Source organism: Parashewanella sp. 2304DJ23-3 (assembly GCF_056591695.1).
In genome coordinates this window covers 1-115,343 of sequence record NZ_JBWQOH010000010.1, presented here as the reverse complement: position 1 = coordinate 115,343, position 115,343 = coordinate 1, and the positions used below count along the sequence as shown (strand labels likewise).

Sequence of the window (115,343 nt, the reverse complement as noted above, 5' to 3'; positions counted from 1 at the left end):
GGATCGATGGATCATTATCTAATGCGATTGGATACACTCTTCATTTTGTTATGCTTGAAATACTGCCTCATTGTTATGACATTAAACACCTTGAAAGTATCGGTGGGAGCATTAGTTTTAGAATTACGAATGTAGGTGATTTTACTATTTATGCACTAAATCAGCGAATCGTAGTTTTGACTGGATTACCGATTGATACTTTAAGCTCAAAAGAGATTTACGATATTTCAATATCTTCAGATGTTTTCATCTCATTCTTAAGAGGTCAACTATTAGAGTTATCAGAAGATGTTCTTGAGAACGATGATGAATATGAAGATCGAGAAATAAGTGCTGCTGAGTTGCAACTTTATGGTATGCCATCAGGGGGAGCAGAAGGAAATGGGAGCTCTTGTACCCAGGATGCACACGCTTGCGGTGCTGATAACTCATCACATGTGTCTTGTTCTCAGGATGCCGCAGCTTGTGGTGCTGATGTTGGTGCTCAGGGGCAATGTTCCTCAGATGTCGATGTTTGTGGCTCAAATGCAGAAGCTGCAGCCGTTTGTAGTTCCGATGCCGCAGTATGTGGTGCAAATGCGACAGCAGCAACAGCTTGTACAGCAAATGTAGAGGGCTGTGCTGCAAACGCTGCTGCTGCGACTGCTTGTGCTGGTAACGCTGTTGCTTGCGCTGCCGCAGCAAATACCGCAATTGCTTGTGCTGGGGATGCTGGTGCCTGTGGAGCAGATGTAGATGTAGCTGATGCTTGTGCTGCAAAAGCAACAGCGTGTGGTGCGGATGTAGCTGCTGGAGCTTGTTCAGCCAATGCTGACGCCTGCGGTGTTAAAGCACTCGACTTATGTCCAGCACATGCAGGGGCTTGCGGTATTGATGTTGAGGATGGAGATTTAGTCAGTGCCTGTGCGATTAATGTAATTCCATTTCTGCCGTCATGTTAGAGATTAATACGTAAAGTATAAAGAAGGTTAATGAGCATGGAAGCTAAAAAAGAATCATATAATAATATAGCAAAGTCCGTTGTCAGTTTATATGGTGCAAGGGATTACATGATTTCGAGTAAACCTTCTAATTATAATATTCCAGTAATCTTAAGAACTGGAGAGGTTTTACTTTTCAACTCATGTAGCCGTGCATTAGTAAAATTGGAGCAGAAGGAGTATCAGGCCCTTCAGAATGAAAAATCTGATCTTAAACAGTTTTTTAGCAAGCAACAGATACATACATTATTTAGCGATCAATTCGTTGTACCAAACAACAGAGAAGAGATAAATATACTTGAGTCAAATTATAATCAAGTTAGAAAGAATACTTCTGTTTTAAACTTAACCATAGCGCCTACTTTTGATTGCAACCTCGCCTGTGGTTATTGTTTTCAAGGCCTCGACAAATCAAAACACAAAATATCTGCTTCTGTAGAGCAAGAGATATTGAATCATCTGAATAACCAAAAACAACATTTGAAGCATCTAAGCATTGTTTGGTATGGCGGCGAACCATTGATGGGCAAACCAGGCTTATTAAGGCTTTCAGATAAACTCATAGAGTTCTGTAGAGTTAATAATATTAAATATTCAGCATCAATAGTAACCAATGGCTATTTATTGAATAAAACAACGTCTGAAGAATTGCTGCAAAGGAAAGTGACATGGGCGCAAATTACTATTGATGGTATGCCTGAAACTCATAACAGCATGAGACCTAAAGTTAATGGCAAGGGAAGTTTTGAAAAAATCATAGAAAATATAAAAGAAGTTTTAAACCAGACGAATATGGTTATTCATATCCGTGTAAATGTTGGAAATCAGAACATTGAAGAATGTGAAGAACTACTTAATTATTTTTGTAAAGAATTGCCTATTAGCAGTGGTCGATTAAAAGTATATTTTGCGCCTATCGATGCTTCTACACCTGAAAGTGGTTCAGCCTTCGAACAATCATTAGATAAGAAAACGTTTAATAGGATAGTTAAGGAATTAACAAGCCATGGGCAATCTCTTGGGATCATCAATCCAACGATTGCACCAGGATCGACATTGGGTATGTGTGTTGCAATTCAAAATAATGGGTTGGTGATCGCAGCAAATGGTGATTTACACAAATGCTGGGAAACAATGCACGATTCTACTAAAAAAATCGGGACAATTTTTGACGTAAATAAAGCGATGGTTTCCTACGAAAACAATCTATGGAACCAGTGGTCGCCTTATGAAAATGACACATGTAGAAGTTGTAAAATTCTTCCTATTTGCGGCGGTATGTGTGGACATAGGTTTGTGTATAGCGATCAGAACGATGAAAACTCAACACCGTGCCCAGACTGGAAATGGAATACAGCTGAGAATATATTCAATCGAGCGCTACAGAAACAAATCGTTTCAGAGGAGGATTGGTTACCTGAACAAGCAACAGTTGACACCGAGGTTTCTGGAAAAAGGCATACGAAGGAAAGTTTAACCAATGCACAAAAGAAGTTAGAGAATAAACTTGTTGAGCTTGGTATTACCAGAAGTTCAGTCATCCCGATAAAGCAAGTTGGATGAATTATGGCAAGATTATTTCGTAAAAGCTTTCTAAATGAATATGAAAAAATACAGAGCTTAAGTGTTTCGCTTCCTGAACGGCACTTCCCATTTTTTTATTTGATGATTTCGCTTGTTTCAATAATCATTATTGTGATTTTATCATGGCTTTTTTTTGCCAAAGTTGATGTTCACGTTAAAGCGCAGGGTATGATTTTACCAATAGGAGGCGTGATTGAAAATGTTTCATTAGGTGATGGTCGAATCACAAAAGTATATGAATATCCGGAAAGTTTAATCGAAGCCGGTGATCCACTTTTTAAGCTGTTCAACCCTATTTCTGACCAAAAATATAAAGCTAAAGTCGATGTATACAAGGCTCAAATTAATCACATTCAAACTAATTACGATAAAATTAACGCAAATTTCGATGCACAGATAGAAATCTTAAAAAAGCAAAAAAAACATATCTCCCAAAAAATTGAAGACTTAACAAAACTACTCGAAAAATTTCATATTTCGCTTAATAAGTATGAGCAGGTAGTAAAGCAATCTGTAACATCTCAACAGTCGGATTTAAGAAAAATAAATGACACCTATGTTAAGTATCTTAACAAGCTGAAACAGCTTGAAAAAAAAGGCTTTACGAGTGAAGTGTCTGTCATTTCAGTGCTAACACAATATGAAACTTTGAGTCAAAACCTATCAAATTTGAAACAAAAGAACCCTCTATTAGACGTAACAATAACTAAAGATTGGCAGGGCGTTATTGAAATAGAAAATGAATTAGCAAAAGAGAGGATTCACTTTCATCAAAATCTGATAAATTTTTCTAAATTTAAATTAGAACTCAATGAAAAGCTCGCCATGCTGGAATTACAAAAACAAATGGCAGCACAGGAGCTTATTTCTCTAGAGCACAAGAATTGGGTCGAATCCAATATATTTACAGAATATGAGGGCAAGTTACTTGAGCGGAAAAAAAGAACTGGTCAGATTTTGGAAAAAGGTGAAAGTGCATCACTCATCAGTTTAACGAAGCAATTAAAAAAACACTTCTTGATTGTGTCAGAACAAACAAAGCATGGTGAGCTCACTTTTAACATTGATAATGAAACACATAATCTCGAATTAAGTAATGTGTCTATGCTTAGTGCTAATCAACAGCTAATGCAAGCACTCGGCGCACATGAAAAAATATCAAACATTATGAGGAAAGGAAACGCTATAACGTTTGAATTTTCGGGGAAGAGTATTTCACTTCACCAATACAATCTAAAAAATCGTCATGATATTCCAGTTTTTGCCAGTTTACAGATTATTGGCGAGAACAGAGCAAATAGCGATTTGGTAAATATTGCCGTTGTTAGATATCAAGATGCAAAACTGGTCGCAGCTGGAAACAGTGCTTTGATAAAGCCTGCATTCGAGAAGCACCTTATTGGTGCTCAACTCAATGGGGAAGTCGAAAAAGTAAGTCCTTATGCCCTTACGCAGCTCCAATCGTACTCTCTTATTGGAAATGCTGATTTGGCAAATAAAATCATCGGAAATAAGACCGGAGTGATCGTATTAATCAAACTAAAGAAACATAGCAATGGGCAGTTTGATTGGGGACATAAGTTACCAATTAGACCTATTTCTGCCGGAGTACCAACAGATACCCTGATAACAATAGAGACTGTGCCTCCTATTTTAGTCGTTGTACCTTATGTTTCGAGACTTTTTTGGAAGAGTAATTAATAAGGAAAAGGTTATGGCGAGAAAAAGCGTCAACACAATCTTAAATAATCGTTTTGACCTCAATGTGTTAAAGAAATTTGATGATGGTGAAAATGTAAAGGAAACTTATGACAAGTTAAGAAAAGAATGGAGAAGTGTGCCATTATTTTTTGATTCAAACTTGAATTCGCTACAGTCCAAAGTTTCTTTTCCTAAAGAGATTGAAAATCAAGCTGCAAGAAGTTGTTTGGATTTTTATTTTGAACGTTATTACCTCCCAACCATGGGGGAAATGCAGGTCGATGGTTATTTTAGAAATATTGAGAAGAGCATAGAGTTCCCAACGTTCAAAAATGTGGATTCCACTTCAGCTTTATTTATAGAGTGTAGTCATCACCAAAGTATTTTTTCAATCTTGTATGTTCTAATCACATCATTATGTCAGGAGTTTGGATACAAAAAAGTATTCATGATGCATCAAAATGAAGAGTTAGATAAAAGATTGGAATACGAGAAAGAGATCTTAGAAAATTTACATGAGCTTGAAATAAACTTATACGCATTTAATCAAATGCGAAGTTGGTACAAAAGATTTAAATCAGAAGTAGATAAAACATCAATAGTAATCTATTTTGGTGACTTCCCTGCAAAACAAAATAGACAACAAAGCGAATCAAAAACTGTGGGGCAGCTACGTCTACCATCGTCATCTGTTAAAGAAAGCATTGTTGTAGAAAGGCTCTCTGTTGCTGAGAAAATGTCTAAAAATATAAGAGCTAATCATTACCTATGTAATATAAATGAACAGCAAGAAATAGATCTAGTACCTGCGAAGGGTGCTGAATTAACTTGTCCTATTGAATCTTGGATTTTTTGGCCAGGATTAGGTAGTTTGTATGAACTCTAATGAAGACGTTCTTTCATTCAAAAAGCTGAATCGATTTGTTACTGAAGTGGCGTCTGTTTCCGTTCAATATAAAGAACAAAATATAGAACAACAAATTTCTGACATAGCTTCTGTTTCGGATTGGGGTGACTTTTTTAAAGTTAAACTGAACTTTTCAGTGATTCCATTAAATCAGACTGCTCAACAACTACAAAACGCAAGTTTATTGTTAGCAGAACACTCACAATATGGTGCAGTTTTAATTAAAAACTCAATTGACCTTTTTAAAAGGCGTTCAACCAAGTTGTTAGTACTGAGTAGCGGTTTAGAAAAAGTTTTCATTGCTGATGAATATCGTGATATAGATAAAACCAATATATTGATTGATGAATTTGATTGGAATCATTCGTCTACAATTGCAGATTTATCAGACTATCTAGAGTTACCAATAAAGCACGCTAACCAACAAATACTAAAATTAAGCTTTCTTTCGAGCTTATTAATTAGCTTACTTTACATGTCAGGGTTAGATACTTTAAATTTTATCGTACCTTCAAATGCAACCTCGAGTTACTTTAATGTGTTGGTTTTTGTATCGATGATTATTGTTCTATTTGCTTTTAGTCGATTTTTAATTCATAAAGTACAAATTTGGTTCAGCTCAGTTGTCTCCTTTCGTAAGCAAAACCTATATTTATCGATGCTAAGCCACTTACCATTAGACAAGCACTCTCAGTTTAAAAGTCTCATAAATCAGATTGCTCAACTTGGATTACTTCAAACGGGATTAAAAAGCACAATTACGAGTTGTGTAGCCTTAATACCATTGGCGGTAAGTATTTTTATCAGGATGCCTTTTATCCTAGTAATTGTGCCTCTATTACTTACATTTACGATGACAATTTTTGAATTAATTAGAAAAGAAAAAGTGCTTGGTGTTGCAGAGGAGTTAAGTAATAAACGTATGCATACGCAAGAGGCGATATATCGAACAATTCGAAATATTCAACCTGACTTATTCTACGGAAGGGCAGTAAGTGCATTTAAAGGGTACCAATCAAAAGTAGAAGAAGGTATGGGTGATGACTATAAATTGCAATCACATGTTTCTGAGACTGAATTTAATGGACAATTATTTCAGGGAGCAGCTTTATTTGCTGTGATGCTTATAACTGAAAAGTTCATATCTACATCGACAGAAGTTACAACACTGACGATTGGCAGCGCATATATGATGCTCTATTTAACCAACACGATTTTCAGAGCATTCCCACGGCTAATTAAAGTCATTGAAATAAAGAAAGATATTAAAAATGGAGAAAAAATAGTTCAAGATATATTAGATGATGTTCTTGAGCGACACGAACATAGCAATTTCAAATTAAACGGCTTAGACATTATTTTCACTGACTTACGACTACCTCATGGGTGTGTTTTTAACGATAGTGAAACTCTATCTTTAACGCTATCACTTAATTCATTGATTGAAATTAGGGGAAAGTCTGGTTCTGGAAAAAGTACATTCATTCGTTGTTTGCTAGGAATTGATAAACCTATCAAAGGAAGTTTGAGTCTTGGTACTGTTGAGCCGTCGATGCTCAGCAATATTGAGAGGCAATATCTATTTTCATACTTAAGTCAGGATACTAAGCTTATTAGCGGCTCATTAAGAGATAACATCACGCTCTTATGTGAGGCCGAAGTCCATGATGACGAAATTTGGGAAGCACTAAAAACCGTCAAACTATTCGATAAAGTTAAATCTCTACCCTTACAGCTGGTTACACCCGTTATGGCTTCTGGTAGTGCTTTTTCTACCGGGGAATGTCAGCGAATTCTATTAGCACAATTATTACTAAAGCCTGCAAAGATTATGATTCTTGATGAAGCGCTTTCAGGTGTACCCTATGAAATGGAAATAGAAATTCTCACTAATATTAAGAGCCGTTATGTTTATTTGTTTAGAGTAAGTCATCGCCAAGGTCGTCACTTACTTCCAGATTACTGTATCCAATTAGGCAATTAAGCATGAATGGTTTCATTTCTACACCTATTAGATTGCAACGTCACCCTGCAGAGTGTGGATCTGTTTGTTTAGGAATAATTGTCGAATCATTAGGGGAAAGCTTCAGCAATAGTAAATTAAGAAACTTGTGCGGAATAGGGCGTGATGGTGCGAGTGTGAAACAAATACAAAAAGGCGCAAATCAGCTTGGGTATGAATTGAAAATTTTAAAAAAAGGCATCAGTACTCTAAAGAACCAAGCTAGTCCGTTAATTATCCATTGGAACTTAAATCATTTCATTGTTTTCGAAGGCATTAAAAATGACATTGTATATTTAAATGATCCAGCTGTAGGAAAACGAACGATAACGTTAAATGAATTTAAAAAACACTTCACCGGTATTTGTGTTGAAATCTTTAAACCCCAGCAAATTACCAGTGAAAAAAATAATACTTTTAGTCATTACTCATATTTTTCTCCAATACTTTGGCGTCAATCGGTAAAATATTTATTAATACCCGCATTTGTTTTTCTAATGATCGAATTGTTCTACGCCGGAATTTTTAATGCGTATTATGATTATGCGGTGGCAAACCAACTGAGTCTTTGGATTGGTATCTTGGCATTTTCAGGTTTAGCGCTCATACTTTTTAAGTATTTTTTTTACAATAAAATCGAGAGGCTGAAACTACATTTAATCCAAGATATAGATTATAGATTAAGCATTTTATTGACGTCCAAGTTGCTTAATAAAAGCATCACATTTTTTGAATCTCATTATGATGGTGAACTTAGTTATAGGCTTACGCAATTGAGGGACGTTTCTACTAATCTTGTTGTTTCATTTATTTATGCTTTTGAATCTTCGATATTTCTAGTGACTTCGTTGTTGCTGATATTAATCATTAATCCGCCTTTATTCTTCGTTCTTTTTCTTCCGAATTTCTTGTTAATGGCATACTGGTATCGAATACAATATGGTTTAAAAGAGTTACATATAAAAAAAGAGACAGCAAAAGGAAAAGTTAACTCTAGTCTTAACCAAAGGTTCAGTGATATTGGTAGGTTTCAAGCAATGGGTCTACAGTCAACGTTATTTCCCCCTTTGAAAGCAGACAGCATCAACTTAGAAAGTGAACAATTTCGTTATCAAAAGTTCTTATCAATTTATGAGTCAATGACACAGGTTTTAGATAGTATTACGCTTCCATTGGTTTTGTTTGCATCATCTTATCTTTTACTTATAAAAGAATTAACCTTTGGGGCGTACGCTTTTACCTATGTTCTTAGCCTTGCTGTCATCCCTAAATTGAAGCAACTTCATTATAAGTTGGACACATATTTACAAACCAAAAATTTAGCAACTGATATCGATGATTTTTTTGGTGATACCAGTGATTTTGATCCAGATGTTAAGGACAACATTGATCTTGTTGATATTGAAGTTGATGAGAAGGCATTATTTCAAGCGAGTAATATAGCCTATGCATTTAATGGCTCACAATCATTTGTATTTCGAGATATCAGTTTTTCGATTTACAAAGGTGATGTTATTTGCTTAATAGGAGAAAGCGGTAGCGGCAAAACAACATTATTAGAAGTAATTTCAGGACAAAGAAAACCAACAACAGGCAGAATGTTGGCAAACCAATTCACGGCTTTTCACAATGTGAAATCAGGTTTTGTATTCAGTGATGAAGAAGTGACAGGGTCACTCAGTGAATTTTTATTCGCAGATAATCAACCTGATAAAGATAAAATGAAACAGGCCTTGCAGTTAGTGGGATTATACGAAAAATTTGGTTTTGAAGTAGAGCAAAATGAATTTACTTCAAAGGGTTTAGAAACGTTAAGTGTGGGTGAAAAACAAAGGATCTCATTGGCGAGAGCCTTTTGTTTTAATTCGGATGTTATCTTTTTTGACGAAGCTTTTAGTCATGTAGATTTTGAAACCAGTTTGAGCATTATAGAGCGCCTCAAGGAGTTAAATGTTACTTTAATAATGTCGACACATCGACAAGAGTTACAAGAACAATCGGATAGAAAGTTCATTGTCCAGTAGTGATAAACTCTAACGAAACGGGTATTTACAGTTCGCCTTATTCTCTATTTTTTTCGTAGTAGTTTTTTTGGTAAAAACTCATAACAGTTTGGCCTATTTCACTTCTTAATTCAGACGAAACCGTTGATTTACTGATAAAGCCTACATCCATTTCTTTTGCACTTTGTTCCAATGGTTTATCTAACGTTGCCGTTATAAGTATCGCAGGAATATAGTTAAAGTCGTTACGGAGGTTCTCAATAAGTTGAAACCCATTCATTACGTCATCCAGCTGATAATCCACCAGCATGATATCAATCTCATCTTTGTACTTTCTCGTATTTGTTATGGCTTCAGCAACAGAGTTCGAAGTAATAATCTTGCAACCCCATTGTGAAAGAAGGCTATGCATTCCTTGTGTAACTTGCCACTCATTGTCAATACAATGAACAGTTACATCTTTTAAATTAGCAAACGAATTTTCCATTTTCACTTCAGATATATAGCTTAGTGAAAGAGGGACTAATACACTAAAATTACAACCTTTATTAGGTTCTGATTTTAACGACAGTTGATGCCCAAGCAATTCACAAAAACCTTTAGCAATGTTAAGGCCTAAACCAAGACCTTCGGACCCATTCTTTTGTAGTTGAGTAAATTGTTCAAACACAATATTTTGTTTTTCAAATGGTATACCCGGACCAGTATCGATAACTTGAATCTCAATAAAGTCACCTTTGCGTCGACAGCCAAGTAGTAATCTTGAATTTGGCGCATAGCGACAGGCATTACTGATAAAATTTTGCAATATACGTTTCAATAATTTTGGATCTGATTCCGCATAAAGTTCGGTAGGAACAAACTTAAAGAAGATATTGGCGTTTTCGCAAGTGAGTTCGAACTCGTTATACAAAGATAAGAATAACTCTTGAACACTGATATCAGAAATTTGGGGGGTAATACTGCCAGATTCAATTTGTGAAACTTCGTTCAAATCTTTGATTAAGTCATTGGCACTACTGATTGATGATTCTATTTGGCGAACCGTCTGCTGCTGGTTTTCTGACAACGTTTGATCATAGGCCAAAGCTGAAACGAATAATCGTGCGGCAGAAACAGGCTGCATTAAATCATGGCTACAAGCTTTGAGGTAATTTGTTTTTTGTTTATGAGCAGAATGAATTGTCTGGTTAGCAATAGCTAAATCATGATTAGATTTAGACAGTGCCGAGTTCGCACTTTTTAATTCTTCGGTTCGTTGTGAAACTAAAGATTCCAAGTCGAGGTTTTTTTCTTGAAGTAGCTTCTCTGCTTGACGATAAATAGTCACATCAGTAAATGACATAACAAAGCCGCCACCAGGAATAGGATTACCCCTAATTCGTATAATTGTACCATCAGCAAGAGAGCGCTCGGTGTTATGTATTGAGCCTTGTTTGATAAAGCTTATGCGTTTTTCTACTTGTTCATCTACTTCTGAAAGTGGCACCTTTCCTTGGTAAATCAAATTATGTTTCATTAACTCAGTAACAGAGCAGCCGTTGTATACAAGATCTTCAGGATAGTTAAATAGATCTAGATAGGCTTGATTCCAAGCGACGATTTTTAGTTCTTTATTAATGACTGAAATCCCGTCGGTGGCGTTCTCAATAGCACTCTGAAGCACGTTTTGACTAAATTTTTGTTGGCGGTCTTCAGCATGTTGAACGAAATAAGCCATTTCGGCGAGATCAATTTGGCGCCCTTCAAATATAGAAGATAGAACTAATCTTGCAGATGTCGACCCCATGACACTGGCCAGTACCATTTCCGTGTGGTTAATAAACTTATGATAAAGCTCTGCTTTATCGGTTATTTCGCTCTCTAGTATTTTAAAATCAATGTGAGTTTGCTTAGCTTTTTCGCTGCCAACAAATTTAGAAATGATAAGCAATAAATCATCAATAGAGACTTTATTTATTCCAGTTCCCTTCAGCTGCTTAAATTCTCGTTTATCAAAAAAATGTTCAAGTTGTACTTGCTCCTGAATGCTTTGACGACTGAGATAAGATAAAGCGATAACGAGCAATAAATTTGCAGCTAAAGATATAAGCGTTGCTAATGTGGTGTGACTCACTGAAACATCAATGAATGGGTGTTGATAGAAGCCTAAAGTAGGCAGTAAGTTGAGTAATAACCAAAGCCCAAAACCAATAAACATTCCTGAAAATACAGCGGCAAAATTTGCTTTGCGCCATATGAAAGCAGCAAAAAAAGCGGGACCAATTTGAGCTATAGCACCAAACGCAATTTCTCCTAGCGTTGCCAGCTTTTCAGGCGGAGCAGTCGAGTACATTAAAAAACTGAGTGTCAGAATCAGTAATACTAAAATTTTTCTCACGACCAGAAAGTTGCTTTTAAAGTCTTCAAATGAATGTTGTTTAAATTTGTTTCTTTTTAGAATAGTAGGAAAAACAACTTCATTACTCAGCATTGTACTTATCGCAATGGTTGATACTACAACCATTGCACTTGCCGCTGAAATTGTGCCAATAAAGCCGACGAGACTCATTAGAGCGTGACCATTAAAGGCTGGAAGGAAGAGAACATAAGCGTCAGGGTCGAGGGCGTCTGAATATAACAATTTTCCAGCTTGGCCAAGAGGAATCGCAAATAGTGCAAATAATAATATATAAATTGGGAACAACCACCTTGATGTTGAGGTGACGTTGGTATCTTTTGCTTCAACGATTAAGGTTTGAAATTGACGAGGTAAACATAAAAATGCTGAGAAAACGATAATTGAAAGTCCAAACCATGAAAACCACTGTGACCCTGACATTTGTGTGCTTTGAGGTTGGTTACTTGTTGCTTGCTGCCAGATTTCAATTGGGGAATCGAAGAGATAAAAGCTTACAAAGAATCCGATAGTTAAGAATGCGAATAGTTTTAGCACAGATTCAAAAGCAATCGCTATCATAATGCCTAAATGACGTTCGGTTACATCAACATTCCTAACACCAAAAAGGATCGTAAATCCAGCCAGTAAACCTGTAACGATTAGCCCTAAAAATTCAGCAGGTAAAATATTGTCTTGCCTTAAAAGAATATACGAGTTGACTATCGCCTTAATTTGTAAAGCTAGGTATGGAAGCGTACCAATTAAAATTGAAAATGATATCAACACAGCTAGCTTTTGAGATTTGCCAAAACGGTTTGCGAGTAAATCAGCTATAGACGTTGAATTGAGCTTTAAACTGACACGAATGACACGTTGGATGAAGTGCCAGCCAAAGATAAATATTAGAACTGGGACAATATAAATAGGGAGGAAAGAAAAAGCATTATTTGCAGCTTGACCTGAAATGCCTAAAAAGCTCCAAGATGTACAGTAAACACCTAAGGAAAGTGCATAAATGAATTTTTGCTGATTATTAGAGATTTTGTGACGATGCTTATTTCCCCACACTGCTAGTCCACTTAAGAGAACAGCGTAAATAATGCTAACGGTGATTAAAAGCCAATTTGAAAACACGGTAAGCACCTATCCTTAGGTTTTTATTATTTTTCATTACCATACCAGAAAACATAAATCAGGTGTAAAACGATATGCGTCGACTAAAGTCGTACGACCTGAGTCGTACGACAGATTGTCAATTGTTGCTTGTCCACTTTTTCTTCAAGGTATACCTAGATGGTATTAACCAATAAAGGGAAGACCTTGAAATGAAAACTCTAACAAAAACGCTCATAGCGACTTCAATTCTTGCTGCAGGGAGCGCACACGCTGGTTTTAAGATTGACATCAACGATGACAGTAACATTACATTTGGTGGTTACATAAAAGTGGATACTCGCTTTGTCTCTGGTGACATCGAATATCGCGACTTTTGGATTGGTAATGGTGTTCGTATGGATGAAGACAAGAGTCAATTCCGTATTTTTGCTGACGAAACACGCTTTAATACTAAATATGTTAATGGCGATTTGATGGGCTTTATAGAGATGGATTTCCTTGGTGGTGGTGGAAATCAAATTGTTTCTAACTCTTCTAAACCTCGTATTCGCCATGCTTTCATTAAATATAAAGACTTTTTAGCAGGTCAAACATGGACCACGTTCATGAATACTTCTGCGATTCCTGAAACTGCAGATTTTGCAGGTGCAACAGTCGGACTGGCCTTTATTCGTCAAGGCATGCTTCGCTATAGCACAAATGGTTTTCAAATTGCTTTAGAAAACCCTGAAAGCTGGGGTGGAGACACTTCAAAAGATTCAGTGCCAGATGTGATTGGTCGATACGATTTCAAAGGTGACTGGGGTACGGTTTCTTTTTCTGGCTTAGCTCGTGAACTTGTGACGGAAATGGGTCATAAGGAAATGGCGCTTGGTGGTTCTGTAGCCGGCAAGATTATGGTTGGTGAAAAGGACGACTTTAAATTTCAAGCTCATTTTGGTGAAGTGGGTCGCTACATTGGTGTCGGTGCATCAAGAGATGTGATCGGTGAAGAAGTAGAAGATGTGACTTCTTTCTTGGGTGCGTATCGTCATTTTTGGACTGATACCATGCGCTCCAATGTTTTTTACGGAAAAATCACTACTGATGTACAAGATATTGACCGTGACCAGTGGGGCGTAAACATCTTTGAGGACATCACAAAACAATTGACTGTAGGTTTTGAGGTAGGGCAATTCAAGATGAAGAACCCTGATGCTGACTCATTCTACGGTCAGCTCTCCCTTCGTTACATGTTGTAAATGCAAGATGCCTGAGACAGTAGTTTTTGTCTCAGGCTTTTTTTTATGTAACTGAACTAGATACTCAGCATCCCCCAAATTTTTCGCTGAATATCTAGGATTAAGGAGTAAAGCCAATGTCAGAGTCCATTCTTCAAGTAGAAAATATATCCCTCGCTTTTGGTGGTGTTAAAGCATTAACTGACGTTAGTTTTGATGTACCAAGAGGTTCTGTTTTTTCAATTATCGGCCCAAACGGAGCGGGTAAAACCTCGATGTTGAATTGTATTTCAGGTCGATACCAACCTAATAAAGGTAACATTAAGTTTGACGGTCAAAATGTCACTCATTTAAAACCTAATGATCGTGCCGATCTTGGCATTGGCCGTACTTTTCAAAATTTAGCCTTATTTGGTCATATGACAGTGCTCGATAACATCATGGTAGGTCGTCATCATCTGATGAAGAACAATTGGTTAACGGGCCCACTTTATTGGTTTTCTGGTGCTCAAACAGAAGAGTTAGCACATCGTAATGAAGTCGAAAAGATCATCGATTTTTTAGAAATTACTCATGTTAGAAAATCAATTGCAGGAAATTTATCTTACGGTTTGCGCAAGCGTGTCGAGCTTGCACGTGCTATGGCACTAAATCCGAAACTCATTTTGCTCGATGAGCCTATGGCTGGGATGAACCTCGAAGAAAAAGAAGACATGGCGAGATACATCCTCGAACTCAATGAAGAGTTTGGTGTCACGATTGTGATGATTGAACATGATATGGGTGTGGTGATGGATATTTCACACAAAGTCATGGTGCTAGATTTCGGTAAAAAGCTGATTTGTGATTTACCAGAAAAAGTCATGGACGATCCTCATGTGAAACAAGCTTATTTAGGCATAGAAGGTGATGCAGTTCTTGAGAAACAATTAGAGGAGGCATGTTAATGAAACACAAGGACATGCTCAAAGAGCACAAAAGATATATTACCAGTTTGAATACCTTCCCTAAAATTTTGCGTTATAACGCTGCGCACTGGCCGAACGATGTTGCCATGCGAGAAAAAGAGTTTGGTATTTGGAATGAGTTCACCTGGAAAGATTATCATCACCGTGTGGAATGGATGACACTGGGTTTAACACATCTGGGCATTCAAAAAGGCGAAACCATTGCATTACTGGGTGATAATCGTCCTGAATGGGTGTGGGGTGAAATTGCTGCTCATGCCATGGGCTGTTATTCACTGGGCGTTTATCAAGACTCCATGCATGAAGAAGTAGCATTTTTACTCAACCACAGTAAAGCATCAGTCGTTATTGCTGAAGATGAAGAGCAGTGCGATAAATTACTGGAACTCGGTGATCAAGTTCCGACATTAAAATACATCGTTTACTGTGATCCAAAAGGGATGAGAAAGTACGATGATGAACGCCTGATTGATATCGAAGATTTATATCGCATGGGACGCGACTATGAGTCAATGCATCATGAACATTATGATCAAATGGTCGACGCAACAGATCCAGAAGAAATATCTATCTACTGTACTACGTCAGGAACCACCTCTCGCCCTAAAATCGTTTTACTCAATAGTGGTAACTTTATTGAACATTGCTGTTCATACCTTCGCGCCGATCCACGTAAAGCGGGTGACAATTATGTGTCTGTTTTGCCATTGCCTTGGATTATGGAGCAAGTTTATGTTGTCGGCCAATCTTTGATTTCACGTCAAATTGTTAACTTCGTTGAAGAACAAGAAACCATGATGGCAGATCTTCGAGAAATTGGACCGAATTTTGTGTTACTTGCGCCAAGAGTATGGGAAGGCATTTTAGCTGATGTCCAAGCCAGAATGATGGATTCAACACGGCTAAAACGTTGGGTTTTCGAGTTTTCGCTTAGCCGAGCGGCAAAAGCGTTAGATAAAGGTAAAAAGTCGTTTTTAGCTGAAATTCTTCTAAACAAAGCACTAAAAGATCGTCTTGGCTTCTCATTCTTAACCTCAGCGGCAACGGGGGGCGCAGCAATGGGACCAGATACATTCCGTTTCTTCCAAAGTATTGGTGTACCACTTCGTCAGCTTTACGGTCAAACTGAAATGGCGGGAGCCTATACCATTCATGAAGAAACTGACGTTGATTACGATTCTGTTGGTGTGGCATTTGATACGGCGAATCTGAAAGTCATTAATGCAGATGATCAAGGTTTGGGCGAAGTTGTATCCAAAACCGTGGGTATGTTCAAAGGTTATCTGAATGACGAAGACTCATATAACGAAGATGTTAAAGACGGTTGGATGCACACAGGTGATGCAGGCTACTTTAAAGAAAATGGCCATTTGGTGGTTATTGACCGTATTAAAGATTTAGCAAAAACCAGCAACGGCTTGCAGTTTTCGCCACAATATATTGAAAACAAGCTGAAGTTTTCATCTTTTATTGGTGAAGCCGTCATTCTAGGCAAAGAACGACCTTATCTTTCTGCCATTCTGTGTATTCGCTACAGCATCGTCGCTAAGTGGGCAGAACAGGCGGGCTATGCCTTCACCAACTATACCAACTTATCTACGCTTCCAGAAGTGTATGAAAAACTCATGAGCGAAGTTGAAAAAGTGAATGAGACTTTGCCTGAAGCTCAAAAAATCAGAAAGTTTGTACTGCTCTATAAAGAGTTAGATGCCGATGATGGTGAGTTGACGCGAACACGTAAAGTAAGACGTGGTGTGATAGCCGATAAATACGGTGACATTATCGATTCAGTTTATCAAGGCGATGAGCACGTTGATGTCGATACCATGATCACTTTTCAAGATGGCAGTAAGACTCGAATTCAAACTCAATTAAAGGTAGCTAATGTTCTGCCAGTTGATGACTTTGAGCATTCTGAGGTTGATTCCGCAGTAACTAGTGATACGAGGATTGCATCATGAATACGGATTTACTATTACAACTGATCACGAATGGCCTGATCGTCGGCTTGCTTTATGGCGTGGTCGGCATGTGTTTTGTGTTGGTTTATAAATCAACACAGATTGTTAACTTCGCACAAGGTGAGTTTTTACTCCTAGGCGCATGGGTTTGTTGGGCTTTCCTTGTCTACATGCAAATTCCATTCTTCTTAGGCTTTATTTTCACCATGATATTTATGGCGCTGTTTGGTGTATTACTGCAAATGATAGTGCTAAGGCCGATGATTGGTGAACCAATTATCTCTGTCATCATGGTGACCATTGGCCTATCTATTTTCTTCCAGGCTCTAACAAAGTGGATATTTGGTGTTGCACCTCAAAGTTACCCGAAAGTGTTTGAAGCTGATTCTGTGAGCATTCTGGGACTAAACATTGAACCTGCATACTTGATGAGTACAGTCATTGCTCTGATGATCATGGTTGGCTTCTACTTCTTCTTTAAACATTCAAAGCACGGCTTAGCTATGCGCGCGACGGCGTTTGATCAACAAGCGGCTCAAAGTCTTGGTATTTCGGTAAAGCAAGTATTTGCCATGAGTTGGGGAATCGCTGCAACAGTTTCTGCGACAGCTGGGGTGGTAATGGGGATGGTAAACGGTGTCTCTGACTCGCTTTCAGTAATGGGAATAAAAGTTTTTCCAGCGGTTATTCTGGGTGGTCTTGATTCCATTGTTGGCGCCATTGTTGGTGGTTTAACCATTGGTGTGCTTGAAAACTTAGCAGAGTTCTTTGACAGCCAGTATTTCCATGTTGGCAACATGTATGACATAGCCCCGTTTTATGTCCTGCTGATCATCCTTTGGTTTAAGCCCTATGGTTTATTTGGCACCAAAGACATTGAACGTATATAGGGCATTGGAGGAGAATCATTATGTCAAGTTTAACTATGCGCCCTTGTGGTGACTTTAGAACCTCATATCGTCAGGATAATACTATTTTTGAAACACAAACTATTCGAATGGTGACACTGTTCGCAATAGCATTAGCGTGTTGTGCACCATTTATATTGGATGCATATTATTTAACTCTGTTCATTCAAGTGTCCTATTTAGGTATTGCCGCTTTAGGCTTAAATATTCTTGTAGGCTTTACAGGGCAGATTTCTTTGGGTCATGGCGCCTTCTTTGGTTTTGGTGCATTTGCTTCAGCTTGGTTGAATACGAGCTTTAATATTCCAGTGATCTTCTGTATTCCATTGGCAGGTTTTTTAACCATGGCAGTAGGGATGATGTTCGGGATGCCTGCAGCAAGAATTAAAGGGTTATACCTTGCTATCGCAACGTTAGCAGCACAATTTATCATGGAAGACTTTTTTGCTCGTGCGGACTGGTTTTCAGGTGGTAGTGCAGGATCGTTAGCTGAGCCAATCAGTATATTTGGTTTTGCGTTCGATACAGATGAAAGCTTCTATTATGTCGCCCTTTTTGCTTTGGTATTCATGTTTATTTGGGGTTGTAATCTCATGCGTAGCCGTGATGGCCGTGCTTTTGTTGCGGTTAGAGACCATTATTTAAGTGCTGAAATTATGGGGGTGAAACTGAATAAATATCGTCTGCTTTCATTTGGTATTTCAAGCTTTTACGCTGGTATTGGTGGTGCACTTTATGCTCATTACCTTGGGTATGTATCGGCTGAAGGTTTCACGATATTCATGTCGATTCAATTCTTAGCCATGATCATTATCGGTGGTTTAGGCTCAGTCAAAGGCACAATGTTTGGTGTGATCTTTATGGTGCTACTGCCTGAAGCAATGGAAAGTGGTGTCGGACTACTGAAAATGACTGACATAGGCAACAGCCCTATGCTGGTGGACGGCTTAGCTTACATCAAAGAAATGTCTATTGGTCTCGTTATTATCTTGTTCCTCATATTTGAACCTGAAGGTTTAGCGCATCGTTGGAATCAAATTAAGAACTATTGGAAGTGCTATCCATTTGCATATTAGTTCGTCATGCCAGTGACTTTTGTTGTTCAGTTTTTAAAGCCACATGGATTAAAAATTAAAATAAATAAGTTAAGGGAAATAACCATGAAACTATCAAAATTAACACTTGCAACACTGACATCTATTGCAGCAATGTCGGCGGCAGTACAAGCTGAAGACAAAGTTTTTGTTGGCCATTTAGCAGATATGTCTGGCCCAACCGCATTCGTTGGAAAGGAGTATGCCAACGGTATTCGTGATGCACTGACCTATATCAACAAGAACGGCGGCATAAAAGGAACAGGTTTAGAGTTTGAAACCATTGATTACGCTTATAAAGTGCCTCAAGCGATTGCTTCGTATAAGAAATGGAAAACACGTAAAAAAATGGTAGCAATGCAAGGCTGGGGAACCGCAGATACAGAAGCATTAATTTCATTTGTTGCGAGAGATAAAATTCCAGTTTTTTCAGCTTCTTATTCTGGACACTTAACTGATCCACAAGGAAAGAACCCGCATACTAAAAAGCCTGCACCATACAATTTTTTCTATGGTGCATCGTATTCTGATTCTTGCCGTGCATTAGCGCAATGGGCTGCTAAAGACTGGAAAACAAAGGGGGGGGAAGGTAAGCCGAAATTCACTCACATAGGTGCAAACCATCCGTTCCCTAACGCACCTAAAAAAGCCTGTGCTGAGTACGCCAAAGAATTAGGGTTTGATGTACAGCCTCCTGTAGTGATTTCAATGAAGCCGGGCGACTTTAAAGCACAGTGTTTAAGCCTCAAGAGTTCAGGCACCAACTATGGTTACATTGGCAACTTGGGTGGTTCAGTAATGTCACTGGTTAAATCGTGTAATACGGTTGGTACTGATGTTCAATTTATGTCAAATATTTGGGGTGGTGATCGCAAGATTTTTGAAGCGACTGGCTCGGGTATTAAGAATTATATCTTCCCAACAATGACACCGTTTTGGGATTCAAAAGCACAAGGCATGGCGTTGGTGAAAGCTATTTCCAAAATGTCTGATGTATCAGGTGAAAAGCAACGCCCTCATCATTACATTCGAGGTATTTGCTCAACGTATTACATGAAAGAAGCAATGGAGTGGGCAAAAGATAATGGTGGAATTACAGGTGCGAATGTTAAAAAAGGCATGTATGCCCGTAAAGACTGGGTTCCTACAGGCTTAGAGGGTGTTTGTTTACCTGCAACTTGGTCAGCGGATGATCACCGAGGTATTGCAGAAGTTAATATCTACAAAGGTAACTACAACAAGGGTGATGTCAGTATTGAACAAGTCGATACGGTAAGCCTTGAACGTCGTCCAGATTGGTTAGGTTACTAATTATATTGTGTCGTACCTGTTTATTCAGGTACGACAAGTAAAAAGCGTAGATAAACAGATTCAAGGAAGTAGTACTGATGAGTAATGCAGCTGAACAAATTCAACCAGAAGAAATCGTACTATCAATTAATAATATTGAAGTCGTTTATGATGAGGTGATTCAAGTATTAAGAGGCGTAAGTATTGATGTTCCCAAAGGAAAAATCATTACGTTGCTGGGCCCAAATGGTGCAGGGAAGTCAACCACACTTAAATCAATATCTGGATTACTGAAAACCGAAAATGGTGAAGTTACGAAAGGTGATATCACCTTTTTAGGTAAGAGAATTGATAACACTAATGCCGCAGATATCGTAAGTTCTGGCCTTTTCCAGGTGATGGAAGGGCGTCGAATAATTGAAGATATGACTATCGTCGAGAATTTACGTCTTGGTGCTTATACACGCAGTGATAATGAAATTAATAAAGACATCGAAATGGTGTTCACTTACTTTCCAAGGCTAAAGGAGCGTACGGGATTAGCGGGTTATCTTTCTGGCGGTGAGCAACAAATGTTGGCGATTGGCCGTGCATTAATGGCTAGACCGAAGATGATCTGTCTTGATGAACCGTCAATGGGACTATCGCCGCTGCTTGTTAAAGAGGTGTTCGGGATCATTGAAAAAATTAATCGTGAGCAAGGCATCACCATGCTGCTAGTCGAGCAAAATGCTAACTACGCACTAAAAGCAGCGCACTACGGTTACATCATGGAATCAGGGAAAATTGTCCTTGATGGAACCCGAGAGCAATTATTAAATAATGAAGACGTGAAAGAGTTTTACCTTGGCGGAGGTAATGAAGAGCGTAAGAGTTTTAAAAACCTTAAGTCATACAAGCGTCGTAAGCGCTGGTTGTAAATTTCTTAACAAGATTAAAACAGCTATTTAGGGAGAGAAGTTATGGCTGAAGTTATATCAAATCACAGTGAATGGGGCAGCAATTGTCCATTAGTGAATTCAAAAGTGTCTTCGATTTTAGATAAAGAAAGCTTGCCACATGAAGCAAGAGAAATTGAACTGTTTCATAAACTGAAACTTCTGGCTGGCAAGTTAGCATCTGAAAGTGATTACTATAGCCAAGCATTTAAAGTCGTAGGCTTAAATGATTTTAATGTCGGAAATCGAATTGAGTTGGCTAAACTTCCGTTGATTAGAAAGTCACAACTCGCCAAGCTGCAAGCTGAAAGTGCGCCGTTTGGTGGCATTATCCCAGCTAATACTCAGTTGCAACGCCTGTTCCAATCCCCTGGTAATATTTATGAAGGTGCAATGGACAGTTTTGATTGGTGGCGGATGGCTCAAGCTTTTCATTCTGCTGGTTTTAAAAACGGTGATGTGGTTTTAAATACACTGTCTTATCACTTAACGCCAGGCGGATTCATTATGGACTCGGGTGCTAGAGCTTGCGGCTGTAGCGTCATTCCCGCTGGTCCTGGCCAAACTGAGCAACAGTTGGATGCTATGGAGCACTTTAAACCTAATGGATACTGTGGCACACCTTCCTTTCTAAATATTCTGATTGATAAGGCAAAACAGCGTGGACATGAAGTGCCATTTAAAAAAGCACTAGTGACAGGAGAAGCGCTCACACCTGAATTACGCCAAAAGTTCATAGAAAACGGTTTAAATGTGAAACAAGCTTACGCTACCGCTGATGTTGGCTTAATCGCTTTCGAAGCTAATGATGATGAAGGTTGGGTACTTGCCGAAGACATCATTGTTGAAATCGTAAAACCGGGTACCGGTGAACCTGTTGATGAAGGTGAAGTTGGTGAGTTAGTCGTCACCACGTTAGATGAACGTTACCCATTGATTCGTTTTGCAACAGGTGACTTAACCGCATATTACTTCGAGAGAAACTCATGTGGTCGAACGAATCGCCGTATTAAAGGTTGGTTGGGCAGGGCAGATCAAACATTGAAAGTGAAAGGGATGTTTGTTCATCCTTCACAATTACAAAAAATCATGTCGCTATTTCCTGAAATCACCAATGCTCGTTTCGTGATCAGCAGAGAAAATCATAATGATGTATTTACTTTCGAGTATACGGCCAAAACAGAACTAGGGTGCTACTTGAAGAACCTTATTAAAGAAGTTACCAAGTTGTCAGCTGTAATTTCTCGAGTGGATGACGTTAACTCATCTTTTGAAAGCGAGATTTTAGATTTAAGATAGTAATTCTAAGCCCCAGTTTAACTGGGGCTTAGTGTTCAATTTTTGTTAAGTCGCAATCCACAAGTGGAATCGTTTTAGTCTTTTTAATTAGCCTATAGCCTATTATCAAGCCGATGAAAGCAAAAACACCTAAATAAGTCGCTAAAAATTTATCAATTCCCATCGTTCCAGAAGTTAAAGATTCGTACTCTTGACCAAAAATAATCATTAAAATTAAAATCATGGCTAGAATCGGGGCAATGGGAAACCACTTAGAACGATAGGGGAGCTCATTAAGATCTCTATTCTGTGCATAAAAGGCATTCCGGAAACGATAATGGCTTAACGCAATGCCAAACCAAGCAATAAAACCAGAAAGAGATGATATATTTACAAGCCAAATAAAAACGGTTCCATTTCCCAATAAAGAAGTCAAAAAAAATAAACTTCCAATTGCAGCAGTAATGATTAATGCTGCAATAGGTAACCCTCTTTTATTAACATGCTCTAGTGCTTTTGGTGCTTGGTTCGATTTAGCCAGATTCCACATTATTCTGGTTGCTGAATACATACTCGCATTAGCAGCCGACAAAATGGCAACTAAAACCACCACATTCATTATGGTTGCTGCAGAGGAAAATCCTGCATTACTCAATATTTGAGTGAAGGGGCTGGTCGTTGAGTCTGAATTGCTGCTAATTAAAGTCGGACTGTTGAATGGGATCAAAAAACTGATAACGCCAATGGCAAGTACGTAAAAGATGAATAAACGCCAGAAAGTCTTTTTTACGGCTAATGGGATCGCTTTTTGCGGTTCGCGAGCTTCACCTGCAGCAACACCAACGAGCTCTGTGCCTTGAAACGAAAAACCAGCTACAAGGAAAACCGCCATAAATCCTGTAAATCCGTGATGAAAAGGCCCTCCAGAAATTTGCCAGTTTTGGAACCCAACCGCTTCTTTAGCGCCAATCAGTCCAAAAATTGCGAGTGTACCCACAATAATAAAAAGAACGACCGCTGAGACTTTAACAAATGATAGCCAGTATTCAGTTTCTCCATACACGTGCACCGCAAACATATTGAGAGCAAATATGGCTACAAAAAAAATAATACTCCAAATGATGGTATTAACATCAGGATACCAAAACTGCATGACGAGAGATGCAGCTGTTATTTCCGCAGCAATGGTGATTGCCCAACTAAACCAATAATTCCATCCCATGGCAAAACCAAACTCTGGGCTAACGTATTTTGTTGAATATTCGCAGAAAGAGCCTGTAGTCGGTCTAAATGCAGCCATTTCACCGAGACTCGACATTAAAAAATAGACCATGATTGCAATTAATACGTATGCGAGGAGTGCTCCAGCAGGACCTGCAATGGCAATAGAACTACCACTGGCAAGAAAGAGACCTGTACCAATTGACCCACCAAGAGCAATCATGATGAGGTGGCGGGGGAGCAGGTTTCTTTTTAAGTTATTGGCCATAGAGAAATAAACTTAAAGTACAGAGTAAGTTAAACGTATTTTCTATTATAGTTGCTAGATGTGTGCTGAATGAGTGAATAAAAATATAATTTAAACCATATAAATATATATTTATTCAGAGGGTAAGTAATGATTGGTATATTCAAAGCTGTTATTTATAAAGGATTATACAGCTATGGCTAAATCATAATTTATATGCTTGTTTGAATTTTTAATCATTTTGGCGGCATAACAAACGCACTTGCCACACTGTGATCCTAAATCAAGGTTTTTCCTTAAATCACGGACACTTTCAGCTCCGGCGTCAATAGCTTGTTGAATATCTTTTTCTTTGATTCCGTGACAAATACAAACGTACATTTTTCAACTGTGCCTAATAACTATTTATCGTAATATTACTATAAATGATAATGATTATCAAACACAGTACAGCGTTCAAGGTGTCAAAAATGTGATGTGCGACTAAAATGGCAGTGGTTTTACCTCATTAATATTCTGCGAGGATAAAAACTTGTCGAAAGATTCAGCAAGACGCTCAGTTTCTTGTAAAACGGTTTTCCAATACTTAATTCGTACTTGTGGCTTTAATACCTTGAAGTCATTTCTATCAGGGATTTTTGAATAAGGTAGTGAGTCAATAAACTCATCTGAAGGCACTAGCATAACTACATTGTCGTAATGAGCTTTTGATGGTGAACGATTTAAGCTTTTATCAAACCAACCCGCTTTAGGTTGTTTATTGAAATGCGGATATAAAACTAGACCCTCATTAGGCTTCACTTCAATGTCAAAGTGGTAATCAATAATGCCACCGTCACGATACATTCCCTTTGGTGCTCCTGGAATATTCTTGATACCTTGCATAACTAGTGGAATTGAACCTGATGCGAGTAGAGCGCTTTTCAGGTTTTCATTTGATAAGTTCAGGTAAGAAGTCTTAAAGTTATATGAATCCTGAATAGTTAAATTACTATTTGCTGGTCTAAATACAAAACGTTCGTATTGAGAGTTTAATAGATCTCTATCTATCCTGTTTAGTACGTAACTTTTTGTTAAACCCAAAAGTTGTGCGAGTTTGGCCTCAGACTCTAATACGCCATTAGTTTTATTTACCAAAAAGTGCGCTTTGAATATCGGATTGTGGATGATCTCTTCGATACCATTGTCAGCCATAATATAACCTAGTAACTCAATCGCTTTTTGGGTTATTTCTTTCGGTTGAGCGTTTTCGGAATAGACGGTTTCAGAATACGATTCTGCCATTCTAGTAATGGCTGCAACTGGGTCATTTTGTGCGAAACAAGCACTTCGAAAAGCCCCTGCAGATGAACCAATGAGATTTAGTGCTTTATTACGGCCATGAAAAAATTCATCAAAGAGATATTTATCTAAGCCAAATAAAGAGAACCACTTGGGACCACCGCTCGCTCCTAGAAATGAAGTGAATTGAGTTTGTGAAAATCCATTTTTTTGTAATACATTGAGCGCATTACGACCGGCAAAGATATCTAGCATATCTAAATTATCAACTCTTTAAGGTTATGGAATGATATTCAGTAAAGATTAAGGGAAGTTATTATAGGATAACTGAACTTTATTTTATACGTGGTATGGAAAATGGCACAAGGCACTTCATCGAGATATACCTATCAAACAACTTGCTACACACCAAATGGTGAAGTAGAAGGTAAAAATGTACATAAAAGGTCACTGCCTTCTGTCGGGCTTCCAAAAAAAACTCAGAGATTTCATATTGAAATTGCAAATCAAACTGAATTGGCAAAAAACTTTGCATGGTTTACTTTAGATAAAGTAAATGGACGACTAGATCGAATCGATGAAAAAAATTATTTGGTTGATTCCTCTGCTCGCACAGGTCGAAGACATGTAAGCAATGTATGTTTAGGAGCAAGTGTCCGTGATTCTGCTGCTGTTGCTGCGGAACACTCGGAACTAGCATCTGGGCAGAGAGTTACTATTGTCAAAAGTGGTATGTCTCATGGTTACAAGTTTGAAAGCATTGAGAACGGAGCACTACATTCTCATTTGGCTCGACCGACAGATCGAATTAGCTTTGATACAACGCTTATGGGGCAGACAAGTGGAAGAAATGAGATTTCTATCAAGGTAAGAAAAGAGTCTAAAAACTTAGGTGTAGATACTAATACTAAAAGTGAGGAAAAGGCTACATCAGGGTATGATTTAAAAAATATAGGCTGGTTTAAAGTTGCCGTCAGTGGTGACAAAATTTGGATGATTTCAAGTGCTTCAAAAGATGGTAATTTAGTTGAGTCCTGGGTTCAGGAAGCAAACACACTTAAAGTGACATTAAAACCTGTTTAAGCCACAGTTTGTGGCTTAAATATTCTATTTTTTACAGTTCGCTAGGAGTCGTTCAAAAAACTCTGCTCCTTTACGTTCAGCAAAGTCCATATTGCGCTCTGGTATCGACTCCGGCTCATTATAGTTCTCTAACGCTCTTTCGATACTCACTTCTCTAATAATGTGAAGCGTTGGATACGGAGAGCGATTAGTATAGTTTGTAGGAGAATCATAATCTTCGCCCTCAAATAGATACTCAGGGTGAAAACTCGCTATTTGATATTTTCCTTCGTAGCCTAACTCAAAGATTAAGTCTTCCGCTAAAGCGACTGCATCAAGATAACGATTAAAGTCATTAAACCCGTTAGGTAAAATAACTAAAGACGTTTCTGTATCGTCATGATTATCAAGGTATTGATATTCACTGATTAAAGCATCAACGATTTTTTTCAATTTTGATTCTTCAATAACGGAATATCGAATCGTGTCCTTTTCAACTTCCGGACGAGCAAAAGGGCAGATGTTGTATTTCATGATCACATCTTTAACCCATCTCGCCGTGTGACATATTAGTTCTGGTTGATTCATATGGATTACACTAATGCCAATTGTTCGTTGTTGTCTGCTAAAGGGTTCACTTCTACATCGACTTCATAAGATGAAAATTTACGAATATTAATTACGCCAGTATCAAAGATAAGATATTGACCTTTAATACCTTTTAGAGTGCCAGTAACTTCTGGCGTTTTATCAAAGTTAAACGATTTTACTTTTTTGGGGAATTCGGCAATAGGGAAATTAATTGCTTGAATATCTTCATATAAACGTTCGATTTTGTAATCGCCACTCTCCATTAGCAACTCATTCAAACGGTCTTCAATTTGTGGAATTAATTCCGCAGCAACGGCTTTAAGGTCTTGGTCATCATTGTGGCCTTTTAGCATGGCTTGCCAATGCGTTTTGTCATTCACTAGTTTTGCTAATTCGACTTCAACTAAACCGCTTAATTGACGTGTTGAAACACGGAAAATAAGTAGTCCTTGGGTAGCGCCTTGATCAATCCAACGTGTTGGAATCTGGCTATGGCGAGTAATGCCAACTTTAATTCCTGATGTGTTCGATAAGTACACATAGTGAGGAACAAAGCAATGAGTTTGAGCCCACTCTGGCTCTCTGCAGGTACCCTCTGAGAAATGACAAGTTTCTGGTTTCATTATGCACAAGTCACAGCTCGCTAATTTTTGCATACAGACATAGCAATGGCCTTGTGAGTAACTTTTTTTGGTCTTCTTGCCACAATTACTGCAAAGTATTTTACCAGAGTGAGTTAATTTGATTGTTTGGCCAATTAATTCATTAAGAGCCAATTTTTCATCGCCAACTTTGAGTTGATACTGAGCCATATTCGCATCATCTAGTGATGCTGGCATTTTCGAGAGCGTTCCAAACATATTTTTGCGTTCCGTACAGGCGCTTCAATATAGCGCAAGTAGTATTATTTATTTTTGTGAACTCATAATACCATTTTCATTGATGATTGTGGTTTGAAAATTGTATACAAAAAGGTAACAATTACGGCTTACTTAAATTTGTGGAATTTTGACATTGCTTGCTAACTTATTATTACTCTTAACAGCGGCGCTTTGGGGTTTTGGCTTTATTGCCCAAGTTTTGGGGATGGAACATCTTCAACCCTACGCATTTAACGGATACCGTTTCTTGGTTGGTGCGGTTAGTTTATTGCCTCTAATCTATTACTTTTATAAGAAAAAACAGTTGAAATTTGGTGAGAGTAAATCTCTTATCATTGGCTCTGTTGCGATGGGTGTTGTTCTATTTATAGCGGCCTCGTTGCAACAAGTGGGATTGTTATATACCACAGCCGCCAATGCAGGTTTTATTACTGGCTTGTACATCGTTATTGTGCCAATTATTGGCTTGTTGATTAAACATAAAACTGGCATGAATACTTGGGTTGGCTGCTTACTGGCGGTTATTGGTTTGTTCTACTTGAGTATTAAAGATGATTTTACGATTGGGTATGGTGACACCCTACAGTTAATTGGTGCTTGTTTTTGGGCGTTACACATTTTGATTATCGATCACTACAGTGAAAAACACTCACCTTTGATTTTGGCTTTTGTGCAATTTTTAATTTGTGGTGTTCTAAGTTTAGGTGTTTCAGGAGTAATAGAGACTACTGAAGTTGCAGATATTTTTGCTGCAAGTGGTGCATTACTTTATGGCGGCCTAGTGTCAGTTGGTATTGCTTATACCTTACAGATCATTGCACAGAAAAAGGCTCATCCAGCACATGCGGCGATTATTTTAAGCCTAGAAGCTGTGTTTGCAGCAATGGGTGGAATGTTGATACTTGATCAGCATTTAGCCGAGAGAGAACTTATAGGCTGTAGTTTAATGCTGGCAGGGATGTTGGTTTCTCAAATACCATTAAAATCATTCAAAAAATCAACTTCAACAGCTTAGACGTTTGAATACGTATGCATTAAATCGACTCTTGTGTTACTGCAATGTTAATTTCATTCCTAGGTGGGCATAGATTTACCAAGGGAATTATCCCGTTAATATTAAAGGGTCGATAATAATGATAAAAATATCCATACCAGCAGCGGTTATTGCTGCAGCATCTATTGTAAGTCAAACAGCCAATGCTGAGGCTATTTTGCATGCTTTTAACTGGGATTACAGTGAAGTTGCAGAAAAAGCCAATGAAATTGCAGAACTGGGATATAAAAAAGTTTTAGTTTCCCCTGCCTATAAGTCAACTGGAAATGAATGGTGGGCGAGGTATCAACCGCAAGATTATCGGGTAATCGACAATCCGCTCGGTAATACTGCTGATTTTAAACATATGGTGAAAGCACTACAAAAGGCTGGTGTTGAAACTTATGCGGACATCGTTTTTAATCATATGGCTAATGAAGCACACAAACGCAATGATTTAAATTATCCGGGCACTGAAGTACTGCAAGACTATTCAAACGAAGGTGTTGATGGATTGGTGTTATTTGGCAATATCAATCAAAACCTCTTTCAGAATGCTGATTTTAGACCTGCTCAATGTATTTACAATTATACGAGTGTTTGGGATGTGCATCACTACCGACTCTGTGGTGCAGCTCCGGATGTAGGGCTGCCGGATCTTGATGAAAATGACTGGGTGATTTCACAACAAAAGGTCTATTTAAAAACGCTTAAAGACATTGGAGTAACAGGGTTCCGAGTTGATGCGGCTAAGCACATGACAATTTCACACATCAACAAGGTTTTTACTCAAGAGATAAAGCAAGGTACACACGTTTTTGGTGAAATTATCACTACGGGTGGATCTGATAATATTGATTATCAAAATTTTCTTGGACCATATCTACATTACACTGACCACAGTGCTTATGATTTCCCGTTATTCAATCAAATGCATAAAGCGTTTCGTTTCGGTGGTTCAATGTCATACTTAGTTGATCCAGGAGCTTACGGGCAAGCGCTAGCTGGGAATCGCTCGATCACATTTTCTGTTACCCACGATGTTCCATTAAATGATGGTTTTAGACATCAGATTTTCAATGAAAAAGATGAACAGTTAGCAATGGCTTATGTAATGGGACGAGACGGTGGAGTTCCATTGATCTACTCTGACCATAATGAAAGTAATGATAATGGCCGTTGGCAAGATCTATATAAACGTGATGACATAAAAGGCATGCTTAAATTCCACAACGGGACTCAGGGCAGTGGTATGCAGGTGTTAAATCACGACGATTGTTTTATATTGTTCAAGCGTGATCATAATGGTGTCGTAGGGCTAAACAAGTGCGAACAGGGTAGAGACGTTTGGGTCAATACCGCTGTAGATAACTTATACTGGCATAGAAACTATCGTGATACTCTTTCAAACGATGTTCAAAATATCAGTTCACAATGGCACAAGTTTTATATTCCTGGCCGCTCAGCAAGAATGTGGTTAATGGAGTAATAGTCAGTTTTATGATTGAGGCAAAATAGACCATCTCTGGTCTATTTTTTTGCTTCTTAGTGTTACTAATCCACCAAATTGTAAAAATACAGCCTCACTTTGTGTCGGTCTGAGAAAAACATGATCATCGACATCCAATTTTGTATTTGTAGAGCCGTTCACTATTTCTTGGTTAGTGCTGGTTCCGAATAGTGGGTTAGCTTGCAATCCTTTTGGTGACTCATACTGAGCTAACCATTTGCCACCATAAATAAAGTAAGTTCTTTGAGTATTGGGATCCCAAAGTGGAATAATCTCTTTCGCAAATTCAATGGCAGGAAGTTGAGTTCCTTGTATTTTTTTCAATATCGGTGTTGCTATGTAAGCTGCAGGGACAAACTTAGCCAAACTCGGAATATCGAAATCAGTCGGTTTTACAAAGCATGAACCTGCAGCTAATTCATTGGCAACGGTTTTGTCCTTATGCATTAAAATGCTTGGGCTACCGGCGCCATTAAAGCAGAGTGTCTGCTTTTTATATTCAGGATTAAGCACATAGAGTCGATTAATAAAGCTCTTGTAAATAGCTTGTGATTCTTCATAGGCTTGCTGAGGAGATTTTACAATGCTTGGGATCTTAACTATGTGTGGGTCATATCCCATGAAACCAGCAAAACTTAAATGCTTTGGGTTCTTATCGATTACTTTTATTAATGAATCAAGTTGAATTGGATTTTGTAAACCACCTCTATGCAGACCGACATCAATTTCAACATTAATTTTAAAATGCTGATTTAAGGATTTTGCTAGCGCCAGATACTGTTGCAAGCGTGGCTCAGAGTCAATAAGCCATTGCAGTTGTTGCTTTGGGTTAAACGTAGTTTCACTACTCAATTGTTGATAAAAATTCTCTGCGGCTTTAATCGGCATAGGTTTACCGAGTAATACATCACTGTGTGGATAATGTTCCGCAATATGACTTAAAAATGGTTGATGAAATAGCATCAACTTGTTGGTCTTGGTTTTTTTTAATAAATAATCTAGTAATTCAGGTGAGGGCACCGACTTAGCCACGATTCGTAAATCTGTGCTCGAATTCATTATTGATTTTAGTTGAGTAATATTAGTATCGACTTTATCTAAATCGATCAACATTGTTGGAACAAAATCACCATGATTACGTAATTGATCATTCAGCTTCGAAAAATAGTGATTATGAGGTTGTCCGTTATCATTTGGTTTGAGCATCAATCCAGCGATACCAAATGCGGCACCTGCGGCTAAAAACTGTCTTCTTGAAATTGCCACGATGAACTCCTAAACCAATCCGAGAACTGAATTGATGTGGTCGTTTGTGAATATACGTTTGGGATCCATCAATTCACGAGTTCTTATGAATTCATTGAACATAGGATAGCGTGCAGCTTGCTCTTTAGCTGTCAGGGTGTGAATTTTCCCCCAATGAGGACGACCATCATATTTCAAGAAAATAGGCTCGATAGCGGCAAAATACTTCTTATAATCTTTATCATGGAAGTTATGGCAGCTGATGGCACAACCATCACGCTGATAAAACGGGCTCAGCCAAATATCGTCTGCTTTGATGTACCTAAATTCGAGTGGGAAGACGACATCAATATCAAGCTTTTTGATGGTATCAAGGACTTCTCTTAAGCAAGCAACACCATATTCGGCTGGGACGGTATATTCCATTTCGTTAAACAAAATGTCTCGTAAATTGCCAAAAACTTCATAATTTCGACCGGTTCTTATCTCTTCATCTACTGTGCTCGCTGCTTTATTAATGATAAAGTTTCGTAGAAACGGCACCGTTTCAATGACCTTGGATAATGTTTTGAAAGTACCGTAAGCATCGCCACTATTTTCGGTGGGTTCTAAAAGCTCATTTTCTGGAATTCTATCTATGGCAATACCGAGGATATATTCCGCATGCGGAATCGCATACATTTCAAAGTGGTCATGAGCGTCTCTTAGTGCCTCTGCTTGTTCTAGACCTTCGTTTAAGTCCATCATCCAGCTTCTTTCTTTCAAGTAGTACTTATCTTGAGCTTGGATGGTCATATGTGTCGTGGCACCAAGAACACCTATGTTGGTTCTAGCTGCATTGAATAGTTCTTTATTTTTATCTGCACTGCATTCAAGCTTTTCACCTAAACCGTTCACAAGATGTATTTTGGTGACAGTAGAGGATAAAGAACCAAATTTCATCCCGGTACCGTGTGTTGACGTCGCAATTGCACCGCCGAATGTTTGAGTGTTGATGTCGGGCATGTTTTCTAAGCTGAGACCTTTATTCCATAGGGGCTCCCCAACACCCGCTAAAAAGGTGTTCGCAGCAACATCAAAGGTTTTATTCTGAGTATCAATATTATTAATACCTTGAAAATAAGCCAGAGACATTTGAGTTTCGTTTATGGGAACCAACGGAGAAAATGAATGGCCTGCACCGACTAAGCGTATTTTCTGTTTGGTCTTTTTTATCATCTCACAAAGTTGGGTTGTATCTTGAGGAATGAGTCGTTCATTGGGTGTTGAGTACTGGTTTTGTGACCAATTAGTCCATGGAGTGACTTCCTTGCCATTTTTATCAAGTGCGCCTTTTCTTACATGAGATTCTGATATCTCTGAGTCACTACAACCGACTATATTTACGACACCAGCTGCTGTAGCGAGCTTTAATATTTGACGGCGGTCTAAGTTAATTTTTGTGAGATCCATAAACTATTCCCATGTCCTGTACTATGGTACAGTTTTAAAGTATGATATTCATAAGTTAGGATCAAGCAAAAGTTAATTATTTGTAAATATGGCTAAGCATTCAGAAATTAAAGAAAAAATCATCATCGCTACTCTGAAGATAATCAGAACGCAAGGAATGAGGTTTATACGACATAGAGCTGTTGCTGAAGAAGCAGGGGTTTCTCTAGGTTCGACAACGTATCATTTCAAAAATATTGAAGATCTTGTGCTATCTGCATTCGAGTATTGGTATGAAATGGAAGATGTTGGTAATAATCCTTATTTTGTTGCAATTGAGGCAGATATTCAGAGTATCGATAATGTTTCTTCCGCAGTCTTGGTCGATAAATTAGTTGAAGCTTGTGAGCGATATATTCGCAATCAAGTTGTTGATAAACGAGAAAATAGGGAAATTGAGCTCGCCTTCCATAATGAAGCGATAAGAAACGAACGACTCAGTTCATTGCTTGTACATTCATGGCAGTGTGAAATTGACCGGATTGAAAGCCTATATCGAATTTTAGGCTCGAGAACACCAATTCAGGATGCTGAGGTCACTTTTTCATTAATTCTCCATGTAGAAAAAAAACTGATGATGCTCCAATCAAGTGACAACTTTAAACAAGAATTTTCAAAATTAAGTGAGGTTCTTCGCCGTCATCTTCATCTCGTTGTACATGCAGCAGGTATTGCATAGTTAAGCTCAAAAATTAATAAGCGGAAATACGGTTTGTCTGAGATAATCACTGATTAAAATTAATTACTGGCATTCGAATAAGTAATTATCTTTCTTAGACGAAATATCTAAGCAAGGAGGCACAATTGAGAGGATAGAGTTTATGCTCAAAAAGTACTTCCAAGCGGTTGCCCTAATATTTTCCTTCATTATCATATCTTCTGCGCATGCCGACGTAATACTTCACGCCTTTAATTGGAAATACAGTGAAATCGCCCAAAAAGCTGACGAAATAGCATCAATTGGTTATAAAAAAGTCCTAGTTTCACCTGCTTATAAATCAACGGGTGGTGAATGGTGGGCAAGGTATCAGCCGCAAGATTATCGAGTAATTGAAAATCCGCTTGGTAATACTGAAGATTTTATAAACATGGTGAAAGCATTGAAAGCTGTTGGCGTAGAAACTTACGCAGACATCGTTTTCAATGATATGGCAAATGAATCACATACACGGTCAGATTTAAATTATCCGGGCAATGATGTTTTAAATCAGTATGCGGATGATGAAACAAAATATCATTCATTAATATTGTTTGGTGATATTAATCAAAACTTATTTAGTGGGAATGATTTTTTCCCAGCTCAATGCATTCACGATTACAATAATGTCGATGACGTTCAACATAATAGAATTTGTGGTAATCCACCTGATACCGGATTACCTAAATTGGCTTATAACGACTGGGTTGTGAGTCAACAGCAAGCCTATTTAAAAGCATTAAAAGCAATCGGTGTTACTGGTTTTAGAATTGATGCCGCAAAACATATGACTATCGATCATCTCAATAAAGTCTTTACGCCTGAAATCACAAAGAATATGCATATTTTTGGCGAATTAATCACATCAGGTGGTAAAGAGTCTATTGAGTATAAGCAATTCTTAGGACCATATTTAGACCGAACCAACTTCAGTGCTTATGATTTTCCACTCTTTAGCCAGATTAGAAGTGCATTTAGTTATATTGGCTCGATGAACTCTCTAGCTGAACCAAAACACGATGGTCATGCACTTGATAATAGCAGGGCTGTTACATTTGTGATTACTCATGATATTCCAATGAATGCTGGATTTCGATATCAGATTATGAATCCCACCGATGAGACACTTGCTTCGGTCTATGTATTGGGTAGAGATGGCGGGGTGCCGTTAATTTACTCTGATCATAATGAAAGTCACGATAATGCTCGCTGGCAAGATTTCTACAAGCGTAAAGATATAATTGGAATGATTAAATTTCATAATGCAACTCAGGGAATTCAAATGCATATATTAAGTCATGATGATTGCTCAATTGTATTTAGTCGAGGTAGTAAAGGTGTCGTTGCCATTAACAAGTGTTTGCAAGATAAAACGGTGAGTTTAGATCTGCCTTCGAGCGGCTTAAAGAATAATGGGGTTTATCAAGATATGTTGTCGAGAGATTCGCAACCATTAAATGAATTTGTCATTCATGGGCGCTCTGCGAGGATGTGGTTGTTAAAATAATTTAAAAGAATTTAACTCAAGCCCATGCTTCGTCGGGAAGCATGGGCTTTTTTATTGAATTTGTTTGTGAATTATTACTGGTTGTAATACAACTGTCATCTTTCGGTCATAAACTTCTCAACGTCAGAAAAGGCCAGTGTTTTCAGAAGCTGCGGAAGAAAACACAACAATAAAAAACAGAGGTTTTTAATGGAAAGTCAGGTCCAACAGCCTGGAAATAATTCTCAGTCGCTACTAATGAACAGTGGAACAACCCGCAGAGCTATCAAGGATAAGGCTACACGTATTGGTGTGTCTATCGGTGGTACTATGGTTTTTGTTGCCCTGTTACTTATTTTCTTCTATTTACTTTATGTTATTAAACCGGTTTTTGATGGTGCGAGCATCAAAGAATCAACGGTAGTTACAGAGCTAAATGATACTAGTGCTGCTAGAACTTTGATGATTGGCAGTGATGAGCAAAATCAAGTTTTATATAAAGTTACTTCTACTGGCCATGTTCAGTTCTATGATGTTACTTCTGGAAATCTAATTTCAAGTTTTTCTCCAAATCTTCCTCACGGTACTTCTGTTGTCAGTAGTTCTAAATCAATGCCAAGTCAGCAAATGTTTGCATTAGGTTTAAGTAATGGGCAGGCATTGGTCTTGGGAATAAAGTTTGGTGTTTCTTATCCAAATAATGTTCGTGTAATTACTCCTGAGGTTTCATTCCCAGCTGGTGAAGAACCGATAACTGTTGATCCTAATGGCGAGCCACTCACTAATCTTGCGTTTAGTCTTGGAGAAGACAAAATCTCGTTCGCATACCTCACGACCGCAAAGCAGTGGCGCATTGAGCGTCTAGAAGGCGAAGAAAACATGATGACTGAGGAAATTGAGTGGACGCCAGAAAGTGCGCTTGTTGAAGATGCTCCCATTCATGTTTCAAAGGTGATGATAACGCCTGATCAGCGTCAACTTCTTTTAAAAACTTCTGATAAAGTCTTTATTTATGATATCAATTACTTAGATGAATTAAGCTTATTGCAAGTATTGAACCTTGAAATTAATGACACCAAAGTCAGCGACATTGAGTTATTGGCTGGTGCAAGTTCATTAATAGTTTCTTATGACTCAGGTTTAATCAGCCAATATTTTCAAGTTAATAGTGATAAAGGGCGCTTATATCAACTGATTCGTAGCTTTGATGATATTGCCCCCGTTGGTGCAATGGCAACTGAGTTTTATCGTAAAAGCTTTGCAGTAGTGAGTCCTGAAGGCCAACTTACATTATTGTATACAACCAGTCAGCGCGAATTATTGAGCGAAAAGTTCGATATCCCTCAACCACAATCGTTGGGCTTTAACCCTCGATCAAATGGTTTAGTGGTTGAATCCCAAGGTAAGTTACACTTATTTTCAGTCGATAACCCACACCCAGAAGTTTCGTGGAGTGCACTTTGGGAAAAGGTATGGTACGAAGGTTATCCTGAGCCAAAGTACGTTTGGCAATCAACATCTGGATCGGATGACTTCGAAGCTAAATTAAGCTTAATGCCATTGGCATTTGGTACCATGAAAGCGGCATTTTACGCAATGTTATTCGCAGTTCCTATCGCAATTGCAGGAGCGATTTATACCGCTTACTTTATGTCTTCAACGGTTCGTGGTTTTATCAAACCAACCATCGAAATCATGGAAGCGTTACCAACGGTAATTCTTGGTTTCCTAGCAGGTTTGTGGCTAGCGCCACTGATCGAGGAAAATTTACCTGGTATCGTAATGTTGTTAATTGCTTTACCTGTGTCCATTCTTGTTTCAGCATTTTCTTGGAGCAAGTTACCAATGAAATGGAAGCAACGTTTGCCTGACGTTTATCAAGAGCTGATGTTGATTCCTGTCATATGCTTTGTCGGCTGGTTGTCTTTCGCATTAAGCCCAACTATCGAACTTGCTTTCTTTGGCGGAGATACCCGTGCATTCATTACCAATGAGCTTGGTATTACATTTGACCAACGAAATGCATTAGTTGTTGGTATTGCAATGGGCTTTGCTGTTATTCCAACGATTTTCTCAATTGCTGAAGATGCTATTTTTTCTGTTCCGCGTCATTTATCAAATGGCAGCTTGGCATTGGGTGCTACACAATGGCAGACCTTAACACGTGTGGTTTTACTTACAGCAAGTCCAGGTATCTTCTCTGCAGTCATGATGGGGTTAGGTCGTGCCGTTGGTGAAACAATGATTGTGTTAATGGCGACTGGTAACACAGCGATTTTGGAATGGAGTGTATTCGAAGGAATGCGAACTCTCGCAGCTAACATTGCAGTTGAAATGCCTGAATCTGCGATTGGAAGTTCCCACTATCGAGTATTGTTCTTAGCCGCATTTGTGTTGTTTATATTTACTTTCTTCTTTAACACGATTGCTGAAGTTGTTAGACAAAGATTGCGTGAAAAATATAGCTCGCTATAAGAATAAAAAGGATTAAACAATGATTTCTTTACTAATTATTTTGAATCAGAGCTTAAGAGGTTCACGCAATGGGTAAGTGGTTTAAATCAGGCTCACCGTGGATCTGGATGACGGGTGGAGCAGTAAGTTTAAGTTTGATTGCTGTATTAGGTTTGTTGTTATTAATTGCTTGGCGAGGCCTAAGTTACTTCTGGCCTGCTGATATCTATCAATGGCAGCTGAAGGATCAAAATGGAACAGAATCTACGTTAATCGGCGAAATATATGATCGTGAAGATGTTCCAACAGAGCGTTTAGAATCAGCGGGTCACAAGTTTAAGAATCATCCTGGCGAGACAGTTACTCGTTATTTAATTAAAACCGGTAACCGTGAACGCGTAAGCTTAGACTTCCGTTGGGTTATGGCCACAGATATCGTTAGCCGTTCGACGCCAAAAGGCATTGCTAAGTTTGAGCGTAGTAAAAACGGCAATTTCTATGGTTACCCTAAAGCCGTTATTGTTGATGGCAAAAAAATCGCAGGTGATGATTTAATAACTGTTCTTCAACAACAAATTGAACGTGCTGTTGAACTGACTGACAAAGCTCATTCACTGCAAAAGAGTGAAATAGGTACGATCAACTACGAGCTTGAACAATTACGTTTGTCAGCCCGAAAACTTGAGTTAGAAAATAAGTTAACGGAAGCTAAGAAATTAGAGTTTAAGCAGAAAAAAGAACAACTGAATAAAGATTACCAAGTTCTTGAAAAAGAGTTCTTTGACTTCAAGAAACAGTCTGGGCGTGATTCGGTTCTTGTTAAAGATATGACAGGCGATACCATTAAGCTACCACTGGATACAGTACTCGATGTGACTTTTGTTAATAGCATGAGCACACTCGATAAGCTAGGACATTGGTTTATTGGTGTTGGTAAGTTTGTTGCGGACGATCCACGAGAAGCCAATACAGAAGGTGGGGTATTCCCAGCGATTTTTGGTACGGTATTCATGGTTATGCTTATGGCGGTAATCGTAACACCATTTGGCGTTGTTGCTGCAATATACCTACATGAATATGCTAAGAAAGGCCCAATTACTAAGATGATCCGCATTGCGGTGATTAACTTGGCTGGTGTTCCATCGATAGTTTATGGTGTATTCGGTTTAGGCTTCTTTGTATATATGGTTGGTGGTTCAATTGACCAACTTTTCTATCCTGAAGGGCTGCCTTCTCCAACGTTTGGTTCACCAGGTGTCATTTGGTCTGCACTAACGTTAGCAATTTTGACTCTGCCTGTAGTTATTGTTTCAACAGAAGAAGGGTTAAGCCGAATTCCAAGTTCAGTTAGGCAGGGCAGTTTAGCTTTAGGAGCAACCAAGGCTGAGACCTTATGGCGTATTGTTGTTCCTATGGCCAGCCCAGCAATTATGACGGGATTAATTCTAGCTGTAGCCCGTGCAGCGGGAGAGGTTGCACCACTAATGCTGGTCGGTGTCGTGAAGCTTGCGCCAACATTACCAATAGATATGAACTTTCCATTTGTTCATTTAGAACGTAAATTCATGCACTTAGGGTTCCATATCTATGATGTAGGATTTCAAAGTCCTAACGTTGAGGCAGCAAGACCACTGGTATATGCAACATCTTTCTTACTTGTTTCTGTCATTGTTGCACTTAATTTAACAGCAATTAGTGTGCGTAACCACTTACGTGAGAAATACCGTTCATTAGAACACTAATCGATTAACGAATAATGGTGATTGCCATTGGTGATCACCCTAAAGAATTACCTGATTTAGTTAGGAAAGAAAATGATTTCAATAGACCAAGAAAAATTAAACACGGATGCGGAAGTCATCGATTTAGCAACTTTGACTGCAGCTGAGACTGCGCTTGAAATTCGTAACTTAAACTTACGTTATGCTGAAAAGCAGGCTTTGTTTGATGTTTCGATGAAAATTCCAAAGAAACAAGTTACCGCATTTATTGGTCCTAGTGGTTGCGGTAAGTCAACTTTATTACGTTGTATCAATCGTATGAACGACTTGGTTGATTCATGTCATATTGATGGTGAAATTCTTTTGCATGGTCAAAATATCTACGATAAAGCCGTAGATGTTGCAGCACTTCGTCGTAACGTAGGTATGGTGTTTCAAAGACCAAACCCGTTCCCTAAGTCTATTTATGAGAATGTAGTCTATGGTCTACGCTTACAAGGGATCAACAATCGTCGCTTACTGGATGAAGCTTGTGAACGCTCTCTTCGTGGTGCAGCTATTTGGGATGAAGTTAAAGATCGACTTCATGATAATGCATTTGGTTTATCCGGTGGTCAGCAACAGCGTTTGGTCATTGCAAGAGCTATTGCGATTGAACCAGAGGTGCTTCTACTCGATGAACCCACTTCGGCTTTGGATCCAATTTCGACATTAACCATTGAAGAACTGATCACTGAATTAAAATCGAAGTATACTGTAGTGATTGTAACCCATAACATGCAACAAGCGGCGCGTGTGTCGGATCAAACGGCATTTATGTATATGGGTGAGTTAATTGAATATGCTGACACTAACACCATATTCACCACACCAAAGCAAAAGAAAACAGAAGACTATATTACTGGTCGTTACGGATAATACATCTTCAAGACGATGGCTGTTCTTTCGAGGTAGTTTGAACAGTTGATCTTCTAGATTAAGGAAGTAGATAGATGGAAAACATAAGTTTAAATAAACATATTTCTGGTCAATTTAATGCTGAGCTGGAAGATATCCGTAATCGCGTATTAGCTATGGGTGGATTAGTTGAACGCCAACTTGAGCAATCCTTGGATGCTTTAAGTGCATTAGATGCTGAACTCGCTAAAAAAATTATCGAGGGAGATCATAAAGTTAATGGAATGGAAGTTTCCATTGATGAGGAGTGTACAAGAATTATTGCTAAGCGCCAACCTGCTGCAAGTGATTTACGTTTGATCATCGCTATATCGAAAACTATTGCAGATCTTGAGCGTATTGGTGATGCTTGTGTTCGCATTGCTAAGGCAGCATTAGATAAACGTAATAAGAATGAACAACCATTATTAGTAAGCATTGAAAGCATGGGGCGTCATGCAACGCGCACTTTACATGCTACTTTAGATGCATTGGCTCGCATGGATGCCGATGCGGCATTTGAGCTTCATAAGGAAGATGCAAAGCTCGACAAAGAGTATGAAGGTATTATCCGTCAGTTAATGACTTATATGATGGAAGATCCTCGCTCAATACCTGGAGTTCTCGATGTACTTTGGGCTGCACGAGCTGTGGAACGAGTAGGCGATCGTTGTAAAAATATTTGCGAATATGTCATTTATTACGTTAAAGGTAAGGATGTTCGCCATACATCTTATGAAGATATGGAGAAAGATCTGCAAAGTTAATCTTTTGACAGGATAACCATCTACAGCCTTGTTATTGAAAAGTAACAGGGCTTTTTTGTTTGTTATCACTGTGATAAATTTGTGAAAACAAAAAGATAAGATAAGTAGCAAAAAAGGAAGGCTGTGTGAAGAAATGGATATCTGCAGGGTTTTTATTGCTTACAGGTTGTGCTCACTTTACCCAATGGAAATATTTTGAACCTGCTAATGAGCCAACAAACACTCAATCTTTAGTTTACGTTTATCATGATTGTTCAAAAGGTAAAATTGAAGGGCAAGGTGTTACAGTTGCTATCAATCAAATTGATAAAGCCTATATGCCTAAAGGATCTTATTTTGCGACATACCTCGATGTGGGGCAGCTACAGCTTACTTCCACTGTTTTAGATAAGAGTTACGACTTTAAATTACACGCAAAACCAGCTCAGACCGTTTATCTCAAATTGAAATTCAATAATGATGAATCCTTAACTACGCAACAAATACCACACCCAAAAGCAAAAAAAGAAATTATGAACTGTAGATTAGCTAAATCAGGCTATTACACCAGTACTGATGCTTCTTGATACCCTATCGGGAATTCGTTGGTTTCAATAAAGCTATACTCCACAGTGAAAATAGATATCAAAACAAGTTATTATAAAAAGATTGAAATGGAGACTATTATGCTTGCCATCAATATATTTATGATAAGTTTTGAGGAATTATGAAAATATCTATTGTGGCTTTATTTGCGATCACCTCATTTCCGGTACTAGCTCAGAATGCGTATCTGTGCAATAACGGGCACGCCAAGAGAAAAGTTGAAGTCGTGTACAAAGAGCAAAATGCAAAAGTACCCTGCGATGTTAAATATACAAAGTCAGGAGGTACAGCCGTTGTCTGGAATGCGAGTCACCAAGTTGGTTATTGTGAATCAAAAGCTCAGTCATTTAAGTCGAAGTTGGAAAGCTTAGGTTGGCAGTGCTCACAAAAAAAATAACTTTAAAATGATAATTTGTTTTAATGTCCAATAATTACCTTTATTAAATTGATATCACATGTACCAGTAAACTGAGGTATAATTTAAGGATAAGAATATACATTTAAAGTAGCAATGTTACCTCAGTTATCCCACAAGCATACGATTGAACCTCTTTATTTAGAGTACCTATTAGAATTAGAAAAAAGCCACTTTAGTGGTGAGGTAGATAAGCGTTACAACGCTAGGGTTGTTCAAGCCACTGACAACTCCGTTTACCAATTTCTTCCTCAGGCCATTATTTACCCTAAAACACAAGCTGATATACAGTTTGCTCTTCAATTGGCGAATCAAGATAAATATATCGGTATCACCTTTAGCCCTCGAGGCGGTGGTACAGGAACCAACGGACAATCGCTAACCCATGGAATTATCATTGATATTTCTAGGCATATGACCAAAGTCCTCGAGGTCAATGCCGAAGAAGGTTGGGCTCGAGTAGAAACGGGGTTAGTTAAAGATAAGCTCAATGATGTATTACGTCCTTTCGGATTCTTTTTTAGTCCAGACCTATCTACTTCTAATCGTGCAACCATTGGCGGAATGATTAATACTGATGCATCTGGTGCTGGTTCTTTAGTCTACGGGAAAACGTCTGATCATGTTCTTGAATTATCAAGTGTGCTGATGGATGGCTCTGTACTTAATACTCAACCAGTAGAAAAAAGTGCTGCATTAAATGGCAAACCACTGTTTTCAGCCATAGCTAATGATTCTTTAAATGAGCGTCAATTAATTCTAGATCGCTTTCCTAAACTGAATCGTTTTTTGACTGGCTACGACTTAAAGCATCTCTGGAATGATGAACTCACGCAGTTTGACCTTACACGTATTCTAACTGGTTCAGAAGGGACATTAGCTGTCATAACTGAGGCTAAATTAAACCTTACGCCAATTCCTAAAAAACGATTTCTTGTTAACATCAAGTATGATTCTTTTGAGTCAGCGTTGAGACATGCTCCGCACTTAGTTGCAGCCAATGCAACCGTAGTTGAAACGATTGATTCTAAGGTGCTTAATTTAGCTAAAGAAGACATTATTTGGCATTCAGTGTCAGATTTGATTTCAGATGTTGACGGTAAAGTCATTGATGGCATCAATATGGTTGAGTTTGCTGGCAATGAAGCAGAAGTTCAGCAAAAAGTTGAAAACATTAAGCTCATTCTCGATCAGCAACTAACGAATCAAACGCCTGGCTTAATTGGTTATCAATATACTGATAATTTAGCGAGTATCGGCAAAGTCTACGCCATGCGTAAAAAAGCGGTGGGTTTACTTGGGGCAACAAAGGGTAACCGGAAACCGTTAGCTTTTGCTGAAGATACCGCAGTTCCTCCTGAAAACCTAGCCGACTTCATCATGGAGTTTCGAACGTTACTTGATTCACATAACCTTCAGTATGGTATGTTTGGCCACGTTGATGCTGGTGTACTTCATGTCCGCCCAGCGTTGGATATGTGTGATCCGGCTGATGAAAAGTTACTTAGAGTTGTATCAGATGAAGTGAACGCACTCACCCAAAAATACGGTGGTTTAATGTGGGGCGAGCACGGGAAAGGTGTTCGTGGAGAATATGCTCCTGATGTATTTGGTCAAGAGTTATATCAACTTCAATGCAAGATTAAAGGACTATTTGATCCGAATAATAGACTGAATCCTGGCAAGTTATTTGCACCTGATGCCAATTCATTAAAATATGATGTTGATAGCGAAAAACGTGGCAGCTTCGACCGTCAGATTCGTATTAACGTTCGCCAAGAATTTCCAGATGTGATGAATTGCAATGGTAATGGCTTGTGTTTCAATTATTCGGCCAATTCACAAATGTGTCCATCATTTAAAGCTACTGGAGATCGTATTCAATCGCCAAAAGGGCGAACCAGTGTGATGCGGGAATGGTTACGCTTGCTCGAAAACAATCATGTTGATATTCACAAGCTTGTGACTGAAAAGGGCGAGGGGCTACTTAGCAGAGTTAAGAACTCAGTTTCTAAAGAATATGATTTTTCTCATGAGGTCATGGAGTCTTTACAAGGCTGCTTGGCTTGTAAAGCTTGCTCAAGTCAATGCCCTGTAAAAGTTGATGTACCAAAATTCAGAGCTCAATTTTATGATGTGTATTACAAGCGCTATATGCGCCCAGCTACCGATTATTTAGTTGCTAGCATAGAGCAAAGCTTACCAATGATGGCAAGCATGCCGAGACTCATTAATGCTGTGTCGCAAAATGGTTTTAGTCAGTGGTTGATTAAAAATACGTTAGGCTATATCGATGCGCCAGCGCTTTCAATCCCGACATTAACAGAACAATTAAAGCAGCATAAAGCGATTACCTATTCGCTTGAAAAACTAAAGAGCATCTCTGAAGCAGATAGAAAGCAATATGTGTCAATTGTACAAGATCCATTCAATAGCTTTTACGATGCACAATTGGTTTTTAAATTGATCAAACTTGTTGAGGCTTTAGGGTTTAATCCAGTGTTATTGCCGTACAAACCTAATGGCAAACCGATACATATTAAAGGCTTTCTTAATCGTTTTGCTAAAACTGCGAAAGATAGCTCCGACTTTTTGAATCAAATTCATGAATTGAATATTCCTATGATCGGTTTAGATCCTGCATTAGTGCTCTGTTATCGCGATGAATACAGAGAGATTTTAGGTAATGAACGTGGCGATTATCAGGTTCTCTTAGTGAATGAATGGCTTGCTAACATTGAGGCTAAGCCAAATCTCGTATCTGATAATTCTCGATATACCTTGTTTAATCACTGTACAGAAGCTACAGCAAGACCAAATTCAGGCAAAGAATGGCAACAGATTTTCAGTGCTTTTGGGTTAAATTTAAAGCTCGCAAGCGTAGGATGCTGTGGTATGGCCGGAACTTATGGTCATGAGGTCAAAAACCTTGAGCGCAGTAAGACGTTATTCGATTTATCTTGGAAGGAATCTGTAGCTGAGAATTTGCCTGAAAATGTACTCGTTACAGGGTTTTCTTGCCGAAGTCAGGTAAAACGATTTGCTAACTTTAGAAGTCAACACCCAATAGAAGTACTATTAAAGGCAATCAAATAAAAAGAGACTACATATGAGTGAGCCTACATCAGAATCAGTTTTGAAGGACTTTTCATTAAGACAAGATGTCTGTGATGAGGAGCCTTTATTTGACATTGATGCAGAGGGAAATTGGTTTTATCAAGGCTCACCATTGCCTAAAAAGTTTGCGAAATTATTTTATTCAATCCTCTTTTATCAAGATGAACAACACTATTTAATTACCCCCGCAGAGAAGGTTAAAGTACAGGTTGAGCAAGAACCGATTAAGATTATTGACTACCAATTGTTACAAGGTGGGCAAGTAGAAATTACTACAAGCTTGGATTTCAAATTCATGCTTGAATCTTTAAATGCTTTTACGGTATCAGGTAATAAAATTACTTGTTCAATTCAGCATGGCCTAATAGCAAGTTTTAACCGTCCGACTTACTACCGATATATTGATGAAGTGATTTTAACTTAACATCTTAATCATAATTGGATATGTTAGAGTTTACATGGAATGTAATCTTGGTTGGTGTCGAATGGATAAGTATCAAAATCTCGGTTCATTTTTTTCACAGTTGAATGGAGCCATTCAAAAAGAGCTCGATTGTCGTTTGAAGAAATATAATCTTGATTCAAAGCTCTATTATGTTTTGTTTTACCTCTGGGAAGAAGAGGGTGTAACTCAAACTGTTTTATCTGCTCGGTGTTCTGTAGCTAATTACAGTATGACGAGGATGCTCGATCAGCTACAAGAGTTAAACCTTATCGTACGTCAGCAAGAGAAAGATAATAAAAGAGCGTTTCATGTGTTTTTAACTGATTCGGCAAAAGCGCTTGAAAATGATGTCAACATAGATGTAGAGGTAATATACCGATCGTTTTTATCTAATTTGACCCTCGATGAAAAGAGTAATTTGCTATCATTATTAAGTAAGCTAAAAATATGATTTATCTGCATGGGTTTGTTTTCTAATGAAAGTTATTCCTTCAAATAATTATAGTTCTAGATGGTTTACTTACGACCATCAACTGTCTGCATCATCTCTCCATTTTTAATTTCCTTATTTGTTTTTATACATCTTTAAAACAATTTGAGGAAACTATTATGAAACGTACACCTGAACCATTCCGTATTAAAATGGTTGAACCTATTCGTATGACTACTTTAAATGACAGGCAACTGGCATTGGCGGATGCGGGGAACAATCCGTTTTTACTTAAAAGTGAAGATGTTTACATCGATCTATTAACTGACTCAGGTACTGGGGCGATGAGCGATCGTCAATGGGCTGGTTTAATGATGGGAGATGAATCCTATGCAGGTAGTCGTAGCTTTTTCAACCTAGAAAAAGAAGCGCAAAGAGTATTTGGGTATAGACATATCATTCCGGTACATCAGGGAAGAGGGGCCGAGCAGGTATTATTTCCTTGTTTAGTCGAGAAATGCCAAGGTGAAAATCCTGTTTTTATATCTAATTATCACTTCGATACTACTGCTGCCCATGTTGAGCTAAATGGTGCAAAAGCAATAAATACATTAACGAAAGAAGCGTTAGATACTCAAGCGTATTATCCGTGGAAAGGCAACTTTGATATTGAGGCGTTAAAAAGTCAAATTGCTAGTAACAGACCTGAAAATATTGCAGGTATCATTATTACCATTACCTGCAATAGCTCTGGAGGACAGCCAATTTCAATGGAGAACATTAAGTCCGTCTCAGAAATGGCTAGACAGCATAAAATTCCAGTTATTATAGATTCAGCTCGCTTCTGTGAAAATGCATGGTTTATCAAGCAAAGAGAAGAGGGTTATGAAACTAAATCGATTGAAGAAATTGTTGCTGAAATCTATTCAAATGCGGACATGCTCACTTTATCAGCCAAAAAAGATCCCATGGTAAATATCGGTGGTTTACTGTGCATTCGAGATGACAAGGAATTATTTCAAGCTTGTCAGAGCCGATGTGTGCCGATGGAAGGATTTGTCACATACGGTGGTTTAGCTGGCCGAGATATGGAGGCATTAGCAGTAGGACTTCAAGAGTGTACAAATGAAGATATGCTGAACTATCGAATCAACCAAGTAGCTTATTTAGGCGAAAGGTTAAAGGGCGGTGGGATACCAATCCAATACCCCACAGGCGGACATGCTGTATTCGTCGATGCTAAGAAATTTTTGCCACATATACCAGCGGAGCAATTTCCTGCCCATGCTTTGGCAAATGAGCTTTATCTTGAAGCTGGGATTAGAGGTGTTGAAATTGGTTCACTGTTACTTGGAAGAGATCCTGATACGGGTGAGCAGAAATGTTCACCATTTGAATTATTGAGGCTCACAATTCCAAGGCGCACGTATACAAATGACCATATGGATTATATCGCTGATGCACTTATCGAGGTATACAAACGCCGAGAGCAGCTGAAAGGCTTAGACTTTGAGTACGAACCTAAAATCTTAAGGCATTTTACCGCAAGGCTTAAATTTGTAAGCTAAATAAGGCAATAAAGCCTAGACCAATCGCAATTAAGGCACAGTTAACGATCCGGTTCACTGTGTCTTGTTTGTTTTGATTTTGTGTTAAACGTGCAAGCAATTGATCTTTCTTATATACCCTGCAAACCACATTGTTATGGGTCGGGTCAACAAACATTTGAAATCGACAATTATGCCCATTTGATAATTTAATTTTATGATCACTAGAAGGAGAAAAGTTAAAAACTTTTTTGACCGACTGCCCATTAAGGAACAGTTCTTCCATACCAAACCAGTTACTGGCTTTTAATTCAATGATGTCTTGATCTACCTGATATTGAAAGCGCACAAAGAAATCCTTTTCTTTATTTTAATTATCTTTAATTCAAGCAAACTCTCAGAAATTTTCCATCCAAAATGATGAAAAACTTTGTTCTCTTATAAAGTTCATACCATATAAAAAAAAGATACTCATCAATTCAAATGCAAGTGCTATTGTCCTAAAAATGCGTTATGTACTTTTAACGTGCGTCTAAACTCATTTATCAATTCAGCTGAATAGGCGGAAATATTATGAAGCGAGTAAAGAAGTTAACTCTCATTGTACTCACAGCATTTCAATGCTCAATGTCATACGCATCCGTGTTTACAATACATCCTGGTTATCTTGACGTTGGCGTCCAAGAGGATATGTCCTGTGCTGTTGTGAATTTTTTTATTGATATTGCAAAACAAGAAGATTTACAACTGCGATTAGTTCCTAGTCCACTTCAGACGGCTCGTAACAAAATTTATCATTACGAAATTGATGTTTCTGCTCATGGTATTTCAAACATTAACACCCAAGCTAAACCAGAATATGCTGTTGCTTCAAAACCTTATCTTAATGTTCAACGAGGGTTCACAGTGTTAAAAGATTCGCCTTTTGCTTCAATGAAAAAACTGCCAAAAGGTTCGAAGGTTGCGGTAATGGATGAGAGCACCGCACTACAAGATATTAATAATCAATATAAAGGTGATTTCAAATTAACGATTGTATCTAAGTTAGAAGGTAAAGCTCGTGAATTGCTTCGACAGCATAAAGTTGATGCAATTGCTGAAGGTTACACTGGTTTTTGGTTTAATCCTGATGATGCTAAAGACTTAACAATGATTGATGTTCATTCTTTAGATGAAAATGATCCAAACGCTGAAGGATTAGCTTTCTGGGTTCAAGATGAGGAACCTGAATTACTTGGAATTATTAATAAAGGGGTTAGAAGGATTAAACATTCTCATCATCAATTTGAAAACATTTATCGTTTTTATCAAGAAAATGGTACTTGTGATACTCATTATGCATTTCCTAAAGTAAGGGGATAAATCAAAGTGATTTAGTCGCTGCCTTGAATATGATTCAAGGCAGCTTTTTTAGCGTTCACCGGTTAATTAAGCGACACAAATTTAAGATTACTAACTGGTGGGTAACCTTGATCTGGCGAATTAGCCGCCAATGGAATTCGTTTAAGATTTAAATTTAATTTGTATACTAGCAAGCCCTGCTTAATCGGTGGAATGGTTGCAACAACATTGTCATAAGCTAATCGTTTATGGCCATTAAGTAGAAAGTTACTTGGTAAGTATTCTTGCAAAATTGAACCACAGTTGGGGCAAGCAAGATCATTATTTCTAATATTAGCTAAAACGGCAGTGTTTCCGCCGCAGAGGCCGTTATCTCCTGACTTAATACATCTTCTTCTCTGACCGAAAACGCTAGAGACATTTGTCACAGTCGCAAAAATAGGGTGTCTTCTCACAATACTATTTGCTTCAAGCAAAAACTCCCATGCAGCAGGGTTATAGTTAATATTGGCGAGGACATCAATCTTATGCTCTGCAGCAAGTCTTCGGATTTGATAGTTCACTGCATCGCTAATTAAGTCAACACAGATTAATGGCATGATATTACCGTATTTTGTCTTCACGACAGTTAGATATTTACCTTGGCGCATTCCTAAACCGTTCCGCGGTGAGGCCTCATAAAATGATGGGCGAATCTTATAGCCGAATTCTATCCAGTTTTTGCCAATGATAGGCGTACGACTGTACCTGTTTTCATCGTAATAGGAGCCAGCGATAATTACCATGTCATGCTGTTTTGCGATCGTTTTGAGCTTTTGAATTATCTTATCTCTTTTGGGTTGGGGGTAAGATAATGATAATTCTGGAAGAATCAAAACATTTGCTTTATTTTTAACTGCTTCAGCAGCACACATTAACACCCTTTTGGAAGTTTCATCAGTTGCTAAATGGAGGCCTGTCACAGGGTTGATTTTTAAATCAATTTGAATTTGACATTGAGCATAAACAGGCAATGATTTTAACGATTGAGTATTGGTATGATCGAAAATTTTTACTGTCGGTAAACTTGTTTGTGTAATCTTTTCTGTTTTAGTTACAGGAATTTTTTTCGGTACAGTTGGAGTAGATGAGCACGCACTTAGGAGAAGAAACACATACACGATGAATATAAATTTAGGAAATGAACGCACACTCAACCTCACATCATAATGAATTCAGTGTCAATTCTATGTCATTATCGTCGTTTGAAAGGTTAAAGAAAGTTAACTTTAGAATCGATGTTCAGAAATGAACCTTAAAACGTTGATGAGTGAGATGTACTTAGCACCTGAGTGGATAGATTTATTGGTAAAGCTTCACCAATGCATGATTTAGAAAGGACCGCTGTATCATATTCAATGTGAAAGAAGCATAGCCAGTTGATAAAGGCCGTTAAGCAGATTATTGCAAAATCAAGTTATCACTTTGCCCCGAACGTGGTAAAGGTGTTCGAAGGTTCAGTGATAGAATGTAAAAACTTCAGAGTACAGCTAGTAAATAAATAGGCTTTATCGTTTATACATAAAAAAACCACTGCTAAGCAGTGGTTTCTTGTAATAAGTAGAACTACTTAACTCGCATGCCAGGTTGTGCACCTTCATGTGGTTCAAGAATCCATAAATCCTTACCACCTGGGCCAGCAGCTAACACCATTCCTTCTGAAATGCCAAAGCGCATTTTACGAGGAGCAAGGTTCGCAACCATTACGGTTAACTTACCTTCTAAATCTTCAGGTTGATATGCAGACTTGATTCCTGCAAATACTTGCTTGGTTTCGCCACCTAAATCCAATTGGAATTTAAGAAGTTTATCTGCACCTTCGACGTGTTCTGCTTTAGCAATACGTGCGATTCTTAGGTCAAGCTTTGCAAAATCATCAAACTGAATTGTGTCACTGATAGGATCATCAGCCAATGGATTTGATGATTGATCTACAGGCTTTTCTTCTATCGCTTTTGGTGTTGTTGCTACAAGGTTTTCTTTTGATTCATCAACCATTTTAGCAACTTTGTCCATGTCTACGCGCTGCATCATTGCTTTGAAAGCATTGATTTCATGACCACTGAAGTCTGTTTCTAAGCTATCCCACGTAAGTTCAGTATTCAAAAACGCTTCTACATCAGTAGACAAGCGAGGTAATACAGGTTTTAAGTAAGTGGCTAAAATGCGGAACAAGTTCAGAGCATTCGAGCAAACTTGATGCGTTTGTTCTAATGTTTCTTCTGCTTTTACCAGTTTCCATGGCTCCATATCTGCAACGTAAGCATTAGCGATATCAGCAAGTGCCATTATTTCACGCATGCCTTTACCAAATTCACGCTTTTCATAGCATTCAGCAATCACATTTTTTTTAGCTATAAACTGCTCGACTAGGCTTGTATCTTCAAGTTTAGCTAGTTTTCCATCGAAACGTTTTTTAATAAATCCAGCAGTACGTGACGCTAAGTTAACCAATTTTCCAACAAGGTCAGAGTTTACACGCTGTGCAAAGTCCTCGAGGTTTAAATCTAAATCATCAATGCGGCTACTCAGCTTGGCAGCATAGTAATAACGTAAGTATTCTGGATCTAGATTATCTAAATAAGTTCGAGCCTTAATAAAGGTTCCCTTAGATTTAGACATTTTAGCGCCATTAACCGTTACATAACCGTGAGCATATACGCTTGTAGGTTGGCGATAACCAGAACCGCTCAGCATTGCTGGCCAGAATAAACTGTGGAAGTAAACGATGTCTTTGCCGATGAAGTGGTAAACCTCAGCGTCAGAATCTTTTGACCAAAAATCATCAAAATTAAGGTCATCACGCTTATCACAAAGGTTTTTAAATGATCCCATGTATCCGATAGGAGCATCTAGCCAAACATAGAAGTATTTACCTTCGGCTCCAGGGATTTCAAAACCAAAATAAGGCTTATCACGGCTGATGTCCCACTGTTGAAGGCCTTGCTCAAACCATTCATTCAGTTTGTTAGCCATTTCTTGTTGTAAAGAACCAGAGTGGGTCCACTCTTTCAACATGTCTTCAAAAGCTGGTAAATCGAAGAAGAAGTGTTCTGAGTCTTTCATAACGGGCGTCGCACCAGAAACAGCTGATTTCGGGTTAACTAGGTCCGTTGGGCTGTACGTTGCACCACAAGCATCGCAGTTATCGCCATATTGTTCTTCTGATTTACACTTCGGGCAAGTGCCTTTTACAAAACGATCAGGTAAGAACATTAACTTTTCAGGATCAAATAACTGAGAAATGGTTCTGGTTTTGATGTAGCCATTTTCTTTCAGCTTTAAATATATATCACTTGCTAACTCACGATTTTCAACACTGTGAGTCGTATGGAAATTATCAAAGCCAATACGAAAATCAGCAAAATCTTGCTCATGTTCTTTTTGAACCTGTGCAATCATTTCCTCTGGCTCAATACCCATCTGTTGAGCTTTAAGCATGATTGGAGTGCCATGTGCATCGTCAGCACAAATGTAATGACATTCATGACCACGAAGCTTTTGGTAACGTGACCAAATGTCAGTTTGAATATACTCAAGCATATGACCTAAATGAATAGGGCCGTTAGCATAAGGTAGGGCACTCGTTACAAGAATTTTGCGTTTTGTCTCTGCCATTTTCTCTTAAATCGTTAATTACTCTAAATATGGAAAGCATATTAACTGATAGACAGTAAATTTTCATCAGCCGAACACAGCAATTAGTACAATAAATTCTAATTTTTTACTTCAAACACATGAACTTTATTGTTTCCATATTCAGGCGTAAAAATTTTGGTCGAATAATTAGCGTGTGCATTGATGATAGCTGATTGTCCAATGATGCTGTTGTTACTCGATTTAAATATGAGATTCTTACTATAACTCCAATCATTCTTATCTTGAGAGTTTGGTGTTAGCACGGTAACTGTTTCAGCACCATCGCCGTCAACCAGTATCGATGGTTTCTGGTTTCTGTCTTTTGATGGATAAAAAGGGGTTGCCTTTCCTGGAGCTGCTTGTCCGAATCCACCTTTTATCGTTTTAAATCCTGTCGCCAGGACATGTTTTTTAAATTGACCTGATTCAATGTCGTTAGGAAGTTGATAAACATACACACCAGCAAGTTTTTCATTTATTGTATGATTTGTTATAAGTAACGAAGGTTGGCCAGAGTTATTTAGGTCAGCAATTTCTATATTGAAAGCATGATCGATACGGTTATCTATTACCCTATGGAGCCACTTATTATTTCTATAAAAGGTGACACTTACTGCTTTGTTAAAATATTCAGCCGCATAGATTTCTTGGATGCCATCTTGATCCATATCTGCAACAGTAAAGGTGGTATCAGCACCACCTGAATAGATGACTTTTTCATTCCATGGAAATGAAGAAGGGTCATTTTTTGATGGCGTTAAGTAGACGAGTTCACTTTCTTTAAGTTTAAGAGGAGAGCTGTCAGTTCTTGTTGTTAACACTCCGTATTGACCGTTGCCGTATAAATCGACCCAAATAGCTTTGTGATAGTAAAAGCCAGTTTTATCTTTTGTTAGCTTGTGTGAAGCATGAGTTGTGCTATCTATAAACGTTACAGCACCAGTGCTGTTGTGCTTAAGAGGAATTACATCAAAAAAGCCACTTGCAACAAGTAACCCTTCTTGGCCGAAGACATTTTGAGGAACATAAGTTATTTCATTTGGCCAGACAATGCCAGTATCAAGGATGTCCTCCTTCAACGTATTATTTACGTCAGACAATACACCGATATGATAAGCATTCTTCTTTATTATATTGACTTTAAAACTTGAAACCGCAACTGAAGATGGGACAGTTGATTTTATTACGTTTAAAAATGATGGGCTTGATACGTTTATTTGACTTACTTCATTAATCGTTTCCGCCGAGGCTTGTGGAAGTAAAGATAAAGAACTGAATGTACATAATGCTGAGATAAAAAGGACGTGAGTTCTCATAATCGCTTTGAAATAAGTAAAAGAAAGACTCTATCATTGTTCAAATTTTGACGATTTAATTATCTGTGAGATGAAAGCTTAAGTTCAGTTCGTCATATTTTAACCAACAAATCCTTAAAATCATTAAGTTCAGTTTAATATCTGGTACAATTGCCGGAATTTTTAATTCTATGTTGAATAGCAGAAAAAACTGTTTATGAATAACCAAAATTCAGTTCAATCATCAGCATTATCCAATGTAAAAAATATCATTGCCATTGCCTCTGGAAAAGGGGGCGTTGGTAAGTCCACTACATCTGTAAATATAGCGTTAGCGATGAGTAAGCTAGGTTATAAAGTGGGTATTTTAGATGCGGATATTTATGGTCCTTCTATTCCATTAATGTTGGGTTTAGAAACGTTTAAGCCTGAAGCAGTTGGTGAAAAGCAAATGACGGCAGCTTCCGCTCATGGTATTACCGCTCAGTCTATTGGCTTTTTGATTGACAGTGAAAATGCCGCTGTATGGCGTGGACCAATGGCTGCAGGAGCACTATCTCAACTTATGAACGAAACAGCTTGGCCGGAGTTAGATTATCTGTTTGTCGATCTTCCTCCAGGTACAGGTGATATCCAACTTACATTATCTCAAAAAGTACCGCTTACAGGTGCTGTTATCGTAACTACGCCACAAGATATTGCGTTAGCTGATGCTCGAAAAGGCATCAATATGTTTGAAAAAGTGAATGTGCCAATCATGGGCCTGATTGAAAACATGAGTTTTCACATTTGTGGTAATTGTGGCAATAAAGAACATATTTTTGGTACTGATGGCGGCAGAAGAACAGCCGAGAAATATCAAGTACCGTTTTTAGGAGCACTACCGTTAAACGTTGAAATACGTGAAGCCATGGATTCAGGTAAGCCGCCATTGGTAGCAACCCCAGACACTGAAATCAGTTTGTTGTATTCAGGTATCGCAGAAAAAATTGCGAACTTCGTTGACGATCAAACGACCGATTCAGTTTCAATCAGTTTTTCTGATGAATAAATTTAAAAGCTTAAAAAAAACAGGGTCAAAAAATGAATTCTCAGCAGTGTGTTATTATTGCGATTACGGGTGCATCAGCTTCAGGTAAGAGTTTAATTGCTCGAACTATTTTTGAAGAGTTACGTCGTGATTTAGGAACCGATCAAATTGCGGTAATCAATGAAGATGCGTACTATCACGATCAAAGTCATATGACGATGGAAGAGCGTGTTAAAACTAACTATGATCATCCAAAATCAATGGATCATGCGCGTCTCTGTGAAGACTTAATTAAGCTTAAGTCAGGTGAAACAATTGAAGTGCCGCAGTACAGCTACACAGAGCATACTCGTACAACTGAAACGACAAAAGTATCACCTAAAAAAGTGATTATCCTTGAAGGCATCTTATTATTAACTGACCCTAGACTTCGTGATCTATTTGATGCCAGTGTATTCATGGACACACCACTGGATATTTGTTTCTTACGTCGATTACAACGAGACGTTGAAGAGAGAGATAGAACGATGGAATCTGTTATTTCTCAATATAAAAAGACTGTTCGCCCAATGTTCCTACAGTTTATTGAACCTTCTAAGCAATATGCTGATATCATTGTTCCAAGGGGCGGTAAAAACCGTATCGCAACCGATATACTAAAAGCTAGAATTCAACACCTACTTGGCTAATAGCCTGATTACGCAAAGGAGCAGCACATAAGATGCGTTTAACCGATATTGAAATTACCCGCAGTTTGGATAAAGGTGAGATTATTATGTCACCACGGCCAGACGAAGAAGCCATTAGTGGTGTAAGTATTGATGTTAGGTTAGGCAGTCATTTTAGAGTATTTAAAGATCATACTGCTCCTTATATCGATTTAAGTGGACCAAGTGCTGACGTTCAGAAAGCGCTTGATCGCGTAATGAGTGACCAAATTGATATCCCAGATGGTGAAGCTTTCTTTTTACACCCTGGTGAACTTGCTTTAGCAGTAACTTATGAAAGCGTCACCTTACCGGCAGATATTGTAGGTTGGTTAGATGGTCGATCATCATTAGCTCGTTTAGGCTTAATGGTGCATGTTACTGCACACAGAATCGATCCAGGTTGGCAAGGTAAAATTGTTTTAGAGTTTTATAATAGTGGTAAATTACCGCTTGCATTACGGCCTCAAATGAAAATTGGTGCATTGAACTTTGAACGTTTATCTACCCCTGTTGCGAAGCCTTATAACAAGCGTAAAAATGCTAAATATAAAGACCAGCAAGAAGCGGTAGCGAGTCGAATCAGTCAGGATTAATCGGGAGTACTCCCTACATATATGGATAATACTTGGATTAATGGTCAGCAAGGAAAGCTGATAGACGTTTCAAACAGGGGCCTCAATTATGGTGATGGCCTCTTTTTAACAATGAGAGTGAATGAAGAGGGTAAAATTCTTTTCTTAAACTCTCATTTATCTCGCATTGAACAAGCTGTCATTCGTTTAAATATTAAAAATGAAATCGGTTTTTGGCAGTTACCAACATCTCAAAAAATACTACTTGAAATAATCGCTGAAGCTAATCCCAATCGAGGTATTAAATTACTCATTTCCAGAGGGGAAGGTGGTCGAGGCTATTCAGCCCTAAATTGCACCAACATCACTACGGTTATTACAACTTTTGATCTTCCAACAAACTATCAAAAGTTACAAAAGACAGGACTCAACCTTACCTTGTCTGATATAAAGCTTGCTCAACAACCTAAATTATCAGGAATGAAACATTTAAACCGTTTAGAGCAAGTGTTAATTAAGTCTCAGTTATTACCCGATAACTTCCAAGACTGGTTAGTGACAGATAGCAATAACCAAATTATTGAATCCTCGATGGCTAATTTATTTTTTTATATGGATGACAAATGGTACACACCTTTGCTTTGCAAAAGTGGTGTCGCAGGGGTTATGAGAGAACGAGTTATTTATGCGCTACTTGATTTAGGTTTTAATGTTGAAATTTCTAATATTGGGATTGAAACACTCAATAAAATAGAACATATTTTCATGACGAACAGCTTGATGGGTGCCGTTGATATCAAACAAGTTGATCAATATTGTTTTGAAGCTTGGGATTCCACATCTATGTTGAATAATTTATTAGGGGTTCAGTTATGAAAAAACTCCTGTTAAAAGTATGTTTTACCCTTATTGTTTCTGGATTTATTGGTATTTTTTATGTAAATAATTCGATCGAATCTTATGCAAGTTCGCCACTCAATATTGAACACAAAAGAGAGCTTTGGGTTGAGCCAGGGGCATCCCTTAATGGCACATTACTTAAATTGCAGAGGCAAGGTGTACTTTCTGATATTTGGAAACTTAAGTTGTTTGTGAAACTAAACCCCGTCTATCAAAAAATTCAAACAGGTTTATATGAGCTAGATACGCTAGATTCACCGCTTTCAATTATGCAGAAGCTCGTTGAAGGAGATGTAAAAAAATTCAGCTTAACTTTAATTGAAGGGCACACACTCAAAGAGTGGAAACAAACCATAAAAGCTGCACCTCGTTTGGTTTTACCGAAGAGCATATTTGTAAAGGTGCTGGAAGAAAATGGTGATATGTCGGGCTTGCCTGAAGGCAAGTTTTTTCCTGAAACCTACAGTTATACTTCAACTACAGAAGTAAAAACGTTGGTGGAACAAAGCTACAAACACATGGAAAATGAATTAAACCGAGTTTGGGAGCAAAGAGATAAAACAATAGAAGTTAATTCCCCATACGAGTTATTGATTCTAGCCTCGATTATCGAAAAGGAAACCGCTAAACCAGAAGAGCGAAACTTGATATCGGCGGTATTTAATAATCGACTGAAGAAGCGTATGCGATTGCAGACCGATCCTACTGTTATTTATGGGATGGGAGACCGTTATCAAGGGAATATCACTAAAAAAGATTTAAGAACAAAAACGCCTTTTAATACATATCGAATAAAGGGGCTACCACCGACACCAATCGCTGCACCAAGTTTGGCTTCAATAGAAGCAGCAGCACATCCAGCTGATGTCAGCTATTTATATTTTGTGTCTAGAAATGATGGTAGCCATGTATTTTCGGAAACATTAAAAGCACATAATCGCGCAGTAAATATATATCAGAGAAGTAAAAAATGAGTGGAGTTCAGGGTAAATTTGTTGTTATCGAAGGACTAGAAGGTGCTGGTAAATCTAGTGCAATTAGTTTGGTTCGTGATTATATTGAAAAGCACACAAACCGCAAAATGGTATGTACTCGCGAGCCTGGTGGGACACCTCTTGCTGAAAAAATGCGTGACTTGGTTAAAACAGTTGATGAAACAGATCCTCTTTGTGATGAGGCTGAATGTTTATTGATATACGCTGCTCGTGCACAGTTAGTGGCAAATGTAATTAAACCTGCACTTAATAGTGGCCAATGCGTTTTAGGCGATCGACATAATCTTTCTTCTCTTGCATATCAAGGTGGTGGTAGAGGATTAAATGAGCTGGTTAGCGTGATCAGTGATGCGACGTTAAGGGATTTCAAGCCAGATTTAACATTATATCTAGATATTTCCCCAAAGCTCGGGTTGCAGCGCGCTGCATCGCGTGGTGCTTTAGATCGTATTGAACAACAGAAGATAGACTTTTTTGAAAGAGCGCGTGCTCGTTATCTACAAATCGCTGCTGAAGATGACAGCATTTACGTCATCGATGCAAGTCAGAATATTACAGAAGTACACAAAGACATCATCAGTGTTTTACAGGCTATGCCATGGTTAAACTGAACCAATTACCATGGTTGAACTCAGCCAGCAGTATCTTCGCTCAACAATTGAGTGAAGGTACAATGCCACATGCTCAACTCTTAGGTATTGAGCATGGATACGGTGCTGAGCTATTGTTAGAGCACTTATCGAGTTTGGCCCTATGTAGTAAACCTATAAATGGTGAGGCTTGCAGCTTTTGTCATTCATGCCAATTGACGGCTGCAGATACTCATCCTGATTTACATATCATCAAGCCTGATGGTCAACAAATCAAGGTTGATCAAATTAGGCAGCTTTGTCGTGCTCTAGCTAATACTTCACAGCAAGGCGGTAAACGTATTGCTGTGATTTATGAATGCGAAAAAATGAATGTTGCAGCAGCTAATGCGCTACTGAAAACGTTGGAAGAGCCTGGTAGAGATACTTTATTGTTATTGCAAACATCGTCACCGAGCTTATTAATGGCAACTATCAGTAGTCGCTGTCAAGAAATCGCAGTACATTCGCCATCAAAAGATGAACTTAATGTGTGGTTAAAACAAAACTCTCAAGTCTCTGGTGATATGACATGGGCAATGCCTATCGTCGGTGGACCTATAAATTTAATTGAGTCCATTACATCTGGTTTCTATCAAACTCTACTGAAATATCGTAAAGATTGGAGTCAAAGTTTGATGGAAGGGCATCTGTGTACTAATTTTTTAGATATCAATGAAAAAGAAATCGTTGATATTTTAGATGTTTTGTACCTAGTGCTAAGACAGTTTGTTATCCAAAAGAAGTATGCTGATCCATTGTTGCAAGCCAACATAATAAAATTAGCGTCGGAAGTGATGACAATACGTCAAAGGCTATCACTGATGAGTAACATCAACGCACCAGGTTTATGCCAGCAAATCATGCTCAAATATCGACATCTGACTAATCATTAAGTAGAGGCTGTTAACCTCTGCTCAAGAGGTGCGGTATGGAGAGAGTTTCAATCAAGTTTGATAATCTTCATCAACTTTATCGAGCCTATATGCCTTTTATTTCTCCAGCGGGTGTATTCATAAATATGAACTCTCCATTTGGATTAGGCGAAGAAGTTCTTGTTCAATATCAACTTCCTGAAGATAATAATTTTTATCAATTTTCCGGTACTGTTGTATGGAGTAATCCACAAGGTGCTTCAGGTGGCCGCCCAGTTGGCGTTGGAGTCAAAATTGAATCAGATGATCAAATCCATCGGCAAAGAATAGAAAATTTACTTGCTAGCGAATTAAATTCTGACGATTTGACCTGTACAATGTAGACAGTTATCCTTTGCTGCCATTTTCACTTGTTCATGACTATTAATGTTAATCGATTCACACTGCCATTTAGACCGTTTAAAAGCGGCACCTGATCATGAAAGCTTGACACAAATTATTGAAAACGCCACACAGAAAGGCGTTGAGTACATGCTTTGTGTAAACGTTCGTCAACAAGAATTTAAATTAATGCAAGAAAAGGTTGCACCTTTTCCCCAAGTATTTCTGTCCTCTGGGGTCCATCCCTTAGATGTTGAGTCCGGACTCGATGACAAAATGTTGTTGGAGAGTGCGAGCCATGAACGAGTGATTGCAGTAGGTGAAACAGGACTCGATTACTTTTATTCACCGGAAACTAAAGAATTACAGCAAGATTGTTTCGAGCGTCAAATTGCTTTGTCGTTAGAAGTTGATAAACCATTGATCGTTCATACTCGTGATGCTCGTGAAGATACAATTTCCATGCTGAAAAATGGTAATGCCGATAAAGTAGGTGGTGTTTTACATTGTTTTACTGAAAATTGGGAGATGGCAAAAGCGGCCATTGATCTTGGGTTTTATATTTCTGTCTCTGGTATCGTCACATTTAAGAATGCAGGTGAATTGCGTAGTGTTATTCGCAAAATACCAAAAGATCGGTTAATGGTTGAAACGGATTCACCATATTTGGCACCTGTTCCTCATCGAGGTAAAGAAAATCAGCCTGCGTTTGTTCGAGATGTTGCAGAGTTTGTTGCTGAACTGCGTGGTGAAAAGTATCAAGATTTAATTGAGTATACAGGCGAAAATTTCTTTAATCTGTTTAAAACAGCAAATCGATTGAAGTAAAGCAGATAAAAAAAAGCCCATTTCAATAAATTGAATTGGGCGTTGGGAAATGGCTCTTTCGAGCCGTGCGCTACTCGGTAACTCATTAATAAATTTTAAAATTTAACCTTATGTTTCAAATTTATTAATGTAGAAATTCATTAATTTAAAGATTAGAACAGTTAGAATAAATTGCCTAAAAAATTACATTAATTTTTATTCATCAAGTAGCTTCCCTTTGACTTAAATTCTTATTTAGCACACAAAAGCCTTGAGTTTATTGGGCTGTAGCATTATCTCTTACAAGATCACGCGGTAAATTATTTTTTAATTTATTTCCTAAATGCTTTGCGACCCCTAACGAATTATTATGCAAACAAAGTATTTTTTCACCTTCAGCTTTTGTTGCAACCGCTAATGGAATGTCTCTACCTTTCAGATATTCGCTTGCCTCCGCTAAACTGATGTCTAATTTATGCTCTCTAGAAACAGTAAGTGCAGTAGCGGCTTCATGTGAAAGTTTTAAATGTTTTCCTTTTTGTTCAGCGAGTTTTAAACCAATGCGTTGAAAACGCATTTTTCCTGTAAAATTTTCAAATGCTTCAGGGAATAACCAAAATTGTTGATCACGTACTTTTAAAACTGAATGGGCTGGAATTTCGATACCGTAACTGTTTTTTAGCCATTCAGAGATTTCATTGACTTGCTTTTTACTTGCAGCATTAAAAGGAAAGTTTCTTTGAGGTTTTGGCATGTTTTTACTGCGTTTTACAGCAGATGTTTTTTTGACTTTAGCAATAAAAAAACCTTCACTGTCATAGGTCTGAGGCCAAACATGCAAGAAACCTTCATCGGTAATCGATTTGTCAGCCCCCTCAAACAGTTTATGTAGAGAAATAAATTCAACAGAATCAGGAAACGACTGTTTCAGGTGGTGACAAACGTGCTGATTTTCTTCTTCGCTCAAGGTGCAGGTGGAGTAAACAAGAGTGCCACCCACTTTAAGTGCTTCAAATGCCGAGCAGATGAGTCGTTTTTGTTTTACTGCGATTGCTTCCACTTCTGAAAGTTTCCAATCCTTTAAAGCTTGCTCATCTTTACGCACAGTACCTTCACCTCCACAAGGCGCATCGAGTAATATGGCGTCAAACTCTTCAAATAAGTATTCACCAAATACTTCGGCATCAAAATGAGTGATTGCAGAATTCGTAACCCCCATTCTTACGAGGTTAGCGTGTAGCATTTTTACTCTGCTCGATGAATATTCATTTGCAATCAAAAGTCCTTCATTGTTCATCATAGCGGCAATTTGTGTGGTTTTTGAACCAGGTGCAGCGGCCATATCCAGTACTGAAGTAAAGTCATTTTCCTCAGAAAAGAGTGCAACAGGCGGCAACATTGAACTGGCCTCCTGTATATAAAATAACCCTTGTAGGTGTTCGATTAAGTTACCAAGAGAGCGGCCTTCGCCACCGGTTATCCAAAATCCATTTTCACACCATGGAATAGTTTCTAATTGATAACCTTTTTTTTCTAGAATTTGTATGAGTAATTCATTAGATATTTTCAGAGTATTAACCCTGATTGATGGCCGAAGTGACTTATTAGAATAGTTAATTAAATCATCAATATTAAGGTGAGACGGCAGCTGTGCTGTAATGTGCTCGATAAAAGCAGGATTGATTGAAGCCATATGCTAAAAAATAAGCTGTTAAAATAATAATGCATAAATTGTATCACGAACTGTTGCATTATAAATTCGTCTGGTACATGATGAAAGCATGAAAAAATTCAATACAAATGCATCGACCAATATAATCTACCGCACAATTAATAGCGTGGTAGTTTCTGCATCTGTATATTTTTGGTGGTTTGGCTATGGCTATTTTAGTCAGGAGTCGGGTCGCCGTTAATCAAACAAAACGGCAGTCCCGGCGAAAGCCAGACTGCCAACCAGGGATACAACCCCGATAGGCAGTCAGCCAGTCGGGGTTTTTTTATACTTTTATTTTAGGTATTTACCTGGAGAGGACATAACGATGGTGTCTTTATTAACTGACATTTTCCATCAACTTGCAAGACGCTCGAATGGGCGATTTAGCTGCGGTGGGCTTATTTCGTATTGGCGAATCTAGCTCATCATATTAAAAAACTAAATTTTTATTCAGCTAAAGCGAGAAACGTTATGACCCAATTAAATATTTTACCAAGAACTGAAGCACCAAAAGCCGCAAATGATTCAAGAGCTAAAAAGGTGTTATCACCACTGCAAGTGAAAAACTTACTTCCTGTGCCTGAAGAGATAGCTGCATCGGTTGAACATTCTAAACAGCAAATTAGAGATATTCTTAACGGTAAAGATGACCGACTTTTGGTAGTTACTGGTCCATGTTCAATTCACGATGAAGCTGCTGCTTTAGAGTATGGTCAAAAGTTAGCCAAATTAAACGAAAAGCTTTCTGACAAATTACTGATTGTAATGCGTGCGTACGTTGAAAAGCCAAGAACCAGTGTCGGTTGGAAGGGCTTTGCATATGACCCAGAGCGTGACGGTTGTGGCAACATGGAGCAAGGTTTACTACGTTCTCGAAAATTAATGTTGCAGTTAGCACAATTAGGTTTACCTCTAGCAACTGAAGCTTTAAATCCATTGGTTATGATGTATATGGATGATGTAATTTCTTGGGTAGCTATCGGAGCTAGAACTTCTGAATCTCAAACTCACCGTGAAATGGTCAGTAACCTAGATATCCCAGTTGGCATAAAAAATAATACCAATGGTTCGGCAGATACTGCAATTAATGCGATGATCTCTGCGGCACATAGTCACCATACACTCGGACTAAATGGACATGGTGAAATTGCCATGATCGACACACCAAGTAACCCTGATACTCATTTGGTTTTAAGAGGTGGAAAAACAGCTACTGGTGAAGTTATTACTAATTACGACGAGAAGAGTATAGAAGCGGCAGTAGCAACATTAACGGCTAAAAATGTTCACACTAAAGTGATGATTGATTGCAGTCACGATAATGCGCAAAAACAACATCTAAAGCAAATTGATATAGCGCTTCATGTGGCACAACTGAAACGAAAAGGTAATCAGAATATTCTTGGCATTATGCTAGAAAGCTTCATTGAAGAAGGAAATCAATCTATGGATGGAAAATTGGTTTACGGAAAATCAATTACCGATGCATGTATTAGTTGGGAACAAACTGAAAAGTTACTAAACTGTCTAATCTCATAAAGTAGTGCAAATAAGTTTTGGAATGTTGGTTATTCAGCAGTTGTAATCAACATTTCACTTAATTTATTTTTAAGTGGATAATTTATAGAGTTTGCAAGGAAAGGTAATTTATCTGGTAAATGAACAACCCTTTAAGAAATGAACGGTGCCTTTCAGAGATTGTAACGCTGCTTTAAATTGGCTTGTTATTAAATTTCAAAATAAACTAATAGATTACGCTTAATTTTAGGCAGTTACACTGCATTTTTACAGAGTGTTCTAATCTGTAGTAGTTCAGACCTGATCTGACAGTTACCCAGTTTTGACTCGGTGCCTGTCAGGTTAAATCTGGACTAAATTCTTTTCATTCCAGATTAGTTTTCCATCTTCTAACGTATCGATTGGTGTCCTTCCACAGCACATTTTTCCTTGATGTGTTCGGTGATTGTTATAGTATTCCATCCATTCGTCCAGATCTTTTTGTAGCTCTTCCATTGAGCCATACAGCTTTTTCCTAAATGTTACCTGATAAAACTCCTGTAAAATCGTCTTATGGAAGCGCTCACAGATCCCATTTGTTTGTGGAGACATGGCTTTTGTTTTTGTGTGGTCTATGTCGTTTATAGCCAGATAAAGCTGATAATCATGCTGTTCAACTCGACCACAATATTCAGTGCCTCTGTCGGTCAATATTCGAAGCATTGGCAGCTCATGAGTTTTGAAGAACGGTAACACCTTATCATTCAAAATATCAGCTGCTGTGATAGGTGTCTTGGTGGTATATAACTTAGCGAAAGCAACCTTACTGTATGTATCAACAAAGGTTTGCTGATAGATACGTCCAACTCCCTTTAGATTGCCAACATAAAAGGTATCTTGAGAGCCCAAATACCCTGGGTGAGCGGTTTCTATCTCGCCACAAGCTTCATCATCGTGTTTTTTGCGCTCAAGAGCTGCTACCTGCTCATCTGTTAGCACTATACCGTTTTCAGCCACTTGCTTTTCTAATGCCAAGAGTCGTTTCTTGAAGTTCTCAAGCTCATTTCTAAGCCAAATAGAGCGAACACCACTTGGAGATATAAATACACCAAGCTTACGCAGTTCATTACTTGTTCTGACTTGACCGTGAGCAGGAAACTCAATCGCATACTCAAGCACTTTTTGCTCAGTTTCTGTGTCAACTCGATTTTTAAGATTTGGCGTTCTTCTGCTTTGATTAATCAAAGCATCAATACCACCTGTTTCAACGAGTTCTTGATAACGATAGAAAGTGTCTCTTGATACACCCATAACTTTACAGGCTTTAGAAACATTACCAAGCTCTTCTGCAAGATTAAGAAGGCCAGCTTTGTGTTTAATGATTGGGTTGCTAGTATGAAGCATGAGAGTTACCTCTTTTTACTTTGATTTCGGATTTAGCACCTTTAATCAAAGTGGGTAACTCTCTTCTTTTCAAATTGAAGTGTCAGATCTAGTCTGAACTAATACATCTAATCACTCAATATTAACATTTCACTTAATTTATGAGTCAGCGGGTTGTTACTTGGGTCTTCCAAAAAGCTTATGATTTCATCCTGATAATCCTCTTTTATGAAGGACTTACATTCTGATATGAAGGTATTCCTCTGTGTAGTTGTGAGCGAGTCCATATGTAAAATCCCCTTTTTGAACACATTACGCTCTTTAAGACCACAAGGGTATCTGTTTGCATTATTATTGGGATGGCCTTGTATTCCACATGGTGCTACTGGTAGTTTACTTATTTTCTTAGATACAGAATTGAAGAATGTAAGTAGAAGGGCATATTCATCAGCACTCTTTGCCGCAATTTTATCTCCTTGTTTTCTTTTTTCTAATAATTCAAGAGTAATTTTGCTAGGTGTTCCGCAATACTGTTTTAAGCTGCCAATAGCCTCTTCTGTCGTTCCCGCATCAGGGACAAAACAAACATCAGCTAAGTCAATAAACATTAATTTCGGTTGGGAGAGTTTAAATACTGTTCCGTCTGCTCTCTCTACATGGTCAACATAGAGTAAATTACTTTCCTTTATATCTCTAAAGAAAATTTGGCTCTTATGCATCAGTTCCATGTCAGCTAGAAGTTGACGAAAACATCCGGTATCTTTTAGTTCTCCTTGTTCGCAATTTCTTTTTAAATGTGAATCAAGGCCTTCACCAGCTCTGACAGAAATTAATTCTCGCTCACTCACTACTACTCCTTGTAACCCAGGTTGAATTGACGATTCTTGAAATGGATTATTTTCGGGTCTCCTATCTGAAATAAACACTTGCTTCATCTTATTAAATAACTTTTTATTTCTAGAGTTTGTTGCACTGGTTACGGGGACACTTTTGGAAGTGAGTTGATCGGCTTCATTTGCAGCAAACTCAATCATTTTATGATCCGAAGCGACAGGGAATTTAAATGAACCATTGGGAATTGTAGCGTGTCGCCAACTTTGTTTAGGTTGATAGATAGGAGGATAAATTCGGTCGAGATCAAAAAATACTTTCATGTGCCTGGATTCTATAACTTGAATACGTTCGAATCTTGTTATATCAGATCTTTTTTCAAGCTCATCAATGTGTTGTTGTTGAGCAAGAAAGGCTTTTTGGATATTCACCGCAGCTTGTTTTTCCTCCTTTGTCGCATGATGCACTGCAAATTTACTCATAACCTTGAGTACAGCTGTATAATCACTGTTCAATAATGCTTCTTGTAATTCAGATATGATTCCAGGAGGGGCTTTGAAAACTTTTGTAAGAACTTTCATTAGAGTATCAGTTTCTTTTTGATATAATTGAATTAATTCTTTAGCAATATCTGTTGAGAAACAGTTCTCTTTTAATACTGTTATAAGAGTTTCAATTTCTTCAATTTTTTCAAGATCTTCATTTCCATTACTTGCTCTCAAACCATCTAATACATTATTAATTAAGTACTCTAGAGCGTCAGCAATTTTATTCTTGGGTAACCTAGTTATTAAATGAACTTTCTTGTGCTCAAATAAAAGCTCTATAGCAGTACTGATATTACCTTTATCATATTGCTCAATCCAAAACGCTAACTGTTCAACAGATGTTCCATTAACCCAGTCTAATAATTCATATCTATTAAAGTTTTTAGCTATTTTAGACCAGTCCTCAAGCTTGATTTGATAAATCAGTTTTTGTTGTATTTCGGTTGGAAGCTTTTTAAAGTAGTCATATGCGAGTTCAAAATCAGCTTCAAGCCAATAAGCCCATGCTTCAGCACTAATTAATTCTAAATCTTCAACTTTTGGCTTGGTTTGGGTTATTGCAGTTATCAAAGCAGAAGTACAACAAGCAGGGATTGCAGAAAGAAAATATTTTAAATTACGCTCCTTATTAGGTAGATGAGGAATAAATTGAGTACACACAATATCAATGAACACCGGAACGTCTGTACCATTAGATTTAGTGACCCTTATTCTAGAATTCAGTTCACTACCCAAGAACATAAAAACTTCTGCCTGGTGAACTATGGGAGCTTGTTGTTTAACAAAGAACTTCACTATTTCTTCAAATACCATTTTGGCATCATTATTTTTTGTAGACCGTTTTGAAGTTGCAGTGCTCCCCGCTAACCCCACGGCTCTAATTCTAGAATAAGCTAATGCATGGGTTTCATATTTAGGTGTTATTTTTGGTAAGGCGGTGTGTTGATAGAGCAGCCAAGCGACTAGTTTCGAGGTGTCTAAGTGGTTTGCAAGTACTTTTAAATGGTGAGCTGGAATGTGTGAAACTAACTGAATAATTGGATCAGTGCTAGATGAAGAATAATCTACCAACTCATGATTTATGAGCATTGCAGTAAAAATTGTGCTCACTGGATGTTTTGATTTTAACACTATGTCGGTTCGAATATGTTCTGGTATTTCTTTTAGTGCACATCTTACCATTTCGTTTAAATCTTTCTGATCCCATATACAAGAGTAATCTTCACCTGGAAGTTCGGCTCTACCGAATGTTGCAAGACGGCTAAAAAATTCAGGGATTTGATCTTTAACTAGATACTTTGATAAAAACTTATTTGAGCCATCAGTTGGTTTGGAGTATAGAGTGGCTAATCTAGTTATTAAATGGATAGGTTTATGTTCACAATGAAATATAGCATCAACAGCACAAAATGGATGAAGTTGAGTTAAAATCCAGCAGCTATCATCATCTCCAAAGCATTGTAAGAATTCGCTAATACTTTTTGCTGGTAGGTTTCTAATAACCTGAACAATTGAAGCTAGATCATCATCTTTAAGTTCATGCAATAGAGTGTGGTTAAAATGTTCAGTTATTTGGATTAAACATGGATTGCCATTCCTTGTTATTTCAACTAGAGCGTTACTTGCTTTGACTTTTTCGAATTGTTCTATACTTAAATATTTAAAATATTGTTTGGTTTCTTCGAAATCTTTTTCAATCCAATTTTCCCAGGCTATACCAGTTATACGGTCAAAATTTAGCTTTTCTATTACATCAGTAAGTTGTTCCAAAAAAGTAACTGGTTTGTGAGCACTCGAAACCGATAAAACATCTGTAATAAGAGTATTATTCAATTTTTTTAAAACTTTACAGAAGTTGTCATCTGACAGTGCATTTAATCTTTTAAATACAGTTTCTGGAGGAAGAGAGTTTAATAACTTTATAATTTCATAAAAATTCTGGAATGTGAGATTCGCAATGTTTGCATCATTTAGATAGTAATTTAACTGAAAGTAATTTGTTACTCCATCTCGTTTTATTGCAAGTATTTCGTTATTTAGCTTAATTGTTTGCAATCGTTCCTTGCTGAGGAACTTTAAATATTTTTTGGCTTCTGTGAAATCAGTTTCAATCCAAGCTTTCCAAACTTCATCAGAAATTGCATTAAAATCTATTTTTTTTTCTTTTGTTAGTGTTTTTAAGATTTCTAATGCTTGTTGTGGTTCTAATATTGGAATAAGTTCTTGAATGAGAGTTAGATTTAGTTTGTTTAATATTTTTACTAATTTTTCTTCTGATAAAAACTCTAATTTATTCTTTACAATAGTTGCTGGTAATGAATTTAAAATATCAATAACTTCTGATAATTGTCGCTTAGTTAATGTATCAAATTTTGTATCATCTAAGCCGTATGCAATAGTAGCTAGATTGACTGTTCTAGCTTTATTACTTTTTAGGTGGTTCAAATTCACGTATTTATTTTCAATGTCGTCGAGTGTGCGAGTATTAAGCCAAAACAAATATTGTTTAGCTGTTTCAAAGTCGTTTTCTAGCCAATAGTTCCAAGTTTCTGGTGGAATACAATTTAAATCTAATGATTCTCTATTTTCAGGAGTAATGAGTAACTTAATATGTTTATAAAATTTAGCTGGCAAGGAACGTATAAAGCTTTCAGTTTGTTCTGTAGAGCCTCTTGCTAAGCTTGCGAAAGTATTTATTTCTTCAGCTGTGTAATGCAACCATATATTCATATCATGTCTCAGAATTAAAAATAATCTGAAGTGATCGGCTTGACACCCCTCATCTTTTTTACATTGATGCTGATAAATTGCTGCATAAAAACAAGAACCCCAGCGCTCTTTATCTGCTAACTTCATCATTGAAGACATGGTATCTTGAGTTAGGAACTGATTGATAATGCGATCAGAGAATAAATCCGTAAGTATAAGAAAACTCTCAAATGAAAGAGCCATAATTTGTGTTTCTAGGACTAATTGAAGTGAGTTATCGATACTGTTTGAACTACAATAAAACAGATATATTAAATAACTACATACAAGAGGTTTACCTTGAGGAAATATTGACTCTAGATTTCTTTTTTCGCTAACAAAAGCCTTCATTTTCGCTTTCAATCTTTCAGCAACATCTTTCCCAGCATCTGTTAATGATTCCTTTTTTGATGTAACTTTGGATATTTTTTTTAAGATATCAAATATTCTTTTTTCTACTTCGGTTAAATTGATACTATCAGAGGCATTGGATACCATTTTTGTCAATTCAAAAATTATTTCTCCAAACTCATTATCTGATGTTCTACTTAGGGCAATGACAGCATTATCTATAGGAAGGCTAAGTAACAATTTAGTTTTGTCAGCAGCTGAAAGTGATTGTGTCCAGTCATCAAAGTTTTCTATTTTAAATTGAGGGCAAATTCTTGATAATTTGGCAAGTTGAGAGGTTGATAGTCCTATAGCTTCTTCAGCAGATATATTGTAGAGCTTGTACCAAATTGAACCGGGTTTGCTAGATTCACCAAAGCTCTTGAGTTTACTAATACTTAGTTCTTTAAGAGCAATATTAATTGCGTCTGACTCTCCACAACATGATGTTATTAGTAGTTCTGTTTGAGTAGAGTCATCAAGGCTGTCAATGTGCAAAGACTCTATATCAACTTGCTTTAAGAAAGCTTTAATAAAATGGCAGTTGGTGCTAGTTGTACAATGTTCGCATAGTGCGACGGTTCGAGATAAATTTATTTTATGGATAGGTGACTGAATTTTTTCAATATCTAGTTCGCCAGGCGAATCCTCACGACTACAACACTTTGCAAGTACTATCTCTAAATGGTCAGGTGAGTCAATCGCATTTAAATCAAATCGTCCTATATCTATTGTTCTCAAAAAGTCTTGGACACCTTGTGAGGGTTGTGTGTTTTCTGCTCTATTGCAAAGGGCAATGACTTTTTCAATAGAAATGTGTTTTGCTAGAACTTCTAAGCGTGCGTCATGAATCTTTTTTCCTTCAATCATATTAAATAATAATTCGTTACTAAATTGTTGTGAAATTAGTGCTGAATTAATGAGTTTGCTTCGTGTTGATTTACTGCAAGCAGATTGTGATGTGGTTGTTTTACTATGAAAAGATAAAACACGTCTTTCAACCTTTAGTTCACCTTCCTCTACGCTGATTCTATACTTGTGAAGCCAAGAATGGTTACCTTTAAACCGACATAGTCGAGTTGCGTCAGCTTTAAAATCACCTAGGTTCTGCTCCAATACACCAGTATTGAATGAACTTAGGTAATTGTCGACTGTGGCTCCACCCATGGAAAATACTAAGCACTCACGCTTAGCCTCTATTTACAACATACAGTAAATATAACTCAACGAACTTAAACATAAATATTTCTGAATCATGATTCATCCATTGTTCATGAGACTTGTAGCAACAGTAAAGTCAAAAAAGATCAATTGACATTAATTTTTGTCGGTTTTCAGGGGTGAATAAGTTTAATATATGTTCAACTGTTGGGTCTTCAGTCGAGTGAGTTTGTAAATAAATACATAAACTTAATACAAAAGCTTCATTATCTGGAATGTAAAAAGTGTCCATATTATCTAACTCTTCTATAAGGTTAAATATCTCCTGAATTTTGAAGTCACTAACCCTTTTGTTTGCAATCTCTACGATAAACTTCTCATCTAGTATTGCCTGTAAAGCAGGGTATGAGCATTCAAAGCCATTTTTAAGAAGTTCTGCAAATAATTCACCATTTTTATTGCAAATTTTTCGAACCAAATCACAGGTTGAGGGCACACCAGAATGCTTATATTTGAATTGATGCTCTAGGGTATTGTAACTGGCTAAAATTGATAATAAATGACATTTGAACTTAGTGAAGGCAGGAGTTTGAATTTCTAAAGCTTGAGTTTTAGTGAAGGGGTTAATAAATCGATAAAATAAAGGAGTTCGAGCCTTGTCACTTACATTCAGTAACCACAAGAAACTCATATGCATTTGAAATGACTCTAAATAGCTTTGTTCAGTGACTACTGGACATGATGGTAGCCTTTTCAATTGTTTTAGATCGCTAACCAGTTGATCATCTACTGGACAGGACTTCAACCCTTTTTCAATAAAAGGCCTGGTCGTCTCTGTAATATAAAAGATCAATAATGAAACTCGGGCAGCTATTTCAGGTGATGAGTTAAACAAAATTTTTGCAGTATTTTGAGGTGGAATTTGTAACAGAGTGCAAGCTAAATAAGGAGGTACCTGTAATCCATACTGTTTGTATAAATCAATATTATCGGATGTGATTATAATTCGTTCGAATATAGCGAATTGTTTATCAGATAAGTGATGCTCTTCAAAGCATTCGGTTGGGAATAGAAGCTTTTCTAATGATTTGTGATTTTGCTGGCATCTGGAAATTATATCTAGTGACTTTTCTTCTGTCAAAGACGTCAATATTTGAAGACCTTCTGATGAATATAGGTAATCGAGCGAAGTTAAGATGGTAAGAATATCTGGTGTTTCAAAGTCATAAAGTAGCATTGTTAGTCGGTAAGCTGGTATTGATAGTAAGACTGCTTTATGTTGCAAAATCTCTCCACGCCCTTCAGCTAATTCGGTAGCAACCATTTTAAGTTGTGCATCATTTAATGAATTGACTAAGTGTATGAAAATAGCATTCTGGCTTTGTTTGTTAAATAAACGACCATATAGAATATTGAGAGGTTCAGGTTGTATTGAAGGATCTGCACGATAGCGTAAAGGAAGCGACTTTATAAAAGTGATGAGATGCTCATTATTTGTTCTATTATTATGATTTAGAGCGTATCTAATAAGCAGATCACTCGCAGAATGCGGGCAAGCTGGAGAAATTAATTTTAATCTTGAAGCGTGAATTGCTCCTTTTTCAATTAAACTAACCAATAAATCCGAATTAAATGATTCAAGGCAGAGAATCGTATTGATTACCTCACTACGTGTTGTGCTTGAACAAGTTTGAGCGGCACTTACTGTGTCTTTACTGTTAAATACTTTGAAGGCAGCAATGGCTATGCCATCATTGGTGATAGCAATTTCATATTCGTTTTCAAAAAAATCTCCTTTTAATTTTATTTTAAAAGGTTTATCCACCTCAAACTTAGCTTTTTCTAATCGAAGATAGTTTTCTGTAGAAGTGAAGCCTTGTGCGTTATAGCAGTCCATTTATCATTAATAATTTTATTATATACAGATAGTGTATATTCCGAATGAGAGCATTTGTCATCGTTTATGAATCTTTATTAACTTAACGTTAGTGTTTCGAATAGAATTTATTATTGTTATCTGATTAATTTAGATATAGTAAAACAATAGATAACGATTCGGAAAATTTGTGAAAATATACGTAGATGCAGATGCTTGCCCAGTGGTCATTAAGCAGATTTTGTTTAAAGCTGCAGAAAGAACACAAACTCAACTCATTTTAGTTGCTAATCAATTTATTCAGACACCTAATTCTAAAGTCATTCAGTCAATTAGAGTTGAAAGCGGGTTTGATGTTGCCGATGACAAAATTGTTGAAATGACCGAGAACGGTGATTTAGTGATTACGAGTGATTTACCTCTTGCCAATGATGTGATTGAGAAAGGCGGGTTAGCCTTAAGCTCCAGAGGTGAGTTATTCACAACTGAGAATATAAAGTCTCGTCTCAATATGAGAGATTTTTTAGACACCATGCGAGCAAGTGGCGTGCATACTGGTGGGCCTGCACCGCTCAGTCAAAGTGATCGACAGGCGTTTGGTAATCAATTAGACAGAATCTTAGCAAAAAGGAAAAAATAAGATGTATAAAAGACTAGGGATTGGTTTATTTAGTGTTGTGTGTGCTTTTCAATCTGTAGCAGAAATCGAAGCCTTTCATCAAGGACCAGTGTTCAAAAATTTTGGGAAAATTGCAGACGTAAATGCTTCTGTTTCAATTCCCCAAAATATGAAATTTAAAGTTGCTTTTGATATGAGCAAAGTTGGTGATGTTGGAAAAATTAACCGTAATTTAGATACATTAGGTCGTTTTATCAATATGCATGTCGCAAACGGCGTCCCCAAAGAAAATATTAATGTTGCAATGGTGGTACATGGGAAGTCAGTGGCAGACTTAGCGAACCATTCGTTTTATTCAAAGCTCCATTCTGGACATAAAAATGTGAATCAAAATATAGTGAAGCAGCTTACTGATTTTGGCGTAAAAATTTATATTTGCGGACAGAGCGCTGCCTATTACGGTTTATCACAAAAAGATTTGTTGCCGAACGTAGATATGGCTCTGTCAGCAATGACGGCACATGCTATTTTGCATAATGAAGGTTATTCACTTAATCCATTTTAAGGTATTAGGTAAAGCGGTCTGAGAATATGTTGCATTTAAAAACACCGTTAATTCAAAGCTTGTCGATAGCCCTGAACTCAGAAACTAAGGTCTGGTTAAAATTAGAGAACTGTCAGCCATCAGGCTCTTTTAAGGCAAGAGGGGTAGGGTTTGCATGTGAATATTACACACAACAAGGCGCAAAACAGTTATTTGCATCTTCCGGTGGAAATGCTGGCTTAGCCGTTGCTTATTGTGGGCGACAATTAAATGTACCTGTGACTATTGTCGTCCCTAGAACTACCAAGCAAAAGGCCATTGAACTAATTGAACAGGAAGGTGCAAACGTGATCGTTCATGGCAATGTTTGGTTGGAAGCTCATGAACATGCATTGTCTCTGCTTGATGATGAATGTGCTTATATCCACCCTTATGATGACCCTTTGTTATGGCAAGGGCATGCATCGATAATTGATGAGGTCATTGAGCAAGGTGTTAAACCAGATGCCGTTATCCTGTCTGTTGGCGGTGGTGGCCTGTTACTAGGAGTTGCTGAAGGGCTTGAACAACATGATCTCTCAGAAATCCCTGTGTTTGCGGTAGAAACGATTGGAGCCGATGCATTAGCGCAATCCATGTCATTAAATAAACGTATTTCGTTAGACCCAATCAGTTCTATCGCAACGTCTTTGGGGGCTACTCAAGTTGCACAGTCCGCTTTTGAATTAAGTAAAACAGGAAGAGTAAACGCTGTTTGTGTAGAAGACGCTGATGCAGTTGAAGCATGTTGTCGCTTCTTGAATGAACATAGAATGCTTGTTGAACCCGCATGTGGTGCCAGCTTATCTGTTGCATATCACCATAAGAATAATCAATTAAAACATTATAGAAATATTTTAGTGATTGTGTGCGGTGGAGTAGGGGTTACGTTACCGCAACTTGAAAACTGGAAGAATCAATTCAAATTGTAAAATTAAAGGCTTCCGAAAGAAGCCTTTAGTCTTGAATGTTATTCATACCTTAAAGCGTCAATAGGGTTTAATCTTGCCGCTTTAATTGCGGGTGCTAGCCCAAAAATAATACCAATCGCCGATGTAAACCCAAAAGAAAGGAACACAGCCCAAATCGGTATGTAAGCTCCAGGCATACTTGGAATTAAGACGGAGATTAATCCGGATAAACCATAGCCAATAGCCAAGCCTATTGCGCCACCAAACAGCGATAGTACAACTGCTTCTACTAAGAATTGCAACATAATGAATCCGGGAGTTGCTCCCAGTGCCTTTAATGTTCCAATAACTCGAGTTCGTTCGGTAACAGACACTAGCATAATATTCATTACCCCAATTCCACCAACAATCAAACTAATACCGACAATGCCAGCGGTAATGCCTGTTGCGCTATTGGTGAATTTTTCAAAGTTTTCCTTTGATTTCTCAGAAGTCTCAAACTCAAAGTCATCGTCCTGGCCAGAAGAAATCTTATGCTGCTGCCTCAGAATTCTTCGAATCGATTGCTGAACGACTTCTTCTTTAGCATCAGGCTTTAAACGGTACATTATTTGTACGTTACTGCGATGCTTATTGCTGCCTTCGAGTGCATTCATAGTGCTAATAGGTATGCGTATATAATCGTCCTGATCAAAACCGAATAAGCTTCCTAGTTTTTCTGCAACACCGATGATCAGAAACCACTCATTACCGAGTTTGATGTAGCTACCCACAGGGTTTTCAGGCAAATGTAACTTTTCTATTATACTGGCACCTATATAAGCGACTCTGCGGCGTTTTTTATCATCTTCAGCACGAATAAATCGGCCTTGTTCTGGGAAGGTTCTGTATGCTTTTTGATAACTTTGCTCAGTACCTTCGACACGAGTACTGTGCGTATAACTTCCATATTGTGCGCCGCCAGAAAAACGCCAGCTATACATAATTGCCGTCATGGTTTCGGCTTGCTTAATTTTGCTTTTTAAAATCAAAAAATCTTCGTAAGTAAGCTTACTTCTTTTCCCTAGCATTTCTAATCTTGGATTAGTATATGCCTTAATCGTTGTGACATCAGGTGCAAGATCAGCAAGTTGATCGTTGATTTGTTTTGTGAAACCTTGCATCACTGCAACAACAGTAATTACAGCCGCTACGCCAATGATAATACCGAGGCAGGTGAGTGCAGAGCGCATTGCATTGGCTCGAATCGCCGCAAATGCTGCTTTGGTGCCTTCCATAATTGCTAGAGCGGATTTAAACATGCAATCGCTCCTCTTTTACTTTTACGGTATCAGCAACGACTTTACCATCAACTAAACGAATGACTCTATCGCAATGATCTGCAATGTCCTGTTCATGTGTCACTAATATAATGGTATGGCCTTCATCATGAAGTTCATCAAATAATGACATGATATCTCGAGTAGTCTTACTGTCGAGGTTACCTGTGGGTTCATCACCTAAGAGTATATGTGGCTTAGTCACTAATGCTCTTGCAATAGCGACTCGTTGTCTTTGACCACCAGAGAGTTGACTCGAAAGGTGGTGTATTTTATCGCCTAAACCTACACGCTTAAGCGATTCAATCGCCATTTTTCGGCGCTCTTTGGCTGCAATAAAGCGATAAACTAGCGGCTGCATTACATTTTCTAAGGCTGTAGCTCTAGGAATCAAATTGAAACTTTGGAAGATAAAGCCAACACTTTCGTTTCTTTGATGTGCAAGCTCAGTTTCAGACATGTTTTTAACCAGCTTGCCCTTTAATAAATAACTACCTTCTGAAGGGACATCTAAACAGCCTAAAATATTCATTAATGTAGACTTACCTGAACCCGAAGGCCCAATAATCGCAACGTACTCATTTTTAGAGATCGCAACATTTACGTCATCTAAAGCTTTAAACGTTTGCTCACCCATTTGGTAGTGTTTCGAAATTTTTTGTAAATCGATCACATTACTCATACGCTTTCCTTCTCAGAAGGGGCTTTTGTGGAAGCATTTTCAGGATGAATTACATCACCTTCTTTAAGCTTACTTACAGGTCTAGCTGGGCCAACAACAACTTTATCTTCAGTGGTTAAACCGCTTTTTACGGCTTGTTCAATATCAGACGAAATACCAACAGTGATGAACTTCTTCGAAACTTTATCTTCGCTATCAACGGTCCAAACAAAATATTTGTTGTCTTCTTGATGTACAGCTTCAATCGGTAGTTTGACGGCATGATTAGATATTGAAGTGGCGATTTCAGCTCGGCAGCTCATGCCTGCATATAAACGACGTTCAGTATGATCAAGTAATACTTTAACTTTGAATGATAGAGCATTTGAACCTTGTTCAGCTTTGGCTGAAGTGCCTATGTTAATAACTTTTCCTATAAATGGATCGTCAGCATAAGCCGCAGCAAAAATATCTGCTTTTTGACCCAGTTTAATGCTAGCTATATCGGTTTCATCAACCCTCAACTCAGCTAAAATTGCACTCGGATCAGCAATCAGCATAAGATCTGAACCCACAATATTTGTTGTACCTGCAATAACAGTTTCACCTTCTTTAATATCAACTGAAGCTAAAAGACCTGTCATCGGTGCTCTAAATACACTTTTACTTAACCTATCTTCTGCAATTGAAAGAGAAGCCTTAGCCTGCTCAAGCTGTGCTTTTTTAGATTGAATATCAATAAGCGCAAGATCACGACTGTTTTTAAGGTTATCGTAGGTTTCGGCATCAGAAAGTCCTTGGGCGTACATTTTTTGTTGGCGAGTGAGCTGTCGTTCAATATTTTTTAAGTTAACGTGTGTTTTTTGGATTTCAATCTCACTGGCTTGTACAACAGCTTTAGAACGCTCGACATCCGCTTTAAAAGCTTTAGTATCAAGCTCCATCAAGATGTCGCCTTTTTTGACTGTTTGTCCTTCTTCAACAAAGACTTTTGCAACACGACCAGTCACTTCTGACCGTAACTGTACTTGGGTATTAAAAACGAGGTTACCTGAAGCAAGAATGGTATCTGCTATGCTACCCGTAGAAGGGTGTGTAACTTCTAGCTTTACGGTATCTTTATTATCTGTGACTTGTTTGCTGATTAGAATTCCTGCAAATGCAACAACAGCTAAAATGATGATAATTATTTTTTTCATTATTGATCCCTGAAGTGCCAGCACAATCTGTGCTGGCTAAAAATAAACTCTATTATTTTAAGGCTGCTACTAGGAACCAAATACCAAAGATAACTATTGATGGTAAAAGCCCATATATTACCGCTTGGTTCTTAGTAAAGTTCGTCCAGCTTCTTAGACCAATAATAGTGAGGATCATTCCCCAAATAGTAAACAACCCAATACTTTCGGCAAGGCCATAATACGCATTATGAATATCTAAATTTAGAACGAGTTGATTTAATGATGCATAGTTAAAGATTGATTGGCTCAGTTGATCCGTTTTCGCCGTCGTAACAAGAATAATTGTGCCTAGGCTGTTAATGATAGCCGGCATCATGGTCCAAATGCTAAATCCATACCAAGCACCAAATTTCATATCAGACTGTGGGTCAATTTTGCTGATCAGCATGAAATAGAATGCATAAAGTGCATTAAACAATGCAATGGCAACAATAGGTGCACCAATCGCAAAATAAATTTGAATGTCTGCAAATTGCTTGATGCCATTAACTGCAGCGTCACGCTCTTGCGCCGTTAACTCATCACCGAGTGCAGCAATCTGTTGATCGACAAGGTAGTTAGGGTCAACAGTAGAATAAAATAAATACATTGCAACTGAAGAGAAGAGAATGATTAAAAGAAAGGCTGACCAAGACCATCCTTTTGCATCTTTTAATCCATTAAATGCTTTCGTTGGTGATAAGAAAATATCGGTTATTGCACCAAAAACAGTAGCTGATTTCATCATAATTCCTTTTATCAAAACTTTGAACGTTACAAATACTAACTTGAATATGTTTGTTTAGTGTTAAATTTATGTATCCAAAATACGGCTTGAGACATAATATGTCAAATTATTATGCGATCACTTTCTTATAATTTCGTTTCTAGGCATATACATCGCATTAGAGGTCATTCCCAATTAGTCATTTCGATTTGTTACTGCCTAAAATTGGTAAACTCGAGGCACGAAGATAGAAGTTTAGTGAGCTAAATGAAAGATGAGTAACAAAGAGTTTGCCAATTTTAGGCGTAACCCGTAGGGCTGTGTATATTTTTCGTATCTTCTGTGTTGCCGAATGCTTATGCAGAACAATTACGCCTCACATTCGTCGTTTTGAATAAACAAAAAAATCTACAACAGCAAATCGAAATCGTTAATTGGGAACGGCCGCTAGGCCTGTTGAACATTCCTGTTTGTTTTTGCGGCAATAAATTGGTTATTTAAACCTTTGAGGTTTCGTTTCTCCAAATGATCAAGTGATAACGCAGCAGGAATGATCAATTTATGTCGTCTTCGATACGTTTGAGCGTTCCCTGTACTGTGTTGTGAGCAATTAATTTAGATTACTAAACTTCATTGCTCACACCTTGAGTAGATAAACGCTCAAATAGTACAAAATTCAATCTTGAAAGATTAACTCGCCCTAAAATTAGAAAAAATTGATCTAAATCAAATGTTGCGCATAAAAAAGGTAATGCAAATCGTTTTCATTAAGTATAAACTCTGCACAATTTTGTAAATATATTGTTTGGAGTTATAAGGAAATGAAAAAGTCACTGTTGACTCTTGGCGTCCTTGCTGCATTTTCCGGTTCAGTATTTGGTGCTGATACCAGTAAATTAGAGCAGATGATTGTTGCGCAAGAAGCTCAATTAAAAATACTGAGAGCAGAACTTGATAAGTTAAAGGAAGAACAAACTGAGCAAAAGTTGAAAGTAAAAGAAATTGCTAAGACTTCTGAAAGAGCTAAAAACTCTAAAACAGAGGGATTAGAGAAATTTGTTTTTAAATCATACGGTAGTCTCACTTATTCTAATGATGAGATTTTCGAGAATGTTCAAGACACAGACCCAAACCGGCGCGGACGTTTAGATTTAGAACGTATCGTCACTGAATTTGGTTATAAGTTCAATGATGAATGGGATGTTGAGTTCGAAATCGAATATGAGCACGGTGGGACGGGTGCAACACTTGAATATGATGGTTTTGAAGAAGCTGGTGAGTTCGAAACCGAAATCGAAGCTGGTGGTGAAGTAGTTATTGAAAAAGCGCAGTTTCGTTATCGCCCAACTGATAGTTTTGGGATTAAATTCGGTAATATCCATGTACCAATTGGTCTAGGTACAATTCTTCATAAGCCAAATCAATACCTAACGGTGATGCGTCATAGAAGCGAACAAGTGTTGATTCCGACAACTTGGAATGAATTTGGTATTGGTATTTTCGGTAATTTCGACAACTTTCATTATCAAGCACAACTGATTAATGGCTTGAACTCAGAATACTTCAGAAGCTATGGCTGGGTGAGTACTGGGCATCAAACGCGCTTTGAGCATGTTAATGCTGATGATTTTGCTGGTGTTGTCCGTCTTGATTATGGCGATTTCAAAAAAGAAGGATTAGCTATTGGCGCTGCATATTATTACGGCTTTTCTGCAGGTAACCGCCATAACGATGGGCGCATTATCGGTGATGGTGAAGTTCAAATCGCATCTCTATCAGGCGCATATGTTGATGGACCTTGGATTTTCAGAAGTCAATATCTCTACGGTTCTTTATCTGATGCCGATGAAATTACAATCGCAAATAAAACAACTTCAGGTTTGAATCCAGGTGGCTTTTCACAAGTTGGTTCTAAAGCAGAATCCTTCTTTGTCGAGGCTGGTGTTGATTTACGAGAATGGTTAAATGTTCCTGTCACGGTATTTGCAAATCTTGATTATGCGAACCCACTTAAAGAAGTCGAATCAGGCATTGCTACTAAACGTTTTGAACAAACTTGGACAAGTCTTGGTGTCAATTACCAACCTATACCTCAAATAGTATTGAAAGCAGAAGCAGGGATGAAGCAAGTAGCAGTGTATGAAATTCCAGATACTTACTTCTTTAACTTAGGCTTAGGCTACCAATTTTCTCTATAGATTATGATGAATGGAAATCAAAAAATGAAAAAATCTCTTATTGCTCTTTCATTAGCAACATTGCTGACAGCTTGCGGCGGTTCAGGAAAAAAAGAAGAAACAACACAGCCAGACCAAGGTACACCTACGAATGGAGAATTTAGTTTTACTGCTACTGAAATGATTAACAATTTAACTGATGACGTAATTGTTGCTGGTTATAGTGATTTAGCACAGAAAGGTGAATTGCTTCATCAAGCGACACTCGTTCTTTTGCAAAATGCGACTGAAGAAAATTGGTCAGCTGCTCAAGCTGCATGGAAGGCGGCACGTAAACCCTGGGAGCAAGGTGAGTCTCATATTTTTGGCCCAATCGAAGCTGAAAGCATTGATCCACATCTAGATTCCTGGCCACTGAACACGGTTGATCTAGTTGCGTTATTAAATAGTGGTGAAACCATTACCGCTGATGATCTATTGAAAGCAGATGATGGCGTTCAAGGTTTTCACGCAATCGAGTACCTTTTGTTTGGTGATGGTGTAAATGATAACGAGAAGTTACTTACAGATTCTACGCTTCAAGAACGAGAATACTTAATCGCGTTAGCTGAAGTACTAAGAGATTATACTGCGCAGTTAGAAGGTGCGTGGAAAGACAGTTATCAAGATAACGATGGCTCTGCTCCTTTCGCTGATCGTTTGAAAAGTGTTGACTCAAGTGATTCATACTCATCACAAGTTGGCGTAATCGAAGAGCTTATCAACGGTATGATTGGTATTGCAAAGGAAGTTGGAGAAGCAAAAATTGCTGAACCATTTTCTGAGCAAGATACTTCAAAAGTTGAGTCTCAATATTCTTGGAACTCGCTGATTGATTTCGGGAATAACATCAAAGGCATTAAAAACGTTTGGGAAGGCGAGCTAGCTGGTAATGCCGATAAGCAAGGTATTGTTGACTTTGTTGAAGCTGCGGATGGTGAACTCGCTGATAAAGTGAGTCAACAAATTGATACAGCAATTGCAAAAATTGATCTAATTGGTGGTGATATTAACATGCCATTTCGTCAGGCTATCTCAGATACCGCAGGGCGAACTCGAGTTCAAGAGGCGGTAGATGCGCTTGCCATTCTAAAGGAAAGTCTTGAACTAGAAGTTTTACCACTAGTTAAAAAGTGGAACGCTAATTAACTTGATTTGTACTTAAAGGCAGAGGCGTTTGGTTGTTTCTGCTTTTTTATTTCGGATTGAATTGGGTGTGAAAATTTAATCTTAAACTAGAGGCCGTTTCCAATTTTAGGCGTACCCGTAGGGCTGTGTATATTTTCCGTTTCTTCTGTGTTGCCGAATGCTTATGTAGAACAACTACACCTCACATTCGTCGTCTTGAATAAACAAAAAAATCTACAACAGCAAATCGAAATCGTTAATTGGGAACGGCCTCTAGGGTTTGTTTATTTTTCGTGATTGTTTTTGCAGCGATAAATTGGTTATTTGATACAAGGCAGTGCCTGTGGTTTGGTTTTTTCCAAATAAGCAAGCGATAACGAAGTAGAAATAACCAATTTACACTGTCTTTGATGCTTTTGAGCATTCACTGTTTGGTGTTGTGATCAGATTACTTAGATGGCTATGCATTACTGCTCACGCCTTGAACAAGTAAACGCTCAAATAGCACAAAATTTAATCCTAAAAGATAAATAGACCCTAAAAATATTTGGGCAATGAAAAGATGGTAATAAAAACAAAACAGCTCTCCATCGTTTGTGCTGTTGTTTTAGGGGTAACAGCCTGCGGCGGTACAGGTAAGAAAGAAAAAGCGGAAACACCAATGCCACCACCAACTGTAATTTATCCAGACTATACAGATATAGTTTTGTTAGGCGGTGAGACAACTACAACAGATGCTTCAAATTCTGGTCATGGCTTTTCAACGCCTGCGCCAAATTTAACAACAGAGCAGGTACTTCGGCATGAAGAAGGAGATGCTTTCTTTGAGTCGACTTTTGTGACAGCGCCAAGCACTGAACATCCAGAATTAGACGGTTTAGGCCCAGTTTTTAATAATATTAACTGTAATGCTTGCCATCAACGTGATGGTCGAAACTCAACACCAACGATCCCAACTGGGGCGAATAAGGTGCTTCTCGGTTCTTCTGATGGGATATTTTTAAGGATTTCCAAGAAACGAGATCTAGAGTGTGTCAAAGGTACAATTGAAAATAATTATTGCGCACCCATTCCTGTTCCTGATTTTGGTGGCCAACTTTTTCATCGAGGAGTACTCAAAGCAAGACCAGATTGGCAAAACAATAAATTCGTTGGGCAAGCAGATGTTTATCTTTCCTATGAATACACTGAAGTTGTGTACTCAGATGGTTCGAAAGTAACACTAAAAAAGCCATTATTCGAAATCGACAACCCTTATGATTCCCCTGAAAGTCCTGGGGCATCACAGCTTTTACAAGCGGATGTTGCATTTGGATGGAGAAATGGCATGCCAGTATTCGGTTTAGGTTTATTAGAAGCTATTCCAGAATCGGATATTTTAGCAAATGTAGATGTAGATGATGAAAACAATGATGGAATTAGCGGTAAGCCTAATTTTGTTTTTGATAAAGTCAAAGCCGATAGTGGTGATGATAACCCTGTTTCGTTAGGGCGTTTTGGTTGGAAAGCAAATACACCGAGCGTCAGGGTTCAATCTCTAGGTGCGCTGCGAGGTGATATAGGAATTACAAACCCATTATTTCCTAAAGAAAGCGTTGAAGGAACTCATCTTCATAATGTGTATTTATCTGAAAACCCAGCAGACAATGGGGTAAGCCCAGATGGAATGCCTGAGGTTGATGATAACTTCAGTGATGCACTTGTGTTTTATGCTGAAACATTAGCTGTACCAGCTCGCAGAAATGTTGAAAGCCAAGATGTAAAAGAAGGTGCAAGGTTATTTCAGCAAGTCAATTGTTCTAGCTGTCACATTCCTAAATTCATTACGAAGTCTTCCGGTCAGATTGGTGGAAAACCAATGATTGAATCACTAAAAAATCAAACCATTTATCCTTTTACCGATATGTTACTTCACGATATGGGAGAAGGTTTAGCTGATGGTCGTTCTGACTTTTTAGCGAGCGGTAGTGAATGGCGAACAAGGCCACTTTGGGGGATAGGATTAACCAAAACTGTCAATCCTAAGGCTGGCTTTTTACATGATGGACGTGCAGCAAATATCGAACAAGCAATTTTATGGCATGCTGGTGAAGCAGAACAATCGAGAATTGATTTTATGGCGTTAACTGCCTCTGAGCGAGAACAGCTAATTAAATTTGTTAATTCACTTTAAGTTTCTACTAAAAGCCGTCAGATTGACGGCTTAATATTTCATAGCTTTCCTAATTCTTGTGCGTCAGTAGTTAGCTTTTCATAAACCAATTTAATATAATTGAAAGATTGTTGTAATTTTTTGGACGCATTATGAGCCAGGCGGCACCACAGATAGAAACGATAGATTACCCATTTCCAGCTAAACCAATCCCTTTATCTGTTGATGAAAAAAGCGAATACAAAGAACGCATTAAGCGGTTATTGAAAGAACGTGATGCTGTTCTTGTCGCACATTACTATACTGACCCAGAGATCCAGGCGCTTGCTGAAGAAACAGGTGGTTGTGTATCCGACTCTTTAGAAATGGCTCGTTTCGGTCGTGATCATCCCGCTAAAACCTTAATTGTTGCTGGCGTTAAATTTATGGGTGAGACGTCGAAAATTTTATCACCAGAAAAAACGGTGTTAATGCCTAACCTTGAAGCTACATGTTCACTTGATTTAGGCTGTCCAATTGATACCTTCAGTGAATTTTGTGATGCCCATCCAGATCATACTGTTGTTGTTTATGCGAATACTTCTGCGGCCGTTAAAGCACGTGCAGACTGGGTCGTAACTTCAAGTATTGCACTGGACATTGTTGAACATCTCGATAGTGAAGATAAAAAAATTATCTGGGGACCTGATCGCCATTTAGGCAGTTACATCGCTAAGCAAACAGGTGCTGAAATGTTGATGTGGCAAGGAGAATGTATTGTTCATGATGAATTTAAAGCACGTGCACTAACTCACCTTAAAAAAGAACACCCTAATGCTGCGGTATTAGTACATCCTGAATCTCCTGCTAGTGTAGTAGAAATGGCTGATGCTGTTGGCTCTACAAGTCAATTAATTAAAGCAGCTCAAGAAATGGACAATGATACCTTTATTGTTGCCACTGATAAGGGCATTTTTTATAAGATGCAACAGGCTGCTCCGGGTAAAACATTGATTGAAGCACCAACAGGCGGTAACGGTGCGACTTGTAAAAGTTGCGCTCACTGCCCTTGGATGGCTATGAATGGTTTAAAAGCCATTGAAGCTTCATTATCAACCTCTGATACTAAAGATCATGAAATCTTTGTTGATGACACATTGCGTGATGATGCATTAGTACCATTGGATCGTATGCTGAATTTTGCAAAAGAAATGAATATGAAAGTCAAGGGTAACGCTTAATCGGCATTTAATTAAGAAGAGAGCTGAGAGCTCTCTTCATTGTCGTTTGTTAACCTGAGCTCAGGCTAGTTAGACTCTGTGCTTGTTTTCTAAATAGACTTGCTCGTTTGAATTCAGTCTACTTAACCATCTAAACTTTTCTAAATGCTCAGTGATCAGCTTCTTACACAGAGCATCAATGTGCTGCTTGTGTTGTTGATTCAAAATAGTTTCAATTGAATTTGCAACGTCTTTGTTTAAAGCGTTTTCATTATATCTATGCTCATTTAAAACGTAATCTAACTCGTCTCCAACAGCATTTGAAGACACAAAAATCATAACGATAAATACAGCTACCTTGTACATCCTTTACCTCGGCAATTACAACATTTTATCGGCTAAACGTCTTGTTTGAGCCTAAAGAATAGAACAGGATTTTGGGTTGTCTAATTTAATCCCATAAAAAATGTAAATTTTTATTAAAACTTTAGTAGTGCTAGGTTGCTTAGTATTTTGCAATTACGTATCATCACGCTGCTGCTGGGATGAAACTATTTAGGCTCTGGTACTGACTAACTTTCATTTCAGTTTTTATTTTATTCAAATACTACAACCAAGTGGCCCTACGTATGAGTCACCACTGGAAAGGATTTATCATGCCTGTTATTACACTTCCTGATGGTAGCAAACGTGAGTTTGCACAACCTGTTTCTACTTATGACGTTGCGATGGATATTGGTCCAGGTTTAGCTAAAGCCTGTATCGCTGGCCGAGTAAACGGTGAGCTTAAAGATGCTTGCGATGTTATTGAGTCAGACTCTGACCTTTCTATTATCACAGCAAAAGATGATGATGGATTAGAAATTTTGCGTCACTCTTGTGCGCATTTATTAGGTCATGCTATCAAGCAACTATGGCCAGATGTCAAAATGGCAATTGGACCTGTTATTGATAAAGGTTTTTACTACGACATTGATCTTGAGCATAAACTAACTCAAGAAGATATTGATAAGCTTGAAAAACGCATGCTTGAACTTGCGAAGACAAATTACAATGTAATTAAAAAAGTCGGTAGCTGGCAAGATGCTTATGATGCGTTTGAAGCTCGTGGTGAAACGTACAAAATGCAAATTCTTGATGAAAACATCGAGAAAACCGCAACACCAGCTTTATATCATCATGAAGAATACACGGATATGTGCCGTGGCCCTCATGTACCCAATATGCGTTTTTGTCAGCATTTTAAGTTAATGAATGTTGCTGGTGCATACTGGCGTGGCGACTCTTCGAATAAAATGCTTCAGCGTGTTTATGGTACAGCTTGGGCAGACAAGAAACAGCTTAAGTCATATTTGAACCGCCTTGAAGAAGCATCAAAGCGTGATCATCGCAAAATTGGTAAGCAACTTGACCTGTATCATATGCAAGAAGAAGCGCCTGGTATGGTGTTTTGGCATAATGATGGTTGGAGTATTTTCCGTGAGCTAGAAACCTTTGTTCGTACTAAACTTGTTGATTACGATTATCAAGAAGTAAAGGGTCCATTAATCATGGACAGAGTGCTGTGGGAGCGCTCAGGTCACTGGGACAAATATTCAGAAGCTATGTTCACGACTCACAGTGAAGCTCGTGATTATGCTTTGAAACCAATGAACTGCCCAGGTCATGTACAAATCTTTAATCAAGGTTTGAAGTCATACCGTGATCTTCCATTGCGTATGGCTGAGTTTGGGTGTTGTCACCGTAATGAACCTTCAGGTTCACTGCATGGACTGATGCGTGTTCGTGGCTTTACTCAAGATGATGCGCATGTATTCTGTACTGAAGATCAAGTTCAAGACGAAGTGATTAAGTGTATCAAGATGGTATACGACACATACGCTACTTTTGGTTTTGAAAATATCGTTGTTAAGTTATCAACTCGTCCTGAAAAGCGTATTGGTGACGACGATATGTGGGATAGAGCAGAAGAAGCTCTGAAGCAAGCTTTGGCCTCCAATGAAATCGAATATGAGATTTTAGATGGCGAAGGAGCGTTCTATGGCCCAAAAATCGAATTTACTTTGCATGACTGTTTAGATCGTGCATGGCAATGTGGTACAGTGCAACTCGATTATGCGCTACCGAATCGTTTAGGTGCAACTTATGTTGCCGAAGACAACAGTCGTCAGACTCCAGTAATGATTCATCGCGCTATTCTGGGTTCACTAGAGCGTTTCTTAGGTATTCTTATTGAAGAGTATGCAGGGCGATTCCCAACTTGGTTGGCTCCTGCTCAAGCAGTTGTAATGAATATTACCGATAAGCACGCTGATTATGTTGAAGAAGTAGTCAATATATTCAAGAAGCAGGGAATTCGTGCAGTTAAAGACTTGAGAAACGAGAAGATTGGCTTTAAAATACGCGAGCACACATTAAGACGTGTCCCTTATTTATTGGTCGTAGGTGATCAAGAGATGGAAAATAGGGAAGTCGCTGTGCGAACACGGGACGGAAAAGATTTAGGCAAACTGAGTATTGATACGTTTGCAGCTAAAATCCGTGAACAGATTTCGTTCCGTAGTCTAAATTTGTTGGAGGACTAGGTCATAAAAGGCAAAAGAGATGGTGGGCGTAATACCGCTCCCAATAGAATCAATGATGAAATTACCGGCGTATCTGAAGTACGTTTAAATGGTGCTGAAGGCGAACAACATGGAATCATGGGCATTCGTGACGCACAAAGTAAGGCAGATGAAGCAGGTTTAGATCTTGTTGAGATCAGCCCTAATGCTGAACCTCCAGTATGCCGGATAATGGACTACGGAAAGTTCCTTTTTGATAAAGCGAAAGCACAAAAGGAACAAAAGAAGAAGCAAAAGCAGGTTCAGGTTAAAGAAGTAAAATTCAGACCTGGAACTGATGAAAACGATTATCAGGTAAAACTACGCAACCTGAATCGTTTTCTAAGCGATGGTGACAAAGCGAAAGTAACGCTGCGTTTCCGTGGCCGCGAAATGGCACACCAAAGCATTGGTATGGCTCTATTGAACCGTATTAAAGCAGATTTGGAAGAAATAGCAGTCGTGGAGTCTTTCCCTAAAATGGAAGGTCGTCAAGCTGTTATGGTGCTAGCGCCTAAAAAGAAATAAGTCGGGCTTATTAAAAAGTAAGTAAGGTTCATAGAGCCTTGCTTCGCCTTGCTATTTAATTAACTATCCCAATGCGGAGTTTTAGAAATGCCTAAAATGAAAACAGATAAGGGTGTTGCTAAACGCTTTAAGAAAACTGCTAATGGTTTTAAGCGTAAGCAAGCTCACCTTCGTCACATTCTGACTAAGAAAAGCACTAAGCGTAAACGTCATCTACGTGCTAAGTGTTTAGTTGCCAAGTCTGACGTTCCAGCAATCGCGCGTCAATTACCTTACGCTTAATTTAGGAGATATAGAAAATGCCAAGAGTTAAGCGTGGTGTAACCGCTCGTGCTCGTCACAAGAAAGTATTAAAACTTGCCAAAGGTTATTATGGTGCTCGTTCTCGCGTATATCGCGTAGCGGTACAAGCAGTAACTAAAGCTGGTCAATATGCATACCGTGACCGTCGTCAAAAGAAACGTCAATTCCGTCAACTTTGGATTGCACGTATCAATGCGGCAGCTCGTCAAAATGGTCTTTCATACAGCCGTTTCATCAACGGTCTGAAGAAGGCGTCTATCGAAATCGATCGTAAGATTTTGGCAGACATCGCAGTATACGACAAAGTTGTTTTCGCAACTTTAGTTGGAAAAGCAAAAGAAGCTCTAGCTTAATCGCTTAAGTTATTTTGTACTGCTCTCAAAGCCTCGGTTTACCGGGGCTTTGTTCGTTTTAGCTTTTACAAATTTTAGGCGCTTGTTGCTGTAAACCTAGTAAATTAAAATAGTTTTGACCTAAAGCTATATTTCTAAATGCTTTATCATTTATGTATTTGTGTATTTCACTCACAGTTTTCAAAATGTGATCATAGTCTTCAGGCCCATAATCTTCATGTGCTAAAAAATCAGTACCATTGATAAATCGTGAAGGGTACTTATTGATTAAAGCAACATAGCGAGTTCTGTCCCGACTAAAAAAGTTTTCCTCTAAAATCTTCCATGAAATATCTAGCGTCAAATTAGGGTAGTTTTTTAAAAAGCTGTTCATCAGCCCAATATGATTCTTCGTATCGATTTCACGTTGCTCTTTAGAAAGCCCCATATGAGCCCATACAATTTGATTATCTGGGTATCGCTCTAGCACATGCCTCATTAGATGAATATATTCAAAAGGAGAGTCGTTTAAACCAATGTCGGCGTGCAAGGTGAGAGGGAGGTTATGTGCCCTCAAATATGCCATGAATGGCAACCAATTATTAATGTCACTGATTGTTGCTGATTCATGTGCGTTACTTAGTAAAGCGTGCTTGATTAGGTTTGCTTCACCTACCCACTTAAATTTATTTGGATACTTATTTTGAATATAAAGAATCCGCTGCAAGATATTCTCTGGATTGGCTAAATCAGGAAAACTCATGGAGAGATTTGTGATTAAGTTTTCATGATCATTTTTTGTAAACGCTTTTAAGTTTCGAAAATCATTTACCCAACTTGGTCGAATTGGCGTATTTGGACAGTCTCGGTAATGTTTGCAAGCAGTTTTAACTGCAAATGGTTGACCGATGCCATAAGCATTGACGTACTTAATGCCCGCTTTATTAAGAATATTAATGAGTTTATCGGTAGGCATGGCTTCATTATTAAAAGGTTGTATATGTAAATGTGTATCAACCTGCAGTGTGTGAGGGAATTGATTTCTATCAAAACACTCAGAACTATCAGCATAATTAACAACAGTAAGAAAGGAAAAAAATAGTGATAATTGAAAAATATGCCTTTTCATATAAACATCCATGTTCACACATAATGATTTTATTATAGGCAATAAAAAAGGCACTAAGAGTGCCTTTTATAAAGGTGAGTGTTACTTAGACCTTTAAACCAACTAACAGTTGATCAAGCTGCTCGGCAGTAGCGTGTAATTCATCACAACCTGAAACAGCATTGTTGGCTGATTCTTCCACATTATGGGATTGATTGCGGATTTCCATCAAATTGCCTGCAATTTCGTTTGCAACGGCGGATTGCTGCTCAGCGGAGCTTGCAATTTGAACGCTCATATCAAGTACTTTGTCGCTATGACTAGAAATATTTCGTAAATCATCACCCGTTTTCATAACATGAGACTTACCTTGTTCAGCTTGCTCGACCGTTCTCGACATTACTTGGGTGAGGGCGCTTGCGCCAGATTGCAGAGATTCGATCATGCTTTTTATCTCTACAGTGGCATCTTGTGTACGCCCTGCTAGCGTTCTGACTTCATCTGCAACTACGGCAAAACCACGGCCTTGCTCGCCAGCACGTGCTGCTTCAATTGCAGCGTTGAGTGCGAGTAAGTTGGTTTGCTCTGAAATCGCATTAATGGTTGTCACGACTTCATCAATGCGTGAGGCATTGTCATTCAACTCATTTACTGCATCAGAGGCATTTGAAATATCAGTAGCTAAAGTGCCGATAACTTTAACTGTGTTTTCAATATCTCTAGAACCAATTGATACTTGGGTATTTGCTTCTTGAGTTTCCATCGAAGACACTTCAGCGTTTCGGGAAACTTCTTTAACTGCTGCAGTCATTTCTTCCATAGCTGTGGCAAGTGAGTCAAGGTGCTGTCTTTGATTAACAGCTAACTCTTGGCCTTGACCTGCATTGCCACGGAATTCATTGACCACATTGCGAATCTGATCCGTTGATTGAATAATTTGTTTGACTAATTGATGCTGCCTGTCAACCAAAGTATCAATGCTGATCGCTAAATGGCTGAATTCATCTGGTACTTTAAAAAAGTTAAGACGGCTGGTTAAATCACCATCTGCAGCACGTTTTAATGCCATAACCGTAGTGTATAAAGCCCCACGAATAAAGGTTGAGATATAATAAGTCGCCATCCAAACGAGAAATATTAATCCAGCAGTTACAATATAAATAATTTGTTGATCGTCGTTAATGATCTCGTCCACGTGCTTCATTGAAGAAGAGCTTTGTTGTGTCGAAATGGAAGAGAGAAAATTATCTCTTTGGTTAGCAGGGATGTAATCTAAAGCTGCATCAACTATTCTTTGCTTTTGTTGAGTACTTTGAGTACTCGCATATTTATTAAATTCTCCCGATATCTTTCCTAACTCGTAATGAGAGGCAAAAGCTAAAAACGCTAATGCTAAAATAGAAATGGTTGCTAAAATAAAAAACTTTTGTCTTATTGTTGTTTGAATCAGATACTTATCGATCCAACGAAATTTTACTTCTTTCATAATTATACTCTTATGCCTTTTAGTAGCACTTTTTATGAGTGACCCCAAATACAATATCGGCTCGAGAACCTACGACTTAAGCAATTAAACACCAATTGCTGAAATTTTATCTTCCGTTGAAAAATTGTTATCGACATTTTACATCTTGATCATTTTACAGGCCAGTAGTTGTTAGTCATTTTGACTATAAATTTGTAATAACGTGATGACAATCAACTAATACGGAATTGGATTCTGTAACGAGTAAAGTATTGGCTTAAATTGAGCGTTTATCTCTTATATAAATCAATTTACTCTAGAAAAACCAAGAGCATTAGCGTAAAATTTCCGTCTTTTTTATTCTTGATTGTGTAGCGAATTCATAGCTTCAAAATTCATAAGGTAAGATAGATTCTCTTATTTAGAATTCTGTGGTTTTTCCAACATGCAGTGGAAATTAAAATGCAACAACTAAACGACATTGTATCTAATGCTTTAGAAGTAATAGAGCAAACTAGTGATTTAAAAGCACTAGATGATATCCGAGTGGATTACTTGGGTAAAAAAGGTCAGATTACGGCAATGATGCGTATGATGGCTACTTTAAGTGCGGAAGAAAAGCCTGCATTTGGCCAAAAAGTTAATGATGCTAAGCAAACCGTTCAAAAAGCGTTAAACGCTAAAATTGAAGGGATGAAACTTGCTGAACTAGAAGAAAAGCTGAAAACTGAACAAGTTGATGTGACGCTTCCTGGTCGTGTAACTGAACTTGGTGGTTTACATCCAGTCACTCGAACTATTGAACGTATTGAGGACTTTTTTGGCGAGCTTGGTTTCCAAGTAGAAAAAGGCCCAGAAATTGAAGATGACTTTCATAACTTCGATTCGTTAAATATTCCTGACGATCATCCAGCTCGAGCGGATCACGATACGTTTTATTTTAACCCTAAGTTAGTTCTCAGAACTCAAACTTCAGGTGTGCAAATCAGAACGATGGAGAAGAAAGATCCACCTCTACGTATTATCTCCCCAGGTCGTGTATATCGTAACGATTATGATCAAACTCACACACCGATGTTCCATCAGGTAGAAGGTTTGATGATTGATAAAAAGGTTAACTTTGCTGAACTCAAAGGTATCCTGCATGATTTTCTTCGTAACTTCTTCGAAGAAGATTTAGAAGTTCGTTTCCGTCCTTCTTATTTCCCGTTCACTGAACCATCCGCAGAAGTTGATGTTAAAGGTAAGAATGGCTGGTTAGAAGTATTAGGCTGTGGCATGGTGCATCCGAATGTACTGCGCAGCGTAGGTTATGACCCAGAAGAATACACAGGATTTGCATTTGGTATGGGCGTAGAGCGCTTATCAATGCTTCGTTATGGCGTAAATGATTTACGTTCATTTTTCGAAAATGACTTACGTTTCCTTAAGCAATTCAAATAGCGGAGCAAATTAACAATGAAATTTAGTGAATCTTGGCTTCGTGAGTGGGTAAACCCTGAAATTTCTCGTGAAGCGCTTTCAGAACAGATCACCATGGCAGGGTTAGAAGTTGATGGTGTTGAGCCAGTTGCTGCTGATTTTTCTGGTGTAGTGGTTGGTGAAGTTGTCGAATGTGGACAGCATCCTGATGCAGATAAGTTGCGTGTTACAAAAATCAATGTCGGTGGTGAAGAGCTGCTTGATATCGTTTGTGGCGCACCAAATTGTCATTTAGGGCTTAAAGTTGCCGTTGCAGTCGTTGGTGCAAAATTACCAGGTGACTTCAAAATTAAGAAAGCCAAGCTACGTGGTGTTCCTTCTCACGGTATGCTTTGTTCTTATTCAGAGTTAGGCATCGATATTGAAAGCGATGGCATCATTGAACTACCTCTTGATGCAACCGTTGGCACAGACATTCGTGAATTTTTAGATTTAGATGATGCCATTATTGACGTTGATTTGACGGCAAACCGTGCGGATTGTCTCGGTATGGTTGGCTTAGCTCGTGAGGTTGCAGTACTTAATCGTATGCAAGCGACAGAGCCAACTTGGGAAAAAGTTGAATCAAGTATTGCTGATAAAGTTGATGTTAAATTAACTGACTCAGTTTCATGTCCACGTTATCTGTCTCGTGTAGTTAAAGGTGTTGACGTTAAAACTGCTACGCCTTTGTGGATGCAAGAGAAACTTCGCCGCAGTGGTATTCGTTCTATTGACCCTATTGTTGATGTGACTAACTATGTATTGCTTGAGTACGGTCAGCCAATGCATGCATTTGATGCGGCTAAGATTGATGGTGCAATTGAAGTTCGTTTGGGTAACGGCGAAGAAAAGCTAACTTTATTGGATGGTAACGAAATTACAGTTCCAGCAGATACGTTAGTCATTGCTGATAAGAGCAAAACTCTTGCATTAGCGGGTATCTTTGGTGGTGAAGAATCAGGCGTAACAGAATCTTCAACTGATATTGTTCTTGAATGTGCCTTTTTTGCACCTTCAGCTATCCGTGGTAAAGCTCGTGTGCATGGCTTACATACTGATGCATCACATCGCTTTGAACGTGGTGTAGACCCACAAATTCAACACAAAGTAATGGATAGAGCAACACGCTTAATTCTTGATATTTGTGGTGGTCAAGCAGGTGACGTTGTAGAAGCTGTTGCTGCAGAAAACCTTCCTCAAGAGAAAACAATTACTTTACGTCGCAATAAGCTTGATGGGCGTTTAGGTCACTTTATTAGTGATGAAGATGTTGTTGAAATTCTTACGAAGCTTGGTTTTGATGTTCAAGTAGGTGAAGGAGGTTGGTCAGTTGTTACTCGTACCTATCGTTTTGATATGGCAATTGAAGAAGATCTGATTGAAGAAGTTGCAAGAATTTATGGTTATAACAATATTCCAAACATTGCTCCACAAGCAAATTTGGTTATGTCTGACCATCAAGAATCCGACTTGTCAGTTCGTAAAGTTCGTCAAACTTTGATCGCTCGTGGATTCCAAGAAGCAATAACATATAGTTTTGTTGATCCTAAGCTTCAGCAGTTAATTCACCCAGAGCAAAAAACAATGGTGTTACCGCACCCAATTTCAACTGAAATGTCGGTGATGCGTTTGTCTATGTTTACAGGTCTGTTGACTACGCTTGCTTATAACCAGAAGCGTCAACAAGGTCGTGTCCGTTTATTCGAAACGGGATTACGCTTTGTCCCTGATGACGCTGCAGAGTCTGGTGTTCGTCAAGATGCGATGATTGGTGGCGTTATTTCTGGCACCAATGTGGACGAACATTGGTCGATGGAAGCTAAAACCGTTGATTTCTTCGATCTTAAAGGTGATTTAGAAGCAATTATGGGGTTGACAGCAGCAGCTTCAGAATTTACTTTTAATGCTGCTCAGCATCCTGCTCTTCATCCAGGGCAATGTGCTGAAATTTTGAGAAATGATCGAGTAATCGGTTATATTGGAGCAATTCACCCTAATTTGGAAAAACCGTTTGGATTAAACGGCAAAACCATTGTTTTTGAGGTAGAATTGGACGCCTTGTTACATGTTAAGTTGCCAATAGCAGAAACTGTTTCTAAGTTTCCTGCAAACAGACGTGATATCGCAGTCGTTGTCGATGAAAATATTTCTGCTGGGGATATCATTGCTTCCATAAGAAAAAGTGGCGATAATCAGCTAGTTGGCATAAACTTGTTCGATGTATATCAAGGCAAAGGTGTTGAGCAAGGCAAGAAAAGCTTAGCTATTGCACTTACATTACAAGACAAAACACGTACATTAGAAGAAAAAGAAATTATGGAGCAAGTTGACTCTATAGTTTCAGTTCTTAAGACTGAGTTCAACGCATCGTTGAGGGATTAAAGTTATGGCACTTACCAAAGCCGAAATGGCAGAACATCTTTTTGAAGAGCTTGGTATTAACAAGCGACTAGCCAAAGAGATGGTTGAGTTGTTCTTTGAAGAAATTCGTGGAGCGCTCGAAAGTGGTGAGCAAGTCAAGCTATCTGGCTTTGGCAATTTTGACCTTAGGGATAAGAATCAAAGACCGGGAAGGAATCCAAAAACTGGTGAAGATATACCAATTTCGGCTCGCCGAGTGGTAACTTTTCGACCAGGACAAAAACTTAAAAGCCGCGTAGAGAAATCTAACGCTGGCAAGTAAAGTAAAAATAATAAAAGCCACTCAATTGAGTGGCTTTTATTTATTAAACGTAAAATAACGCTTAACTGTATTTATTCGAAAGACTTCTTATTATCGCAGCTAAACTTGGTGCAATGCTTTGATGAGCGGGATAACACAATCCAATCCTTCTGAACATTCTCGGGCCATCAAAATTTACTTTCGCTAGTCTTGGTTCATCTTCAATAAGTCCATCTGGCAAAAAACTAATTCCAAAACCACCCAGTACTAATGATTGCACCAATGATTTTGATGCTGCTTTAGCAACTAAGTTTAACGATATATGATTGCATGCCAATAAGCCGATGGTTTGTTGATGGGCTTTACAAGGTGGGCATTCTATAAACGGGTAACCATGCAGTTTTTCAGGTGTTACAAGTTCTTCGCTTGTAAGAGCATGGCTTGAAGGCACACAAAGAACATAGTCTTCCTCCCATAGTGGAATAAATATCTCATCTTCGTGTTTTAGCTCTTCAATGATTAATCTGGCATCAGCTTGTGAAGACAGTTCAACCAATTCAAGATCTAAGTGCTCAATGGCTTCATTACAAGTGGTAAGTACTTTCGAAAGCCTACGTTGACTTAAGTCAGGCATGACAGCTAATTGAAACTTAACTCTGTTTGCTTTTTGCTTGAATAAGCCAGGAAGCTCTTTTGCTTCTTCAACTAATTTTAAAGCAAGAGGGTATAGGTATTGAGCATTATCTAGTGCTTTTACGCCTTTCTTACTTCGCTCAAATAGTTTCCCGCCGAGTTGTTCTTCTAGCTGTTTAAGCCCAGCAGAAAGCGATGGCTGGCTGACATGGCATCTGTTCGCTGCTGCTGTGATGTTATTTTCTTCAAAAATTGCGATAAAAAAGCGTAATAATCTTAAATCAACCATATATACTGTGTTTGTAGCTGTATCAATAGGCTCAGCCTATCATATCTAGCTGAAATTAGTATTTTTCAATTGTTTTTATGCTACCTATACTAAGCCCACTTTCCTTAATACTGCTTTAAATAAGCGATATTAAAAGATATTTCAATTGATTAACAAATATAGGCAAATCTAATGACAGATTCGAAAACTAAAGAGTTAGTAGTTATTACAGGTGCATCTTCTGGTATTGGTGCTGCTATTGCAAAAGCTTTTAATAATGCTGGTCATCCGTTACTTCTTCTTGCACGTCGTATAGAAAAAATGGAAGAACTTGGCCTAGAAAACACAATGCTTGCAAAAGTAGATGTTACTGATCGTGATGCTATGACTGCTGCTATTAAAGAAGCCGAAGCTAAGTTTGGCCCAGTAGGTGGTTTAGTTAATAACGCAGGTGTTATGTTGCTAGGTCAAGCTGATGTGCAAGATCCTGCAGAATGGCAAAAAATGATGGATGTAAACGTTATGGGCGTATTAAACGGAATTCACTCAGTTTTAGCTGACATGAAAGAACGTCGTAACGGTACAATCATCAACATAAGTTCTATTGCCGGTCGTAAAACGTTTGGTGCTCATGCTGCTTACTGTGGGACTAAATTTGCAGTACATGCATTAACTGAGAACATCCGTGAAGAAGTTGCACCATTTGACGTACGTATGGTAACAATTGCACCAGGTGCTGTTGAAACGGAATTACTTGGTCATACGACCAATAAAGACATCGTTGCGGGTTATGAAGATTGGAAAGGGTCAATGGGCGGTGCTATTCACCCTGAGACAATTGCTGAAGCTACATTATTTGCTTTCCAACAACCACAAAGTGTTTGTATTCGTGAAATCGTAGTTGCAGCTACACGCCAAGAGCCATAATCACTGGAATGCTTTCTTCTGTGAATTCAAAAAGCCCTGATTTTTTAAGTCAGGGCTTTTTATATAATAAGAGTTGTACTAAATTAGTCTTTCTTTTTTTTCTTCAGTCCAAGCCCTAATTCCCTGCCTCTCAAACGAGCATAGTAAGAAAACCCGATTAAAAGCCCCATCAATAGAGTTGATTCAACAATTGCAAAAGCTCGAATGCTTTCTTCAACATAAAGCAGAGTAAAGCTATGCAATAAATAAATACATAAAATAAAACTGGCCCAAGCAAAGGTGTATGGCTTACCTTTTAATATGCCTCTTATTGGGAATATCAGCGGTACAATCCAGAGTAAAGAGAAAATCCAGCTGTAGGTGCCATTGAGTCCCAATTGAACAAAGTAGCCTCCAAGCAGAAGCAGTAAAGCTAAATAACCAACCTGGTTTAACTTGAGTAAAGTCTGAGTTTGCATCTTTGTCTCATTAAATAATGTCTAATACATTTTCTGGTGGGCGACCAATAACAGCTTTACCGTTAGCCAGTACAATGGGTCTTTCAATGAGCCTTGGTGTTTCAACCATGGCATTGACAAGCTCTTCACTTGTTTTATTTCCATCTGATAAGTTCTGCGCCTTATATTCGTCTTCTTTCGTCCGCATCATCTGTCTTGGTTCGAAATTTAGCAGCTCAAGTAATTTTTTAATGTCACTTGCACTAGGTGCCTCTTTCAAATATTCCACAATTGTGATTTCACAGTTGTTTTCTTCTAAGAGCGCAAGTGTTTGGCGGCTCTTAGAACACCTCGGATTATGGTAGATGGTTGCTTTTGTCATTATTCAATAGCCTATATTTTTTATATCTTTAAATTTTATCAAACTGTGAGATAGATAGCTAAATCTAATATTGCTACTTACTTCAACTCATCAAGATCTCTATCGGCTTGTTTAAACTGCCTAATTTTAGCTTCAATTCGAGCCAACTGGAGTGAGTTGTTTTTTGTCTTTTGGTGGGCGTAGTTCAACTGATCTATTGCTCCCTTATAATTAGCCGAAAGGGCAAGTAACTCCGCCTTTGCATAGTGTTCTAATGCTGACTTACCTTCTTTGTGATAAGCATCAAACAGTAATTGATACGCCAATACATTTTGTTTATCTAAATATATAGACTCTTGCAACAGTGGTATCGCTTTTTGTGGTTTGCCTTCTTCAATATAAGCATTAGCTAAATTGATATTGATAACTTGTGATGTTGGTTTCAACTGAAGTTGTTCATTCAACATTGTAACGGCTTTATTGTATTCACCGGCTTCAAGTAATAAATCGGTTTTCGTATCTATATAGAATAAATTTTCAGGATCTTTCTTTAGCAATTGGTCAATGATTTTAGTTGCAGGCTTAAACTCCTCAAGACGAAAGAGGGCAAGTGCTTTGCCGTAAAGCGCAGCATCCTTAAAAGCAAACGTTTCTTTTTTTAGTTGGTTTTCAAACATGCCCAATGCTTGTTGTGGGTTATAGCTTGAAAAGCGAACTTGAATTCGAGCTTTAGCCAACTGAAAGTTTATATTATCTGGTATATAGCGATGTGGATAAAGTGCGGCACGGTTTCTTGCTTCTGAGATACGTGACTCTGGGAGTGGATGAGTTAACAGCATTTCAGGTAGCTTGGTTGTAAAACGGTACTTAGCTGCTAACTTATTGAAGAAAGTGTAAGCGGCTTCAGGATCAAAACCAGCATCAACCATCACTTTTGTACCAATTCTATCAGCCTCTTTTTCGAAACTTCGAGTGTAATTAATTTTTGCTTGAGTAGCTAAAGCTTGTGTTGTTGCTAAAGCAGCTATACCAGCCTGAGGCGCTGCAACAGTCAATAAAATCGCACCTAAAACACCAGCAATAGTTGCGGGGCCAGCCTTTTGTGATGCTTCGACTTGTCGAGCCAAATGTCTTTGGGTGACGTGTGTGATTTCGTGAGCGAGTACAGATGCGATCTCGCTTTCATTATCAGCGTTTAAGAAGAGCCCTGAATGAACACCCACATGACCACCAAAAAATGCAAAAGCATTAATTTCATCATTTCTAAGCAAGAAAAACGTAAAAGGCGTTTTTACATCAGTTGCATGGGCAACTAATTTATTACCCAACTCCGTCAGGTACTGCTCAAGCACGGGATCATAAAGCATAGGCGCAGACGAGCGAATCACCCTCATGTATGCGTCGCCGTATTTTAGTTCTTTATCAATACTAAATGTGTTGTTTGCTGCACTTCCTAAATCTGGTAGGTCAGTATTGGCAAAACTATGCGCAGCACTCATCAGTAAAAAGGCACCAGATAGGGATGTCAATAAAGGCTTGAATAGCTTCTTGAATGCATGTGTTTTCAAATTAGGCCTATAATTTATTTTAATGATATTTACATACTAGCTTGTGGTTTCTGCTACAACTTAGGATAATAGTATTAACAATCATTGAGCAGTCTGACTATGCTTTGTATTGATTTAACCAATTTTCGCTGTCCTTTACCATTAGTAAAAACCAAATTAGCACTAAAAACATTACCGGAAGGCGAAAAATTGCAGGTTTTATTATCTGACCGTAATTCTAGGCACGATGTTCCCAAGTATTTGATCAAAGAAGGTTACTTTGTTCAGGAAGTAAGCAATTCCTCTGAATTACTTGAGCTTATTGTTGCAAAATCAAATAGAGAACAACTCTAATATGTACACATTATTATCAAATTGGTACAAAGACAGGTTTAGTGATCCTCAAGCTGTTACTTTAATTCTTATTATTGCTTCTATCTTTTTCTTAGTCTATTTTGCCGCTGGTATTCTAGCTCCGTTAATTGTTGCATTGGTTCTAGCTTTTTTACTTGAATGGCCAGTTAATCAGATGCAGCGCTTTGGCATTAATAGGACATTTGGTACAAGTATCGTTGTTTTATGCTTTATCGGCTTAATGCTTATGGTTGTATTAGGTGTAATTCCGAGTGTTTGGAAGCAGGGGAGTGCTTTACTCTCTGAGCTGCCAGAGATGATTGATAAAGGCATGGTAATTTTGAAAGAACTTGCCGAAAAATACCCTGAATACATAAGTATTGATCAATTAAATGCTTTAGTTTCAGAAACTCAATCAATGGTTGATACTCAGCATTTATTTGATTTAGGCAAACAGCTATTGGGAGTTTCAGCGTCTATTTTAGTGTTAATGGTTTATGCTATTTTAGTCCCACTGCTTGTATTCTTTTTCTTGAAAGATAAACAATCTTTGATCGCTGGCAGTAAACGATTTTTTCCGAGTAACCGTCAACTAGCAGGGCAGGTTTGGTCAGAGATGCATCAGCAACTGTTTAACTATATTCGCGGTAAAATCATAGAATTGGTAGCAGTCGGTGTTGCAAGTTACATTTTCTTTGCCATCATGGGTTTGCAATACGCTGTGCTACTTGGGGTGTTGACTGGTGTGAGTGTCCTCATCCCATTTTTAGGTGCAACATTAGTAACTCTACCAATTGTGTTAGTTGCATTTTTCCAGTGGGGTATAAGCCCTGAATTTGGTTACTTATTGTTAGGTTACGGTATTATTCAAGCTATTGATGGGAATGTATTAGTTCCATTGTTATTTTCTGATGCTGTGGATTTACACCCGGTCATTATTATTGCCGCAGTATTGATTTTTGGTGGCATCTGGGGGGTATGGGGTGTGTTTTTTGCAATTCCTCTCGCATCTTTGATCAAAGCCGTTATCAATGCTTGGCCTAAAACTACTTAAGCCATATGTAGATTATTCACTCCTAGGGCTAATAGTTAAATATTTTCCTGTTTCTGTGCGAAAACAAATTTCTAATCCCTCCTGCGTTGATGTTGGAGGGGTGTTAGAAAGTGTCAACTGATAAATCTCATTCCAATGTTCAGTTGCTAGACTTCCTAATGCATGGCTAATTACACTCTCGTCTGAGCTAAGATTAAGGTCACCAAAGGCTATAGTGACATTTGTATCGCTCAAATCAAAATATTGACTTAGATTTGAGTCAAAACCTGAACTTGAATTTGCTAAAGGTAATACTTCAGGGGGAGTCGCTCTAGAAGGATTTTGAGTTATTTCTGTTTGTATTGGACTATACACATTACTTGATAACCTCTGAAAATGCTGATTCATGGTAGTTCTTGTTTTTAAAGCAGCACCTGGAATTAAATTTTCCTCTCCATGCATAAGTTTAACTTTATATGTTGAAACATTGGAATCTGCTCTAAGTGAGTTTCCTGATTGTTCAATTTCGAAGCTTACTAAGTCGTGATTTTCTGGTTTGAAAAACATCATAATTGCTGCTGTAGCACCTTGAATACTTTCATAATCAGAAGAAGTGTATATCAGATATAAATAGTTTTTGAATGCAAGAGTATAATCACTTGCAGTATTATCCTTTATAAAACGGCCTAGTCTCTGTGCGACTAATCCAACTTTTCCTTCAACTTCCTCGTTTCCAGGAGGAATACTTGATGCAGCTAATCTATCAATATAACTATCAATTTGTGCTCTAGGTGTTAATGCTTGTGCCATAATAGACTAATATCGATTGAACATGATTTTATTCTATAATACAAAGCATAAATAGAAGATGGGGAAGAGATGAAACAGTGTTTATATAAGAACAAAGGCTAAATAAAATTTAGCCTTAAATGGAAAAGGGTATTACGAAAGAAAATCTAAAACCACTTCATGATGGTTTTTAGTTTTAAACTTATCAAAAACATGTTCAACTTTGCCATCTTGTGAAATCAAAAAGCTTAATCTATGAATTCCATCATAAATCTTACCCATAAATTTCTTTTCTCCCCACACACCAAAGGCATCTGCAATGGCATGGTCTTCATCACTTAAAAGGCTAAAGTTAAGTTCTTGTTTATCTGAAAATCGTAATAGCTTTGCTACTGGATCTGGGCTTATTCCGAAAACGGTCACATTATTTTGTGCAAGATCGGTTTTTGAATCACGCAACCCGCATGCTTGTACAGTACAACCGGGGGTGCTTGCTTTTGGATAAAAATAAACAAGTACAGGCCCAGATTTAAGTGCATCTTTTAGATTATGCGAATTCCCAAACTGATCGTTTAGGGTGAAGTTTGGTGCAATATCACCTTTAACTAATGTTTCCATTATTGTTCCTTTTTATTAGTTGGAATCACTCATACGTTTGATAGAGCAGCTAAGATCTAAACTCATAGCAAATGCTTCAACTTCAGTTTCAATTGCATTTAAATCTAATTCTTCCGGCACATTAACAGCAAGGTCAATTTGTTGATAAGGTTTGCCATTGATATCTTCTTCTGCATGAGAACCAAATGTGGCAAGATCCATCGATTTATCAGCAAGAAACTCAGTGATTGCTTTCATTGTTCCGCGTTTATCTTGTCCGCAGAAACTAATTTGAAAACGAGACGAATAACTTGTTGTTGTGTGCTTCGATGTTCTTTTTACAACTGTCATTAATTCAAGTTCAAGACTTAAGCTAGGTATGGTACTTTCAATCTTTGTAATGGCTGACCATGAGCCCTCTAGAAGCATAATTAATGTAAATTCATTCCCAAAAATAGCCATTCTGCTATCAACAATATCACAATCACAATCACTGGCTTGGCGAGCTAATTTGCTCACGATTCCTGGGCGATCAACCCCCATCGCAGTAACGACAAGTTGATGGGTCATGCATTTACCTCTTTAATAGATAAGCTGTATAAATAATAAGAAAGTAATCCTATCATAATTTATCCAGTTGTTTGTACTTGTCATTATTGATATCGAACAGTAACATACCTTGATTCTTATAAATGGGGATTTCAGATGTTTAAAGGTAGCTATGTTGCCTTAATCACTCCAATGAACTTGGATGGTAGTATTGATAATGAAGGGCTAGAAAAACTGGTCGATTTTCATATCAAAAATGGTACAGACGGAATTGTTGCTGTTGGCACTACAGGTGAATCTGCAACTGTGACACTCGCCGAGCATGTTAAAATCGTTGAACAAGTCGTCAGGTTTTCAAATGGCAGGATCCCTGTAATTGCAGGAAACGGAGCGAATGCTACAGCTCATGCAATCGAGTTAACAGAAGCATTAAATGGCACAGGTGTTGATGGAATGTTGGGGGTTACGCCCTATTATAATAAACCATCACCAAAAGGTTTGATCGCTCATTATAAAGCGGTTGCTAGTCATACTGATATCCCGCAGATCCTTTATAACGTACCAGGCAGAACTGGTGTCGATATGCAGCCTGAAACAATTGCAGAGTTATCAACCTTAAATAATATTGTAGCTGTTAAAGAAGCAACGGGTGATCTGACGCGTTTACATAAACTCAAAAATTTATGTGATGACTCTTTTGGGCTGCTAAGTGGTGATGATGCGACAGCGTGTGAGTTTTTATTATCTGGCGGTGATGGCGCTATCTCTGTAGTGAATAATATTGCTCCACATCTCTATAAGAAAATGTGTGATTCAGCACTTAACGGGGATAAAGAGAATGCTTATGAATTTGATAACAAGCTCTCTTTGCTACATAGTTCCTTATTCGTAGAAGCTAATCCGATTCCTGTAAAATGGGCTGCTTTCGAGCTTGGTCTCATAAAAAATAATACAATTCGTTTACCTTTAACTGAACTTTCTAGTGCAAACTATGGTCTGGTTAAAGAAGCAATGGAAAAAGCCCAACTAGAGGTTAAATAAATTAATGCTAAAACAAGTTTCGCCGTTGGTTTTAATTTTAGCTGTTTCAGCTTGTTCTACACCAATTGAAAGAAGACAAGCCAATGGTAGCGATGATTACATCAACGCAAAATCAGAATCTAAACTTGTAATTCCTGAAGGATTACACGAACCTAAGTACAACAAAGAATACCAAATTCCTAATGTTGAAAAGAACGCTAACCCATTATTAGGTGATGCATTAGACATACGTCCTCCTTTACAAGTGTTGCCTACAGCGGAAGGTACTCACGTTGAAGATGCCGGTAATGGCATAAAAATCGTGATCGAATCGATTGATAGTGCGACGAATTTAAAGCAAGAAATTACGTCTTCTATAAAAGCATTTTTAAAACATCGTGATATTAAGATCTTAAAAGAAACTACAGATCCTCTTTCTATTCAAACTGACTGGATTGAAAGCAAAGAAGTCATTGATTCAAGTATGTGGGGCAGTGATAAAGTTTATACACTTCGCCAACGCTATGAGTTTGATATCAACATTAAGCCTCATGGACGTACTGGTGATATCACGATAAAACTGATCGATCATCATGAAGACTATAACGGTACCGAGCAAAATATTATGTTAACTGGTGATGATGAACATCGATATGCCGTTGACATGCTTAACAGTGCAATTGGGTATCTAAGTCACTCTCGTGATAAGTCGATTAAAGCTAAACGTATTGCTAGAAGTGCCGGAATATCGACTAAGTTTATTTCTACACCTACTGACTCACAGCATTGGGTAGCGAAAGCTGAATTCCAAAAAGTGTGGGATAGATTGAGAATTGTACTGCCTGAAGCTGGTTTTGAAATTGTTGATGTCGATACAAATAAAGGTTTGTACTATGTAGACTTCAAACAGGAAACTGGTTTTTGGAGCTCTTTATGGGGTGACAGTAAAGAACTAAAACTAGAAAACGGTTCTTATCGAGTTATTGCAAAAGATGGAAGTCTGCCAAATACTACAGATATTCGAATTTTGACACCTGACGAGAAGCCGCTCCCTACTGAGTCAATGGACGGTTTAAGTGAAATATTTGTTAAATTGATGCAAGAAAAGCGCAGTTAGAAGCATTAAAAGGCGTCTATGTGGCGCCTTTTTAACCTGCAGCTATTTGAATTTGTAAGTAAAAGTAAAATAGCTTGATGCTGCATAAATATTAATTAAACTGCCCAGTACTTTTATGCATTCATCGAGCTGTTATGAAAACAATTATATTTTCAGTTTTATGCTTTAGTCTGGCGCTGAGTTTCAGCCAGAATATTCAAGCCAAAAATAATAATCAAAAAACCAGTCCTCTTCCAGTTGTTGTAGTTAAGCCTGCCACCTATTCAAAGTTAAATGATGAAATTGAAGCGCTTGGTAATTTAGAAGCCAGTGAATCTATCATCGTGACATCTAAGGTAACTGAAGTTGTCACAAAAATTGAGTTCGACGATGGTCAAAAAGTAAAAAATGGTCAGTTACTCGTTCAGCTTAGAGATGCTGAACAGCGTGCTCAACTACGAATTGCTCAAGTTAACCTAAAAAATAATGAAAGAGAGCTCAATCGTATCAAAACACTTGTTGAAGAACAGTCTGTCGCTGAACTAGAGCAAGATAGGCTCCAAACTGCCATTGATACAGCAAAAGCAAATCGTGACAGCGCAGTAGCCGATTTAAAAGATAGACAAATTAGAGCGCCATTTAGTGGCGTTCTGGGGTTAAGAAAAATCAGTGTTGGTTCTCTCGTCACCCCTGGAACTGAAATGACTACTTTAGATAACATTTCCACGTTAAAATTGGATTTCACGGTTCCTGAACGCTATCTACAAGTTTTGAAACCGGGTAAAGTTGTTGAAGCTTCAGCAGTTGCTTACCCAGGAGAAGTCTTCAAGGGGAAAGTAAAATCAATTGATACTAGAATTGACCCAACTACAAGAGCTGTTGTGGTGAGGGCTCAGCTTGATAATTCCGAGTCAAAATTGTTACCAGGTATGCTGATGACAATTGATTTGATCAAAGAAACACGCAGAGCATTGATCGTTCCAGAGTCAGCAATTATCCCTCGACAAGACAGACAATATGTTTATATCGTAAACGACAAGAATGAAGTCGTGCAGCAGCAAGTTGAACTCGGACTTCGTAAGCTTGGTATTGTTGAAATCGTTAACGGACTTAAAGAAGGTGATAAAGTCATTACTCGTGGCTTCTTGAAAGTGAGACCTGGAGATAAAGTTAAGCCACAAAACGATGATAACTTTACTTATGAATCAATCAAGCAAGGTTCTGTCGCATGATTTTGACTGACTTATCGGTAAAACGTCCTGTTTTTGCATCCGTTATCAGTTTGCTGCTAATTGTTTTTGGTTTTGTAGCATTCGATAAATTACCTTTACGTGAATATCCAAATATTGATCCACCTATTGTTTCAGTTAAAACCAGTTATCGTGGTGCGAGTGCCGCCGTTGTTGAAAGCCGAATCACTCAGGTTATTGAGAATCGGATTAGTGGTGTTCAGGGAATAAAATTTATTTCTTCTCGAAGCAGAGATGGACGCTCTGACATCACAATCGAATTTACAACCAAAACGGATATTGACTCCGCTGCTAATGATATTCGGGACAGGGTATCAGGCATTCTAAAAAATCTGCCTACAGAAGCTGAACCGCCTGAAATTCAAAAAGCTGACAGTGATGACGATGCCATCATGTGGTTGAACTTAGTCTCAACTAACATGAATACATTGCAACTTACTGACTATGCCAGACGTTATTTAGTCGACCGTATCTCTGTTGTGGATGGTGTGGCGAATATCTTCATTGGTGGTGGTAAAAACTATGCTATGCGAGTTTGGATTGATCGCCAAGCGCTTGCTGCTCGTGGTTTAACGGTCAATGATATTGAAAACAAACTGCGCAGTGAAAACGTAGAATTACCTGCAGGTTCAATTGAATCTAAAGAGCGTCATTTCACCGTTAGGCTGCAGCGTAGCTATTTAAACCCTAATGATTTTAAGAACCTTGTACTAAAAAAAGGTGACGATGGTTACTTAATCAAACTGGGTGATGTTGCTAAAGTTGAAGTGGCTGCAGAAGAAAATCGAATCATGTTCCGTGGTAATGGCGAATCCATGATTGGGTTAGGTGTTGCTAAACAATCAACGGCAAACACGCTAGACGTCGCTCGTGGTGTAAATAAACTGGTTGATCAAATAAATCCGACACTGCCTGATGGTATGAAGATTAAGCGATCCTATGATAGTTCAGTGTTTATTGAAGCATCTGTTCAGGAAGTTTATAGCACGCTAATTATTGCGTTAATTCTCGTTGTGATCGTTATTTATCTATTCCTTGGTAATGCTCGAGCAATGTTAATTCCGGCGATTACGGTTCCAGTCTCTTTAATGGGTACCTTTATCGTACTGTATTACTTAGGCTATACGATTAACTTGTTAACCTTACTGGCATTGATTCTAGCCATTGGCATGGTCGTCGATGATGCCATTGTAATGTTAGAGAATATACACAGAAGAATAGAAGAAGGTGAGACGCCACTTAAAGCTGCTTATTTAGGCGCAAGAGAAGTTTCGTTTGCCGTCATTGCTACTACTGCAGTATTGATTTCTGTATTTATGCCAATTACATTTTTGGATGGTGATTTAGGGCAATTGTTTAAAGAGTTCGCCGTTACTATGAGCTCAGCAATTTTCTTCTCGAGTATTGTTGCGCTTACTCTCAGTCCGATGATGTGTTCAAAATTGCTTAAACCATCAAAGGAAGATACATGGTTAGCTAAAAAAGTTGAATCAGTCATGAATTGGTTGATTAACAAGTATAAAGGCTTGTTGCACTTTTCTATCAAACATCCTGCATTGATCTCGATGATTGTAGTGATTGCGTTTGGTTGTTCATACTTATTGGTAAAGAAAGTCCCACAAGAGTTTGCGCCTAGAGAGGATCGAGGCTCATTATTCTTAATTGTAAATGGACCTCAAGGTGCAAGTTTCGAATATATTGAAAAATATATGACTGAAATTGAACATCGATTGATGCCATTAGTTCACCAAGGGGACATTAAGCGCCTATTAATCCGTGCACCTAGAGGGTTTGGTCGAGTATCAGATTTCTCTAATGGTATGGCAATCATTGTATTGGAAGATTGGTCGAAACGTCGGCCAGCTAATGCCATTATTGCTGATATACGAAATAGGCTTTCTGATCTTGCTGGTGTTAGGGCATTTCCAGTTATGCGCCAAGCTTTTGGTCGAGGTGTAGGTAAACCGGTACAGTTTGTATTGGGAGGCCCAACTTACGCAGAATTAGCACACTGGCGTGATATTATCATCGAAAAAGCTAAGAAAAACCCTAAACTTGTGGGCTTAGATGATGACTATAAAGAAACGAAACCACAAATTCGAGTAGTGATTGATAAACCTCGTGCGGCAGAGCTCGGTGTCTCGGTCTCACAGATTGGTAAAACCCTTGAAACACTCCTTGGTTCACGTGTTGTAACGACGTATATGCGTGACGGTCGTGAATATGATGTGTTACTTGAAGGTGATCGAAAACAGCAAAATACCGCTGAGGATATGAATAATATTTATGTTCGTTCAGATACGAGTGGTAAGCTGATCCCGTTGTCTAACCTTGTTTCTATTCAAGAGTTTGCGGACGCCAGTTCGCTTAATCGATACAATCGAATGCGTGCAATTACGATCGAAGCAAACTTAGCAGATGGTTATTCATTGGGTGAAGCTTTGTCATACTTAAACGGAATCGTAAAAGATTACCTTCCAGCAGAAGCCACAGTTAGCTATAAGGGGCAGTCGCAAGATTATCAAGAGTCTGGTGACTCAATTTACTTTGTGTTCGTTTTGGCACTGGGTGTGGTCTTCTTAGTCTTAGCTGCACAATTTGAGAGTTATATTCATCCTGCGATTATTATGCTTACTGTACCTCTTGCGACCTTAGGTGCATTAATTGGTTTATATGTAACAGGGCAGAGTTTAAATATTTACAGTCAAGTTGGCATTATTATGTTGGTCGGATTAGCGGCTAAAAATGGTATTTTGATTGTTGAGTTTGCGAACCAGCTCAGGGACAGGGGGGTTGAGTTCGAAAAAGCATTAATTCAATCTTCTTGTCAGCGTCTAAGACCCATTTTAATGACCGGCATTACATCTGCCGCAGGTGCTGTACCTTTAGTTTTAGCTTCTGGTGCTGGTGCAGAGACCCGTTTTGTAATTGGTATCGTTGTGTTATTCGGAATTATCTTGGCAACGATCTTTACATTGCTGGTTGTACCCGCTGCCTATTCATTGTTTGCACGTAAAAGTGGAACACCAGGTTCGGTAACCAACGAACTTGAAAAGCAATTGCGTTAAACTTAGTTAAGAGCCTCAATAGAGGCTCTTAACTTATCTGTCTACATCCTTTCAATTCATTTCAGTTTAACGCCACCAATAAGTTAGTAGTTGGCTAAGTAATTCTTTTTAATTAGATGCTTATGGTTTGAATATTTTTCATGGCAATCTTTTTTTTTGGTTGGTTAGTGACATTTGTCATATCGAATTAATGACAGCTGGCTATATCGTTAAGCGTACGAATAGTAATAATTAACTCATCGACTCGCACTGCAAGGAAATGTCATGAGTAATAAACAAAAGCTATCCATAGGTGAAGTGAGTGAATTATCTTTTGCTTATAAAGATACTCTGGTACTGGATGGAATTAACTTAGAAATAAAACAGGGAGAAACACTCTCAATCTTAGGGCCAAATGGAGCAGGTAAAACAACGCTAATTAAAAGCATGTTAGGCCAAGTCAGTACCAAAACTGGTAAAATACAAATCATGGGGCATCAACCTGGCTCTATGGAGCTCAGACGCTTGTCAGGTGTTATGCTTCAAATTTCTGGCCTACCTGACATGTCTACGGTTTCAGAGCATATTAAGCTTTTTCAAAGTTACTATCCCAACCCTATGAGTTACCAGAAAGTGATCGAGTATTCAGGGCTTAAAAATAAAGAGCACGAATACAGTAAGAATCTATCAGGCGGACAAAAACAACGTTTATTATTCGCTTTGGCCATTTGTGGCAATCCAAAGGTTTTATTTTTAGATGAACCGACGGTAGGAATGGATATTGATTCGAGAAAAGCGTTATGGAAAGCGATCGAAGAATTAAAAATCACGGGAACTTCAATTCTATTAACAACACACTATCTAGAAGAAGCAGATAGGCTGTCAGATAGAATCATCATTTTGAATAATGGCCGAATAACCAAAGAAGGAACACCGGCAGAAATTAAGTCTTACACTAACGTTAAAACCATTAAATTTCATTCGTCAGTTCTCATTGAGCATTTTTCAGATGCTATTACTGTTGATCATTATCTAGATAATGAATTAAACCAATACTGCTATTCAATTACGTCTCGCCATGTTGAAAAACTACTGAAAAATCTCTTCAAAAGAGAGCTTCAGATTCAAAACTTAACCATTGCTGGAGCAGATTTAGAGCAAGCATTCTCAGCACTCAACTTAAACTCTGTTCAAAAAGATTCAATTTTGGAGGTAGCGTAATGAATATTGTAACCCCGGCTAAAGTGAATTTAGTTAATATATTTTTATTGGAATCCATTTCTGAGTTCAAGCGATTGGTTCGTACTCCAGCTTTTAGTTTACCCACAATCTTATTTCCCGTGATGTTCTATGTATTTTTTGGGGTGATTTTTGCTAAAAACCCGACAAGTGCACCAACATATTTAATGATAACTTATTGTGTATTTGGCATCGTAGGCCCAGCTTTGTTTTCATTCGGAGTTGGGATTGCAGTTGAAAGAGGGCAAGGGTGGTTTAACTTAAAAGAAGTTTCGCCAATGCCAGCCTCAGCGTATGTTATTTCTAGAGTTATATTGAGCGCAATATTCGCAGCTATCATTGTTTCGATTCTATTTGTCATTGGTTCAATGGCTGGAAACGTTGACTTAGCAGCAACTCAATGGTTGAGTTTGAGCGGAATATTCATTCTAGGTTCTTTGCCATTTTGCGCTATTGGCCTGACGCTCGGTTTAATGTTGAAGTCGAACAGTGCCGCAGCGATTATAAATCTAATCTACTTACCAATGAGTTTCTTATCAGGTTTGTGGATCCCAATTAATATGATGCCGGGATTCCTACAGCAGTTTGCAAATGCACTCCCTCCTTATCATTTAGCTCAGCTAGCGTTGAAAGTAACAGATATGGATGTCGGTGGTTCAGTGATAAAGCATATTACTGTTTTGGTGATGTACTCACTGTTGTTTTCATTTCTTGCGATTAAGGCGTATTACCGTAAAAATAAAGGGTAGTTCTGATATACACTCTGCGGCAGGATTGCGTAACCTCTAAACACAATCCTGCTTGATCGGCCACTCAATTTGATCAGAGTAAGAGCTCGGTAGCACTTTTCGAAATTTAATTTGTTCTGGTTAACTCCTTTAAATAGAATTCGCCGCCTGCATTCTGCTGGTGGCATTTCAACTTATCGATGTCTGCTCACTTCAGGATTCCTTCCAATCAAAAAGGTACATAAATGAGCACTAAATTAGCTAACCCAGCTCCACTCGGTCTAATGGGATTTGGTATGACTACGGTATTACTTAATATTCATAATGCCGGTTTTTTTCCTATTGACTCGATGATCTTATCAATGGGTATATTTTATGGTGGTATAGCTCAAATTATTGTTGGCATTATGTGCTTCATGCGTGGTGATACTTTTGGTACTACGGCATTCACTTCATATGGATTATTTTGGTTAACCTTAGTGGGTTTAATCTTGATGCCAAATGCAGGTGTTCAGGCGAGCTCTCCTGCGTTTATGGGTTGGTATCTAGTCCTTTGGGGAATGTTTACAGGGTTTATGTTTATTGGTTCATTAAAATACCCTAAAGCGAAGCAATTTGTATTTGGTTCACTTACTGTTTTGTTCTTCTTACTCGCAGCTAGAGATTTCACTGGCAGCCAATTATTGGGAACAATAGCGGGTTATGAAGGGATTATTTGTGGCTTAAGCGCAATATACTTTGCAATGGCACAAGTAATTAATAATGAATATGGACGTGCAGTGCTTCCTGTAGGTGAAAACAAATAGCATTAGATTTCATTCCAGTGCTCATTATTGGGCGCTGGAATATCAAGTATCTCCTGTAATCCTATAGAACCTAAACTGTTCATTCTGATCAGAAAATCGTTTATCTGTGTTTGAAATGCGCTTAATGTATGACTTATCTAAATATGTCGACTATCAAGTGAGACAAATATGAATAGCATACTTGTAACAACAGATTGGCTTGAAGAACATTTGAATGACCCTCATTTAGTGATTTTAGACGTCAGCATGAATAAAGTTGTTGGTCGTGTTCCACTTGAATATCAAAATCCTAGCTACATTCCCAACAGCATAAAGCTCAGCCTTGAATCTTCCCTTTGTGATGTGAGATCAAACTTCGCCAATACCTTCCCAACAGTTAGTCAGTTCGAGGCAGAAACATCACAATTAGGCATTACATCTGAAAGTACCGTTGTTGTTTATGACAATCAAGGCATTTATTCATCGCCAAGAGCTTGGTGGATATTTAAAACGATGGGAGTTGAAAAGGTGTTTGTGCTGGACGGTGGCCTACCTAAATGGATACGTGAAGGTAAAATAGTGGTTCAAGAAGCACAAATAGTTGGATCAGGTCAGAGGCTCAATGGTTTTAAACCTGTGTATATTCAAGAGAATGTGTGTGATTCTAATTATGTATTAAAATCCATCAATATGGATTCGGTTTCTATTATTGATGCTCGTTCAAGTGAACGGTATTTAGGCTCAGCCCCAGAGCCTAGAAAGGGGCTTAGAGCAGGACATATCCCAAATTCACTCAATCTTCCCTTTGCTTTAGTGTTAAATAATGATTGCTACAAGCCTGTAGATGAATTGGTCCAGTTATTTGCTAATTTATCCGTAAATAAGAGCCAAAAACTCGTCTTCACTTGTGGTTCCGGTATCACTGCTTGCATTATCATGTTAGCTGCAAGGATTGCTGGTTGTGATAATACAGCTCTTTATGATGGGTCGTGGGCTGAGTGGGGAAGTAATCCGTCATTGCCGATCGCCTAGCGAACGCGTGAATGTCTAGAGTCTTATTTGTAAGTGGTCTTTAGGAATCACGTTTACAACAATATAATTAATGAGGTCATAATGAAATCGCATCCGTTTGATACTTTGAAACTGAGAAATGGCTCTTCTGTTATCTTCACACCTTGCCCTGGGACAAAAGGTGTTTCTTTAGTAGATTCTGTTGTTCAGTTAAAACAAGCTGGAGCAAAAGCGTTGTTATCGTTAATGTATGATGATGAATTGAAACATAATAGTGCCGAAACACTTCCACAAGTGTGTACAACTCACGGTGTTCGGTGGTTTCAATTACCAATTTTGGATGATAAAGCACCAAACGAAGACTTTATGAAGGCATATATTCAATGTTTGCCAGAGTTATTAGACATGCTTGAGTCTAAAGAAACAATAGCTGTTCACTGCCGTGGCGGTGCAGGGCGAACTGGTTTAGTGATTGCGATGCTGATGTACGAAATAGGTTACAGTAAAGATGAGGTTATTCAAGAGGTACAAAACATGAGACCAGTTGCTTTAGTAAAAACTCCTCAGCGTTCATTCTTTGATAGTTTTAAACGTTCGAGTAATTAAGTCATTTACTGAAAAAATATTGGATACTACTAATCAATCATTTTTCTATTTGTGTTAGTAGTATCTTCCGCTGACAACATCATAAAGCTGTTTTCGTTCATGACATATAGAATAAATTTAATTTTGGACATCCTAATTCATTATTCAAAATAAACGTTTAGTTTAGCTTATGATATAAATTGATAAGCTTAGTGTGATTTACTCAAATACAAGCCAAACTAGCACAAGCTGTTATGGTGAATAATAAGCATCATACTGTATGAGTTGTAATATGGTGTTTCTAGCTCATTTTTTTCCAAAATGGTTTGGATCTTTAACTCAGAAATGTCATTGAAAGCTTCGTGATAGATTAGATTTTATAGTTGAATATATTTTAATTTAAAAACAATAATTTCCGCTGTATAAAATCACAGTGTTAAATAAATTCCTGTTTTCAGGACAAAAAAGGAAAAAATCCTGCTTTTAGCTGGTAAGTCCTTTCAGTTGATTTTGATAAGTTATTGAAATATTTGTATCAAATGTTTTATAGTTGTGAAATTAAAATCTTTGAAGGAAAAAGGTCTGATGAGTAAAAGAAGGACTTTTTCCCTCTAATAAGCTGTTATGTTGCACAAAATAAAGGAGACCATCGCATGGAAGAACAAATTAAAACAGATACAGTTGCGTCACATACAGAATTGAAAGCTCGTTTAAAACGTATGTATATAACTTGGTTATGGATTTTTCTTCCTTTTTTGGGATTGCCAGTCGCTCCTGAAGTAAAAAGCGGCATAATTATTTCTGCAGCAATCATTGCATCAATTTGTTCTTTTGCTGTGATTTTCGTTCCAACAAATAGAAAATTAATTTATGTACCTGCCGCATGGTTATTGGCTATTGGGTTATTAATAATTTTGAAATTTGCTATGGCTTAGCAAGTGCAACATAACAAGTCACTCAAGAAGGACAAAAAAGTGTTGGCTTTTGTCGCTTCGCTCCAAAATTTTAGCCAACAATTTTTTGCCTCTTAGTGA

At 38.1% G+C, this 115,343-nt stretch carries 96 protein-coding genes and 1 pseudogene (1 of these 97 running past the window's edge); 67 read left to right on the top strand and 30 right to left on the bottom strand.

All coding sequences use genetic code 11. The features are described 5' to 3' along the window. The 6 genes in view from AC1EU2_RS15850 to AC1EU2_RS15825 are tightly spaced (at most 36 nt apart) and all read left to right on the top strand, a layout consistent with a single transcriptional unit that may run on beyond the window. Positions 1–941, top strand: partial view of a hypothetical protein gene (locus AC1EU2_RS15850; RefSeq protein WP_480299254.1) — the 3' portion only. Its footprint begins 154 nt before the window's first position; the window shows 941 of its 1,095 coding nt (coding positions 155–1,095); its start codon lies beyond the left edge, outside the window; it ends in the stop codon at positions 939–941. Between the two features lie 36 nt (positions 942–977). Then, positions 978–2,543, top strand: a complete 1,566-nt coding sequence (locus tag AC1EU2_RS15845; protein ID WP_480299253.1) for a radical SAM protein — start codon at positions 978–980, stop codon at positions 2,541–2,543. A gap of 3 nt (positions 2,544–2,546) precedes the next feature. After that, positions 2,547–4,265 (top strand): hypothetical protein, encoded by a 1,719-nt coding sequence (locus tag AC1EU2_RS15840; protein ID WP_480299252.1) that lies wholly within the window; start codon positions 2,547–2,549, stop codon positions 4,263–4,265. 13 nt (positions 4,266–4,278) lie between these two features. Then, on the top strand, positions 4,279–5,151 hold the full coding sequence (locus AC1EU2_RS15835; protein WP_480299251.1) for a hypothetical protein: 873 nt from the start codon (positions 4,279–4,281) through the stop codon (positions 5,149–5,151). After that, positions 5,141–7,156, top strand: coding sequence for an ATP-binding cassette domain-containing protein (locus AC1EU2_RS15830; protein WP_480299250.1), 2,016 nt, complete (start codon positions 5,141–5,143; stop codon positions 7,154–7,156). The genes AC1EU2_RS15835 and AC1EU2_RS15830 overlap by 11 nt, the downstream gene beginning before the upstream one ends. A gap of 2 nt (positions 7,157–7,158) precedes the next feature. Next, positions 7,159–9,198, top strand: coding sequence for a cysteine peptidase family C39 domain-containing protein (locus tag AC1EU2_RS15825; RefSeq protein ID WP_480299249.1), 2,040 nt, complete (start codon positions 7,159–7,161; stop codon positions 9,196–9,198). Between the two features lie 37 nt (positions 9,199–9,235). Here AC1EU2_RS15825 and AC1EU2_RS15820 read toward each other — a convergent pair whose 3' ends face one another. Beyond that, positions 9,236–12,691 carry a PAS-domain containing protein gene (locus AC1EU2_RS15820; RefSeq protein ID WP_480299248.1) on the bottom strand — a complete coding sequence of 1,152 codons (3,456 nt, stop codon included), beginning with the start codon at positions 12,689–12,691 and terminating at the stop codon, positions 9,236–9,238. Between the two features lie 191 nt (positions 12,692–12,882). On the opposite strand from AC1EU2_RS15820, the gene AC1EU2_RS15815 reads away from it, so the two are divergent. From AC1EU2_RS15815 to AC1EU2_RS15780, 8 genes are all read left to right on the top strand, one after another. Beyond that, positions 12,883–13,914, top strand: a complete 1,032-nt coding sequence (locus AC1EU2_RS15815) for a DcaP family trimeric outer membrane transporter (RefSeq protein ID WP_480299247.1) — start codon at positions 12,883–12,885, stop codon at positions 13,912–13,914. Between the two features lie 116 nt (positions 13,915–14,030). Continuing rightward, complete coding sequence (locus tag AC1EU2_RS15810) at positions 14,031–14,840, top strand: ABC transporter ATP-binding protein (RefSeq protein WP_480299246.1); 810 nt, start codon at positions 14,031–14,033, stop codon at positions 14,838–14,840. Beyond that, positions 14,840–16,822, top strand: coding sequence for an AMP-binding protein (locus AC1EU2_RS15805; protein ID WP_480299245.1), 1,983 nt, complete (start codon positions 14,840–14,842; stop codon positions 16,820–16,822). Before AC1EU2_RS15810 ends, AC1EU2_RS15805 begins: the two co-directional genes overlap by 1 nt. Continuing rightward, the gene (locus AC1EU2_RS15800; RefSeq protein ID WP_480299244.1) at positions 16,819–17,712 is read left to right on the top strand and encodes a branched-chain amino acid ABC transporter permease; all 894 of its coding nucleotides are present in this window, start codon (positions 16,819–16,821) and stop codon (positions 17,710–17,712) included. The genes AC1EU2_RS15805 and AC1EU2_RS15800 overlap by 4 nt, the downstream gene beginning before the upstream one ends. Positions 17,713–17,732: 20 nt before the next feature. Then, positions 17,733–18,806, top strand: coding sequence for a branched-chain amino acid ABC transporter permease (locus AC1EU2_RS15795; RefSeq protein WP_480299243.1), 1,074 nt, complete (start codon positions 17,733–17,735; stop codon positions 18,804–18,806). 84 nt (positions 18,807–18,890) lie between these two features. After that, a complete protein-coding gene (locus tag AC1EU2_RS15790) occupies positions 18,891–20,135 on the top strand; it encodes an ABC transporter substrate-binding protein (protein ID WP_480299242.1) in 1,245 nt (414 codons plus the stop codon). 77 nt (positions 20,136–20,212) lie between these two features. Continuing rightward, the gene (locus AC1EU2_RS15785; RefSeq protein WP_480299241.1) at positions 20,213–21,034 is read left to right on the top strand and encodes an ABC transporter ATP-binding protein; all 822 of its coding nucleotides are present in this window, start codon (positions 20,213–20,215) and stop codon (positions 21,032–21,034) included. A 42-nt stretch (positions 21,035–21,076) separates the two neighbouring features. Continuing rightward, entirely contained in the window at positions 21,077–22,351 is a 1,275-nt protein-coding gene (locus AC1EU2_RS15780) for a phenylacetate--CoA ligase family protein (RefSeq protein WP_480299240.1), read from the top strand. 28 nt (positions 22,352–22,379) lie between these two features. On the opposite strand, the gene AC1EU2_RS15775 is transcribed toward AC1EU2_RS15780, so the two are convergent. The 3 genes from AC1EU2_RS15775 to AC1EU2_RS15765 form a co-directional block, all read right to left on the bottom strand. Further along, a complete protein-coding gene (locus AC1EU2_RS15775) occupies positions 22,380–23,819 on the bottom strand; it encodes an amino acid permease (RefSeq protein WP_480299239.1) in 1,440 nt (479 codons plus the stop codon). A 165-nt stretch (positions 23,820–23,984) separates the two neighbouring features. After that, a complete protein-coding gene (locus AC1EU2_RS15770) occupies positions 23,985–24,179 on the bottom strand; it encodes a (2Fe-2S)-binding protein (protein WP_480299238.1) in 195 nt (64 codons plus the stop codon). Positions 24,180–24,281: 102 nt separating this feature from the next. Further along, a complete protein-coding gene (locus tag AC1EU2_RS15765; RefSeq protein ID WP_480299237.1) occupies positions 24,282–25,334 on the bottom strand; it encodes a patatin-like phospholipase family protein in 1,053 nt (350 codons plus the stop codon). A gap of 102 nt (positions 25,335–25,436) precedes the next feature. Here AC1EU2_RS15765 and AC1EU2_RS15760 point away from each other — a divergent pair, with 102 nt between their 5' ends. After that, complete coding sequence (locus AC1EU2_RS15760) at positions 25,437–26,162, top strand: hypothetical protein (RefSeq protein WP_480299236.1); 726 nt, start codon at positions 25,437–25,439, stop codon at positions 26,160–26,162. 24 nt (positions 26,163–26,186) lie between these two features. Here the strand turns inward: AC1EU2_RS15760 and AC1EU2_RS15755 are convergent, their stop codons facing one another. Both AC1EU2_RS15755 and AC1EU2_RS15750 read right to left on the bottom strand, forming a co-directional pair. Next, a complete protein-coding gene (locus AC1EU2_RS15755; RefSeq protein ID WP_480299235.1) occupies positions 26,187–26,729 on the bottom strand; it encodes a DUF1415 domain-containing protein in 543 nt (180 codons plus the stop codon). A gap of 5 nt (positions 26,730–26,734) precedes the next feature. After that, complete coding sequence (locus AC1EU2_RS15750; protein ID WP_480299234.1) at positions 26,735–27,592, bottom strand: DUF2797 domain-containing protein; 858 nt, start codon at positions 27,590–27,592, stop codon at positions 26,735–26,737. Between the two features lie 154 nt (positions 27,593–27,746). Between AC1EU2_RS15750 and AC1EU2_RS15745 the strand changes: the two genes are divergently transcribed. Further along, positions 27,747–28,628 (top strand): DMT family transporter, encoded by an 882-nt coding sequence (locus AC1EU2_RS15745; RefSeq protein ID WP_480299233.1) that lies wholly within the window; start codon positions 27,747–27,749, stop codon positions 28,626–28,628. Positions 28,629–28,746: 118 nt separating this feature from the next. Further along, positions 28,747–30,135, top strand: coding sequence for an alpha-amylase family protein (locus AC1EU2_RS15740; RefSeq protein ID WP_480299232.1), 1,389 nt, complete (start codon positions 28,747–28,749; stop codon positions 30,133–30,135). Positions 30,136–30,144: 9 nt separating this feature from the next. Here the strand turns inward: AC1EU2_RS15740 and AC1EU2_RS15735 are convergent, their stop codons facing one another. Further along, positions 30,145–31,422, bottom strand: coding sequence for an alanine racemase (locus AC1EU2_RS15735; RefSeq protein WP_480299231.1), 1,278 nt, complete (start codon positions 31,420–31,422; stop codon positions 30,145–30,147). Between the two features lie 9 nt (positions 31,423–31,431). Further along, positions 31,432–32,853, bottom strand: a complete 1,422-nt coding sequence (locus AC1EU2_RS15730; protein ID WP_480299230.1) for a D-arabinono-1,4-lactone oxidase — start codon at positions 32,851–32,853, stop codon at positions 31,432–31,434. Between the two features lie 88 nt (positions 32,854–32,941). Here AC1EU2_RS15730 and AC1EU2_RS15725 point away from each other — a divergent pair, with 88 nt between their 5' ends. The 12 genes from AC1EU2_RS15725 to AC1EU2_RS15670 all read left to right on the top strand — a co-directional run bounded on the left by AC1EU2_RS15725 (position 32,942) and on the right by AC1EU2_RS15670 (position 47,513). Further along, on the top strand, positions 32,942–33,571 hold the full coding sequence (locus tag AC1EU2_RS15725; protein ID WP_480299229.1) for a TetR/AcrR family transcriptional regulator: 630 nt from the start codon (positions 32,942–32,944) through the stop codon (positions 33,569–33,571). 142 nt (positions 33,572–33,713) lie between these two features. Further along, positions 33,714–35,096, top strand: coding sequence for an alpha-amylase family glycosyl hydrolase (locus tag AC1EU2_RS15720; protein WP_480299228.1), 1,383 nt, complete (start codon positions 33,714–33,716; stop codon positions 35,094–35,096). Between the two features lie 189 nt (positions 35,097–35,285). After that, a complete protein-coding gene (locus AC1EU2_RS15715) occupies positions 35,286–37,550 on the top strand; it encodes an ABC transporter permease subunit (protein ID WP_480299227.1) in 2,265 nt (754 codons plus the stop codon). Between the two features lie 68 nt (positions 37,551–37,618). Further along, on the top strand, positions 37,619–39,271 hold the full coding sequence (gene pstA / locus AC1EU2_RS15710; protein ID WP_480299226.1) for a phosphate ABC transporter permease PstA: 1,653 nt from the start codon (positions 37,619–37,621) through the stop codon (positions 39,269–39,271). A gap of 72 nt (positions 39,272–39,343) precedes the next feature. Further along, positions 39,344–40,168 carry a phosphate ABC transporter ATP-binding protein PstB gene (gene pstB / locus AC1EU2_RS15705; RefSeq protein WP_480299225.1) on the top strand — a complete coding sequence of 275 codons (825 nt, stop codon included), beginning with the start codon at positions 39,344–39,346 and terminating at the stop codon, positions 40,166–40,168. A 74-nt stretch (positions 40,169–40,242) separates the two neighbouring features. Next, positions 40,243–40,953 (top strand): phosphate signaling complex protein PhoU, encoded by a 711-nt coding sequence (phoU, locus tag AC1EU2_RS15700; protein ID WP_480299224.1) that lies wholly within the window; start codon positions 40,243–40,245, stop codon positions 40,951–40,953. Positions 40,954–41,078: 125 nt separating this feature from the next. After that, positions 41,079–41,519 (top strand): hypothetical protein, encoded by a 441-nt coding sequence (locus tag AC1EU2_RS15695; RefSeq protein ID WP_480299223.1) that lies wholly within the window; start codon positions 41,079–41,081, stop codon positions 41,517–41,519. Between the two features lie 140 nt (positions 41,520–41,659). After that, positions 41,660–41,935, top strand: coding sequence for a hypothetical protein (locus tag AC1EU2_RS15690; protein ID WP_480299222.1), 276 nt, complete (start codon positions 41,660–41,662; stop codon positions 41,933–41,935). 114 nt (positions 41,936–42,049) lie between these two features. Continuing rightward, positions 42,050–45,049: a D-2-hydroxyglutarate dehydrogenase YdiJ gene (gene ydiJ, locus AC1EU2_RS15685; protein WP_480299221.1), complete on the top strand. Its 3,000-nt coding sequence runs from the start codon at positions 42,050–42,052 to the stop codon at positions 45,047–45,049. Between the two features lie 13 nt (positions 45,050–45,062). Then, on the top strand, positions 45,063–45,494 hold the full coding sequence (locus AC1EU2_RS15680) for a DUF1285 domain-containing protein (RefSeq protein WP_480299220.1): 432 nt from the start codon (positions 45,063–45,065) through the stop codon (positions 45,492–45,494). 61 nt (positions 45,495–45,555) lie between these two features. Continuing rightward, entirely contained in the window at positions 45,556–45,966 is a 411-nt protein-coding gene (locus AC1EU2_RS15675; protein WP_480299219.1) for a MarR family winged helix-turn-helix transcriptional regulator, read from the top strand. Between the two features lie 158 nt (positions 45,967–46,124). Further along, a complete protein-coding gene (locus tag AC1EU2_RS15670; RefSeq protein WP_480299218.1) occupies positions 46,125–47,513 on the top strand; it encodes a tryptophanase in 1,389 nt (462 codons plus the stop codon). On the opposite strand, the gene AC1EU2_RS15665 is transcribed toward AC1EU2_RS15670, so the two are convergent. Beyond that, positions 47,497–47,841, bottom strand: a complete 345-nt coding sequence (locus AC1EU2_RS15665; RefSeq protein ID WP_480299217.1) for a hypothetical protein — start codon at positions 47,839–47,841, stop codon at positions 47,497–47,499. The two genes, AC1EU2_RS15670 and AC1EU2_RS15665, sit on opposite strands and share 17 nt — an antisense overlap. Positions 47,842–48,065: 224 nt before the next feature. Between AC1EU2_RS15665 and AC1EU2_RS15660 the strand changes: the two genes are divergently transcribed. Then, on the top strand, positions 48,066–48,854 hold the full coding sequence (locus AC1EU2_RS15660) for a type 2 periplasmic-binding domain-containing protein (RefSeq protein ID WP_480299216.1): 789 nt from the start codon (positions 48,066–48,068) through the stop codon (positions 48,852–48,854). A gap of 62 nt (positions 48,855–48,916) precedes the next feature. Here AC1EU2_RS15660 and AC1EU2_RS15655 read toward each other — a convergent pair whose 3' ends face one another. The 3 genes from AC1EU2_RS15655 to AC1EU2_RS15645 form a co-directional block, all read right to left on the bottom strand. Then, positions 48,917–50,023, bottom strand: coding sequence for a nitrilase-related carbon-nitrogen hydrolase (locus AC1EU2_RS15655; protein WP_480299215.1), 1,107 nt, complete (start codon positions 50,021–50,023; stop codon positions 48,917–48,919). Between the two features lie 415 nt (positions 50,024–50,438). After that, complete coding sequence (gene metG, locus AC1EU2_RS15650) at positions 50,439–52,490, bottom strand: methionine--tRNA ligase (protein WP_480299214.1); 2,052 nt, start codon at positions 52,488–52,490, stop codon at positions 50,439–50,441. Positions 52,491–52,588: 98 nt separating this feature from the next. After that, positions 52,589–53,827, bottom strand: coding sequence for a hypothetical protein (locus AC1EU2_RS15645; protein WP_480299213.1), 1,239 nt, complete (start codon positions 53,825–53,827; stop codon positions 52,589–52,591). Between the two features lie 229 nt (positions 53,828–54,056). On the opposite strand from AC1EU2_RS15645, the pseudogene apbC reads away from it, so the two are divergent. From apbC to AC1EU2_RS15600, 9 genes and pseudogenes are all read left to right on the top strand, one after another. Next, a pseudogene (apbC, locus tag AC1EU2_RS15640) lies at positions 54,057–54,857 on the top strand (iron-sulfur cluster carrier protein ApbC); the annotation flags it as partial. Positions 54,858–54,889: 32 nt separating this feature from the next. Beyond that, on the top strand, positions 54,890–55,525 hold the full coding sequence (gene udk / locus AC1EU2_RS15635; RefSeq protein WP_480299212.1) for a uridine kinase: 636 nt from the start codon (positions 54,890–54,892) through the stop codon (positions 55,523–55,525). Positions 55,526–55,557: 32 nt separating this feature from the next. Beyond that, complete coding sequence (dcd, locus tag AC1EU2_RS15630) at positions 55,558–56,139, top strand: dCTP deaminase (protein WP_480299211.1); 582 nt, start codon at positions 55,558–55,560, stop codon at positions 56,137–56,139. 21 nt (positions 56,140–56,160) lie between these two features. Further along, positions 56,161–56,994: an aminodeoxychorismate lyase gene (gene pabC / locus AC1EU2_RS15625; RefSeq protein ID WP_480299210.1), complete on the top strand. Its 834-nt coding sequence runs from the start codon at positions 56,161–56,163 to the stop codon at positions 56,992–56,994. Further along, complete coding sequence (gene mltG, locus AC1EU2_RS15620; protein ID WP_480299209.1) at positions 56,991–57,992, top strand: endolytic transglycosylase MltG; 1,002 nt, start codon at positions 56,991–56,993, stop codon at positions 57,990–57,992. The genes pabC and mltG overlap by 4 nt, the downstream gene beginning before the upstream one ends. Next, entirely contained in the window at positions 57,989–58,624 is a 636-nt protein-coding gene (tmk, locus tag AC1EU2_RS15615; protein ID WP_480299208.1) for a dTMP kinase, read from the top strand. The genes mltG and tmk overlap by 4 nt, the downstream gene beginning before the upstream one ends. Continuing rightward, positions 58,612–59,538: a DNA polymerase III subunit delta' gene (holB, locus tag AC1EU2_RS15610; protein ID WP_480299207.1), complete on the top strand. Its 927-nt coding sequence runs from the start codon at positions 58,612–58,614 to the stop codon at positions 59,536–59,538. The genes tmk and holB overlap by 13 nt, the downstream gene beginning before the upstream one ends. A gap of 35 nt (positions 59,539–59,573) precedes the next feature. After that, on the top strand, positions 59,574–59,900 hold the full coding sequence (locus AC1EU2_RS15605; protein ID WP_480299206.1) for a PilZ domain-containing protein: 327 nt from the start codon (positions 59,574–59,576) through the stop codon (positions 59,898–59,900). Between the two features lie 43 nt (positions 59,901–59,943). Then, positions 59,944–60,726 (top strand): TatD family hydrolase, encoded by a 783-nt coding sequence (locus tag AC1EU2_RS15600; RefSeq protein WP_480299205.1) that lies wholly within the window; start codon positions 59,944–59,946, stop codon positions 60,724–60,726. Between the two features lie 256 nt (positions 60,727–60,982). Here the strand turns inward: AC1EU2_RS15600 and rsmF are convergent, their stop codons facing one another. After that, complete coding sequence (gene rsmF / locus AC1EU2_RS15595) at positions 60,983–62,398, bottom strand: 16S rRNA (cytosine(1407)-C(5))-methyltransferase RsmF (RefSeq protein ID WP_480299204.1); 1,416 nt, start codon at positions 62,396–62,398, stop codon at positions 60,983–60,985. 492 nt (positions 62,399–62,890) lie between these two features. On the opposite strand from rsmF, the gene AC1EU2_RS15590 reads away from it, so the two are divergent. Continuing rightward, the gene (locus tag AC1EU2_RS15590; RefSeq protein WP_480299203.1) at positions 62,891–63,958 is read left to right on the top strand and encodes a 3-deoxy-7-phosphoheptulonate synthase; all 1,068 of its coding nucleotides are present in this window, start codon (positions 62,891–62,893) and stop codon (positions 63,956–63,958) included. 321 nt (positions 63,959–64,279) lie between these two features. Here AC1EU2_RS15590 and AC1EU2_RS15585 read toward each other — a convergent pair whose 3' ends face one another. The 3 genes from AC1EU2_RS15585 to AC1EU2_RS15575 all read right to left on the bottom strand — a co-directional run bounded on the left by AC1EU2_RS15585 (position 64,280) and on the right by AC1EU2_RS15575 (position 72,802). Then, positions 64,280–65,320 carry an IS481 family transposase gene (locus AC1EU2_RS15585; RefSeq protein ID WP_480299202.1) on the bottom strand — a complete coding sequence of 347 codons (1,041 nt, stop codon included), beginning with the start codon at positions 65,318–65,320 and terminating at the stop codon, positions 64,280–64,282. A 107-nt stretch (positions 65,321–65,427) separates the two neighbouring features. Beyond that, positions 65,428–70,983, bottom strand: a complete 5,556-nt coding sequence (locus tag AC1EU2_RS15580; protein WP_480299201.1) for a protein kinase family protein — start codon at positions 70,981–70,983, stop codon at positions 65,428–65,430. A gap of 130 nt (positions 70,984–71,113) precedes the next feature. Continuing rightward, complete coding sequence (locus AC1EU2_RS15575) at positions 71,114–72,802, bottom strand: hypothetical protein (protein ID WP_480299200.1); 1,689 nt, start codon at positions 72,800–72,802, stop codon at positions 71,114–71,116. Between the two features lie 241 nt (positions 72,803–73,043). Here AC1EU2_RS15575 and AC1EU2_RS15570 point away from each other — a divergent pair, with 241 nt between their 5' ends. The 3 genes from AC1EU2_RS15570 to AC1EU2_RS15560 are packed head-to-tail and all read left to right on the top strand — an operon-like array spanning position 73,044 to position 74,987. Further along, positions 73,044–73,493: a YaiI/YqxD family protein gene (locus AC1EU2_RS15570; RefSeq protein WP_480299199.1), complete on the top strand. Its 450-nt coding sequence runs from the start codon at positions 73,044–73,046 to the stop codon at positions 73,491–73,493. Between the two features lies 1 nt (position 73,494). Then, a complete protein-coding gene (locus AC1EU2_RS15565) occupies positions 73,495–74,037 on the top strand; it encodes a DsrE family protein (protein ID WP_480299198.1) in 543 nt (180 codons plus the stop codon). 26 nt (positions 74,038–74,063) lie between these two features. Then, entirely contained in the window at positions 74,064–74,987 is a 924-nt protein-coding gene (locus AC1EU2_RS15560) for a pyridoxal-phosphate dependent enzyme (RefSeq protein ID WP_480299197.1), read from the top strand. A 38-nt stretch (positions 74,988–75,025) separates the two neighbouring features. Here the strand turns inward: AC1EU2_RS15560 and AC1EU2_RS15555 are convergent, their stop codons facing one another. The 4 genes from AC1EU2_RS15555 to AC1EU2_RS15540 are packed head-to-tail and all read right to left on the bottom strand — an operon-like array spanning position 75,026 to position 78,911. Next, positions 75,026–76,267, bottom strand: a complete 1,242-nt coding sequence (locus AC1EU2_RS15555) for an ABC transporter permease (protein ID WP_480299196.1) — start codon at positions 76,265–76,267, stop codon at positions 75,026–75,028. Further along, a complete protein-coding gene (locus AC1EU2_RS15550) occupies positions 76,260–76,967 on the bottom strand; it encodes an ABC transporter ATP-binding protein (protein ID WP_480299195.1) in 708 nt (235 codons plus the stop codon). Before AC1EU2_RS15550 ends, AC1EU2_RS15555 begins: the two co-directional genes overlap by 8 nt. Next, a complete protein-coding gene (locus AC1EU2_RS15545; RefSeq protein WP_480299194.1) occupies positions 76,964–78,145 on the bottom strand; it encodes an efflux RND transporter periplasmic adaptor subunit in 1,182 nt (393 codons plus the stop codon). The genes AC1EU2_RS15550 and AC1EU2_RS15545 overlap by 4 nt, the downstream gene beginning before the upstream one ends. A 52-nt stretch (positions 78,146–78,197) precedes the next feature. Continuing rightward, positions 78,198–78,911 carry a YIP1 family protein gene (locus tag AC1EU2_RS15540; RefSeq protein WP_480299193.1) on the bottom strand — a complete coding sequence of 238 codons (714 nt, stop codon included), beginning with the start codon at positions 78,909–78,911 and terminating at the stop codon, positions 78,198–78,200. An 803-nt stretch (positions 78,912–79,714) separates the two neighbouring features. Between AC1EU2_RS15540 and AC1EU2_RS15535 the strand changes: the two genes are divergently transcribed. The 4 genes from AC1EU2_RS15535 (at position 79,715) to nadA (ending at position 85,609) form a co-directional block, all read left to right on the top strand. Beyond that, positions 79,715–81,091, top strand: coding sequence for a hypothetical protein (locus AC1EU2_RS15535; RefSeq protein ID WP_480299192.1), 1,377 nt, complete (start codon positions 79,715–79,717; stop codon positions 81,089–81,091). A gap of 24 nt (positions 81,092–81,115) precedes the next feature. Continuing rightward, a complete protein-coding gene (locus tag AC1EU2_RS15530) occupies positions 81,116–82,258 on the top strand; it encodes an imelysin family protein (RefSeq protein WP_480299191.1) in 1,143 nt (380 codons plus the stop codon). A 541-nt stretch (positions 82,259–82,799) separates the two neighbouring features. Next, positions 82,800–84,410, top strand: a complete 1,611-nt coding sequence (locus AC1EU2_RS15525) for a di-heme oxidoredictase family protein (protein WP_480299190.1) — start codon at positions 82,800–82,802, stop codon at positions 84,408–84,410. A 131-nt stretch (positions 84,411–84,541) separates the two neighbouring features. After that, entirely contained in the window at positions 84,542–85,609 is a 1,068-nt protein-coding gene (nadA, locus tag AC1EU2_RS15520) for a quinolinate synthase NadA (RefSeq protein ID WP_480299189.1), read from the top strand. Positions 85,610–85,678: 69 nt separating this feature from the next. On the opposite strand, the gene AC1EU2_RS15515 is transcribed toward nadA, so the two are convergent. Beyond that, on the bottom strand, positions 85,679–85,954 hold the full coding sequence (locus tag AC1EU2_RS15515) for a hypothetical protein (protein ID WP_480299188.1): 276 nt from the start codon (positions 85,952–85,954) through the stop codon (positions 85,679–85,681). Between the two features lie 290 nt (positions 85,955–86,244). Between AC1EU2_RS15515 and thrS the strand changes: the two genes are divergently transcribed. The 4 genes from thrS (at position 86,245) to rplT (ending at position 89,375) form a co-directional block, all read left to right on the top strand. Further along, a complete protein-coding gene (gene thrS, locus AC1EU2_RS15510; protein WP_480299187.1) occupies positions 86,245–88,173 on the top strand; it encodes a threonine--tRNA ligase in 1,929 nt (642 codons plus the stop codon). A gap of 3 nt (positions 88,174–88,176) precedes the next feature. Then, positions 88,177–88,719, top strand: coding sequence for a translation initiation factor IF-3 (gene infC / locus AC1EU2_RS15505; RefSeq protein ID WP_480299286.1), 543 nt, complete (start codon positions 88,177–88,179; stop codon positions 88,717–88,719). A gap of 87 nt (positions 88,720–88,806) precedes the next feature. Next, a complete protein-coding gene (gene rpmI / locus AC1EU2_RS15500) occupies positions 88,807–89,001 on the top strand; it encodes a 50S ribosomal protein L35 (protein ID WP_011496149.1) in 195 nt (64 codons plus the stop codon). 17 nt (positions 89,002–89,018) lie between these two features. Beyond that, positions 89,019–89,375: a 50S ribosomal protein L20 gene (rplT, locus tag AC1EU2_RS15495; protein WP_129947406.1), complete on the top strand. Its 357-nt coding sequence runs from the start codon at positions 89,019–89,021 to the stop codon at positions 89,373–89,375. Between the two features lie 58 nt (positions 89,376–89,433). Here the strand turns inward: rplT and AC1EU2_RS15490 are convergent, their stop codons facing one another. Further along, positions 89,434–90,483 (bottom strand): amidohydrolase family protein, encoded by a 1,050-nt coding sequence (locus tag AC1EU2_RS15490; RefSeq protein ID WP_480299186.1) that lies wholly within the window; start codon positions 90,481–90,483, stop codon positions 89,434–89,436. An 85-nt stretch (positions 90,484–90,568) separates the two neighbouring features. Beyond that, on the bottom strand, positions 90,569–91,948 hold the full coding sequence (locus AC1EU2_RS15485) for a methyl-accepting chemotaxis protein (protein ID WP_480299185.1): 1,380 nt from the start codon (positions 91,946–91,948) through the stop codon (positions 90,569–90,571). Positions 91,949–92,389: 441 nt separating this feature from the next. On the opposite strand from AC1EU2_RS15485, the gene pheS reads away from it, so the two are divergent. From pheS to ihfA, 3 genes are read left to right on the top strand one after another with little or no spacing between them, the layout of a single operon-like run. Then, the gene (gene pheS / locus AC1EU2_RS15480) at positions 92,390–93,370 is read left to right on the top strand and encodes a phenylalanine--tRNA ligase subunit alpha (RefSeq protein ID WP_129947409.1); all 981 of its coding nucleotides are present in this window, start codon (positions 92,390–92,392) and stop codon (positions 93,368–93,370) included. 15 nt (positions 93,371–93,385) lie between these two features. Beyond that, positions 93,386–95,773 (top strand): phenylalanine--tRNA ligase subunit beta, encoded by a 2,388-nt coding sequence (gene pheT / locus AC1EU2_RS15475; RefSeq protein WP_480299184.1) that lies wholly within the window; start codon positions 93,386–93,388, stop codon positions 95,771–95,773. A gap of 4 nt (positions 95,774–95,777) precedes the next feature. Continuing rightward, entirely contained in the window at positions 95,778–96,074 is a 297-nt protein-coding gene (gene ihfA / locus AC1EU2_RS15470) for an integration host factor subunit alpha (protein ID WP_129947411.1), read from the top strand. Between the two features lie 61 nt (positions 96,075–96,135). Here ihfA and AC1EU2_RS15465 read toward each other — a convergent pair whose 3' ends face one another. After that, positions 96,136–96,975, bottom strand: coding sequence for a LysR family transcriptional regulator (locus tag AC1EU2_RS15465; RefSeq protein ID WP_480299183.1), 840 nt, complete (start codon positions 96,973–96,975; stop codon positions 96,136–96,138). A 171-nt stretch (positions 96,976–97,146) separates the two neighbouring features. Here AC1EU2_RS15465 and AC1EU2_RS15460 point away from each other — a divergent pair, with 171 nt between their 5' ends. Beyond that, positions 97,147–97,881: an SDR family oxidoreductase gene (locus tag AC1EU2_RS15460; protein WP_480299182.1), complete on the top strand. Its 735-nt coding sequence runs from the start codon at positions 97,147–97,149 to the stop codon at positions 97,879–97,881. Between the two features lie 83 nt (positions 97,882–97,964). On the opposite strand, the gene AC1EU2_RS15455 is transcribed toward AC1EU2_RS15460, so the two are convergent. The 3 genes from AC1EU2_RS15455 to bepA all read right to left on the bottom strand — a co-directional run bounded on the left by AC1EU2_RS15455 (position 97,965) and on the right by bepA (position 100,208). After that, positions 97,965–98,339 (bottom strand): DUF2069 domain-containing protein, encoded by a 375-nt coding sequence (locus AC1EU2_RS15455; protein WP_480299181.1) that lies wholly within the window; start codon positions 98,337–98,339, stop codon positions 97,965–97,967. 10 nt (positions 98,340–98,349) lie between these two features. Continuing rightward, positions 98,350–98,700 (bottom strand): arsenate reductase (glutaredoxin), encoded by a 351-nt coding sequence (gene arsC, locus AC1EU2_RS15450; protein WP_480299180.1) that lies wholly within the window; start codon positions 98,698–98,700, stop codon positions 98,350–98,352. 77 nt (positions 98,701–98,777) lie between these two features. Continuing rightward, a complete protein-coding gene (bepA, locus tag AC1EU2_RS15445) occupies positions 98,778–100,208 on the bottom strand; it encodes a beta-barrel assembly-enhancing protease (protein ID WP_480299285.1) in 1,431 nt (476 codons plus the stop codon). 138 nt (positions 100,209–100,346) lie between these two features. Here bepA and AC1EU2_RS15440 point away from each other — a divergent pair, with 138 nt between their 5' ends. Both AC1EU2_RS15440 and AC1EU2_RS15435 read left to right on the top strand, forming a co-directional pair. Then, a complete protein-coding gene (locus AC1EU2_RS15440) occupies positions 100,347–100,580 on the top strand; it encodes a sulfurtransferase TusA family protein (RefSeq protein ID WP_480299179.1) in 234 nt (77 codons plus the stop codon). 1 nt (position 100,581) lies between these two features. After that, positions 100,582–101,634, top strand: a complete 1,053-nt coding sequence (locus AC1EU2_RS15435; RefSeq protein ID WP_480299178.1) for an AI-2E family transporter — start codon at positions 100,582–100,584, stop codon at positions 101,632–101,634. A 12-nt stretch (positions 101,635–101,646) separates the two neighbouring features. Here the strand turns inward: AC1EU2_RS15435 and AC1EU2_RS15430 are convergent, their stop codons facing one another. From AC1EU2_RS15430 to AC1EU2_RS15420, 3 genes are all read right to left on the bottom strand, one after another. Then, complete coding sequence (locus tag AC1EU2_RS15430) at positions 101,647–102,423, bottom strand: hypothetical protein (protein ID WP_480299177.1); 777 nt, start codon at positions 102,421–102,423, stop codon at positions 101,647–101,649. 132 nt (positions 102,424–102,555) lie between these two features. Continuing rightward, complete coding sequence (gene bcp, locus AC1EU2_RS15425; RefSeq protein ID WP_480299176.1) at positions 102,556–103,020, bottom strand: thioredoxin-dependent thiol peroxidase; 465 nt, start codon at positions 103,018–103,020, stop codon at positions 102,556–102,558. A 15-nt stretch (positions 103,021–103,035) separates the two neighbouring features. After that, positions 103,036–103,569: a glycine cleavage system transcriptional repressor gene (locus AC1EU2_RS15420; protein WP_480299175.1), complete on the bottom strand. Its 534-nt coding sequence runs from the start codon at positions 103,567–103,569 to the stop codon at positions 103,036–103,038. Positions 103,570–103,704: 135 nt separating this feature from the next. Here AC1EU2_RS15420 and dapA point away from each other — a divergent pair, with 135 nt between their 5' ends. The 10 genes from dapA (at position 103,705) to AC1EU2_RS15370 (ending at position 115,244) form a co-directional block, all read left to right on the top strand. Continuing rightward, positions 103,705–104,589, top strand: coding sequence for a 4-hydroxy-tetrahydrodipicolinate synthase (gene dapA, locus AC1EU2_RS15415; protein ID WP_480299174.1), 885 nt, complete (start codon positions 103,705–103,707; stop codon positions 104,587–104,589). Positions 104,590–104,593: 4 nt separating this feature from the next. After that, a complete protein-coding gene (gene bamC, locus AC1EU2_RS15410) occupies positions 104,594–105,685 on the top strand; it encodes an outer membrane protein assembly factor BamC (RefSeq protein ID WP_480299173.1) in 1,092 nt (363 codons plus the stop codon). A 134-nt stretch (positions 105,686–105,819) separates the two neighbouring features. Continuing rightward, positions 105,820–106,896, top strand: coding sequence for an efflux RND transporter periplasmic adaptor subunit (locus AC1EU2_RS15405; RefSeq protein ID WP_480299172.1), 1,077 nt, complete (start codon positions 105,820–105,822; stop codon positions 106,894–106,896). Further along, positions 106,893–109,982: an efflux RND transporter permease subunit gene (locus AC1EU2_RS15400; protein WP_480299171.1), complete on the top strand. Its 3,090-nt coding sequence runs from the start codon at positions 106,893–106,895 to the stop codon at positions 109,980–109,982. Before AC1EU2_RS15405 ends, AC1EU2_RS15400 begins: the two co-directional genes overlap by 4 nt. 264 nt (positions 109,983–110,246) lie before the next feature. Further along, positions 110,247–111,182, top strand: a complete 936-nt coding sequence (locus AC1EU2_RS15395; protein ID WP_480299170.1) for an ABC transporter ATP-binding protein — start codon at positions 110,247–110,249, stop codon at positions 111,180–111,182. Beyond that, complete coding sequence (locus AC1EU2_RS15390; protein ID WP_480299169.1) at positions 111,182–111,949, top strand: ABC transporter permease; 768 nt, start codon at positions 111,182–111,184, stop codon at positions 111,947–111,949. Before AC1EU2_RS15395 ends, AC1EU2_RS15390 begins: the two co-directional genes overlap by 1 nt. Positions 111,950–112,173: 224 nt before the next feature. Next, positions 112,174–112,734, top strand: coding sequence for an acetate uptake transporter (locus AC1EU2_RS15385; protein ID WP_480299168.1), 561 nt, complete (start codon positions 112,174–112,176; stop codon positions 112,732–112,734). A gap of 168 nt (positions 112,735–112,902) precedes the next feature. Further along, positions 112,903–113,745 carry a sulfurtransferase gene (locus AC1EU2_RS15380; RefSeq protein WP_480299167.1) on the top strand — a complete coding sequence of 281 codons (843 nt, stop codon included), beginning with the start codon at positions 112,903–112,905 and terminating at the stop codon, positions 113,743–113,745. Between the two features lie 81 nt (positions 113,746–113,826). Beyond that, positions 113,827–114,330, top strand: coding sequence for a phosphatase domain-containing protein (locus AC1EU2_RS15375; protein WP_480299166.1), 504 nt, complete (start codon positions 113,827–113,829; stop codon positions 114,328–114,330). A 632-nt stretch (positions 114,331–114,962) separates the two neighbouring features. After that, complete coding sequence (locus AC1EU2_RS15370; protein ID WP_480299165.1) at positions 114,963–115,244, top strand: hypothetical protein; 282 nt, start codon at positions 114,963–114,965, stop codon at positions 115,242–115,244. The last annotated feature ends 99 nt before the right edge of the window (positions 115,245–115,343 follow it).

Coding starts and splice junctions, on each gene's coding strand:
- AC1EU2_RS15845 (WP_480299253.1), top strand. CDS start 978: ATGGAAGCTAAAAAAGAATCATATAATAATATAGCAAAGTCCGTTGTC.
- AC1EU2_RS15840 (WP_480299252.1), top strand. CDS start 2,547: ATGGCAAGATTATTTCGTAAAAGCTTTCTAAATGAATATGAAAAAATA.
- AC1EU2_RS15835 (WP_480299251.1), top strand. CDS start 4,279: ATGGCGAGAAAAAGCGTCAACACAATCTTAAATAATCGTTTTGACCTC.
- AC1EU2_RS15830 (WP_480299250.1), top strand. CDS start 5,141: ATGAACTCTAATGAAGACGTTCTTTCATTCAAAAAGCTGAATCGATTT.
- AC1EU2_RS15825 (WP_480299249.1), top strand. CDS start 7,159: ATGAATGGTTTCATTTCTACACCTATTAGATTGCAACGTCACCCTGCA.
- AC1EU2_RS15815 (WP_480299247.1), top strand. CDS start 12,883: ATGAAAACTCTAACAAAAACGCTCATAGCGACTTCAATTCTTGCTGCA.
- AC1EU2_RS15810 (WP_480299246.1), top strand. CDS start 14,031: ATGTCAGAGTCCATTCTTCAAGTAGAAAATATATCCCTCGCTTTTGGT.
- AC1EU2_RS15805 (WP_480299245.1), top strand. CDS start 14,840: ATGAAACACAAGGACATGCTCAAAGAGCACAAAAGATATATTACCAGT.
- AC1EU2_RS15800 (WP_480299244.1), top strand. CDS start 16,819: ATGAATACGGATTTACTATTACAACTGATCACGAATGGCCTGATCGTC.
- AC1EU2_RS15795 (WP_480299243.1), top strand. CDS start 17,733: ATGTCAAGTTTAACTATGCGCCCTTGTGGTGACTTTAGAACCTCATAT.
- AC1EU2_RS15790 (WP_480299242.1), top strand. CDS start 18,891: ATGAAACTATCAAAATTAACACTTGCAACACTGACATCTATTGCAGCA.
- AC1EU2_RS15785 (WP_480299241.1), top strand. CDS start 20,213: ATGAGTAATGCAGCTGAACAAATTCAACCAGAAGAAATCGTACTATCA.
- AC1EU2_RS15780 (WP_480299240.1), top strand. CDS start 21,077: ATGGCTGAAGTTATATCAAATCACAGTGAATGGGGCAGCAATTGTCCA.
- AC1EU2_RS15775 (WP_480299239.1), bottom strand. CDS start 23,819: ATGGCCAATAACTTAAAAAGAAACCTGCTCCCCCGCCACCTCATCATG.
- AC1EU2_RS15770 (WP_480299238.1), bottom strand. CDS start 24,179: ATGTACGTTTGTATTTGTCACGGAATCAAAGAAAAAGATATTCAACAA.
- AC1EU2_RS15765 (WP_480299237.1), bottom strand. CDS start 25,334: ATGCTAGATATCTTTGCCGGTCGTAATGCGCTCAATGTATTACAAAAA.
- AC1EU2_RS15760 (WP_480299236.1), top strand. CDS start 25,437: ATGGCACAAGGCACTTCATCGAGATATACCTATCAAACAACTTGCTAC.
- AC1EU2_RS15755 (WP_480299235.1), bottom strand. CDS start 26,729: ATGAATCAACCAGAACTAATATGTCACACGGCGAGATGGGTTAAAGAT.
- AC1EU2_RS15750 (WP_480299234.1), bottom strand. CDS start 27,592: ATGTTTGGAACGCTCTCGAAAATGCCAGCATCACTAGATGATGCGAAT.
- AC1EU2_RS15740 (WP_480299232.1), top strand. CDS start 28,747: ATGATAAAAATATCCATACCAGCAGCGGTTATTGCTGCAGCATCTATT.
- AC1EU2_RS15730 (WP_480299230.1), bottom strand. CDS start 32,853: ATGGATCTCACAAAAATTAACTTAGACCGCCGTCAAATATTAAAGCTC.
- AC1EU2_RS15725 (WP_480299229.1), top strand. CDS start 32,942: ATGGCTAAGCATTCAGAAATTAAAGAAAAAATCATCATCGCTACTCTG.
- AC1EU2_RS15720 (WP_480299228.1), top strand. CDS start 33,714: ATGCTCAAAAAGTACTTCCAAGCGGTTGCCCTAATATTTTCCTTCATT.
- AC1EU2_RS15715 (WP_480299227.1), top strand. CDS start 35,286: ATGGAAAGTCAGGTCCAACAGCCTGGAAATAATTCTCAGTCGCTACTA.
- pstA (WP_480299226.1), top strand. CDS start 37,619: ATGGGTAAGTGGTTTAAATCAGGCTCACCGTGGATCTGGATGACGGGT.
- pstB (WP_480299225.1), top strand. CDS start 39,344: ATGATTTCAATAGACCAAGAAAAATTAAACACGGATGCGGAAGTCATC.
- phoU (WP_480299224.1), top strand. CDS start 40,243: ATGGAAAACATAAGTTTAAATAAACATATTTCTGGTCAATTTAATGCT.
- AC1EU2_RS15690 (WP_480299222.1), top strand. CDS start 41,660: ATGAAAATATCTATTGTGGCTTTATTTGCGATCACCTCATTTCCGGTA.
- ydiJ (WP_480299221.1), top strand. CDS start 42,050: ATGTTACCTCAGTTATCCCACAAGCATACGATTGAACCTCTTTATTTA.
- AC1EU2_RS15680 (WP_480299220.1), top strand. CDS start 45,063: ATGAGTGAGCCTACATCAGAATCAGTTTTGAAGGACTTTTCATTAAGA.
- AC1EU2_RS15675 (WP_480299219.1), top strand. CDS start 45,556: ATGGATAAGTATCAAAATCTCGGTTCATTTTTTTCACAGTTGAATGGA.
- AC1EU2_RS15670 (WP_480299218.1), top strand. CDS start 46,125: ATGAAACGTACACCTGAACCATTCCGTATTAAAATGGTTGAACCTATT.
- AC1EU2_RS15660 (WP_480299216.1), top strand. CDS start 48,066: ATGAAGCGAGTAAAGAAGTTAACTCTCATTGTACTCACAGCATTTCAA.
- metG (WP_480299214.1), bottom strand. CDS start 52,490: ATGGCAGAGACAAAACGCAAAATTCTTGTAACGAGTGCCCTACCTTAT.
- AC1EU2_RS15645 (WP_480299213.1), bottom strand. CDS start 53,827: ATGAGAACTCACGTCCTTTTTATCTCAGCATTATGTACATTCAGTTCT.
- udk (WP_480299212.1), top strand. CDS start 54,890: ATGAATTCTCAGCAGTGTGTTATTATTGCGATTACGGGTGCATCAGCT.
- dcd (WP_480299211.1), top strand. CDS start 55,558: ATGCGTTTAACCGATATTGAAATTACCCGCAGTTTGGATAAAGGTGAG.
- pabC (WP_480299210.1), top strand. CDS start 56,161: ATGGATAATACTTGGATTAATGGTCAGCAAGGAAAGCTGATAGACGTT.
- mltG (WP_480299209.1), top strand. CDS start 56,991: ATGAAAAAACTCCTGTTAAAAGTATGTTTTACCCTTATTGTTTCTGGA.
- tmk (WP_480299208.1), top strand. CDS start 57,989: ATGAGTGGAGTTCAGGGTAAATTTGTTGTTATCGAAGGACTAGAAGGT.
- holB (WP_480299207.1), top strand. CDS start 58,612: ATGGTTAAACTGAACCAATTACCATGGTTGAACTCAGCCAGCAGTATC.
- AC1EU2_RS15605 (WP_480299206.1), top strand. CDS start 59,574: ATGGAGAGAGTTTCAATCAAGTTTGATAATCTTCATCAACTTTATCGA.
- AC1EU2_RS15600 (WP_480299205.1), top strand. CDS start 59,944: ATGTTAATCGATTCACACTGCCATTTAGACCGTTTAAAAGCGGCACCT.
- rsmF (WP_480299204.1), bottom strand. CDS start 62,398: ATGGCTTCAATCAATCCTGCTTTTATCGAGCACATTACAGCACAGCTG.
- AC1EU2_RS15590 (WP_480299203.1), top strand. CDS start 62,891: ATGACCCAATTAAATATTTTACCAAGAACTGAAGCACCAAAAGCCGCA.
- AC1EU2_RS15585 (WP_480299202.1), bottom strand. CDS start 65,320: ATGCTTCATACTAGCAACCCAATCATTAAACACAAAGCTGGCCTTCTT.
- AC1EU2_RS15580 (WP_480299201.1), bottom strand. CDS start 70,983: ATGGGTGGAGCCACAGTCGACAATTACCTAAGTTCATTCAATACTGGT.
- AC1EU2_RS15565 (WP_480299198.1), top strand. CDS start 73,495: ATGTATAAAAGACTAGGGATTGGTTTATTTAGTGTTGTGTGTGCTTTT.
- AC1EU2_RS15560 (WP_480299197.1), top strand. CDS start 74,064: ATGTTGCATTTAAAAACACCGTTAATTCAAAGCTTGTCGATAGCCCTG.
- AC1EU2_RS15555 (WP_480299196.1), bottom strand. CDS start 76,267: ATGTTTAAATCCGCTCTAGCAATTATGGAAGGCACCAAAGCAGCATTT.
- AC1EU2_RS15550 (WP_480299195.1), bottom strand. CDS start 76,967: ATGAGTAATGTGATCGATTTACAAAAAATTTCGAAACACTACCAAATG.
- AC1EU2_RS15545 (WP_480299194.1), bottom strand. CDS start 78,145: ATGAAAAAAATAATTATCATCATTTTAGCTGTTGTTGCATTTGCAGGA.
- AC1EU2_RS15540 (WP_480299193.1), bottom strand. CDS start 78,911: ATGAAATCAGCTACTGTTTTTGGTGCAATAACCGATATTTTCTTATCA.
- AC1EU2_RS15535 (WP_480299192.1), top strand. CDS start 79,715: ATGAAAAAGTCACTGTTGACTCTTGGCGTCCTTGCTGCATTTTCCGGT.
- AC1EU2_RS15530 (WP_480299191.1), top strand. CDS start 81,116: ATGAAAAAATCTCTTATTGCTCTTTCATTAGCAACATTGCTGACAGCT.
- AC1EU2_RS15525 (WP_480299190.1), top strand. CDS start 82,800: ATGGTAATAAAAACAAAACAGCTCTCCATCGTTTGTGCTGTTGTTTTA.
- nadA (WP_480299189.1), top strand. CDS start 84,542: ATGAGCCAGGCGGCACCACAGATAGAAACGATAGATTACCCATTTCCA.
- AC1EU2_RS15515 (WP_480299188.1), bottom strand. CDS start 85,954: ATGTACAAGGTAGCTGTATTTATCGTTATGATTTTTGTGTCTTCAAAT.
- thrS (WP_480299187.1), top strand. CDS start 86,245: ATGCCTGTTATTACACTTCCTGATGGTAGCAAACGTGAGTTTGCACAA.
- rpmI (WP_011496149.1), top strand. CDS start 88,807: ATGCCTAAAATGAAAACAGATAAGGGTGTTGCTAAACGCTTTAAGAAA.
- rplT (WP_129947406.1), top strand. CDS start 89,019: ATGCCAAGAGTTAAGCGTGGTGTAACCGCTCGTGCTCGTCACAAGAAA.
- AC1EU2_RS15490 (WP_480299186.1), bottom strand. CDS start 90,483: ATGAAAAGGCATATTTTTCAATTATCACTATTTTTTTCCTTTCTTACT.
- AC1EU2_RS15485 (WP_480299185.1), bottom strand. CDS start 91,948: ATGAAAGAAGTAAAATTTCGTTGGATCGATAAGTATCTGATTCAAACA.
- pheS (WP_129947409.1), top strand. CDS start 92,390: ATGCAACAACTAAACGACATTGTATCTAATGCTTTAGAAGTAATAGAG.
- pheT (WP_480299184.1), top strand. CDS start 93,386: ATGAAATTTAGTGAATCTTGGCTTCGTGAGTGGGTAAACCCTGAAATT.
- ihfA (WP_129947411.1), top strand. CDS start 95,778: ATGGCACTTACCAAAGCCGAAATGGCAGAACATCTTTTTGAAGAGCTT.
- AC1EU2_RS15465 (WP_480299183.1), bottom strand. CDS start 96,975: ATGGTTGATTTAAGATTATTACGCTTTTTTATCGCAATTTTTGAAGAA.
- AC1EU2_RS15460 (WP_480299182.1), top strand. CDS start 97,147: ATGACAGATTCGAAAACTAAAGAGTTAGTAGTTATTACAGGTGCATCT.
- AC1EU2_RS15455 (WP_480299181.1), bottom strand. CDS start 98,339: ATGCAAACTCAGACTTTACTCAAGTTAAACCAGGTTGGTTATTTAGCT.
- arsC (WP_480299180.1), bottom strand. CDS start 98,700: ATGACAAAAGCAACCATCTACCATAATCCGAGGTGTTCTAAGAGCCGC.
- AC1EU2_RS15440 (WP_480299179.1), top strand. CDS start 100,347: ATGCTTTGTATTGATTTAACCAATTTTCGCTGTCCTTTACCATTAGTA.
- AC1EU2_RS15435 (WP_480299178.1), top strand. CDS start 100,582: ATGTACACATTATTATCAAATTGGTACAAAGACAGGTTTAGTGATCCT.
- AC1EU2_RS15430 (WP_480299177.1), bottom strand. CDS start 102,423: ATGGCACAAGCATTAACACCTAGAGCACAAATTGATAGTTATATTGAT.
- bcp (WP_480299176.1), bottom strand. CDS start 103,020: ATGGAAACATTAGTTAAAGGTGATATTGCACCAAACTTCACCCTAAAC.
- AC1EU2_RS15420 (WP_480299175.1), bottom strand. CDS start 103,569: ATGACCCATCAACTTGTCGTTACTGCGATGGGGGTTGATCGCCCAGGA.
- dapA (WP_480299174.1), top strand. CDS start 103,705: ATGTTTAAAGGTAGCTATGTTGCCTTAATCACTCCAATGAACTTGGAT.
- bamC (WP_480299173.1), top strand. CDS start 104,594: ATGCTAAAACAAGTTTCGCCGTTGGTTTTAATTTTAGCTGTTTCAGCT.
- AC1EU2_RS15405 (WP_480299172.1), top strand. CDS start 105,820: ATGAAAACAATTATATTTTCAGTTTTATGCTTTAGTCTGGCGCTGAGT.
- AC1EU2_RS15400 (WP_480299171.1), top strand. CDS start 106,893: ATGATTTTGACTGACTTATCGGTAAAACGTCCTGTTTTTGCATCCGTT.
- AC1EU2_RS15395 (WP_480299170.1), top strand. CDS start 110,247: ATGAGTAATAAACAAAAGCTATCCATAGGTGAAGTGAGTGAATTATCT.
- AC1EU2_RS15390 (WP_480299169.1), top strand. CDS start 111,182: ATGAATATTGTAACCCCGGCTAAAGTGAATTTAGTTAATATATTTTTA.
- AC1EU2_RS15385 (WP_480299168.1), top strand. CDS start 112,174: ATGAGCACTAAATTAGCTAACCCAGCTCCACTCGGTCTAATGGGATTT.
- AC1EU2_RS15380 (WP_480299167.1), top strand. CDS start 112,903: ATGAATAGCATACTTGTAACAACAGATTGGCTTGAAGAACATTTGAAT.
- AC1EU2_RS15375 (WP_480299166.1), top strand. CDS start 113,827: ATGAAATCGCATCCGTTTGATACTTTGAAACTGAGAAATGGCTCTTCT.
- AC1EU2_RS15370 (WP_480299165.1), top strand. CDS start 114,963: ATGGAAGAACAAATTAAAACAGATACAGTTGCGTCACATACAGAATTG.